Genomic DNA, 114,114 nt, shown 5'->3' with positions numbered 1-114,114 from the left:
GGTCCCCGTACGTGAGGGACTCCAGGGACTTGTACGGGCCGGTGCTGCTCATCCCCACCAGGCCTGGGCCGTCTTCATCGCCGGCCTGGAAGACTGACCCCACAACGAACACGGTGGGGTGGGGTAGGCATGAACGCGGTTGAGGCTCCTGAGGCGAGCGCCAAGAGGGGCCGGGCGGGGGGCGCTTCGGGCCTGATGAAGGCCGGCGCCGTGATGGCGGCGGGGACGATCGTCTCCCGTGTCACCGGATTTGTCCGCACTCTGGTCATGGCGGCGGCCATCGGTGTCGACACGCTCAACGACTCCTACCAGGTCGCCAATGTCCTGCCTACGATGATCTACGTCCTGGTCGGCGGCGGTGCGCTGAACGCGGTCTTCGTTCCGCAGCTCGTACGGGCCATGAAGAAGGATGACGACCGGGGCGAGGCGTATGCCAACCGTCTGCTGACGCTGGTCGTGGTGGTGCTGGCGGGCGTCACGGCGCTGTGTGTGCTGGCGGCCCCGCTCCTGGTGCGGATGATGTCGCCGGATATCGCCTCCGATCCGCAGCGGATGGCCGTCACTGTGGCGTTCGCGCGGTACTGCGTGCCCACCATGTTCTTCATGGGCGCGCATCTGGTGCTCGGGCAGATCCTCAACGCCCGCGGCCGCTTCGGCGCGATGATGTGGACGCCGGTGCTCAACAACGTCGTGATCATCGCCGCGTTCGGCGGTTTCATCTGGGCGTTCGGGGGCTTCGCCGACTCCGGTGTCGATGCCTCGACCATCACCCCGGAGGGCGTACGGCTCCTCGGTCTGGGCACGCTGCTCGGTCTCGCCGTGCAGGCGCTGGCCATGTTGCCGTATCTGCGTGATGCCGGTTTCCGGCTGCGGCTGCGGTTCGACTTCCGGGGGCATGGACTCGGGAAGGCCGTGGGCCTGGCCAAGTGGACGGTACTGTTTGTTCTCACCAACCAGATCGGGTTGATCGTCGTCACTCAGCTCGCTACCAAGGCGGGTTCCCTCGCCGCGCGGGCCGGGTACACCGGCGCCGGCTTCACCGCCTATCAATACGCCCTGCTGCTGTGGCAGATGCCGCAGGCCATCATCACGGTGTCGGTGATGACGGCCGTGCTGCCGCGGATCGCCCGCGCGGCTCAGGACGGTGATGCGGCGGCGGTCCGCGATGACCTCTCGTACGGCCTGCGGACCTCGGCCGTCGCCATCGTGCCCTGCGCCTTCGCGTTCCTGGCGCTGGGCGTCCCGATGGCCACGCTGCTCTATGCCGGCTCGGGCGCCGAGGGGGCCCGCGGTATCGGCTATGTCCTGATGGCCTTCGGCCTGGGGCTGATTCCCTTCTCGGTGCAGTACGTCGTCCTGCGCGGCTTCTACGCCTACGAGGACACCCGCACACCCTTCTACAACACGGTCATCGTCGCCGTGGTGAACGCCGCCGCGTCCGGACTGTGCTTCGCGGTGCTTCCCGCGCGCTGGGCGGTCGCCGGTATGGCCGCCTCCTATGGTCTGGGCTACGCGGTCGGCGTGGGCGTCGCCTGGCGGCGGCTGCGCGGGCGGCTGGGCGGCGATCTGGACGGCTCGCGCGTGCTGCGTACCTACGCTCGTCTGGTCGCCGCGGCGGCCCCCGCGGCGCTGACCGGCGGGGGCGTGGCGTATGCGGTGACCCAGGCCCTCGGTAGCGGCGCGTCGGGCTCGCTGGTGGCACTGCTGGCCGGCGGGGGCGTCTTGCTGGGTGTCTTTGTGGTCCTCGCCCGTCTGATGCGGCTGCCGGAAGTCGATGCGATGGTCGGCATGGTCCGGGGGCGGCTCGGGCGCTGACCTGGGTCAGGCATCGGCGGGGAACCGGGAACCCGGCGACCTGTCTCCCGCGTCTTCATGATCGATAGACCGTTCGAGGACGTGGCGCGGGACCTGCGCCACGCCCCTTCGTTTCATGACCACATTCATGGGGGAACGCGAACCATGCGCACAATGAGGCGCCCGCTGGCCATGGCGGCCACCACCATCGCCGTCGCCGGTATCACCTTCGCCGGCATCGCCCCGGCCACCGCCGCCCCGGCCAAGTCCGCGGCCGCCAGTGGCCGCAACTGCGACAAGTACATGAAGGAGGCGGGCGAGCACGAGGCCTTGGGCAACAAGTACGTGGCCCTCCTCGACTTGGAAGAGCGGAAGGCCCACCCGGACCAGCGCAAGATCACCCAGTACCGACTCATGGCGCAGGAGGAGCTCCGGGGGGCCGAGGTCTTCAAGGGGGAGTACTACAAGTGCGTGCGAGGGTGAGCCTGCAACGCCGCCGCTGAGCGGTGCGCTCATGGGGCCCGGCTCTTCGGAGTCGGGTCCTCGTCCGTACGTGTGCCGATCGGTGAGCCGGTGCCCGTATCCGGGAACAGAATCGCGGCTCCGGGTACTGAAAGAGATATGAGCGAGAACAGCGACTTCGGCACCGGCTCCGGCCACGCCCCCGGCAACCCCGGCCACCCTGACGACTTCCGCATCGAGCACGACTCCATGGGCGAGGTGCGGGTGCCCGCGCATGCGAAGTGGCGGGCGCAGACGCAGCGGGCGGTGGAGAATTTCCCGGTTTCGGGGCAGCGGCTGGAGCGGGCGCACATCGAGGCGCTGGCGCGGATCAAGGCCGCGGCGGCAAAGGTCAACGCGGAGTTGGGGGTGCTCGACGGCGATATCGCGGCGGCTGTGCAGGAGGCGGCCCGGGAGGTGGCCGAGGGGCGATGGGACGAGCACTTCCCCGTGGATGTGTTCCAGACGGGGTCGGGGACCTCGTCCAATATGAACGCCAACGAGGTCATCGCGACGCTGGCAAGTGAGCGGCTGGGGCGGGCGGTCCACCCCAACGATCATGTCAATGCCAGTCAGTCGTCGAATGATGTGTTTCCGTCGTCGATTCATATCGCGGCGACGGCGGCGGTCCTGCGTGATCTGGTGCCGGCGCTGGAGCATCTGGTGGACTCGCTGGAGCGTAAGGCGGTGGAATTCGCGGATGTGGTGAAGTCGGGGCGGACGCATTTGATGGATGCGACGCCGGTGACGCTGGGGCAGGAATTCGGGGGGTATGCGGCCCAGGCCCGGTATGGGGTGGAGCGGCTGCGGGCGTCGTTGCCGCGACTGGCGGAGCTGCCGCTCGGGGGGACGGCGGTGGGGACGGGCATCAATACGCCGCCCGGGTTCTCGGCGGCGGTGATTGCGGAGGTGGCGCTGGCCACGGGGCTGCCGCTGACGGAGGCCCGTAATCACTTCGAGGCGCAGGGGGCGCGGGACGGAATTGTGGAGATCAGTGGTCAGCTGCGCACCATCGGTGTGGGGTTGACGAAGATTTCCAATGATCTTCGGTGGATGGCTTCCGGGCCGCGGACGGGGCTGGCGGAGATTGTGCTGCCGGATCTGCAGCCGGGTTCGTCGATCATGCCGGGGAAGGTCAACCCGGTGATTCCGGAGGCCGTTTTGATGGTGGCGGCGCAGGTCACCGGCAATGACGCGGCGGTGGCGGCGGCGGGCGCGGCCGGCAATTTTGAGCTGAATGTGATGCTTCCGGTGATTGCTCGGAATGTGCTGGAGTCGGTGCGGTTGCTGGCGAATGTGGCGCGGCTGCTCGCGGACCGTACGGTCGACGGGATCACGGCGAATGTGGAGCGGGCGCGGGAGTATGCCGAATCGTCGCCGTCCGTGGTCACGCCGCTGAACAAGTACCTGGGGTACGAGGAAGCGGCGAAGGTGGCGAAGCGGTCGCTGGCGGAGCGGAAGACGATTCGTCAGGTGGTCGTTGAGGGGGGTTATGTCGAGCGGGGGCTGCTGAGCGAGGAGCAGCTGGATGCGGCGTTGGATGTGCTGCGGATGACCCGTCCGTGACGTCGTGCGCGTCAGGGCCTTTCCGGCCCTGATCCACCGGACAGGCCCTACGGGTGTCCTCACCCGCCCTTAACGTGCGGTGCGGCTCAGGTCACGGCGCGCGTAACGCCTTGGTCCTAAGCTCTGGTCATGACAGCGGACATGGTGGGGACGACGGAAGGCGGAACGGCCCGTGCCCCCGAGCGGGCCCGTACGGTGGGGCGGGCGCGGGAGGCTCGGTGGGTGCGGGGGGAGCAGATCCTGTGGCGTTATCGGGATAATGCCGACTCCCGTCGGATCCATATCGCCCGTCCGGTGACCGTTGTCCAGGACACCGAGGAGCTGCTCGCGGTGTGGCTGGCGCCCGGTACGCGCTGTGTCAGGCCGGTGCTCGCGGACGGGACGCCGGTGCACCGCGAGCCGCTGGCCACCCGTTACACCAGGGCGCGCCGTACCGCGTTCGGCCCGTGGTTCGGGACGGGGGTGCTGAAGCTGGCGCGGCCGGGGGATCCCTGGTCGGTGTGGCTGTTCTGGGAGCAGGACTGGCAGTTCAAGAACTGGTACGTCAATTTGGAGGAGCCGCGCCGCCGTTGGGTGGGCGGCATTGACTCGCAGGACCATTTTCTTGACATCTGTGTCTACCCGGACCGGCACTGGGAGTGGCGGGACGAGGACGAGTTCGCGCAGGCGCGGCGGGATGGGCTGATGACGTCCGCTCAGGCGGCCGAGGTCAGGTCTGCCGGGCGGGCCGCAGTTGCACAGATCGGGGCGTGGGGCAGGCCGTTCGCCGACGGCTGGGAGAATTGGCGGCCCGATCCCGGCTGGGAGGTTCCCCGGCTTCCGGAGAAGTGGGACCGTGCACCGGATCGTTTGCGGTCGTGAGTGCGTAAAGGGAAGTGGGGCGAGTGAACCGGGCGAACCGGGAAAGACGCGCCTATGGGCACTGCCTTTTCTTGTGTGGCAAGAAGGGGGACCGAGCCCCCTTGCTGTGCCGGGGGTCGGCAACCGTAGGATCGTCCTCCGCAAGACTGCACAGGCGCAACTCCAGAACGGGAAAACGAACTTGACCGCGGTCGCAGGAGGGGCGAGGTCGTGAGCGCGAGAAGCTACGACGAATATGAGGGCCTGAACCGGTTAGCACTTGACCGGGCCGGCCAGGCCGAGGCGTTCGACGCGATCGGCGACCGGTACAACGATGCCTTCCCGCACAAGGAAGGCCAGCTCGCGTCGGGTGCCTGGCTGGCCGACGCACTGCCGGCCGGTTCGCGCATCCTGGATGTCGGGTGCGGTACGGGTCTGCCGACCGCCCGTCAGTTGGCGGATGCGGGACACCGTGTGGTGGGGGTGGACCTCTCGCCCTCGATGATCAAACTGGCCCGGGACAACGCCCCGGCCTCGGAATTCCACCGGCTGGACATCGCCGATCTGCGTGGCGGCCGGCTCGGCGGTCCCGGTTCCTTCGACGGAATTGCCGCCTTTTTCTCGCTTCTGATGCTGCCGCGTGCGGAAATCCCTTACGCGCTGGGCCTGCTGCATGATCTCCTACGACCTGACGGGGTGTTGGCCCTGTCGATGGTCGAAGCGGATGTGGACGACTTCACGATTCCGTTCCTGGGCACCTCGGTCCGGGTATCGGGATACCTGCGGGATGACCTGCGCCGGGTCGTGCGCGACGCGGGTTTCGAGGTCATCGGGGAGGATGCGTATGCGTATGCCCCGGCGAGTACGGACGTACCACCCGAGATCCAGCTCTTTCTGCACCTGCGACGCGCCTGACGCGCCCGACAGACGGCGTGTCAGGTATCAGGTATGCAGGCCCGGACGGATGGAATCCCACGCGTGACGGAGCACCCCACCTCCCACGAATCGCGGCGGTCGGCCTCGACCGCCGCGCCCTCGGCGTCCCCTTTTCGGGGGGCGGGCGGGACGGCGCCGCTCGGCGCGGTTCCCGATCCGCGCAGCGCCTTGCCGCAGGCCACCGCGACCGGGTTCGTGCCCGTTCCCGGTACCGGCTTCGCGGTGCGCGGCGGTGATGACATCGGCATGAACATCGGTATGGGCGCCGGCCTGGAGGCCGGCATGGGCGGTGGTGGCATGCGCGGAGGCGCCGAGGACGAGCCGGTCGCGGATCACGGTGCGGCGGAGCGGGATGCGGCGGGGGAGGCGGAGCGCGATGCCGCGGAGCACACGGCGGGGCGGGTGACGCGTCATCATGTGAGTGACCATGCGGCCTCTCGCGCCGCGGCGCGGGGCGCGACCGGCTCGTACGAGGACTCGTACGGCGACGCGTACCCGGACTCGTACAGGGAGGTGGCGATGCCCGTGGCCGGGCGGCCGGCCGGCGTGCCGGAGGAACGAACCGCGGTCCGTGCCGTGCAGGCGGCGGGACAGGGTGCGGTGGGCCGTGCCGAGGTGCCCGAGCCGGGTGAGGAGCCGCGCACGGGCCAGGAGCAGCGGCCCGGTGAGGGCATCGGCCGGCAGCGTGAGGCCGGGCTGTCCGGTGAGGCGGCGCGCCCGGTGGCCGGGGAGGCCGCCGGGGTGCAGGTGCCGCCGCCGGCGGGCCCGCCGCCCGCTCCCCCGGCCCGTTCGGCGCACCCGGGCGAGAGCAGCGACGTGGTGGCGGCCCGGCAGGCGGGCGGTGACCGGCTGCGGTTCATCGGTGCGGCGACGCGGCGGATCGCGCGCGGCATAGACCTGGACGAGATCGTGCTCGGTCTGTGCCGGGCGACGGTGCCGACCTTCGCCGACGCCATCCTCGTCTATCTGCGCGATCCGCTGCCGGTGGGTGATGAGCGGCCGACCGGGCCGGTGGTGCTGCGGCTGCGGCGTACGGACCGGATCCCGGAGGAGCCGGACACCAACGGCCACCGGCTGCCGGTGCTGCCCGCGCAGCCCGATCTGGGGCCCGCGATGGGCGGCAGCGCGGCGGAGCTGGCCGAGGTGCGGCCGGGCGGTCCGCTGGCGGAGGTGCTGCGGGGTGTGCGGCCGTTGTTCGGTGAGGCGCAGGCGGCGCGTACGGCGCTGCCCGAGCTGCTGGGGCCGGACACCCTGCTGCCCGGTGGCCACCGGGTGGTGCTGGCGCCGCTGCGGGGGCGCCGGCGGGTGATCGGTGCGGCGGTGTTCCTGCGGCGTCCGGACCGGCCGGCGTTCGAGCCGGACGATCTGCTGGTGGCGGCGCAGCTGGCGACGCACACCGCGCTGGGTGTGGACAAGGCGGTGCTGTACGGGCGCGAGGCGTATATCGCCGACGCGCTGCAGCGCACGATGCTGCCGGACTCGCTGCCGCAGCCGACGGGTGTACGGCTGGCCAGCCGCTATCTGCCGGCGGCCGAGACGGCCCGGGTGGGCGGTGACTGGTACGACGCGATTCCGCTGCCGGGCAGCCGGGTGGCGCTGGTGGTCGGTGATGTCATGGGGCATTCGATGACGTCGGCCGCGATCATGGGGCAGCTGCGGACGACGGCGCAGACGCTCGCCGGGCTGGATCTGCCGCCGCAGGAGGTGCTGCACCATCTCGACGAGCAGGCGCAGCGGCTGGGCTCGGACCGCATGGCGACCTGTCTGTACGCGGTGTACGACCCGGTCGCGCACCGGATCATCATCGCGAACGCGGGGCATCCGCCGCCGGTGATGCTGCACCGCGGCGGGCGCGCGGAGGTGCTGCGGGTGCCGCCGGGCGCGCCGATCGGCGTCGGCGGGGTGGACTTCGAGGCGGTGGAGCTGGATGCCCCGGCGGGTGCCACGCTCGTGCTGTACACCGATGGTCTGGTCGAGTCGCGGATCCGGGATGTGTGGACCGGTATCGAGCAGCTGCGGGAGCGGCTGACCGAGACGGCGCGGCTGACGGGGCCCAATCCGCCGCCGTTGGAGCCGTTGTGCGACGAGGTGCTGGACATGCTGGGGCCCGGCGACCGCGATGACGACATCGCGCTGCTGGCTGCCCGGTTCGACGGCATAGCGCCGAGCGATGTCGCGTACTGGTATCTGGACCCGAAGGCGCAGACGGCGGGGCAGGCGCGCCGACTGGCGCGGCGGGCGCTGGCGCGCTGGGGGCTGGATGAGCTGACCGACCAGGTGGAGCTGCTGGTCAGCGAGGTGGTCACGAATGCGGTGCGGTATGCGGAGCGGCCGATCACGCTGCGGCTGCTGCGGACCGATGTGCTGCGCTGTGAGGTGGGCGACGATGTGCCGCAGCTGCCGCGGCTGCGGCAGGCCCGGCCGTCGGATGAGGGCGGGCGGGGGCTGTATCTGGTCAACCGGATGGCGCGCCGGTGGGGTGCGACGCGGCTGAGTATGGGCAAGGTGGTGTGGTTCGAGCTGTCGATGCCGTCGGGGGCGCAGCGCGGCTGAGCGCCCGGGGCCGGTACGGCCATTTGTCCCACATATTGGACCCCGTCTGAGACCGGACGGGGTCCAACTCTTGCCGACAGGCCGTCGGTGGGCGTTGACTGCTGGGGTGGACAAATAGGGACTGACTGACCCCCACCACCCCCCGCCCCAGTCATCGAACGGGAGGCATTCCTCCATGACCAGCCCCGCGCAGAATGTCCCGCGCACCACGAATAACGCCGGTATTCCGGTCGAGAGCGACGAGCACTCGCTGACCGTGAGTCCGGACGGTCCGATCCTGCTCCAGGATCACTACCTCATCGAGAAGATGGCCCAGTTCAACCGCGAACGGGTCCCCGAGCGGGTGGTGCACGCCAAGGGCAGCGGCGCATACGGAATCTTCGAGGTCACCAACGACGTCAGCCAGTTCACCAAGGCGGACCTCTTCCAGCCCGGCAAGACGACCGAGATGCTGGCCCGCTTCTCGACCGTCGCGGGCGAGCAGGGCTCCCCCGACACCTGGCGCGACCCGCGTGGCTTCGCTCTCAAGTTCTATACCGAGCACGGCAACTACGACCTGGTGGGCAACAACACCCCGGTCTTCTTCGTCCGTGACACGATCAAGTTCCAGGACTTCATCCGCTCGCAGAAGCGCCGCCCGGAGAGCGGGCTGCGTGACAACGACATGCAGTGGGACTTCTGGACGCTGTCTCCGGAGTCGGCCCACCAGGTCACCTGGCTGATGGGCGACCGCGGCATCCCCAAGAGCTACCGCCACATGAACGGCTACGGCTCGCACACGTACATGTGGATCAACGCCGGCGGCGAGAAGTTCTGGATCAAGTACCACTTCAAGACGGACCAGGGCATCGACTTCCTCACCCAGGAGGACGCGGACCGCATCGCCGGTGAGGACGCGGATCTGCACCGCCGTGATCTGTACCAGGCCATCGAGTCCGGCAATGCGCCCTCGTGGACGCTGTATGTCCAGGTCATGCCGTTCGCGGACGCCCCGGACTACCGCTTCAACCCGTTCGACCTGACCAAGGTGTGGCCGCACGGCGACTACCCGCTGATCGAGGTCGGGCGGATGACGCTCAACAAGAATCCGGAAGATTACTTCATCCACATCGAGCAGGCGGCGTTCGAGCCGTCCAATATGGTGCCGGGCATCGGCCCGTCGCCGGACAAGATGCTGCTGGGCCGGCTGTTCTCCTACCCGGACACCCACCGCTACCGCATCGGCCCGAACTACCTGCAGCTGCCGCCCAACCGGCCGCACGTCCCCGTCCACTCGTACGCGAAGGACGGTCCGATGCGCTACGAGCCGGCCCGGGTGGCCAGGCCGTATGCCCCGAACTCGTACGGGGGCCCGGCGGCCGACACCGCGACCTACGGTGAGCCGGCGGGCTGGGAGACCAGCGGCGAGATGGTGCGTACGGCCTACACGCTGCGCAGCGACGACGATGACTGGGGCCAGCCGGGCACGATGGTCCGCCAGGTCCTCGACGACGCGGCCCGCGACCGGCTGGTCGGCAATGTCTCCGGCCATCTGCTGAACGGCGTCAGCCGGCCGGTGCTGGACCGGGCGCTGCAGTACTGGCGCAACATCGACAAGAACGTGGGCGACCGGATCGCCAAGAACGTCAACGGAGGCTGAGCACCTCAGGCCCGAGTACCGCATACGGCACCGCGGCCCCTGCCTTGAGGCGGGGGCCGCGGTGCCGTGTGTGCTGCGTGCGTGTGTCCTGCGGGTCAGTCGAAGCCGGGCAGGCTGTTGCTGTCGTTCGTGGTGGTGCCGCCCGGTCCGTTGCCGCCGTTCCCGTTGCCGCCGGTGCCGCCGCCGGGGCCGTCGGTGGTGCCGCCGTCCGGGAAGCCGGAGCCGCTCGGTGTCGGGTCGGTGGGACGTCCCGTCGGGCGGCCGGTGCCGGAGTCCGACGGGGTGCCGGACGGCGTCGGGGTGTGCGAGGGGGTCTCGCTCGGCGAGGGGCTCGACGAGGGACTCGACGAGGGGGTGTTGCTCGGCGTGGGGGTGGGGGTCGGGGCCACCCCGGCGCCGAGATCGGTTTCCAGCTCGAACTGGGCGCCGGTGTTACCGCCCATCGCGGCCTGGGTGTAGTCCGCCCACACCTGCGCCGGATAGCCACCGCCGTTGACCCGGCCGCCGCCGCCGGTGCCCTTGAGGCTGACCTGGGCGCCGCCGTTGGGGGACTCTCCGAACATGCCGACCGCGGTGACCAGCTTGGGCGTGTAGCCCACGAACCAGGCCGACTTGTTGTCGTCGGAGGTGCCGGTCTTGCCGGCCGCCTGGTAGGCGGTGTTCTTCACGGCCTGGGTGGCGGTGCCGTCGTTGACCACACCCGTCAGGACGGAGGTGATGGTGTCGGCCGTCTGCCGGCTGAGGACCGGGGCGCCGATCGGGTCGGGCAGCTTGAGCTTCTGCTCGCCGTGCACCGCTTTGGTGACCAGGGTCGGGGTGACCTTCTTGCCGTGGTTGTCGAGGGTGGCGTACACGCCGGCCATCTGGAGCGGGCTGGCGCCCATGGTGCCCAGGGTCATGGCGGGCTGGACGTCCATCTTCTTGCCGTCCATGCCCAGGCTGACCGCGGTCTGCTTGACCTGCTCCAGGCGGACGTCCGCGCCCATCTGCGCGAAGACCGCGTTGACGGAGTTGTTGGTCGCCGTCTGGACGGTGATCTTCCCGTAGTCGTGCTCGTCCTCGTTGGGCGGCGCGAAGGGGGTGCCGCCGCCGACGACCGGACGGCGGTTGTGGCCGTCGTAGATCGTGTTCGGGTTGATCGGCACGCCGTCCTGGGTGGTCTTGTGGTTCTCCATCGCGGAGGCCAGGATCAGCGGCTTGAAGGTGGAGGCCGGCTGGTAGTCGGAGCGCGTGGCGTTGTTGCGGTAGTGCTTGGGGTAGCCCGCGCCGCCGTACATGGCGACGATATGGCCCGTCCTGGGGTCCACGGAGGCGGCGCCGAGCTGGGCGTCCGCGTCGACCTTGCGCTTGTCGGGCTTGAGATGGTCGGTGAGCTTGCGCTTGACGGACTTCTCCAGCGCCTTTTGCTTGTTGCGGTCGATGCCGATGGTGACGGTCCAGCCGCCGAGCGCGAACTTCTTCTCGTCGACGCCCTGGGCGAAGAGCTCCTGCTTGGCCTCTTCGATGATGTAGCTCTTCTGGCCGGTCACGCCGGGCAGCGGCTTGGGGTCCTGTGGCTTCTGGAGCTTCTGCTTGGCGCGTTCCGCCCGGCTGAGCTTGCCCATCTCGACCATGTTGTTGAGCGTGTAGGCCCAGCGGCGCGTGACGAGCTTCTTGCCGGTTTCGGTCGCACTCGACAAGTCGTACTGGCTCGGTGCCTGCAGCAGCGAGGCGAGATAGGCGCCCTGCGAGACGTTCAGCTTGTCGACGTCCACGTTGTAGTAGGCCTGGGCGGCGGCCTGGATGCCGTAGGCGCCGCGGCCGTAGTAGCTGGTGTTGATGTAGCCGGCGAGGATCTCGTCCTTGGTGAACTTGTTGTCCACCTTCAGCGAGATCACGATCTCCTGGAGCTTACGGCTGACCGTCTGCTCCTGGCTCAGGTAGTAGTTCTTGACGTACTGCTGGGTGATCGTCGAGCCGCCCTGCTTGCCGTGGCCCATCAGGGTGTTGAGGATGCCGCGGAAGGTGCCCACCAGGTCGACGCCGGAGTCGTGCTCGAAGTTCTTGTTCTCGGCGGCGACGAAGGTCTGCTGGACTTGCCTGGGGATCCTGCTGAGCGGGACGGTCTCGCGGTTGACCTTGCCGTCCCGCGCCAGCACGTTCCCGTCGGCGTACTTGAAGACATTGCTCTGCAGCTTGGCGTCCTTGTTGCCATCCGTGGGGACGTCCACGTACAGGTACAGGCCGATGAAGGCGAGCATGCCCAGGAGGATCATTCCGAGGAAGGCTCCGAGGATCTTCTTCCAGCCGAAGATCCGGCGTATGAGGCTCTTCTGCTGCTTCGGCTTTCTCTGTTTCGGCTTGGCCCGGCGGGCGTTCCCCTGCCGCGCCCGCCGCTCGTCAGCTCGGCCCATCGCTCCCGCAACTCCAGTCGTTCCGCCCCCAGGTCATTCAGCTGTTGAAGCTAACACCGCATCTGTCAACAGATACTCATCGATCACGGCTTTTCCTGGCGTGACAAAGAGCACGGGGAGCGCGGGAACCGATAGGGGGGTTTCGGTCATCCCGTTGGATCCTGGCAGGCCAGAGCGCTAAAGTGCTATCACTTTGCTAGACCAGCGAAATCACCTGGTGCGGCGGACATCACGCGCCGCGCCCCAGACACGGGGAAACTCCTATGACGGCTCAGCCCGCTCAGCCCGCCCGGACCGACCAGATGGCCGCCGACCCGGTCATAGACGTCCCACAGCTGCCCGAGCCACAGGTTCGCGAGACCACGGCGCACAGCATCCCGGGCGGCCTCGCCCTGCTGCTGACCGTGCTGGGGGTCGCCCTCGGCATCGCCGCGATCAGCGTCGGCGGCGTCCTCAGCTCCGGCGACAACCGGTCGCTGACCGCACCGTTCGCGATCGTCGGCGCGCTGCTGGTGATCGGCTCCTTCTTCTGCATGACCGGCGTGAAGATGGTCGCGCCCGGTGAGGCCCGGGTCATCCAGCTCTTCGGCCGGTACGTGGGCACCATCCGCACCGACGGCCTGCGCTGGGTCAACCCGCTGACCTCCGCCCGGAAGATGTCCACCCGGGTGCGCAACCACGAGACCGCCGTACTGAAGGTCAACGACGCCTACGGCAACCCGATCGAGCTCGCCGCCATCGCCGTATGGAGGGTGGAGGACACCGCCCGTGCGCTCTTCGAGGTCGATGACTTCCTGGAGTTCGTCGGCACCCAGGCCGAGGCGGCCGTCCGGCACATCGCGATCGAGTACCCCTACGACGCGCACGACGAGGGCGGCCTGTCGCTGCGCGGCAACGCCGAGGAGATCACCGAGAAGCTCGCCCTGGAACTGACCGCCCGGGTGCAGGCGGCCGGCGTGCAGATCATCGAGACCCGCTTCAGCCACCTCGCCTACGCCCCCGAGATCGCCTCCGCGATGCTCCAGCGCCAGCAGGCCGGCGCGGTCGTCGCGGCCCGCCAGCAGATCGTCGAGGGTGCGGTGGGCATGGTCGAGTCGGCGTTGGAGCGGATCAGCGAACAGGGCATCGTCGAGCTGGACGACGAGCGCAAGGCGGCGATGGTGAGCAATCTGATGGTGGTGCTGTGCGGCGACCGGGCCGCCCAGCCCGTCCTGAACACGGGCTCGCTCTACCAGTGAGCGCCGACACCGAGGGGTCCGGCGCCGAAGGCGGTCGGACCCCCGCGCGGCGGCCGCAGCAGCGCAAGCAGGTACTGCTGCGGCTCGACCCGTTGATCCATGACGCCCTCGCCCGCTGGGCGGGCGACGAGCTGCGCAGCGCCAACGCACAGATCGAGTTCCTGCTGCGCAAGGCACTGGCGGACACGGGACGGCTGCCCCGGGGGGCGGGTGCGATTCCCCGGCGGGGGCGGCCGCCCAAAGGGGCGGCGGAGGCTCCGGATGCTCCGGAGGCCTCGGAGGGTGACCACCGGCCGGGCGGCAACTGAGCGGAGGGCGGCAAAGTGGCCGGCGGCCGGCCAGGACTCCGATCTATACATCGTAGGTATACACCTCGTGTAGAGTGCGCGGCATGCCCATCGGACACCCCCTGCCCGCACGCCCGGAGGCCCGCGCATGACCCCGGCCGGTGCCCTGCTCGAGGCGACCGCGCTGCGCACGGCGTACGGGTCCACGCCCGCGCTCGACGGCGCCGAGTTCTCCGTCCACCCGGGCGAGGTGGTCGCCGTCATGGGCCCCTCCGGCTCCGGCAAGTCGACGCTGCCGCACTGCCTCGCCGGCGTCATCGGCCCGGACTCCAAGACCGTCCGCCACGGCGGCCGCGATCTCACCGCCATGAGCTTTACGCGGCGCAGCGCCCCGCGCCGCTCCGACTTCGGCTTCGTCTTTCCCGGTGAGGTCTCCGGCGGGCAGGGGCTGGGGGCACCTCCCAGCGATAGCCGGGGGAGGGTCGCGGTGGCCCGCGCGCCGGCGTCCCGGCCGCAGGTGGTCTTCGCCGATGAGCCGACCGGCGCCCTGGACTCCCTCAACGGGGAGCGGGTGATGGCGCTGCTGACGGATGCGGCGCGGGACACCAACGCCGCCGTCGTGCTGGTCACGCACGAGACCCGGGTCGCCGCGTACTCCGACCGCGAGGTCGTCGTGCGGGACGGCGTGGCACGGGACGTGGCGGCCGCGGCATGAGCGCGGACAAGAAGGAGCGCCGCGGCGCCTGGGCCCGGGACCTGGCGATGGGGATGCGGTTCGCGGCCGGCGGCGGGCGCGAGGGCTGGATCCGTACGGCCCTGACGGCCGTCGGCGTCGGGCTGGGTGTGGTGCTGCTGCTCGGCGCCGCGTCCGTCCCGCACATCCTCGAGCACCGGCAGCAGCGCGGGGACGCCCGTATCCCGACGCGCCCGGAGACACCGGCCGAGCCGTCCGCCCGGACCCTGGTCGTCACCCACACCGAGACCACGTTCCGCGGGGACCGCATCACGGGCATGCTGCTGCGTCCCGACGGCCCCGCCGCACCCCGGCCGCCCGGCGTCACGGCGCTGCCGCGGCCGGGCGAGATGGTCATCTCCCCGGCACTGAAGGAGCTGCTGGCCTCGGCGGACGGGAAGCTGCTGCGGGAGCGGCTGCCGCTGCGGATCGCCGGCACCATCGGCGACCCCGGTCTGGTCGGGCCCGGTGACCTGACGTACTACGCGGGACGTGCCTCCCTCACCGTCGGCGACGACGCCTTCCGCATCACCGCCTTCGGCCGGAAGACCGAGGACGTGGCCATGCCCCCGACGCTCACCCTGCTGATCATCGTGGCGTGTGTGGTGCTGCTGACGCCGGTGGCCCTCTTCATCGCCACCGCCGTGCGGTTCGGCGGCGAGCGGCGCGACCGGCGGCTGGCCGCGCTGCGCCTGGTCGGCGCCGATATCGGGATGACCCGCCGGATGGCCGCCGGGGAGGCCCTGTTCGGCGCGCTGTGCGGGCTGCTGCTGGGCGGTGCGCTGTTCCTGGGCGCGCGGCAGCTGATCAGCTCGGTCACCATCTGGGACGTCAATACCTTTCCGGCCGATGTGGCCCCCGTCCCCGCACTGGCGGCGCTGGTGCTGCCGGCCGTACCGCTGCTGTCGGTGGCGGTCACGCTGTTCGCGCTGCGCGGGGTCGCCATCGAGCCGCTGGGCGTCGTACGGAATTCCTTGGGGCGGCGGCGCCGGCTGTGGTGGCGGCTGCCGCTGCCGGTCGCGGGGGCGGCCCTGATGCTGGTCAGCGGACGGCCTCGGGCCGACGGCGGGGTGGTCCGTGCGAACGGGATCGCGGGCGGCGCGGTGCTGTTCCTCGTCGGGATCAGCGTGCTGCTGCCGTGGCTGGTCGAGGCGGTCGTGGCGCGCTTTCGGGGTGGTCCGGTGCCGTGGCAACTGGCCGCCCGGCGCCTCCAGTTGAGCAGCGGCGCGGCCGCCCGCGCGGTCAGCGGCATCACCGTCGCGGTCACCGGGGCCATCGCCCTCCAGCTGTTCTTCGCCGCCGTCCAGGGCGACTTCATGAAGGTGACGGGGCAGGACTCCGGCCGGGCGCAGCTGGACATCGGGCTGCCCGCCCGGGACATCGCCACGACCCGGAAGATGATCGCGGAGTTCCGGGCGACCAAGGGCGTCCGCGGCGTGATCGCATCCATTCACAGCTCGGCCTCCCGGCCGGGACCGCAGCGCAAGGGCGAGGATTTCATCCCGAGCACCGAGGTCACCGTCGGTGACTGCACCACCCTGCGGGAGCTGGCCCGCACCGGCGCCTGCAAGGACGGCGATGTCTTCGTGGTCAAGGACGGCAGCGGCGTGGTGGACGACACGTACCTCGCCCGGACCGCGCGGCCCGGCGCCACGGTGCTCCTCAACCGCGACCTGATGACCGACAAGCCGGCCGGCAGGCCGCGGCTGTGGACCATCCCGGAGTCGGCCCGCGTGGTCTACTCCCGCAAGGACCCGATGGGCCGGCTGAACTTCGGCATCTTCGCCACCCCCGGCGCCCTGGACACCGCCGCCCTGGCCGCCCCCAGGGCCCGCGCCATGGTCCAGGTCGACCCGCGCGTCCCCGACGCCGAGGAGTACGCCCGTAACACCGCGGCCCGCATCGATCCGGTGACGGACGTCCGCACCCTGCAGAACCTCACCCGCGACAAACAGTTCGCGAGCGTGCGCACCGGCCTGCTGGTCGCCTCCACCGCGACCCTGGCGCTGATCGCCGCCGGCATGCTGGTCTCCATGCTGGAGCAGCTGCGCGAGCGGCGGCGGCTGCTCTCGGTCCTGGTGGCGTTCGGCGCCCGGCGCGGCACGCTCGGCTGGTCGGTGCTGTGGCAGACGGCCGTCCCGGTGGCGCTGGGGCTCGCCCTGTCCGTCGCGGGCGGTGTCGGGCTGGGTCTCGTGCTGCTGCGGATGGCGGGCAAGAGCGATATCGCATGGTCGGCGGTCTGGCCGCCGGCCGCGACCGGGGCCGCGCTCGTGGCTCTGGTCACCCTCCTGAGCCTGCCGCCGCTGTGGCGGATGATGCGGCCGGACGGGCTGCGGACGGAGTGAGCGACGGCGGCCCCGGGGCCCGGCCACCGCCGGTCCCCGGGGCCGCTTTCCCGCTATACCTCCCGCGTATACACGACGGATACACCCGCAACGTAAGGTGGTCGGCATGTCAATCGGTCATACGCTGCTGGGCCTGCTGGAGTCCGGCCCCCGCCACGGCTACGACCTCAAGCGAGCCTTCGACGAACACTTCGGGCAGGACCGGCCGCTGCACTACGGCCAGGTCTACTCCACGATGTCCCGGCTGCTGAAGAACGGCCTGGTCGAGGTGGACGCCGTGGAGGCGGGCGCGGGCCCGGAGCGCAAGCGGTACGCCATCACGGACGCCGGCGTCACGGACGTCGCCCAGTGGCTGTCGCGCCCCGAGAAGCCCGAGCCCTACCTGCAGTCCACGCTCTACACCAAGGTCGTCCTGGCGCTGCTGACCGACCGCAACGCCGCCGAGCTGCTGGACACCCAGCGCACCGAGCATCTGCGGCTGATGCGCGGACTGACCGAGCGCAAGCGCGGCGGCGACCTCGCCGACCAGCTGATCTGTGACCATGCGCTGTTCCATCTGGAGGCCGATCTGCGCTGGCTGGAGCTGACCGCCGCCCGGCTGGACCGACTGGCAGAGACGGTCCGGGCATGACGCCGGAGGGATCCCTGCTCAGTGCCGAGGCACTGCACAAGGCGTACGGCGCGACCCCCGCACTGGACGGCGCGGAGTTCTCCATCCACCCGGGCGAGGTGGTCGCCGTCATGGGCCCCTCCGGCTCCGGAAAATCGACGCTGCTGCACTGCCTCGCCGGGATCATCACCCCGGACTCCGGCACGGTGCGCTACGGCCCGCACGACCTGACCCGCCTCGGCGACGCCCGGCGCAGCGCCCTGCGCCGCTCCGACTTCGGCTTTGTCTTCCAATTCGGTCAGCTGGTACCGGAGTTGACGGCGCTGGAGAATGTCGCGCTGCCGCTGCGGCTGAACGGCACCAAGCGCAAGGAGGCCGAGCGGCAGGCGCAGGGGTGGCTGGAGCGGCTGGAGGTCGAGGCCGTACGCGGTCAGCGGCCCGGTGAGATCTCCGGCGGGCAGGGCCAGCGGATCGCGGTCGCCCGCGCGCTCGCCACCCGCCCGCGGGTGATCTTCGCCGATGAGCCGACCGGCGCCCTGGACTCCCTCAACGGCGAGCGGGTGATGGCCCTGCTGACCGATGCCGCCCGCGACACCAACGCCGCGGTCGTGCTGGTCACCCACGAATCCCGGGTCGCCGCCTACTCCGACCGCGAGATCGTCGTCCGCGACGGCAAGGTGAAGGACATGCTGGCGGGCCTGGTATGAGCCGTCCGTACGTGGATTGTTCGTACGTGGGCTGTCCGTACGTGGGCTGTCCGTACGTGGGTTGTCCGTACGTGGGCTGTCCGTGCGGATGAGCAGGACCCGCTCCGGCCCCGCGGTCCGGGGTCGGGGCCCGGCCATCGGCACCTGGGCCCGGGACCTGGCGATGGGGATGCGCTTCGCGGCCGGCGGCGGGCGCGAGGGCTGGATCCGTACGGCCCTGACGGCGCTCGGCGTCGCCCTGGGTGTGGCCGTCCTGCTGCTCGGGGCGTCCGTACCGTCCCTGACCAGCGCCTGGCACGGCCGGGAGAAGGCACGCGAGAACCTCGGCCAGAAGCACGAGCCGAAGGCCGCCGACAACACCGTGCTCTACGCGTCGGCGGACACCACCTTCCACGGCACCCGGATCCGCGGGCGCCTGGTACGGCCCGACGGCTCGCATCCGCCCGTGCCGCCCGGCATCCGCCGCCTCCCCGGGCCCGGACGGATGCTGGTCTCGCCCGCCCTCAAGGAGCTGCTGGACTCCCCCGGCGGCGCCCTGCTGCGCGAGCGGCTGCACTACCGCGTGGCCGGGGTCATCGGGGACGCGGGCCTGCTCGGCCCGCAGGAGCTCACCTATGTCGCCCGGCCCACCGCCCTCCGCGAGGCCGCCGGCTACCGCATCGACCACTTCGGCAAGGACTGGGAATCGCCGCCGATGCGGGGGCCCGTCGTACTGCTCGTGATCATGACGTGTGTGGCGCTGATGATGCCGGTCATGGTCTTCATCGGCACCTCCGTACGGTTCGGCAACGAGCGCCGCGAGCGGCGGCTGGCCGCGCTCCGCCTGGTCGGCGCCGATGTCCGCACCACCCGCCGGATCGCCTCCGGCGAGGCCCTGTTCGGCGCGCTGCTGGGGCTGGCCGGGGGCGCCGTACTGTTTCTGGGCGGCCGGCAGTTCGCGTCGCCGATCACCCTGTGGGACGTCAACGTCTTCCCCTCGGACGTGACGCCCGGCCCGCTCGCCGCCGCGGCGATCGCCGTCCTCGTCCCGACGGCCGCGGTCCTGGTGACGCTGATCGCGCAGCGCGGCATCACCGTCGATCCGCTCGGCATCGTCCGCAACCGCCCGCCGCTGCGCCGCCGGCTGCCGTGGCGGCTGGCGCTGCCCGCCCTGGGCGCCCTGCTGCTGTTCCCGGCCGGGGTGCCATGGACCGAGACCGGGCTCAACACCGTCCGTCTGACGGCCGGTTCGATCCTGCTGCTGTTCGGGGTCACCGCGCTGCTGCCCTGGCTGGTCGACGCGGCCGTCGGGCGGCTGCGCGGCGGCCCGGTCCCCTGGCAGCTCGCCGTCCGCCGCCTCCAGTTGAGCAGCGGCTCGGCCACCCGCGCGGTCGGCGGCATCACCGTCGCGGTGGCCGGTGCCATCGCGGTCCATATGCTCATGACCGGGATGCAGGCCGGTTACGCCCAGGCGTACGCGATGTCCGGCAAGCTGCCGCGGGTCGGCTACTGGGTCGAGGCGGACGACTGGCCGCACACCCAGCGGGCGCTCACCGCGCTGCGGGCCACACCCGGGGTGACCGCGGCGCGCGGCGCCATCGACGCATCCGTGGGCCGGATGCCGGGCCCCGGGGGCGACGCGTCCGGCAGGCAGACCGCGTCCCTCGGCGTCGGCAGCTGCGGCGAACTGCGGCGGCTGGCCCGGCTGCCCTCCTGCCGGGACGGCGATGTCTTCCTCACCGGCGCCCGGGACCGGGGCTCCGCCACCGTCCCCGGGCCGGTCGTGGCCCCCGGGGCGACCCTCGACCTCAACCCGAGGTTCGGTGACGACGACACCCGGCAGGCCCCCCGCCCCTGGCAGATCCCCCGCACCGCCCGCCCCGCCCAGCTCCGCGCACCCGGAATCGGCCCGGACGCCTACTCGTACGACCTGCTGGCCACGCCCGGCGCGATCGACACCACCCGGCTCGAGTACCCCACCATGGAGCTCAAGGTCGACTTCGACCGCGGCACCCCGGACGCCCTCGAGCGCATCCGCACCGCCGCGGCGGGCATCGACCCGACCCTGCGCGAGTACTCCAACCTCGACAACCCCCATGACCGGCAGCTCTCCAGTGTCCGCGCCGGCGTCTTCATCGGCTCCGTCCTCACGCTGCTGCTGATCGGCTCGGGCCTGATCATCTCCACCGTCGAGCAGCTCTACGAGCGCCGCCGGCTGCTGTCCGCCCTCGACGCCCACGGCACCCGCCGCACCACCCTGGGCTGGTCGATCCTGTGGCAGACCGCCCTCCCGGTCGTCCTCGGGCTCGGCCTCGCGCTCGGCTGCGGGCTCGCGCTGGGGACGCTGCTGCTTACCATGATCGGCAGCGCGGTGGTCGTGGACTGGCCGGTGGTGGCCGGGATGGCCGCTATCGGCGCCGGGGTGATCCTGTTCGTCACGGCGCTCAGCCTGCCGCCGCTGTGGCGGATGATGCGGCCGGACGGGCTGCGGACGGAGTGACGTGCCGATGCCGTACGACCCGCACGACCGGATGCGGTCCGGCCCCCGGGGGCCGGAGGCCGTCCGCTGGTGCCGTGATCTGGCCATGGGCGCCCGGTTCGCCGTCACCGGCGGCCGCAAGGGCTGGATCCGTACGGCCCTGACGGCGCTCGGCGTCGGGTTGGGCGTGGCCGTACTGCTGCTCGCCGCCGCCATCCCGAACGCCTTCAACGCCGCCCTGGCACGCGACCGGTCCCGCACCGTGGCGCCCGCCGCACAAGGATCCGGCCCCACGGACCGCACCCTCCTGACCACGTCGGCGAGTACCACGTACCGCGGCGCGGCGGTCCACGGCCTGGCCGTACAGGCGGAGGGGCCGCACGCCCCCGTCCCGCCCGGCCTGTCCCGGCTCCCCGGCCCCGGTGAGCTGGCCGTCTCCCCCGCCCTCGCCGACCTCCTGGCCTCCCCCGACGGCGCGCTGCTCAAGGACCGCTTCCCGCATCTGCGGATCACCGCCCGCATCGGCGACGCGGGCCTGACCCACCCCGGCGAACTCCGCTTCTACGAAGGCACCGACGCGCTGCGCGGCCCCGGCGACACCGTCGAGCGGATCGCCGGCTTCGGGGCACCCGCCGCGCGGTTCGAGTCGAGCCCGCTGGTCGTCGTGGGCATCTCGGTCGGCTGCGTCGCGCTCCTCGCGCCCATCGCCGTCTTCCTCGCGACCGCCGTACGCGTCGGCGGGGAGCGCCGCGACCGGCGGCTCGCCGCGCTCCGGCTGGTCGGCGCCGACCGGGCCACCACCCGCCGGATCGCCGCGGGCGAGGCGCTCGTCGGCGCCCTGCTGGGCCTGCTCACCGGCACCGTGCTCTTCCTCGCCACCCGTGTCCCGCTCTCCTTCCTCACCGTCGCCGGCTTCGGCGTCTTCCCTTCCGACGTCGTCCCGGACGCGGTCCTCACCGCCTTCATCGCCCTGGCCGTCCCCGGCTGCGCGGTGGGCGTCACGCTGTTCACCATGCGGCGGGTCACCGTCGAACCGCTGGGGGTGACCCGTACGGTGCCGCCGCTGCGCCGCAGGCTGTGGTGGCGGCTGCTGCTGCCCGCCGCCGGGGTGGCGCTGCTGCTGCCCCAGGCCATCGGCGGATTCCGCTCCGGGGACGCGGCCACCACCCAGCTGATCCTGGGGACCTCGCTCCTCCTCCTGGGCGTCGCGGTGTTGCTGCCCTGGCTGCTGGACGCCGCGGTGGCCCGGCTGGGCCGCTCCGGGCGCGGCGGCCCGTCCTGGCAACTGGCCGTACGGAGGTTCCAGTTGACCGGCGCCACGGCCGTCCGCTCGGTCAGCGGGATCACCGTGGCGGTGGCCGGCGCCATCGCCGTACAGCTGCTGCTGACCGGCACCGGGGGCGCATTCCCGTCGGAGGCCGCGCCCGCCACCCGGTGGACGGCGGCCGAGGCCCGGGACGGCACGCTGCCCGCCGCCCACGCCCCCGAGATGTACGCTCGGCTGGCCGCCGCCGACGGCGTCCGCACCAGCCACGGCCTGATCACCGCGTACGCGGGCCCCGCCACGCCCCCGCGCGACACCGGGCGCGGCCCCGCCCAGGAGTACGACGACCCCGAGCCCTACCCCCTGGTCCTCGCCGACTGCCCCGCCCTCCGCCTGCTGGCCCGCATCGGCGCCTGCGCCGACGGCGACGTCTTCGTCACCGACGCCCCCGGCAGCGCCGGCCCGCCCCCGCGCCCCGGCCAGCGCCTGGCCCTCGAACCGTCCGCCGCCCGCACCGACCACCGCCGCCCCGCCACCTGGACGGTCCCGGCCACGGTCCGCCACGCCGTCACCCACGGCACCCTCCCGCCCTGGTTCGCCACCCCTCGCGTCCTCATCACCCCCCAGGCCCTGGACGCCGGCCTCCTGCGCCATCACACCGTCACGGCGCTGCTCCGCCTCGATCCGGACCGCCCCGACGCCCTCGAACACCTCCGCAACGCCGCCGCCCACATCGACCCCCGTGTCGCCGTTTTCTCCCCGACCCCCGACCCCTACGCCCCCGACAGCGACACCGACGACGCCCTGAGCCTCACCCGCCGCGGCCTGACCGCAGGCGCGATCGCCGTCCTCCTCCTGATCGGCTGCGGCCTCCTCCTCACCACCCTGGAACAACTCCACGACCGCGCCCGCCTGTTGTCCGCCCTCGACGCCCTGGGCACCCCCCGCGCCGTCCTGGGCCGCTCGGTCCTGTGGCAGACCGCCCTCCCCGTCGCTCTGGGCCTCACCCTCGCCGTCACCTGCGGCCTCTCCCTCGGCTCCCTCCTCCTCCACATGGTCAGCCGCCCCCTGAAACCGGACTGGCCGGCCATCCTCACCCTCACCGGCACGGCCGCCACCGTCATCCTGGGCGTCACGGCCCTTTCCCTGCCGCTCCTTTGGCGCCTGATGCGGCCGGAGGGCCTCCGTACGGAGTGAGCCCCCTTAAGATCACCTCGCCAACCCTCGTCGTCCGCGATGGTGTTGGCGCCATGTCACGCACCATCAGGGGGACCCTCCATGCGCAAACTCGTCTACTGCATCGCCACCACCCTCGACGGCTTCATCGCCGGCCCGGACGGCGCGGACCCCACCGGCCCCGACGGCTTCTGGCCGATCCCCGGCGACTACCTCGAACACCTCACCACCGAACTCCCCGAAATCCTCCCCGTCCAGGCCCGCTCGGCCCTCGGCATCACCGCCGAAGGCACCCGTTTCGACACCGTCCTCGAAGGCCGCAAAACCTACGGGATAGGTCTCAAGGCGGGCTTCACCGACTGCTACCCCCACCTGCGCCACCTGGTCTTCTCCCGCACCCTGACCGAGAGCCCGGACCCGGCCGTGGAACTGGTCGCCACCGACCCGGCCGAGAAGGTACGGGAGCTGAAGCAGCAGCCCGGCAAGGACATCTGGCTGCTCGGCGGCAGCGAGCTGGCCGGCGCCCTCTACCCGGAGATCGACCAACTCCTCCTCAAGGTGGGCCCGTTGACCATCGGCTCCGGCATCCCTCTCTTCTCCCCCACCACCGCCTTCGACCCCCGCACCTGGGAACTGACCGCCCACAGTGTCCTCAAGAGCGGCGCGGCGTTCCTGACGTACGACCGCCCGGCCGCCCCGTAACGAACAGGACCCGTATGCGCCCGCGCACCCCGACCCTGCTGGACGAAGTCGACTGGCTGATGGAGCGGGTGCCGGGCGCCCGGTTCGAGGTGATCGGGGGTGAGATCTGTGTGACGCCGTTGGCGGATGTGGCGCATGCCCGCGTGCTGTCCCGCCTCCAGGACCTGTTCGTCCGCGCGGGGCTGGATGACAAAGCCACGGAAGCCCTCCAGCGAGTCGGCGTCTGGCTTCCGGGCGGCCCGTACGACTTCGCCATCCCCGATCTCTCCGTCGTCGACGACTTCGAGGGCCACGAGGTCGAGTACAACTGCTGCGACCCGGTGATCTTCCGCCTGGTCCTGGAAGTGACCTCGAACAACTACGGCAATGAGCTGCGGTCGAAGGTCGCCGCGTACGCCGATGCCCGGATCCCCGTATACGTGATCATCAACCGGCGGGACGAGCGCATCCACGTCCTCACCAGTCCCTCCGACGGCGAATACCGCGAACACCGGGTACACGCTCCGGGCGAGCGCGTCACGCTCCCCGCCTCCATCGGCGCGGAGGTCGAGTTCGATGTGACGGCACTCCTCGAAGTCGCCCGTCGCTGACTCCTCGAACGGGTGAACGTGGTCGTACGAGACGTATGGAGGTGCCTCTGCCTACGATGATGGTCTCGGCACCCGCCCTCAGGAGGCACCTGATGTCCGCAGCACCTGTCGAGTACCCCCAGCCCTCTTACAGGGCCAGGCCAATGACGCTGCTCGAAGCGGCCAACGAGATCATGGAGCGCCTCCCCGGCTACCGAGCCGAGATCATCGGAGGCACCCTTACAGTGACCCCAGCGCCGGACGGCCCTCACGCACGGGCCCTGACGAAGCTCATGCGACCCTTTATCGCGGCCGGATTGGACGACGGCGAGACGGCGGTGCTTCAGAACCTCGGCCTCTGGCTCCCGGACGGTCCCGAGGACTATGCCATCCCTGACCTCTCGGTCGTCGACGCCGATTTCGACGAGCACCTCATCGAAGAGACCAATTACGACCCCGTGGTCTTCCGCCTCGTCCTCGAAGTGACGTCGAGCAACTACAACAATGACCTCAAGTCAAAGGTCATCGCCTACGCGAACGCCAAGATTCCCATCTACGTGATCATCGATCGCAAGCACAATCGCGTCCACGTCCTCACCGACCCCAACGAGAATGGGTACGACAGCCACCGTGTCCACGCCCCTGGAGAGCAGGCCATCCTTCCCGCCTCTCTCGGCGCCGAGGTCAAGCTCGACGTAGAGGCGATGCTCAAGTATGGGCGGAAAGGAAACTGACGGCTCACCCCTCCACCACCCGCACCGGCAACAACCGCATCGCCTCCCGCAGCGCCCCCGCGAACTCCTCGAATTCCGCCTGGCGCGCGGTGCCCGTCCGCATGGCGAGGGCGATTCTCCGCGACGGCTGCGGGTCCGCGAAATAGCCGGTCGTCAGCAGGTCATTGCGGGCCGTTTCCACCCGTAGCGCCGTACGCGGCAGCAGCGTCACCCCGAGTCCGCCGGCCACCAGCTGGACCAGCGTCGACAGCCCGGCCGCGCTCGTCGTCACCGGGGCGCCTTCCTCCCGGCCCGCCTCGCGGCAGATGTCCAGGGCCTGGTCGCGCAGGCAGTGGCCCTCGTCCAGCAGCAGCAGATCGAGCTCCTTGAGCGCCTGCCGGGGGATGTCGGCGCGGCCGCCCAGCCAGTGCTCCTTGGGGGCGACCAGGACGAAGTCCTCGTCGAACAGCGGGAGTTCGGCGATCTGGGGGACGCCGAGGGGGACGGCGAGGAGGAGGAGATCGAGGCGACCCTGGGTCAGGCCGTCGAGCAGCGAGGCGGTCTGCTCCTCGTGGACCTGGAGGTCGAGGTCCGGGTAGGAGCCGTGGGTGAGTCTGAGGACCGTCGGCAGGAGGTAGGGCGCGACGGTGGGGATGACGCCGAGGCGCAGGACGCCGGTGAACGGGGCGCGAGCCGCCTCCGCCTCCTCCATCAGGTCACCGACCGCCTCCAGGACCGCACGGGCGCGCGCCGCCACCCGCTCCCCCGCGGGCGAGAGCAGCACCTTGCGCGTCGTACGCTCCAGAAGCTGTACGCCGAGTGCCTCCTCCAGTGCGGAGACCGCGCCGGACAGCGCGGGCTGGCTCATGCCGATCTCGGCGGCCGCCTCGCGGAAATGCAGATGCTCGGCCACGGCCGCGAAGGCCCGCAGCTGGGCCAGGCTGGGCTGGCGGGGCCGGCCTCCGGGGCTCACCGGGGACACCACTGATAACCACCTCCGATCAACATCAACCAGTCTAGCTATTTCCCTGATCAATGGCTGCTGTGGCACTGTGTGAATCGTCCAAGCCCCAAGGAAAGCCGCCGATCCCCCAAAAAGGGCCTTAAAAGGAACGTCGTGCCGGCTTTTCCCCCCGCTGCAAGGAGAGCGCGTGCTCACTGTCGGTGACAAGTTCCCCGAGTTCGACCTGACCGCCTGCGTCTCGCTCGAGTCCGGCAACGAATTCGAGCAGATCAACCACAAGACCTACGAGGGCAAGTGGAAGGTCGTCTTCGCGTGGCCCAAGGACTTCACCTTCGTGTGCCCGACCGAAATCGCCGCCTTCGGCAAGCTGAACGAGGAGTTCGCCGACCGTGACGCGCAGGTACTCGGCTTCTCCGGTGACTCCGAGTTCGTGCACCACGCCTGGCGCAAGGACCACCCGGACCTGACCGACCTGCCCTTCCCGATGCTCGCCGACTCCAAGCACGAGCTCATGCGTGACCTGGGCATCGAGGGCGAGGACGGCTTCGCGCAGCGTGCCGTCTTCATCGTCGACCAGAACAACGAGATCCAGTTCACGATGGTGACCGCCGGTTCCGTGGGCCGTAACCCCAAGGAGGTCCTGCGGGTCCTGGACGCCCTGCAGACCGACGAGCTGTGCCCCTGCAACTGGTCCAAGGGTGAGGACACCCTCGACCCGGTTGCGCTCCTCTCCGGCGAGTGAACTGACCACGGAACGGAAGGCCGATCTGACATGGCTCTCGACGAACTGAAGTCCGCCGTACCGGACTACGCCAAGGACCTGAAGCTGAACCTCGGCTCGGTCATCGGCAACAGCGACCTGCCCCAGCAGCAGCTGTGGGGCACCGTCCTGGCCTGCGCGATCGCCTCGCGCTCGCCGAAGGTGCTGCGCGAGCTGGAGCCGGAGGCCAAGGCCAACCTCTCCGCCGAGGCGTACAAGGCCGCCAAGTCGGCCGCCGCCATCATGGCGATGAACAACGTCTTCTACCGCACCCGGCACCTGCTGTCGGACCCCGAGTACGGCAACCTCCGTGCCGGTCTGCGGATGAACGTCATCGGCAACCCGGGCGTGGAGAAGGTCGACTTCGAGCTGTGGTCGCTGGCCGTCTCGGCCATCAACGGCTGCGGTCTGTGCCTGGACTCGCACGAGCAGGTGCTCCGCAAGGCGGGCGTGGACCGCGAGACGATCCTCGAGGCCATCAAGATCGCCTCGGTCCTGCAGGCCGTGGGCGCCACGCTGGACGCCGAGGAGACGCTGGCGGAGTAATCCCCGGCGCCACCTTTCACCACATACGGAAACCCCGCAGATTCTTCTGCGGGGTTTCCGTATGTGTGGGGCCGTATGTGTGGGGCCGTATGTGTGGGGCCGTATGTGTGGGGCCGTATGTGTGGGGCCGTGCGTGTAGCGCCGTGCGTGCGGTGCCGGAGGGCCGCTACTCGCCGGCCTCCCCCGCGCCCGTACGGGCCTCCGTGGGCGTCGGCCCGAGCGCCGTGGCCCCGTGGTGCGGCGCCGGCATCATCCGCAGCGCCTGCTCCTTGGAGTACGAGCGGAGGTAGCCGACGACGGTGTTGGTGACGGCCACCAGGGGGACGGCGACAACCGCGCCGCCGACGCCCGCGATCAGGCTGCCGGAGGCGACCGAGAGGATCACCGCGAGGGGGTGGACCCGTACCGCGCGGCCCAGAATGAACGGCTGCAGGACATGGCCCTCGATCTGATTGACGGCCAGGACGATCGCCAGCACCATCAGGGCCGCGAAGACGCCCTGGGTGACGAGCGCGACGACGCAGGCCAGCGCGCCGGAGACCACCGCGCCCACCAGCGGGATGAAGGCGAACAGGAAGATGAAGACGGCGAGCGGGACGGCCAGCGGGACGTCGAGGACCCACAGGCCGATGCCGATGAATATCGCGTCGATGAGGGCGACTATCACCGTGCCGCGGACGTAGGCGGTCAGCGTGCGCCAGGCCCGCGGTCCGGCGCCCGCCACGCCCTCGCGGGCCGCGCCGGGGAAGATTTTGAGGAGCCAGGTCCAGATGCGGCGGCCGTCGTAGAGCAGGAAGAGCGTGGTGAACATCGCCAGCAGGATGCCGGTGAGCACCTCGATGACGACGGTGACGCCCTCCAGCCCGGCCGAGGTGATCGCCTCGGTGTTGTGGCCGACCGCTTCCTGCAGATTCTTGGCGATCTGGTTGATCTGACCCTCGGTCACATGGAACGGGCTCTTCAGCAGCCAGCCCTTGAGCTCGGTGATGCCCTCCTGGATGCGGCTGGACACCGAGTCGATGTTGTCCTGGACCTGCCACACCACGAACCAGCCGACCAGGCCCATGACAACGAACCCGCCGATGAAGGTCAGCGCGGTGGCCAGGCCCCGCGCCAGCCCGCGGTGGCGCAGCCACGCCACGGTGGGCTGGAGCAGCGCGGTGATCAGCAGCGCCGCAATGAAGGAGAGCACGACCAGTTGGATGGTGGTGATGACCTTCGCCAGCACCCAGAGCGTCCCGGCCAGTACCAGCAGCCGCCAGCCGACCTCGGCGGCGACCCGTACGCCCCACGGCACCGCCGCGACGGGGTCCGGGCGGGCCGCGACGGCCGGTGCGTAGGAGGGCGGGGCGGGGACGGAGTCGGGCGGGAGGGGCGGGGCGGCCGGCGGTGCGTCCTGGATGGCGGCCCGCGGCACGCCGTCCACGACGTCCGGTACGGCCGTGCGGGTGGCGGTGAGCACTGCGGCCGGGCCGTCGGCGGCCGGCGCGTAGGACGGCCGCGCGGGAACGCCTTCGGGCGGGTACGTGCCGCGCCTCAGCTCGTCCGGGTCGCCGGCCTCCGCCCGGCGGCGCTGGTCCTCCAGCCGCTGCGAGAGCCGCGTCAGACCGGCGCCGAGGCCACCGACCCACTGAGGCAATCTGGACATGTCGCTTCCTCTTCCCCTCCCCTACGCCACACCTGACGGCACGACGTTACCTGTGCCGGATACGCGAAACCCCCGACGCTGACGCGGTCGGGGGTTTCGGAAGTGCCGTGCTGCCGGCGATACGGCCCTGGTACGGCCTAGTACCAGCTGTTGGCCTGCCAGAACGACCAGGCGCCGCAGGGGCTGCCGTAGCGGTCGTTCATGTAGTTCAGGCCCCACTTGATCTGGGTTGCCGGGTTTGTCTGCCAGTCGGAACCCGCCGAGGACATCTTCGAGCCCGGCAGGGCCTGGACGAGTCCGTAGGCGCCCGAGGAGGCGTTGGTGGCGTGGTAGTTCCAGCCGGACTCATGGTCCACGATGTTGCTGAAGCACTGGAACTGGTCGCTCGCCATCATCTGCCGGGCGATGCCCTGCGTCTCGGCGACGGTGTATGAGCTCTTGCCGAGGAGGTCGCTCACGTCGCGCGAAGCGGAGCGGGACGCGGCCAGCTCCTTCTTCTTGCGTGCGTCGGCGTCCTTCTTCGCCTTGGCCTCGTCCGCGGCGTCCTTCTTGGACTGCGCGGTGTCCGCGGCTGCCTTACGGGCGGCTTCCTGCGCGGACTTGAGGGCCGCCGCGTCCGCCTGGCTGGACTGGTCGTCCGCCTGCTGCGTCAGGGAAGCCGTCTGCACCTGGGCCTGTGCGCCCGCGGGAATGTCGGCGATCGTCGCGTCGGCAGCGGCAGCCTCGGTGTTGCCCATCGAGGCGGGCTCGTTGCCTGCAGCGACGCCGACAACGGCGCCGACGGTGGTGACCGCGGTGGCGGAGGCCACGGCGAATCCCCGGACCGAGATCCGGCTCACACGATTTCCTTCCAGCATCGCCCGCATAGGTGACCTCGCGGACGCAATCGTGCCCCTGGCGCTGGTCTCCCCTTGTTCCGGACCCAGTTGAACGGGCGGGACCGGCTGGTCACGGGAGGCACTGGCCCGGTACGTCCCCCTCGGGGGTCCGCGTGGTGCTCGGGCGGCATACGGCGACTCGCTATGAAGTTCGGTTGTTCCGCACCTCTGGGGATGCTGGTGGTGCCGTATGCGGGGCCTGACAGGACCCAGACTCTGCCCGAACGGCACGCCGTGAATCAATTCCCGGCCGGGTGTGAAAGCTCACACCTCGTTTACGCACCAGTATTTTCGGATATCCCCGCGCATACGCGCGCCGCCCGGCTAAGCTCCTTCGCTTCTCCGGGCGGCGCGGTGGTTCACAACGGGTCAGATCCTGCCGTCCTCCAGCATTTCGGTCACCAGTGCGGCGATCGGGGATCGCTCGGAGCGGTTGAGGGTGACGTGAGCGAAGAGCGGATGGCCCTTCAGCTTCTCGACGACCGCGACCACGCCGTCGTACCGCCCGACCCGCAGATTGTCCCGCTGTGCGACGTCATGTGTCAGTACGACCCGGGAGTTGGCCCCGATACGGGACAGAACCGTCAAAAGGACGTTCCGCTCCAGGGACTGGGCCTCGTCCACGATGACGAACGCATCGTGCAGCGACCGCCCGCGGATGTGTGTGAGCGGCAGCACCTCCAACATGCCGCGCCCCACGACCTCTTCGATGACGTCCTTGGTGGTCACCGCGGAGAGCGTGTCGAAGACCGCCTGCGCCCAGGGGCTCATCTTCTCGGCCTCGCTGCCCGGCAGATAGCCCAGCTCCTGCCCGCCGACGGCGTACAGCGGCCTGAAGACCATCACCTTGTGGTGCTGCTGGCGCTCCAGTACGGCCTCCAGCCCCGCGCACAGCGCCAGCGCCGACTTGCCCGTACCGGCCCGGCCGCCCATCGAGACGATCCCGACCTCCGGGTCCAGCAGCAGATCCAGTGCGATCCGCTGCTCGGCACTGCGGCCGTGGATCCCGAACGCCTCCCGGTCGCCCCGCACCAGCCGGACCCCGCCGTCCGCGGTGACCCGGCCGAGCGCCTTCCCGCGCTCGGACTGCAGCACCAGTCCCGTATGTACCGGGAGGTCCTCGGCGCCCGGAACGTCCGCGGTCTCGGCGGCGAACAGATCGTCCACCTGCTCCGCGGAGATGGCCAGTTCAGCCATGCCCGTCCAGCCGGAGTCGGTGATCGCCAGCTCGGCGCGGTACTCCTCGGCCAGCAGACCGACCGAGGACGCCTTGATGCGCAGCGGCAGATCCTTGGAGACGACGGTGACGTCGTACCCCTCGGCCTGCAGATTGCGCGCCACCGCGAGGATCCGGGAGTCGTTGTCGCCGAGGCGGAAGCCGGCGGGCAGGATGCCCGGGTCGGAGTGGTTCAGCTCGACCCGGAGCGTGCCGCCGAGCTCGCCGATGGGGATGGGGGCATCCAGCCTCCCGTACTGGACCCGGTATTCGTCCAGCAGCCGGAGCGCCTGCCGTGCGAAGTAGCCGAGTTCGGGATGGTGCCTCTTGGCCTCCAACTCCGTGACCACGACGACCGGCAGGACGACTTCGTGTTCGTCGAAGCGGGCCATGGCGCCTGGATCCGCAAGCAGGACGCTGGTGTCGAGGACGTAAGTGCGCCGGCCGTTCTCACGGCGCTTGTTGCTGTTCACCACGGGTGGACGAACCCCCTCGGATGAGGTTGGGGTGCGACGGCGTCGCGGGGGACAGGACCGGGTTCAGGCCACGATGCGCGGGCCGAACACCGGCCCTCCGCGTCGTCCGTGCACTGCGCACGATCGTCCGTGATGTGCAAAGGGCCTCCCGGGCGGACGGCCCCATGCCGTCCGCTGAGATACGGCACCCGATGTCTTGTTCCGGACGCCGACCTGCAAGGGATATGCCCTCGATGACCCGCCCCCATGCCACGGCATATGACACACGGTCGATGAACCTTTGGTTACGGCCGTCGATCACGGGTGGCGGCTGAGCGGCGAAGACGCCGGTGGGGCAGGCCGTTCGGGGCGGGCGTACTAGGGGGTGTCGTCGAATTCCCGTCGTTCGCCCGTAGGGCGGGGCGCGCGGCGTCTGGTGCGGTGCATCGCAAGGCGGAGGTGCGCCCGCATAGTGGTTCTATGCGGGTGTGCCGACAACGCCGCGAGGTGCCGTGGCAGACGCCGCGCGCCAGGCGGGAATTCGACGACACCCCCTAGAAGCCGTAACGGCGGTGGCGGGCGGCGTAGTCGCGCAGTGCGCGCAGGAAGTCGACCTTCCGGAACGCCGGCCAGAAGACCTCGCAGAAGTAGTACTCCGAGTGGGCGCTCTGCCAGAGCATGAAGCCCGACAGCCGCTGTTCGCCGCTGGTACGGATCACCAGGTCCGGGTCGGGCTGGCCGCGGGTGTAGAGGTGTTCGGAAATCAGATCGATGTCGACGATCTCGGCGAGCTGCTCGAAGGTGGAGCCGCGCTCGGCGTGGTCCAGCAGCAGCGAACGCACCGCGTCGGCGATCTCCTGGCGGCCGCCGTAGCCGATCGCGACGTTCACCAGAATGCCCTTGTTCTCGAGCGTGGCCTGCTCGGACTCCTTGAGCACCCGCTGGGTGGCTTCCGGCAGCAGATCGCGGTTGCCGACGTGGTGCACCCGCCAGCGGCCGTCGGCGGCCAGGTCGCGCACGGTGTTCTCGATGATGCCCAGCAGCGGCTTCAGCTCGCCCTCGGGCCGGTCGAGGTTGTCCGTCGACAGCAGCCAGAGCGTGACGACCTCGACATCGGTCTCCGCGCACCACCCCAGCAGCTCGCCGATCTTGACCGCGCCCGCCTGATGGCCCTGCTCGGGGGTCCGCCCGTCGGCCCGCGCCCAGCGGCGGTTGCCGTCCAGGATGACGCCGATGTGCTTGGGCACCTGGGTGTGGTCCAGGCGGCCCTCCACCCGGCGCGCGTACAGCCGGTAGACCAGATTGCGCAGTGCGGGCGGATAAGGGATGCGCACCCCGGAAGATCGCGTCATATGTGGTCCAGCCCCTCCGTGCCGAAATGGCCATCGCCCCGTCGCCTCAAGTGGGCAACTTTACGTCTCGGGTGTGTCGACGGCCCAATCAGGTGTGTCACAGGTACGTGATAGGGAGATGAGCATGACTGGCACATCTGACTACCGCGCCGTGGATTCGCGCTACGACTCCATGGACTACCGGCGTACCGGCCGCAGTGGCCTGAAACTCCCCGCTATCTCTCTCGGACTGTGGCACAACTTCGGGGACGACCGCACCCTGACCTCCCAGCGGGCGATCCTGCGCCGGGCCTTCGACCTGGGCATCACCCACTTCGACCTGGCCAACAACTACGGCCCGCCGCCTGGGTCCGCCGAGCTGAACTTCGGCAAGATCTTCGCACAGGACTTCCGGCCCTACCGCGACGAGATCATTCTCTCGACGAAGGCCGGATATCTGATGCACCCCGGTCCCTACGGTGAATGGGGATCGCGGAAATATCTCCTCTCGTCGTTGGATGCCTCACTGAAGCGGATGGGTGTCGATTACGTCGATATCTTCTACTCGCACCGCTTCGACCCGCACACCCCGCTCGAAGAGACGATGGGCGCGCTGGCGTCCGCGGTCCACCAGGGCAAGGCGCTCTACGCCGGTGTGTCGTCCTACAACGCCGAGCAGACCCGCGAGGCGGCCGGCATTCTGCGCCAAATGGGTGTTCCGGCGCTGATCCACCAGCCCTCGTACTCGATGATCAACCGCTGGACCGAGGACGACGGCCTGCTCGACACCCTCGAGGCCGAGGGCATGGGCTGCATCTCCTTCGCGCCGCTGGCGCAGGGCATGCTCACCGACAAGTACCTGCACGGCATCCCCGAGGGGTCGCGGGCCTCCCAGGGCAAGTCCCTGGACCCGAATCTGCTGTCCGGGGACGTCGTACGGCGTCTGCGCGGCCTCAACGACATCGCCACCCGCCGCGGCCAGTCGCTGGCGCAGCTGGCCCTGTGCTGGGTGCTGCGCGACGAGCGGATGACCTCCGCGCTGATCGGCGCCAGCAGCGTGGCGCAGCTGGAGGCCAATGTCGCGGCCCTGGAGGGGCCCGAGGTCACGGATGCGGAGCTGGCCGAGATCGACGAGTTCGCGACGTCGACGGAGGGCGTGAACATCTGGGCCAAGCGGGGCTAGCCCCGTACGACCGGCGGACCGGGGCAGGAGCCGTTGTGGGTTGCGGTCGGTGGTGGGCCGGGAAGCCGGGGTGCCCGCTGCGGCTCCTGCCGGGCGGCACAAAAAAACGGGCCGGTCCGTGGGGGGGGGTTACGGACCGGCCCGAGGGGGGGTTTCCACCATAACCCCGACGGAGGGGTGGTGCGTGCACCGCCACGATTGCGGCGTGGCTCGGCGCGGCGGCGGGCGGCAGGGGCGGGCGCCCTCAGGCCGTCGCGGCGGCCCCCAGGAGCAGCCCGCCGAACGCTCCAATGATCATGAATGGCCCGAGTGGCATGGCCTTCGGCCCGCCGCGCCGGGCCAGCATCAGCCCCGCTCCGTACAGGGCACCGATCAGCACCCCCGCCGCGCCCCCGGTGACGACGGTGCGCCATCCGTACCACCCAAGGGCGATGCCCAGCCCGATCGCCAGCTTGACGTCACCCAGGCCGAGGCCCGCCGGGTTGACGACGAACAGCAGGAGATAGAACACACCCAGCGCCAGTCCGCCCAGCAGCGCCCGCTCCCATGCCCCGGACTCCCCCGTCAGCCGGCCGACGAGTCCCAGCGCCGCGGCCGCCACGGCCGCCAGCGGCAGCGTCAGCTCGTCCGGGAGGCGGTGCACCCGCAGGTCGACCGCGGCCAGCAGGACGGCGACCGGCGCCATCGCCAGCCAGACGGCGAGCTCGGGCCGCCCCCCGGTGGCCGCCGCGAGCCCCGCACAGGACAGCGCGGTAACGGCCGCCGTCGGCAGCGCCCCCGGCCCGTACGCCCCGCACCCCGCCTCCGGGCAGCGTCCCCGTCCCAGCCAGCCCCGTGCCGCCCCGCCGATCGCATGCCCGCCGGGGCAAGCCGCCCGCCATGTCTCCTCCGGCTCGACGGCCATCCGGTGGACGGGCCGAGGTATGAGCAGCCCGGCCGCGGCCCCGTAGGCGGCGGCGAGAACCATCAGCATCACCGACATGCCCCGACCCTAGACGGGGCCGCCGGGGGCTGCGGAGGGCTGTGGACTTACCCGTCCCACGCGGCAGCTGATAGAACGACGGGCATGGCGCGCTGGAAGAACGGCCCGGGGATCCTGCACGGCACGGACACCGGCGCGGGCGCGGACACCGGCGCGGGCAGCGGCATCCCGGTGGAGATCGCGGCGTCCTACCGGGCCCGCACCCGTGGCCTGTTGGGCCGCGACGGTATCGAGGGGGCGCTGCTGCTGACCCCGGCGAGCGGGGTGCACACCTTCCGGATGCGGTTCGCGATCGATGTCGCCTATCTGAGCCGGGACTTGACCGTGCTGGCCGTACGCACCATGCGCCCCGGCCGGCTGGGCCGACCCCGGCTGCGCGCCCGGCACGTCCTGGAGGCGGAGGCCGGCGCGATGGCCCGCTGGGGCCTGCGCCCCGGCTGCCGCCTGAGCGTCACGCGGCCGCCCCTCACCCCGTACGCGGGAAGCTGACCTCGACCCGGCGGTTCTTCTTGCGGCCGGCTTCGGTGGCGTTGTCGGCGATCGGGTACTGCTCGCCGTAGCCGCGGATATCGAACGACACCGAAGAGCCGAGGTCGTTGGCCAGTTCCCGCTGCACGGCGTTGGCGCGCTGCTTGGACAGCGTCAGACCGTGCGCGGCCGAGCCGAGATTGTCGGTGAACCCGAACACCCGCAGGCTGGTGGCGCTCTGCCGCTTGACCTCGGAGGCGATGGTGTCGATACGCGACAGCGCGTCCGGCGAGAGCTTGGCACTGTCCTTGCCGAAGAGAACCTCGGCCTGGAGCGAGAAGGTCACATTGTCGTTGGTGTCCTGGCGGCGCTCGGAGCCGTCGTCGCTCTCGACGATGGACTTGATGTTGAGGACCTTGGAGGGGGCGAGCCTGGCACCCTGGACCATGCGGAGGTCGGGGTCGTTGGGGTCGATGCGGACCGGTGGGGCGGAGTCCTCGTGGGTTCCGGGCGGGTCGTCCGCCTTGGCCGTCGGTGTCAGCAGCCCGGCGACAAGTATGGCGGTGACGGCTGCCGTCAGGGCCCTGGGGAGCGTGCGGCCTGTGGACATGGGGGCACTCACCCGGTGATCTCGATGTCGGCGGAGGGGAAGGTCGGCAGCTGGAATTCCACATCGGTCGTGCTGGCCGGCGGCGACGGGAACTGCATGAAGACCGGCAGGGTCTCTCCGGCCTTGATGATCCGGATGCCGGTCGTCGCCAACGGGCGCCCCTCGGTGTCCCGCAGGACGTAGTAGCGCTTGCGCTCCTTGGCGTCGATCAGCGTCGCCCCGCCCAGGTGGTTTCCGTGCTGCTGCATCTCCGTCTCGTCGCCCCGCCAGGCGGACGATTCGCTGAACGGCTCGGCGCTGGTGTTCTTCAGGACGCCCTGCACCGTGACGAAGCCACCGGCGTCCCGCACCGCGGAGTTGAGGGTGAGAACCATGCCCTTCTTGCCCTTGAGCACCGCGATGACCTTGGTGGAGTCCGCGGCGGGCGCGCTCGCCGGGGAACTGTGCGAGCCGGTCCGCGACTTGGGCTTCTTCGCAACGTCCGTCGCTGGGCTGTCGCTGCCGCAGCCGACCGCGCCGAAGGCCAAGCCGGCGGCAATCACGATCGCGGCCGCCGCCTTACGGCGCTTCGCGGTGCGTCGCATGCTCATGGGCGAGATTCCTTTGCTGGTCATCGGTGCTCATTCAGCGAGGGGTAATTCAGCGAGGGACGGGCGGCGGAGGGTCATCGGGCGAGTCGGACGGCGAAGAAGTCGGCGGGCTCGGGGAAGGGGTCGAGGTGCTTCGGGTCGAGGGTCCAGTGCTTTCCGTCGCAGGTCAGCTCGATCTTCCCCGTGCCGGCCCGCTTCTTCTCCTCCCCTTTCTTACCGGCCTTGCCGCCGTCGCCGCCACCGTCTCCGGGCTGCCCCGCCTTCGCGGGCAGTACGGTGCAGCGCGGGACGACGACCGCCTTGGCGCGGGCCGACGCATGGGTCCGTTCCGTACCGGGGACGATCGAATCGCCCACCGTGCCACGGGTGGTGACCTCCACGGCGAAGGATGTCGGCCAGGAGTCGGGGGTGCAGCCGGTGACATCGGCGTCGTTCTTCCCGGCGAACCACCCGGCGCTGTCGCAGGCGGTGCCGGTGGGGGCACCCATAGCCTTCAGCAGGTCCTTCCAGGCGTCGTCGTCGCCGTCGAGCGCCTTGCGCAGCGCGCGGTAGACGTCGTCGCGGTAGCTCTGGGCTGCGCCCAGGGCCGCGGCGTCGGCGGCGGTCTGTGCGCCGTTGCGGGTGGCGGCCGCCTGGCCTACGGCGAAGAAGGCGAAGGCAAGGAAGAGCAGGCCCGCCACGGCCACGATATAGAGGGGGAAGGCCTGCCCTGCGTCTCGCCGTACGCCGCGCCGCACGGGGTCAATCAGCCGGTGAGCTGAGAAATCTTCGCGGTGATGGCGTCGTAGATGGACTGGCCGATGTCCGTACCGGCAATCGCGATGACGATCGCCACGACCACCGCGATGATGCCCAGGTACTCGATCGAGGTCTGTCCCCGGTCGTTCCCCAAAAACCGCTTCGCCATCGTCTTCCCCTCCATGGGCGGCCGGCCCGCTCTGGTCCGGCTGGTCTGCCCCCGTGGTGTCGGCGCGGTTGTCCGCGCGCGTGACACTTGAAAAGTACGCCGGATGAGCGTTCCCGGAACAGGGATTCCGAACCCCTTCCTCCGTGAGGAAGAGGAACGGGCGGCGCAACGGCACATTCTGGCCACTCAGTCGCACCTCGACCACCCCCGCTCCCCCTCCGGGATCATCCGGCACTTCGACACCACTGGAACCGGCCGGCCCACTCGTACCGGGGTGCGAGGGGGGCCGCCAGGACGTCCACTGTGGCACAACTCGTTGCTCCTGCGAAGTCGTTGGCGAGAAGCGGGGTCCGTAGCGTCCTCATCCGGCCGCGTACCGTGCCGCGTCGGCGAGGGGGTGGGACAGGCCCGAGCAGTCGTTGCCGCCGGAGGGGTCGGGGGCGTACAGCGACCACACCGAGACCGCCTCGAAGAGCAGTGGCAGCAAGCCCAGGAGCAGGAGCGCAAGGGCGACGGCGGAGGCCGTCGACGAGCCCGTGCGCCACCCCCGGCGGGCCGCCCGCACGAGCAGTGCGACGTACAGCGCGGGGGCCGCGAGACCGCAGGCGAGACCGGCCCAAGCGGCGATGTGCATCCGCAAGGATGGGCCGAAATAGTGGCAGTCGTGGAAGGTGTCGTGGGCGAAGGCGGTGGCGAAGAGGGTGAAGAAGCCGGCGCCGAGGAGGACGAGGGCGGGGACGCCGAGGGCGGTGCAGCGGCGCCAGGTGAGGGAGGGTGCGGTGGGGTCCACGGGTGCGGTCCGCCGGCCGGGATCGGTCTGCTGCATCTCTCATTTGCCCATCAGGGAACCGAAGTTGGTGCCGGAGCCCAGGAAGAAGCCGGCGACCAGCAGGATCATCGTGGCCGGGACCATGAAGGTGGTGATCACCATGGTGGCCTTGGGGACCGCGCGGGTGGCGCGGCGGCGGGCGTTCTGGGCGTCGGTGCGGCGCATGTCGTTGGCGATCTGGATGAGGGTCTCGACGATGGGTGAACCCAGCTCCTCACCCTGCTGGAGAGCCGTCACGAACTGGGCGACCTGTTCGGAGTCGTTGCGTTTGCGCAGTTCCGCGAAGGCCTGGCGGCGGCTGACGCCCATGTCCATCTGGCGCAGGGTGATGCGGAGTTCATCGGCCCAGGGGCCCTCGTACTTCTCGGCGACCCGGTCCAGAGCCTGGCGGAATCCGAGCCCCGCGCTGACGACGACGGCGAGGACGTCCAGGAAGTCGGGGAGGGTGCGTTCGATGGTGTCCTTGCGCTGGCGGATGGCGGCCCAGATGCCGACCTCGGTCCAGAAGAGGGCGAAGAGGAGCATGAGGACGCCGAGGAGGGGCTGATCGCGGAGGAACATCACCAGGGCGGCGAAGAGGCCGAGGGCCCCGTAGAAGGCGCGGCGGGCGGCGTACCGGTCGACGGTGAGGCCGCCGGGGTTGCCGGCCCGGTCGATACGGCGGCGGACGCCTGCGACGCGCTTGGGGCCCATCAGGCGCAGCACGAGCGGCGCGTAGCGCATGCCCATACGGTCCACGGCCGAGCCGACGACCGTCGTACGCGTCGAGCCGACCTCCAGGGACAGCGCGAGGTCGGGCGGGAGTCTGGCCTCGCGGCGGTAGAGCGCGATGCCGCAGCAGATGCCGACGACCGAGAGGGCGAAGGCGAGGGCCAGGAGGATTCCTATTCCCATTCCCATACCTGTTCCTGTACCTGCCTTTTCCTGACGGCCGACGGTTCCCGACGGCCGTTCCTAGACGTCGATTTTGGCGAAGCGGCGGATGAAGTAGAAGCCGAGGGCGTAGAGGACGAAGGCTACGACGACCGCCATCTGACCCAGGAAGCTGGAAGTCATACGGTCGATGGCGCCCGGTGCGATGCGGTTCATCAGGAGCAGGGTGCCGATGCCGAGCAGCGGGACGACATAGGCCGTCACCACGACCTGGGAGAGCTGGGTGCGGACCTCGCGGCGGGTTTCCTTGCGTTCCTCGAGGGTTTTGGTGAGGTTGCGCAGCGAGCCGACGACGGTGCCGCCCGCGCGGTTGGCGAGGACCAGGGTGGTGACCAGGACGACGAGTTCGCGCGAGGGCAGGCGTTCGGCGAGTTCGCCGAGGGCGTCGTCGATGGAGTGGCCGACGGCGAGTTTGTCGGAGACCTTGGCCAGTTCCTCGCCCGCGGGGGCCTCCAGTTCCTCGGCGGCCATGCCCAGTGCCGTCCTCAGGGCGAGGCCGGCCTGGGTGGCGTTGGCGAGGATCCGGGAGAGTTCGGGGAGCTGGTTGATGAATTTCTCGATGCGCTTTTGGCGTTGCCAGTTGAGGAAGGCGAAGGCGGACCAGACGGCGATCAGCGCGGCGATCGGGCCGAAGAACGCGGCGAGGGTGGCCTGCGCGATCAGCCAGAGCACGAGGACGGCGGCGAGAAGGTAGATGAAGAATTCGCCGGGGGTGAGGTCCAGCCCGGTGGCGGCCAGCCGCAGTTCGAGGCGGCGGCCGAAGCGGGTGGCGCGCAGGGTGCGGTCGACGGACGGGAAGCGGCGGCGGCGCCCGGCCGGCGGCAGCCCGCTCTCGTCGGCGAGGCGGTCGACGATGGCCTGCCGCTGGGCGCGCCCGGCCGCGTAGATCCGTACGCCGACGACCGCCAGCACTCCGCACAGCGCGGTGGCCCCGAGGGCGAGCAGGGGCAGGGCGTTCCCGCCGGTCATGAGGTGGCCTTCCGGGTGGCGAGCTGGTCGTCGGTGGCCGCCACGCCGAAGGCGGGCGGGGTGGGCTCGCCGGCCATGAAGAGGCGTTCGGCGATCCGGCGGGGCAGCGGGAAGTAGCGGAAGGCGCCGTGCACGACGCGGTCGGCGCCCATCGGTTCGGCGTCGAAGCGGCACACGGTCGCGATCCGGTAGTCCTCGTGGCCGCGTGAGGCGAGGATGGCGATCTCGCTGATCCGGCGGGAGCCGTCGGCGTGCCGGGTGAGCTGGACGATGCAGTCGACGGCGCTGTTGATCTGGTCCCGCAGCGCCTCGAAGGGGATTTTCACGTCCGACATGGAGGCGAGGGTCTGCAGCCGCATCAGGGCGTCCTCGGCGCTGTTGGCGTGGACGGTGGCGAGGGAGCCGTCGTGGCCGGTGGACATCGCCTGGAGCATGTCGAGGGTCTCGCCGCCGCGGACCTCGCCGACGATGATGCGGTCGGGGCGCATGCGCAGGGAGTTGCGTACGAGGTCGCGGATGGTGATGCGGCCCTTGCCCTCGACGTTCGGGGGGCGGGACTCCAGGCGGATGACGTGGGACTGCTGGAGCTGGAGTTCGGCCGCGTCCTCGACCGTGATGATGCGTTCGCCGTCGGGGATGAGGCCGGAGAGGGCGTTGAGGAGCGTCGTCTTGCCCGCGCCCGTGGCGCCGGAGACGACCACGTTGAACTTGGCGCGCACCAGCCCCGCCAGCAGCATCAGCATCTGCTCGTCGAGGGTGCCCATGCCGATGAGTTCGGCCAGGGTGTAGGCGCGCGGGAAGCGGCGGATGGTGAGGATGGCGCCGTTCAGGGCGAGCGGCGGGATGATGACGTTGACGCGTTCACCGGACGGGAGGCGGGCGTCGACCATCGGATTGGACTCGTCGACGCGGCGGTTGACGGTGGAGACGATCCGCTCGATGGTCTGCATCAGCTGCTCGTGCGAGGCGAAGCGGACGGGGAGGAGCTCGACCCGGCCCGAGCGCTCGACGTACACCTGGTCGGGGCCGTTGACCATGATCTCGGTGATGGAGGCGTCCTCGAGCAGCGGCTCCAGGACGCCCAGCCCCAGTGCCTCGTCCACCACCCGGCGGATGAGCTGGGAGCGCTCGGCCGTGGAGAGCACCGGGCCCTCGCGGCTGATGATGTGGCCCAGCACGCGTTCCAGGCGCGAGCGGCGCTCGGCGGCGCTCAGCGAGGACATCTCGGCGAGGTCGATCTCTTCGAGCAGCTTGGCGCGGTAGACGGCGACGAGATGGCTGTCGTGGCGCGCCTCGGCGGGCACCTCGGGGGCGACGATCCGTGCTTTCAGGCTCATCGCCGGGTGGCTCCTTCGTACGGACCCGTCCGCGGAGCGCCCAGGGCGCTCGGTGTACGGGGGCGGGGCATGGTGGCGCTGCGGCTGGCGGAGCCGAAGTCGACGCCGGGGACGATGGACGGGATGTGGACGGTCGCCGTGGCGCGCACCGCGTCCGCGCCGCCGCCCATCGAGATGGTGGCGCCCTTGCCGATCCAGCCGCTCATCGCGGCCCGGCCCGCGGCCTGCGGGTCGGCCTCGCGGTCGGCCTGGTCGAGGGAGGCGGTACGGGCCGCGGCGCGGGCGCCGGTACCGGCCTGCTGGACGGCGTACGCGCCCAGGCCCAGCTGGATCACGCCCAGCGCGACGGCGAGCAGGACCGGCAGAAAGCCGAGGAATTCGATGGACACCTGGCCGCGGTCGCGGGTGTGGCCGCGCAGCCGGGCGGGAAGCCGGGTCGTCGTTCGCGCCGTCATCCTCGGGCCTCCTTCACGGCACCGGCCGAACCGGTCACCGTCCAGGGGAAGGTGCCCGCGCCGGGGAACAGCACCGGGACCTTGATGCGGACCGTCGCCTTCCACAGACCGGCCTCGGTGTGGCAGTCGGTGGTGGCTCCGCTGCGCCAGGAGGTGGGCAGATCGCGCAGGGCGGCGGTGTGGCAGGCGCCCGCGCCGCCGGTCTCGACGGCGGTGGCGGCCCGCGCGCCGCGGTCGGCGGAGTTGGCGGCCAGCGAGTAGGTGTAGCCAGTCAGCACGAACTGCCAGAGCAGGATGAGGACCAGCCCGATCAGCGGGAGCAGGCCGAGGAATTCGACGGAGACCTGGCCCCGGTCGCTGCCGCCCAGCGGGCGCCGCACCACTCAGCCCTCCTCGTACGGGCCGGCCGCGTCGAACGGCCCCGCACCGCCGGCCGCCGCGGAACCCCGGCGTGCCCCGAACCGCGCCGCTCCCCGCCCGGTGCCTGCCGCCGGCGCCGGGACCTGCCCCGGGCCTGCGCCGGATCCAGGAGGCGCACCGGCCGTTATCGCCTTGCGTTTGCGGCCCGTCAGCGCCGTACGCCCCCGGTGGCTGCCCCGGCCCTGCCGCGCGGCCGGCGAGTCGACCAGGCCCAGCTCCGCGGCCAGCGCCCACAGCGCCTGCTTGACCGTCGACCGGGCGTCGAGGTCCTGCATCCGGCCCGCGTCGACGCAGGGCTGAAGTTCCTTGAAGGCGGCGGGGACGGGGGTCCTGGCCATCTGGGTGCCGGTGGCCTTGGCGATCAGCGGCGGCTGGATCTCGGTGCTGCGGGTGAGCCGGTTGACCAGTGTCGTGGTGTCGGCGGCCTTGCGGATCTGCAGCCGGTCCCACAGCCGTACCTGGCGTTTGGCGGCCCGTACGGCCACCACGTCGGGGGTGGTCACCAGCAGTGCCACATCGGCGAGTTCGACGGCCGCGGCGTTCGCGGACTGCATCTGCGAGCCGCAGTCGACGATCACCACCTCGTAGCGGGAGCGCAGTGCGGTGACGATGTGCCGGGCGGCGCGGTCGTCGACCTCCTCGCCGCGCTCGCCCTCCTCCGGCGCCAGCAGCAGCCCCAGCCCCGTGTGGTGGTCGTGCACCGCGTCCTGGAGGACCCGTACGGACATGTCCTCGATGCCCGCCAGGTCCACGATGGAGCGACGGAACTGGACGTCCAGGTAGGAGGCGACGTCGCCGGACTGCAGGTCCATGTCCACCAGGGCGACGCTGCGGCCCGCGGCGCGTGCGGCCAGCGCCAGCTGGACGGCGGTGACGGTCGTGCCGACACCGCCCTTGGCGCCGGTCACCGTGACCAGGGTCCCGGCCGGCCCGGGGACCGCGTCCGGGCTGCCCCCCAGGTGCACGCGGACGCCCGCCGACCACTGGGCCGCGGCCTGCACCCGGGCGGCCAGTTCCTCGTAGCCCAGCGGCAGTCCGACGATGCCGCGGGCACCGGCGTCCATCGCGGCGGAGAACAGCGCGGGCCCCGCATCCGTCGTGATCAGGACGACCCCGACGGCCGGGAAGCGCAGCGCCACCTCCCGGATCAGCTCCAGCGCCGGCAACGGGCCGATCCGCTCATGGACGAGGACGACCTCGGGCAGCCCCTCGACGGCGGGGGCCGGACCGCGGCCGCCGGTGGGGCCCGCGGGCTGCGCACCGCCCGGGGCCGCGGCCAGGGCGTTCAGCAGCGTGGTGGAGTCGGCGACCACCGGCGCGGGCTCGGCGTCCGGCAGCTGGCTGAGCAGCGAGGACACGATGCGGGCGGCGTCCGGGTCGCCGACTGCGGGGAGGATGCGGATGGTCACCTGTGCCTCCGGGTCACTTGTCGCCGTCGAGGGTGTAGGTGCGCTCGCCGGGCGGGATGGTGGCATCGCTGCCCGGGGCGAGCAGGGCGAGCCGTACGTGGGAGGCGAAGGACTCGGCGTACGCCACCCGCTGGGCGTCCTGGGTGTTCAGTGCGAAGGTGATCGGGACGGCCTCGCCGGCCTGGCGGGTGGCACTGGCGGCATCGCCAGGGTCCCGGGCCTCCAGGGGCGTCAGCTTGCCGACGTCGATGACCTGGGCACCGGCGACGATGACCTTGGAGACCGGCTTGTCCTCCGGGCGCTTGCCCTCGAAGGTGGCGTAGATGTTCACCCGGGAGCCGGGGTTGATCTTGCCGGCCACACCGGTGGCGGCGTCGATCATGATGGCGATCTCCTGCTGGCCGGCCTTCAGCGCCGGCCGGTCGACGACCATGTCGTCCTGGAGCAGGGATCCCTTCTTCAGCGGGGTCACCGCTATCTTGCCGCTGACCTGGTCGAGATCGGTCACCGCGGTGGGCGGCAGCCACCGCTCGGGCATCTTCACCTTTTCGAACTGCCCCGGATCCAGCGCTTTATAGGCCGCCACATCCGCCTTCAGCCGGTACGCCGTCTTCTCCGGGCCGACCTTGGACTCGACGTTCTGTATCACCGACAGCACGCCGATGAACGCGCCGACCGCACAGAGGGCCGACACGAGAAGCAGGATCACTCCGCGGCGCTGGCGTGAGTTCATGGACGTTGGACCTCGATCGGGGGACGGGGGCTGGCACGGTCGGTCGGCGGGGGCGGGCGGCGGGCCCGGTCGGGTCAGCGCACGCGGGCCACCGTCCGTGCGGTACCGGGGAAGTCGGGGTGGCCGGGGAGGTCCCAGCAGCCGGCGCCCGTTCCGGGGGCGGCCGGGTCGTTGGTGACGCCCGGTCCCCGTACGTCCAACTGGCCGGGGGCGCCGCCCTGTACGCCCGGGACGCCCGAGGGGGCGACCGGGGAGAGGCCGCGCCGGTCCAGGGGGGAGGGGGGCGGGGCGGGTACGGGAGGAGCGGGGGCGGGGGGCGGCGCGACAGCGCCGGGGGCCGGAGCGGGAGGCTGAACGGGCGGCTGAACGGGCGGCTGAACGGGCGGCTGAGCGGGAGGCTGAGCGGGAGCGGAAACGGGCGCCGGCGGCGCGGGCGCGGCCCCCGTCGCCGTACCGGAGCCGGCCGCAGGACCGCAACTGCCGGTCCGCGGCCCGGCTATCGCCGCCGGTGACCGCCCCGCGCCGCCCGCGGAACCCTCCCGCGCCACCGGCGTCGCGCAGAACGCGCACCGGTCGCCGAGAAGTTCCAGCCCGCACCAGCGGCACTCCTCGCGCCGTACGGACGACACCAGCTGGTAGAGCACGGACGGATCCGGAATGGCCGCCGCGAACTCGATCAGCTTCTGGGTGCCCCACCACCGGGCCGACTCGGCCGGCAGCCGCGCCTCGTACGCGCCCTGCACCCGCCAGGCCGGGGCCAGCACCCCGCCCACCCACTCCGCGGTGAGCTGCCCGTGGGCGACCGCGAGCTGGGTGGCGTAGCCGGGGCCCGGCAGCCCGGCCCCGGTGCCGTGCCGGTCCAGATGCTGCAGCCGCGGCTCCGGGTTGGCGAGCACCGCGAAATGCGCGCCCGGCAGCCAGGACTTCATATGCGCGCGCAGATCCACCTCGACCCGGTCCAGGCCGCTGACGCTGCCCAGCAGGGCGCCCGCATGGACGTAATGCGCCAGCAGCCGCGCCGCGCAGGCCAGCACCCCCGGGCTGAAGTCGCACAGCGACAACTGCCGCAGCTGGTGGGCGAGTACCGCCACCCCGAGCGGCGGCAGGGACAGCGGCAGGATGGCGATCCGGTCGCTCTCGAGGACGGCGCGCAGGGTGTGCAGCCGGCGGATGTGTTCCGGCGGACAGGCGGAGGAGTAGAGCACGACGAGATGGCCGTGGTGTTCCAGTACGGCGGCGGTCTCCGTCAAGGCGTCGTCCAGCGGCTGGAGATGTGGGGCCTGGAGGACGACCGCGGCGGGGGTCTGCCGGTCGGCGGGCAGTGCGAGGTCAGGGCTGGTGACTGCAATCGCGGTCGGCACGTCGCTCCCCCACTCCTGGCGGCCGCCGGGGGTCCGGGACCGCGGATCGGCACAGCTCTGCGCCATCGGCGCCATACGCTCAGCACTTTATCCACGAGATACGCCCCAGAGAACACGTTCTGGGCTACTCGTCATGTCCGTCACCCGTCAAGGAAATGGCACATACCCCCCGGGGAAATGGCATATTCCGTCCAGCGGAACGGGAGATACCGCCCAGGCCGCCCCACGAGGAACTTCCGCTTCCGCCAAAACTCTTGACAGGTTTATTGGTCTGGACCACGTTGTACGGCAAGCACAGGGGCCCCTGAGCGCGTTCGGCACCACTCCCCTCAACTTCCCCCCACGGAGGCAGTCGTGGTTCGCGCACCATCAGGAACGGCAAAGCGAAGGCTCACGGCAAGACTGCTGGCCGGGCTGGCCGCCGCGGCGCTGACCTCGGCCGGCATCGTCGCGGCGGGCACCGCCAGCGCGGCACCGGAACACCCGGCCGCCCACCGCACCGCCGCGGTCGCCCAGCACGCGGTCACCGGCTACTGGCAGAACTTCAACAACGGCGCCACCGTCCAGAAACTCAAGGACGTCGACGACGCCTACGACATCATCGCGGTCTCCTTCGCCGACGCCACCGGGCAGCCGGGCGCCGTCACCTTCAACCTCGACCCGGCCGTCGGTTACGGCTCCGCCGACGACTTCAAGGCGGACATCAAGGCCAAGCAGGCGGCCAGCAAGTCGGTGGTCATCTCCGTCGGCGGCGAAAAGGGCTCGGTCTCCGTCAACGACGACGCCTCGGCCAAGAACTTCGCCGACTCCATCAACAAGCTGATGGACGACTACGGCTTCAACGGCGTCGACATCGACCTCGAAAATGGCCTCAACTCGACGTACATGACGCAGGCGCTCAAGGCCGTGCACGCCGCGCACGGCGACGTGGTGGTGACCATGGCTCCGCAGACCGTCGATATGCAGTCACCACAGAACGAGTACTTCAAGACCGCCCTCGGCATCAAGGACTTCCTGACCGTCGTCAACATGCAGTACTACAACAGCGGTTCGATGAACGGCTGCGACGGCAAGGTCTACTCCCAGGGCTCGGTGGACTTCCTGACCTCGCTGGCCTGTATCCAGCTGGAGGGCGGCCTGGACCCGTCCCAGGTCGGCATCGGCGTACCGGCTTCCTCCAGCGCGGCCGGCAGCGGGTATGTCTCGCCGTCCGTGGTCAACGCCGCCCTGGACTGCCTCACCCAGGGCACCAACTGCGGCTCCTTCAAGCCGTCCAAGACCTACCCGGGCCTGCGCGGCGCGATGACCTGGTCCACCAACTGGGACGCCGCGAACGGCAACGCCTTCGCGAGCCAGGTGGGTGCGCACGTCCACGGCCTTCCGTAACCCGCCCCGTTGCGCCACCCCCCACAGCCAGGTCCCGTGCACCGCATGCACGGGACCTGGCGTTCTTCTTGTGCTGCCTGTTGTGCTTGTGCTGCTTGCGCCGGTCCGGGCGTGCGCTACGTCACGCCGTACGGGTCAGCCCGAAGGGGTCAGCGCCGCGCGCTCGACGGCTTGGGCAGCTCGCAGCCCGCCGCGCTCAGGTCCAGCTTGTTGCCGACCCCGAAGCACTTGGGGATGCCGTAGGTCTCCTGCGCGTAGTTGGTGCCCTTGTGCACCGTGACATTGCCGTTCTCGTCGACCTCGCACGGGTTGTTGACGGTGCACTTCTCGCCGTCCTCGTTGCCCGTGTTGTTGATCGCCGCGACCTTGCCCGTCGTGGTGTCGACCACCGGCGAACCGGACGTCCCGCCTATGGTCTGGCACTGCGGGGTGTAGCGGACCGAGTCCTTCCAGGTCCAGTCACCCTCCTTGAGGGTGGGCACGAACCCGTCGATGTTGCACGAGTAGATCTTCTTCCAGTAGCCGGAGACGACACTGATTCCCGCACCCTTGGCCGGGTGCTCGGTCGCCAGCTCCAGCGGCTTGATTCCGTACTTCTGCTCGATCTGGGCGTAGGTCGAGCCCGTCTCGTACAGGGACACATCGGTGTTCGTCATCGTCGCGTACGCGACCTTGGTGGCCTTGATCGTGCCCAGTTCACCGGCCGACTTGTCCAGCAGCGTGAAGCTGCGGCTGGAGGGCTGGTCGACGATGACCTCGCCCGCGCCCGGCATGCCGCTCTCCAGGCAGTGCCCGTTGGACATCACCAGGGCCGGGTCGTTCTCCTGCGAGGTGGGCATCTTGACGACCGAGCCGGAGCAGTTGCTCAGCGCGACCGTGCCGGCGAAGTCGACGGCCTTGGTCTTGTGCCCGCGCTGGTGCTTGGACTGCTGCTTGGGCTGGTGCTTCTGGTGGACCTGCGGGGCCGCACCGGCGCTGCCGGCACTGCCCACCAGGGCTGCGGCTCCCAGAATGGCCGTGGCCAGGGCGCCGACGAGAGGTCGATTCATGTGGGGGTCCTCTCAGCATCTGTCACCGAAGGTCCTTCGCGTCCCTTCGGTTTTGTCGTGCGCATTGTTGGCCCCACAGCGCCCTACGGCAATGAATTCCCGTGAATCGATGGCAAGTTGCCGGATTCGACCCCTTCGCGCCGTCCCCATATCTGGCCGCCGCACGTCTTGACCCGCCCATGCCAACACTCGACACTGGCGCCGTCGCTTCGCCTCACACCCCACAGGAGACCGCATGCGACCCCGACGCATCCGCGGCGGACGGACCACCGTCCTCGCCGCAGTCCTCTCCCTCGCGCTCGCCGCACCGATCGCCGCGCAGGCCCAGGACTCCCCACCCACCACCACCCCCACCACCCGCGCCGCAGGGGACACCGAACGCCCCCACCAGTACGAGGTGACCGGCCCCGCCACCCGCTCGGAGCGCACCGCCCTCACCGCGACCGGCGTCTCCATCGACGAGGTCCACGCCCGCTCCGTCGTCATCACCGCATCCCGCGCCCAGGCCGCCCTCGTACGCCAACTCGGCTACACCCTGCGGACGTTGCCCGACCCGCCGGCCACCCGGCCCTCGGCCCAGGGAGGCCGCATCAAGGACTTCCCGGCCGGCTACACGAACTACCACACCTACGACGAGGCCACGAAGGAGATCGACGCCCTCGTCGCCAAGTACCCGGCCCTCCTCAGCAAGCAGGTCATCGGCACCTCCCACGAGGGCCGCAGCATTCTCGCCCTCAAGCTCAGCAAGAACGTCGCCCAGGACGAGAACGAACCCGAGGTGCTCTTCACCGCCCACCAGCACGCCCGGGAACACCTCACCGTGGAGATGGCCCTCTATCTCCTCAACGAATTCACCTCGAAGTACGGCTCGGACGACCGCATCACCAAGATGCTCGACTCCCGCGAGATCTGGATCATCCCCGATCTGAACCCGGACGGCGGCGAGTACGACATCGCCAGTGGCCAGTTCCGCAGCTGGCGCAAGAACCGCCAGCCCAACGCCGGGTCCAGCGAGGTCGGCACCGACCTCAACCGCAACTGGGACTTCAAGTGGGGCTGCTGCAACGGCTCCTCCGACGACCCCGCCGACGAGACCTACCGCGGCCCCTCCGCCGCCTCCGCCCCCGAGGTCCAGGTCGTCTCGAAATTCGTCCACAGCCGCATCGTCGGCGGCAAGCAGCAGATCAAGGCCGCCATCGACTTCCACACCTACAGCGAACTCGTCCTGTGGCCCTTCGGCTTCACCAACGACCCGACCGGGCCCGGTATGACCCAGGACGACCACGACACCTTCGCCGCCATCGGCAAGAAAATGGCGGCCAGCAACGGGTACACCCCCGAGCAGTCCAGCGAGCTCTACATCACCGACGGGGCGATCGACGACTGGCTGTGGGGGGACCAGAAGGTGTTCGCGTACACCTTCGAGATGTACCCGTCATCCGGTGGCGGCGGCTTCTACCCGAAGGACTCGGTGATCCCCAAGGAGACGGCGCGGAACAAGGACGCGGTGCTGCAGCTGCTGGAGACAGCTGACTGCCCGTATCGCGCGATCGGCAAGGAGCAGCAGTACTGCAAGAGCACGGGCTGACGCTTCCGGCACACCCGAGGGCGCCCCGCACCGGCGGGGCGCCCTGTGCCGTCACACGGATGGCCGGGTGCCGTGGACTGCGGGAGCGCGGTCGGTTACGACGACGGCTTCCCTGCCGGCCTGCCGGCCGTTCTCAAGGGCTAGGGCCTGTCGTTTGGATCAGGTCGGATCAGGGAGCGGGGTCTGGTGCGTGCAGCTGCAAGGCGGAGGATTGAGGCAACGCGGAGCATTGCTGATTGACGACAACGCCGCAGATGCGCGTGCCAGACCCCGCGAGCCCGACCTGATCCAAACGACAGGCCCTAGACCAGCAAGCTCACCAGCGCCGCGACCGCGAAACCCGCGACCGAGAGCACCGATTCCAGCACCGTCCAGGACTTGAGGGTGTCCCGCTCCGAAATCCCGAAGTATTTCGACACCATCCAGAAACCGCCGTCGTTCACATGCGAGGCGAAGATCGATCCCGCCGAGATCGCCATGATGATCAGCGCCAGCGACGCCTGGGACATCCCCTGCCCCTCCACCAGCGGCACCACGATGCCCGCGGTCGTCACGATGGCGACCGTCGCCGAGCCCTGGGCCACCCGCAGCACGAGGGAAAGCAGATAGGCCAGCACGATGACGGGCAGGCCGACGTTGTGGAAGGTGTCGGAGAGGGCGGTGGCCACGCCGCTGCCCTTGAGGACCGCGCCGAAGATCCCGCCCGCGCCCACCACCAGCAGGATGTTGCCCACCGGCTTCAACGACGCCGTGGAGACGGCTTCCAGGGACTTGCGCGACCAGCCGCGGCGGATGCCCAGGAGGTAGTAGGAGAGCAGCAGGGCGATCGTCAGGGCGACGAAGGGGTGGCCGAAGAACTCGATGACCGAGCGGCCGGTGGAGGGGGCCAGGGCGATGGAGGAGAAGGTCGCCAGGAGGATGAGGACCAGGGGGGTGCCGATGATGGCGAGGACGGTGCCCAGCGGCGCCGGCTTCTCGTGGGGGGTGGCCCCCGCGGCCTTCTGCTCGGCGGTGACGGCGGCCTTGGCCTCCTCGGCGGCCTCGACCATGTCCTGCGGTACGGGAACGAAGAGGCGCTTGCCGATCCACGCGGCGTAGCCCCAGGCGGCCAGTACGGCGGGGACGCCGCAGATGATGCCCATGAGGATGACCCAGCCGAGGTCGACCTTGAAGAGGCCGGCGGCGGCCACCGGCCCCGGGTGCGGCGGCAGGAAGGCGTGGGTCATGGACAGGCCCGCCAGGAGCGGCATGCAGTACAGGAGGATCGACTTGCCGCTCCGCTTCGCCGCCGCGTAGACGATCGGCGCGAGCACGAAGATGCCGACGTCGAAGAAGACCGGGATGCCGAAGATGAGGCCGGTCAGGCCCATGGCCAGCGGGGCGCGCTTTTCGCCGAAGAGGCGCAGCAGGCGGGAGCTCAGTACCTCGGCGCCGCCGGAGACTTCGAGGATCGCGCCGAGCATGGTGCCCAGGCCGATGATGATGGCGACATGGCCGAGGATGCCGCCCATACCGGACTCGATCATCGAGACGGCGTCGGACTTCTGGACCGTACCGAAGAGTTCGGTGACGGAGAGGCCCGCGGCGAGGCCGACGGCGATGGACACGCCGAGCAGCGCCACGAAGGGCTGCAGCCGGACCTTGATGATCAGGACGAGGAGCAGGGCGATGCCGAGGGCGGCGACCGTCAGGAGACCTGCGGTGCCCGGTATGACGGCGAGGATGCCGCCGGTGTGGGGTGGTGGTGGCGGGGTGGCCGGGGCGGCGGCCGGGGCGGCGAGGAACATCGGGGAACTCCGTTGGCAGGCAGAAGACTTCCAGGCAGGGGGGACCGCGGCAGGGCGCCCCCGGGGTGCGGGGCGCCGTGCCGTGCGGCGGATGGTGCGGACGTACTAAAGGCACAGGCGGTGGCTCAGCTCAGGACCGCGAGGGCGTCGATCTCGATGAGCAGGCCCTTGGGGAGACCGACGTAGACGGTCGTGCGGGCGGCGGGGGCCTGCTTGAGGCCCTGCTCCTCGAAGTAGGCGTTGTAGATCGCGTTCATCTCGGCGAAGTGGTCCACGTCCGTGAGGTAGACGCGGATCATCATCGCGTCGTCCCAGGTCGCGCCGCCCTCTTCGAGGATCGCCTGGACGTTGGCGAGGGTCTGGAGGGTCTGCTCGCGCAGGGTGGGGCCGGCCGGGGTGGGGGCCTGGCCCTCGACGGCGGGCAGGAAGCCGACCTGGCCGGCGACCTGAAGGATGTTGCCCTTCTTGACGCCGTGGGAGAACTTCGCGGGCGGGGTGGTGTGGGTGGCCGGGGTGAGTGCGGTCTTCTCGGTCATGTTCCTTCAGGCTTCCTTTGACGGGCCGGCTGGTGACGGGGGAATTGCGGTGCCGGAGTACTCCCGGCTGATGGCGTCGGCGGTGCGGCGTACCAGCGGGAGCAGTTTGAGGAGTTCCTCGGCGCTGACGACGACGTTCGGCGCGGAGACCGACATCGCGGCGACCAGGTGCCCGTCCGCGCCGCGGATGGGGGCGCCGACGCAGTTGATGGACTCCTCGTGGCCACCGAGGTCGGTGGCCCAGCCCTGTTCGCGGACCTTGGCCAGTTCGGCGAGGAAGGCCGTGGCGTTGGGGGTCGAACGGGACGTGTAGGGGGGGTAGTCGAGCTTTTCCGCGAGGGCGCGGCGCTCGGCTTCGGGCAGGTCGGCGAGGAGCAGTTTGGCGACCGCGGCGACGGTGATCGCGACGGGCTTGCCGATCCGGGAGTACATCCGGACGGGATAGCGGCTCTCGACCTTGTCGATGTAGAGGACCTCGTTCTCCTCGTAGACCGCGAGGTGGACGGTGTGTCCGCACTTCTCGTTGAGGTCGACGAGGTGGGGGTGGGCGATCTCGCGTACGTCGAGATTCTCGACGGCCTGCTGGGCGAGCGCGAAGAGGCGGGCGCCGAGGCGGTAGCGCTGGTCGGGCTGGCGGAAGACGAGGCCGTGTTCGTGGAGGGTGCGCAGCAGCCGCAGGGCGGTGGATTTGTGGACGCCGAGCCGGTCGGCGACCTGTCCCAGGTCGGCGGGCCCCTCGGCGAGCAGCGGCAGGATGCTCAGTGCCCGGTCGACGGTCTGACTCATGCAGGTGCCTCGCTTCGCTCGGCCCTGCCTTCGCCAGGGACGCACCTCTCCATGGTTCTCTCGCTGCGCTCGTTCACTGCGTACGTACCTCCTGGTCCGCGGCCGCCGTGGCTTTCGTCCAGCCGGGGCCGAGCTGCAGTGTGCCCCAGGCGGCGGCGTCGAGGGCGGCGAGCCGGTCGGCGAGGGCGCGGCCCGGAGGGGTCGCGAGGTCGCCGGTGACGGTGAGCGCGGCGGCGGCCCAGAGGTGGCCGTGACGGAGACGGGTGCGGACGGGCAGGCCGCGGAGGGTGGCGGAGAGGAAGCCGGCGGCGAAGGCGTCGCCCGCGCCCACGGCGGCGACGACGTCGACGAGCGGGGCGGGCTCGGTGTGCCGGGCGCCGTGGCGGTCGTAGGCGACCGCGCCCGCGGCCCCGCGCTTGACGACCAGCGTGCCGGGTTCGGGCAGCGCCGCGCGGACGGCGTCCGGGCCGCCGGTGATGCCCCAGGCGTCCGCCGCCTCGTCCTCGCCGACGAAGACGAGGTCGGCGCCGCGGGCGAGGTCGAGCAGTACGTCAGGGCCGACGTCGCCGGCGTCGCGCAACAGGCCGGGCCGGTGGTTGACGTCGAAGGAGACCAGGGGGCGGGGGCTGCCGGGCTCGGTGAGCTCGCGCATCAGGCCGAGGCAGTCGTCGGAGAGCGCCGCGGTGATGCCCGACAGATGCAGCACCCGGCCCGAGCGGATCGCCGCCAGGTCCATCGTGGCGACGGCCATCGCGGAGGCGGCGGACCCGGCCCGGTAGTAGGCGACCTCGTGGGCGTCGGTGGCGCGGTCGCCGGCCGTGCGGAAGTAGATGCCGGTGGGGCGGGCGGGGTCGCGTCGTACGGCCGTGGTGTCGACCCCGTAGGCGCTGATGGCGTCCACGAGGTGGTCGCCGAACCCGTCGGCGCCCACCCGGCCGACCCACTTCGTGCGGTGCCCGGCGGCGGCGAGCACGCACGCCACATTGGACTCCGCGCCGCCGATGGCGCGTTCGAAGGCGGGAACGTCGGCGAGCCGTCCCGGTGTGGTGGGCAGGAAGGTGACCATGGACTCGCCGAGGCAGACGACATCGGCCGTCGGGCCATTGCCGTCGCTGACGTTCGAGGACCTGATCACGATCGGTGGTGCTCCTTCGCTGCGGTGCGGTGGGGGGCGGTGGGGACTGGTTGCTCACCATTGACCGGCTGATGGCCCGGATGTTAGACAGCCGTAAGCGGTATACGCAATGACTGTTGCAAGGGATGCAACACAATCTTGGAGGAGGCCCCATGGCCGTCGAGCGGCTCGCGCAGGGACTCAAGGGACTCGCCGACGAACGCGTCGATCACCGCTTCAAGGCGCTCCCCCCGGACGCCGAGGGCCGCACCGTCGGCGAGCTGGCCGCCGAGCGCCGCAACCTCTTCACCGACGGCTTCACCACCCCCGTCCTGGCCCTCTCCGCCGAATCGCTCGAGCACAACCTCGCCCTGATGGAGACCTACGCCACCCGGCACGGCCTGGCCTTCGCCCCGCACGGCAAGACCTCCATGGCCCCGCAGCTCTTCGCCCGCCAGATCGAGCACGGCGCCTGGGGCATCACCGCCGCCGTCCCCCACCAGGCCCGGGTCTACCGCTCCTACGGCATCCAGCGGATCTTCCTGGCCAACGAGGTGGTGGACGCGGCCGCGCTGCGCTGGCTCGCCGCCGAGCTGGCAGCCGATGACGGCTTCCGCTTCATCTGTTACGTCGACTCGCTGCGCGGCATCGAGCTGATGGACACGGCGCTGCGCGAGGCCGGGGCCACCCGCCCGGTGGACGTCGTCATCGAACTCGGCGCCGGTGAGGGGGCCCGTACCGGCGTCCGCAGCGAGGCCGAATGCCTGGAACTCGCCGATGCCATCGCGGGCGTGGACACCCTGCGGCTGATCGGCGTCGCCGGCTACGAGGGTGAGGTGCCCGACGCCGACGCCGGGCGGGTCGCGGCCTGGCTGCGCCGGCTGGTCGCGCTGGCCGTGGACTTCGACAAGGCGGGCCGCTTCGCCGACCTCGACCAGATCGTCGTCAGCGCGGGCGGCAGCGCCTGGTTCGACACGGTCGCCGAGGCCTTCGCCACGATTCCCGAAATGTCCGCGCCGGTGCTGAAGCTGCTGCGCTCGGGCGCGTATGTCTCGCACGACGACGGCCACTACCGCCGCCTCACCCCCTTCAACCGCGTCCCGCAGGAGGGCGCCCTGCAGCCCGCCTTCCGTCTCTGGGCGCAGGTCGTCTCCCGCCCCACGCCCCACCAGGCGTTCCTCAACGCGGGCAAGCGGGACGCGGCGTACGACCTGGACCTGCCGCAGGCCCAGGTCGTACGGTCCGGCCGGGACGGCAGCGAACGGCGCGCGGACGGCGTGACCGTGACCGGCCTTTCCGACCAGCACGCCTGGGTGACGACCGAGCACGCCGGCGACCTGGAGGTCGGCGACTGGGTCGGCCTGGGCCTGTCCCACCCGTGTACGTCCTTCGACAAGTGGCAGCTGATCCCGCTGGTCGAGGCCGACGGCACGGTCACGGACTACCTGCGCACCTTCTTCTAGCCCGTACGCCCCACCAGCCCCGACGGTGCGCGCCGGTCCCCCGCGGCGCGCGCCGTCGGTCCCGGCAAGCCGTAAGAGAGGCAGCCCAGCCATGGACACCGTGTTCCGCGACGTCCGCGTCATCGACGGGACCGGCGGTCCGTCCTACCGCGCCGATGTCGCCCTGGCCGACGGCCGGATCGCCGCGATCCACCGCGAGGGCGCCGGCGGCCCGCGCCCGGCCGCCGCCCGCGTCGTGGCGGCCGACGGGCTCGCCCTCTCCCCCGGTTTCATCGACATGCACGCGCACAGCGACCTCGCGCTGCTGCGCGACCCGGCGCACGAGGCCAAGGCCGCACAGGGCGTCACCCTCGAAGTCCTCGGCCAGGACGGCCTGTCGTACGCGCCGGTCGACGACCGCACCCTCGCCGAGGTCCGCGCCCAGATCACCGGCTGGAACGGCGGAGGGCCCGGGGATGCCTCCCTCGACTTCAGCTGGCGCACGGTCGGCGAGTACCTCGACCGCCTCGACCACGGCTTCGACGGCCAGGGCATCGCCGTCAACGCCGCTTATCTCATCCCCCAGGGCACCGTCCGGATGCTCGTGCTCGGCTGGGACGACCGCGACGCCGCCCCCGACGAGATCGCGCGGATGAAGCGGCTGGTCGCCGAGGGGATGGAACAGGGGGCGGTGGGTCTGTCCTCCGGCCTCACCTACACCCCCGGCATGTACGCCTCGGACGCCGAACTGGCCGAACTGTGCCGGGTGGTGGCCCGCTACGACGGCTACTACTGCCCGCACCACCGCTCCTACGGGGCGGGCGCGCTCCAGGCGTACGAGGAGATGGTCGCCCTCACCCGCGAGGCCGGCTGCGCGCTGCACCTCGCGCACGCCACCATGAACTTCGGCGTCAACGAGGGCCGCGCCCCCGAGCTGCTGGCCCTCTTGGACAAGGCCCTCGACGCCGGCGCCGACATCTCCCTCGACACCTATCCGTACACGCCCGGCTGCACCACTCTCGTGGCGATGCTGCCCAGCTGGGCGAGCGAAGGCGGTCCGGAGGCGATCCTCGCCCGCCTCCGGGACGACGCGACGGCCGAGCGCATCCGGCACGTCATGGAGGTCGAGGGCGCCGACGGCTGCCACGGCGTGCCGATCGAGTGGGACACCATCGAGATCTCCGGCGTCTCGGACCCGGGCCTGGCGGGCTGCGTCGGCAAGACCCTCGCCCGCAGCGCCGCCGAACGCGGCGAGGAGCCCTGGGTCACCGCCCGCCGCCTCCTGATCGACGACCGCCTCGGCTCGACGATCCTCCAGCACGTCGGCCACGAGGAGAACGTCCGGCAGATCATGCGCCACCGTGTGCACACCGGCGGCAGCGACGGCATTCTCCAGGGCGACAAGCCGCATCCGCGGGCGTACGGCACCTTCCCCCAGTACCTCGGCACGTACGTCCGTGAACTGGGCGTCCTGTCCCTGGAGGAGTGCGTCGCGCATCTGACGGGCCGGCCGGCCGGCCGCCTGCGCCTGCCCGACCGGGGGCTGATCCGCGAGGGCTACCGCGCCGACCTGGTCCTCTTCGACCCGGACACGGTCGCGGCCGGCTCCACGTACGAGGCCCCGCGCACCCTCCCGACCGGCATTCCGCAGGTGCTGATCGACGGCCGGTTCGTGATCGAGGACGGCCGGCGGACGGATGTGCTGGCGGGGCGTTCCGTGCGGGGGCGTGGTTTCTCCCCACGTGGTTAGCCGCGGCGCCGTGGCCTCCGGAGGGCCGTTCCCGGAGCCGTACGGGACGCGCGCCACGGACGGGGACCGACGAAATCGGTACCCGGCGTCGGCGGCCACCGACCCCCACCCATCACCCCACGTGAGCAACTCCACACCATGCGCTCATCAAGGTGGGGAAAAACACCCGGCGGGTGCCGATACACGGCCGTAAAGTGGCGGACATGCAGGTGATCCAGTCAACCAAGCTCGCAGGCGTCTGCTACGAAATCCGTGGCCCGGTGCTCGAGGAGGCCATGCGGCTGGAGGCGGCGGGTCACCGCATCCTCAAGCTCAACACCGGAAACCCGGCGGCGTTCGGCTTCGAGTGCCCGCCCGAGATCCTGGAGGACATTCTCCGCTCGGTCGGCACGGCGCACGGCTACGGCGACGCCAAGGGCCTGCTCTCCGCCCGCCGCGCGGTGATGCAGCACTACCAGACCAAGGGCATCGAGCTGTCGGTCGATGACATCTATCTGGGCAACGGCGTCTCCGAGCTGATCCAGATGTCGATGCAGGCCCTGCTGGACGACGGCGACGAGGTGCTGGTCCCGGCCCCGGACTATCCGCTGTGGACGGCGTCGGTCTCGCTCTCCGGCGGCACCGCCGTGCACTACCGCTGCGACGAGCAGGCGGACTGGATGCCGGACCTGGCCGATATCGAGCGCAAGATCAGCGACCGCACCAAGGCCATCGTCGTCATCAACCCCAACAACCCCACGGGTGCCGTATACGACGATGAACTGCTGCGCGGCATAGCCGACATCGCCCGGCGCCACGGCCTCGTCGTCTGCGCCGACGAGATCTACGACAAGATCCTCTACGACGACGCCACCCACACCCCGTTCGCCTCGCTCGCCCCGGACCTGCTGACGCTGACCTTCAACGGCCTGTCCAAGTCGTACCGGGTCGCGGGCTACCGCAGCGGCTGGATGGCGGTCTGCGGCCCCAAGGAGCACGCCTCCTCGTACATCGAGGGGCTGACGATCCTGGCCAATATGCGACTGTGCGCCAACATGCCGGCCCAGCACGCGGTCGCCACCGCCCTCGGCGGCCGGCAGTCGATCAACGATCTGGTGCTGCCGGGCGGCCGGCTGCGCGAGCAGCGCGATGCGGCGTACGACCTGCTCACCCAGATCCCGGGCGTCAGCTGCGTCAAGCCGAAGGGGGCGCTGTACGCCTTCCCGCGGCTCGACCCCAAGGTCTACAAGATCAAGGACGACCGGCAGATGGTGCTGGACCTGCTGCGCGCCGAGAAGATCATGATCGTGCACGGCACGGGCTTCAACTGGCCGGAGCCGGACCACTTCCGCCTGGTCACGCTGCCCAGCGCCGACGATCTGACGGACGCCGTCACCCGTATCGGCACCTTCCTCGACGGTTACGGGCAGTACTGACCCGGAGCGACTTCTATACGGATCACAACTTTAGACAGAGTCTAAGCTAGGATGGCCTCCTAGACGTATTCGGCTGCCCGTGTACGGCCGCTCGTTCCAGGTGCTTGCAGGAGGCCCCCATGTACGAACCGATCCGCACCAAGTCGGTCCACACCATGGCCGCCGACCCGGACGTCCCGCACCGCTCCCGCGAGGAGGAGCTGGACATCCGGCTCGCCGGACAGCTGACCGCGCTGCTCACCGTCACCGATGAGCTGCACGCGCTGGCGGTGCGGGCCGGCGAGGCCATGGCGGGGGCCGCGCTGGCGGCCGCCGCCGACCGCATCGCCGAGCAGGTGGCGCGGCTGAGCGGCCACTACCCACTGCGCGCCGAGCCCAGCGACGGCGGCGATCCCTCCCGTATCCCGGTCCTGCACCGGCGCGCCCACACCCTCGCCGGGAATGCCCTGGCGGTGGCCACCTCCCGCGACGACGCCACGGCGATGGCGCTGGCGGGGGAGCGGATGGCGGCGCACGACGCGGCCGCGGAGGTACGGGACCTCGCCACGGCCTGACGTCGAACGTCCGGGGCCCGCACCAAGTGCGGGGCCCCGGACGGGCGTTCAGGTGCGCCGACCGCTAGCCCAGCCGCTGGACCAGCCCGCGGTACTCGTCCCACAGCTCCTTCGGCGTGTGATCACCGAAGGTGTTGAGGTGCTCGGGGATCAGCGCCGCCTCCTCGCGCCAGACGTCCTTGTCGACGGTGAGCAGGAAGTCGAGGTCGGCGTCGGCGAGCTCGAGGCCCTCGGTGTCCAGGGCGTTCTTGGCGGGCAGCACACCGATGGGGGTCTCGACGCCCTCGGCCTTGCCCTCCAGCCGCTCGACGATCCACTTGAGCACCCGGCTGTTCTCGCCGAAGCCCGGCCACACGAAGCGGCCCTTCTCGTCCTTGCGGAACCAGTTGACGTAGTAGATCTTCGGCAGCTTGGACTGGTCCCTGCCCTTGCCGACGTTGACCCAGTGACCCATGTAGTCGCCCATGTTGTAGCCGCAGAACGGCAGCATGGCGAACGGGTCGCGGCGCAGCTCGCCGACCCTACCCTCGGCCGCGGCGGTCTTCTCGGACGCCACGTTGGCGCCGAGGAAGACGCCGTGGTTCCAGTCGCGGGACTCGGTGACCAGCGGTACGGCGCTGGCGCGGCGGCCGCCGAAGAGGATCGCCGAGATCGGCACGCCCTTGGGGTCCTCCCACTCGGGCGCGATGGTCGGGCACTGGGCGGCCGGGACGGTGAAGCGGGCGTTGGGGTGCGCGGCCGGGACGCCGGACTCCGGGGTCCAGTCGTTGCCCTTCCAGTCCGTCAGGTGCGCCGGGGTGTCCTCGGTCATGCCCTCCCACCACACGTCGCCGTCGTCGGTGAGGGCGACGTTGGTGAAGACGGAGTTGCCCCACAGGGTCTTCATGGCGTTGGCGTTGGTGTGCTCGCCGGTGCCGGGCGCGACACCGAAGAAGCCGGCCTCCGGGTTGATCGCGTAGAGCCGGCCGTCCTCGCCGAAGCGCATCCAGGCGATGTCGTCGCCGATGGTCTCCACGGTCCAGCCCGGGATGGTCGGCTCGAGCATGGCCAGGTTGGTCTTGCCGCAGGCGCTCGGGAAGGCGGCGGCGACGTACTTGGCCTCGCCCTGCGGCGGGGTCAGTTTGAGGACGAGCATGTGCTCGGCGAGCCAGCCCTCGTCACGGGCCATGACGGAGGCGATGCGCAGCGCGTAGCACTTCTTGCCGAGCAGGGCGTTGCCGCCGTAGCCGGAGCCGAACGACCAGATCTCGCGGGCCTCGGGGAAGTGCGAGATGTACTTGGTGGAGTTGCACGGCCACGGCACGTCCGCCTCGCCCTCGGCCAGGGGGGCGCCGAGGGTGTGCACGGCCTTGACGAAGAAGCCGTCCTCGCCGAGCTCGTCGAGCACCGGCTGCCCCATGCGCGTCATGGTGCGCATCGAGACCGCGACGTAGGCGGAGTCGGTGATCTCCACGCCGATCGCGGAGAGGGGGGAGCCGAGCGGTCCCATGCAGAACGGGACGACGTACATCGTCCGGCCCTTCATCGCGCCACGGAATATCCCCTGCTCACCGGCGAAGATCTCGCGCATCTCGCCGGGGGCCTTCCAGTGGTTGGTCGGCCCGGCGTCCTCCTCCTTCTCGGAGCAGATGAAGGTGCGGTCCTCGACCCGCGCCACGTCCGAGGGGTCGGAGGCCGCGTAGTACGAGTTGGGGCGCTTGATCGGGTCGAGCTTCTTGAACGTGCCCTTGTCGACGAGCTCCTCACACAGCCGCTCGTACTCCGCCTCCGAGCCGTCACACCAGACGACCCGGTCGGGCTGGGTGATCGCTGCGATCTCATCGACCCAGGAGATCAGGTCCTGGTGCCGGGTGAGGACGGGGGTGGGAGCCGCGTTGTCGCGCGCCACGATCGCTCCTAGATGAGGGTGTGGACGAATTTCCTACCGGTTTGCCGGGAAAATCCGCTTCTCTGTTCATTGTCTGCCCCTTGGGGGCCGCGACCCGGATGCTTCGTGACCGCTCATCCGGTGCCGACCGCACTCATTTGATCATCCGACCCCGATAGAGTTCTGTCCAGAGGGCACCTTCGTGACCGTCACCACTTCTCGACAGAGGGGTAACCTACGGTCGCGTAGGTAGCATGTCGGCCATGACTTCCGCGCCCGACGCAGCCGAGAGCCCCACCACCCCCGCACCTCCCGCGGCCGGCGCCGTCACCGCAGTCGCCGCCGCGACCGCGCCGCTCAAGCCAAAACTCCGCGGCTGGCTGCATGCCGGAATGTTCCCCGCCGTACTGCTGTCCGGCGTCATACTCACCGCACTCGCCGACAGCCCCCGCGGCCGCCTGGCCTGCGCCATCTACACGCTCTCCGCCTGCCTGCTGTTCGGTATCAGCGCGCTCTACCACCGCGGCAACTGGAGCCCCCGGACCGACGGCATCCTGCGCCGGCTCGATCACGCCAACATCTTCCTGATCATCGCGGGCACTTATACGCCGCTGACGATGCTGCTCGTCCCGGGCACCCGCGGGCAGGTACTCCTGTGGGCCGTCTGGGCGGCCGCCCTGGCCGGCATCGCCTTCCGCGTCTTCTGGGTCGGCGCACCGCGCTGGCTCTACACCCCCTGCTACATCGCCATGGGCTGGGCCGCCGTCTTCTTCCTGCCCGACTTCCTGCGCACGGGCGGCATCGCCGTACTGGTCCTCGTCATCGTCGGCGGGCTCCTCTACAGCGCGGGCGGCGTGATCTATGGGATCAAGCGCCCCAACCCCTCGCCTCGGTGGTTCGGCTTCCACGAGGTCTTCCACTCGCTCACGCTGGCGGCGTTCATCGTGCACTACGTCGGCATCTCCCTGGTGGCCTATTCACACCCGTGAGGCGGACTTCCGGCGGTGGCCGCGGCCTTCGGGTCGCGGCCACCGCCATGCCCGGACCGCCTCGCGACACGCCTTCGCGGCACACACCACAATCAAATAGTTGACAGTTGGAATCTTTTGCGAGTTACAGTCGCTTGAGTCAGACTCTCGCTTTGGCGGGTCCGGCTCGCGGCTTGTCCTGACCGGCTCTCGAAGGTGGGGTGTGCCATGACGGGGCGCGGTCGGCGTAACGGACACCGCCCGGGTACCCCGCGTACGGCGGGCCGCCCCGGTGCCGACACGGCCGTGGCCACTGGGACGACCGATGCCCGACAATGATGTCCATGGTCACCGCACGTACCTCCGCCTCCGCCACCACACCGCCCGGGGCCCCGAAGCCGGGACTGCGCGAGCGGAAGAAGATGCAGACCCGGCAGGCGATCCGCCGGGCCGCCTACCGGCTCTTCGAGGAGCGGGGCTACGACGCGACCCCCATCGACCAGATCGCCGAGGCCGCGGAGGTCTCGCCCAGCACGGTCTTCCGCTACTTCCCCACCAAGGAAGACATCGTGCTGACCGACGAGAACGACACCGTGCTGGAGGCGGGAATCCGCGCCCGTCCGGCGGATGAGCCGATGACCGAGTCCATGCGGCACGTCACCATCGAGGCGCTGCGCCAGGTCACCGCGGAGGACCGTGCCGAACTCCTCCAGCGCACCCGGCTGGTCCGCGAAGTGCCCGCTGTCCGAGGCCGTACGGCGGAGAACACCGCACGGGACGCCGCGATGATCTCCGCCGTGCTCGCCGAGCGCTCCGGCCGTACGGTCGACGACCTGGAGGTACGGGTCATCAGCGCGGCGATCCTGGCAGCCCTTCAGGAGGCGCTGCTGCGCTGGGCCGAGGCCGGCCCGGACGCGGATCTGGAGGCCCTGGTCCACCGGACGATGGATGTCCTGGCGCGCGGCCTCACGCTCTGAGGGCCGGGCCGTCCGGGGGCGGCGCAGCGTCCAGCCAGAAGATCGGCCCTCCCCCGTGCCTGAAGGGCATGGGAGGTGCCCCCATCCGCCCCGGCCCGCGCATCGCCGACCGTCAGCCCCGCCTCCCGCAGCTCGCGCACGGCCCTCAGCCGGCGGATGTCCTGCGCGTCGTACTCCCGGTGGCCCGACGGGGTCCTACCTGCCGTCACCAAGCCCCTGCTGCTCGTAGTAGCGCACCGCCCGCGGCGTCGGTCCCGCCGCGGCCGCGGCGTCACCTCTGCGCACGGGTGTCCCGCTTGGCCAGCGCGCTCTCCATCCCCGCGGCCGCTCCCAGCAGTTCCTCGTCCGCGTCCCGTGCGCCGATGACCTGGAGCCCGAGCGGCAGACCGTTGGCGGCGCGGCCGGCCGGCAGGCTGAGGGAGGGCAGACCGGCGTTGCTCCAGGGGAGGCACATGATCGACGTGCCGGTGGTGGTGAGGTCCGCGGGGGCGGGGCCGGTGGCCGAGGGAGCGATCCAGAGGTCGATCCCGGCCGCTTCCGCGTCCTCGGCGAGCCGGTCGCGGAAGGCGGCCCGCCGCAGCCGGGCCGCCTCGTAGTCGGCGTCCCCTATCGTGTGACCCTGCCGGATGGCCCCCACGGTCTCCGCCCGGTAGCGGTCCCCGAACCGGTCGAACCACTCCGCGTGGGCGCGGGCCACCTCGTAGCGATTCATCGTGAAGAGCTGCTCGACGATCCGCTCGAAGTCGCCCATCACCGGCACCTCACGGACCTCGTAACCAGCCGCCCGCAACAGTTCGCCGTGCTCCTCGAAGGCCCGCCGGGCCTCACCGTCGGCACGCTCCAGATAGGGACCGGCCGGTATGCCGAGCACCGGCCGGCGCGCTCCGGCCGCCTCGCGCCGCCAGCCGTCGCAGAGCACCGACGCGGCGAGCGCAACCCCCGCCACATCGGTGGCATAGCACCCGAGGGTGTCGAAACTGACGGCGTTGGGGATCACCCCGTCGGCCGGGATCCGGCCGTAGCCCGGCTTGAAGCCCACCACCCCGCAGTACGCGGCGGGGCGGATCATCGAGCCGACGGTCTGCGTCCCGATGGCCAGCGGCACCATCCCGGCCGCGACCGCGGCCGCCGAACCACTGCTCGAACCCCCGGGCGTATGCGCCAGGTTGTGGGGATTACGCGTCGGGCCGGGCGCCGTGACGGCGAACTCGGCGGTCACGGTCTTGCCCGCTATCAGGGCGCCGGCGGCGAGCAGCCGGTCCACGACGGTGGCCTGCGGGCCGGCCAGCGCCTCGGGCGGCAGGGCGGAGCCCGCGCGGGTGGGCAGGCCGTCGACATGCACGATGTCCTTGACGCCGACCGGGATGCCGTACAGAGGCGGCCGGCCCCCTGGATCCGGCGGACCGGCCGCCGCCAGACGCCGCGCGGCCTCCCGGAGCCGCGTACGCCGCTCGGGCTCGGGCACGAACGCCTGCACCCGTGCGTCGATGGCGTCGATACGTTCGCAGCAGCGCGCCGCCGCGGCGACGGGGTCGTCCGTGCCGGACCGCAGCGCCGCGGCCTCCCGTACGAGGGACCGGTACCTCAGCAAGGTGTCCACGCCCGCAGGCTACAGCCGGCCACCGACAGTCCGCGGGGGACGGCGGGCACCGGCCCGCCGCCGCCTCGCTCCGTGCCGCGGAGTCACAACTCCACGAGCACGGCGCCCAGATGGCGTCCCTCGGTCAGCTCGCGCAATGCCCTCGGCGCCTGCTCGATGCCGTGCAGGCGGGCGTGCGGGAAGGTGAGGGAGCCGTCGCGCAGGCCCTCGGCGAACCGCCGGTTCCACTCCGGGATCAGGTCGAGGTGGTCGTACAGGGCGATGCCGCGCATCGTGATGCTCCGGGCGAGCATCGACAGGGTGTCGACCGGTGTCGGGGCCGGGCCCTCCTCGGAGAGTTGGCTGGCCAGGGCTCCGACAATCGCGAGCCGGGCGCCCCTGTTGGCGACCGCGAGCGCGGCCTGCAGCTGCTCGCCGCCCACGTTGTCGAAGAGCGCGTCGATGCCCTCCGGGGCGACCTTGCGCAGCTGCTCCTCGATGGGGCCCGCGCCGCGGATCACCACCGCGTCGTAGCCGAGCTCCTTGATCAGCCGGTCGGCCTTCCGCTGCGAGCCGGTGCTGCCGATGACGCGGGTGGCTCCGTACTGCCGGGCGATCTGGCCCGCCAGGGAGCCCACCCCGCCCGCCGCCCCGGTGATGAACACGGTGTCCCCCGGGCGCACTTCGGCGCCGCGCGCGATGCCCATCAGGGCGGTGGGGCCCTGCGAGAGGTAGGCGGCGGGGTCGGGCATCAGGCCGGGGTCGAGGCGGTGCGCCTCGCCCTCGTCGAGCAGCGTGTACTCGCGCCAGCCAAGCCGGTGTTCCACCAGGTCACCGGGTGTCAGGCCGGTCCCCGGGGCGGCCACCACCTCGCCGACCGCGGGCCCGTGCAGCGGCGCGCCGATCTCGAACGCGGGCATCGGCACATCGCTGGTCTCGTTCATCAGGGTGCGCATCACTGCGGCGACACCCATGTGGGTGTTACGTACCAGTACCTGGCCGGGCCCCGGGTCGGGCACCGGCACCTGAACGATCTCGAAGAGGTCATCGGTGACCGGACCCTGGGGGCGGGCGGCCAGGTGGACTTCACGGCTCGTGCGGTTCGTCATGCCATGAGGCTAGGACTTGACGCGCGCTTCAGGGTCAATCCGGCCTCTTGTCCCAGGACTTGGGGCGCAGGCGCAGGCGCGGGCCGGGGCGGCGGGCGGCGGGCTGAGGCCTCACCCCCGCAGCCGCTCCTCCAGCTCCTGCGGATCCGTCGTCGGCCGCTCGCAGGTGAAGTTGCGGCACACATACGCCGCCGGACGGCCGTCGACCAGCGGCCGGTCCATGAGCAGCGGAATCTCCCCGGCATCGTCCGACCCGGGGGCTCCCAGCGCGACGACCGTGCCCGGGGCCGTGCCGAGCAGCGCGGCGCGGTGCAGCGCGGTGGTGGCCGGATCGTCCGGCGAGCCGACGACGGCGACTTCGCGGGGGCCGTCCAGAGCGGCCTCGGCGACGGCGAGGCCCCAGCCGATGAAGCGCGGGGCCCGGCCGCCGAGTGCCGTCACGATGCCCAGGGCGCGCTCGGCGGCATCCCGGTGGAGGGCACTGCCGGTCAGGGCCGCGTACGTCTGGAGGGCGCCGGCGGCGGCGGTCCAGCCGGAGGGGGTGGCGTTGTCGGTGGGGTCCTGGGGACGGCGGATGAGCGTCTCGGCGTCGGCGGCGGTGTCGTAAAGGGCACCGTCCGGGGTGGTGAACTGGACAAGGATGGTGTCCAGGAAGAAGCCCGCGAATTCCACCCAGACGCCCTCCCCGGTGACGGAGGCCAGCGTCAGGAAGCCCTCGGCGACGTTGGCGTAGTCCTCCAGGACGCCGGAGTTGGCGCCCGGGGTGCCGTCGCGGGAGGTGCGGTGCAGCCGGGCCTGCCAGTCCATGTGGACGCGGACCAGGAGGTCGGCGGCGTCGGTGGCGGCCTGGATCAGGTCGGGGCGGTCGAAGTAGGCGCCGGTCTCGGCGAGCGCGGCGATGGCCAGGCCGTTCCAGGAGGCGACGATCTTGTCGTCCCGGCCGGGGCGCGGCCGCTCGGCGCGCGCGGCCAGCAGCCGTTCCTGGACAGAGACCACCCGCTCGGCATCTACCAGGCCGTCGGTGTCGGGGAGTTGGAGTACGGAGGCGCCCTCCTCGAAGGTGCCCTCGTTGGTGACGCCGAAGTAGGTGGCGGCGAATTCCGCGTCCTTCTCACCCAGGACGTCGCGGAGCTGGTCCGGCGTCCAGACGTAGTACGCGCCCTCGACGTGCCTGCCGGCGCCGTCATCACTGTCGGCGTCCAGGGCGGAGGCGAAACCGCCCTGGACGGTGCGGAGTTCGCGGACCATGAAGTCGGCGGTCCCGACGGCGATCCGGCGGGCCAGGTCGGAGCCGGTGGCGCGCCAGAGGTGGGCGTAAATCCGGCAGAGCAGGGCGTTGTCGTACAGCATCTTCTCGAAGTGCGGCACGGTCCATGTCGCGTCCACCGCGTAGCGCGCGAAACCGCCGCCGAGCTGGTCGTAGATGCCGCCGCGGGCCATCGCCGCGCAGGTCGCCTGCACCATTTCCAGGGCGGCGGCGGAGCCCGTACGGGCGTGGTGGCGGAGCAGGAATTCCAGTGCCATGGCCGGCGGGAATTTGGGCGCGCCGCCGAATCCGCCGTGCGTCGCGTCGAATTCGCGGGTCAGGCCCATCAGGGCGGCGTGCAGTTCCTCGGGGCGCGGCGGCCGGCGGTCCGCGGGCAGCGACTCGGTCAAGGACCGTCCGGCCAGGTCGGCGACGATCCGTCCCGCGACCTCGCCGACCTCGTCGCGGCGGTCGGCCCAGGCGCTGCGTACGCCTTCGAGGACCTGCCCGAAGGACGGCATGCCGTGGCGGGGCTCCGGCGGGAAGTAGGTGCCGAAGTAGAAGGGCTCGGCGTCGGGGGTGAGGAAGACGGTCATCGGCCAGCCGCCCTGGCCGGTAGCGGCCTGTACGGCCTCCATGTAGACCGCGTCGACGTCCGGCCGCTCCTCGCGGTCGACCTTCACGGACACGAAGTGGTCGTTGAGCAGAGCGGCCGTGGCCGGGTCCTCGAAGCTCTCGTGGGCCATCACATGGCACCAGTGGCAGGAGCTGTAGCCGACGCTGAGCAGCACCGGAACGCCGCGTCGTCGCGCTTCCTCGAACGCGTCGGGGGACCACGGCCACCAGTCGACCGGGTTGTCGGCGTGCTGGAGCAGATACGGGGAAGTCTCATGAGCCAGGCGGTTCGGCATGGGTCCATCCTCTCCCAATGCGACGCGGCGATTCGGGAGCGGAGGGAGATATCCACAGGCCTGCCGGAATTCGCGCGGACGCGGAACACTGTGCGTACGGCGACGATCACCGCCGGAGACACCACCGTTCACGACGAATGGGTCTACTGGAACCACTGCACCGACGAGAACTGCTGCACCTACGAGAACTACTGCAATTGCTGCAACTGCTGGAGGGGGATTCGCATGCCGGGCTCAGTGGCTGTGCTGCGTGAGGGGCACCGTGCGGAGGCGGAAGAGCTGTTGGCACGGACCGTGCAGGAAGAGGTACGGCGTTCGGGCGGCCGGCTCGACGGGGGCGCGCTGCTGGGCAGAGCGCGCGCGGCGCTGGACGATATCGCGGGCAGCGCGTCCGAGGAGTACGCCGCCTACGTCCGGGCGCTGGACGAGGACGGGGCCGGACAGCGCCCGCTGGCCGCGCGGCTGTCGCGCAATGAGCTGGGCACCGGGGCGGTGGCAACGGCCGTGGGGGCGGTGGCGGCCTTCGGTACGGACCTCGCCTGCGGCACGGGACCGGGCACGGCGCTGGGCGTCGGGGCCGCCGTGGTGGTGGCGGGCGCCGTGGCCACGGTCGTGAAACTGACGGCGGGCCATGTACCGGCGGCACACGAGCAGGCGGGGAAGCGGGGCCGTCCCGGCGGCCCGGAGCAGCTGCGGCTCCAGTGGCTGACGGCGCTGGAGGTGCGCGGCATCCGGCCGTTCCTGGATCAGCAGCGGATGCTGACGGCGGCGGCCCGTGGCAGCGGGGCGGCTTCCAAGACGGCCGCCGCGAAGGCCTCCCGGGGCCCGCAGCTGCGCGGCGGGGACCGCAGCGCGGCGGCCCGGCAGCGGTCCGTACTGGAGCATTCGTTCTCCCAACTGCCCAGTTCCGACGGGCCGTTCGCCGGCCGCCGGGCGGAGCTGACGCAGATCGCGCAATGGGTGCACGCCGCACGTGCCAGTACGGCGACCAAGCCGACGGTGGTGGTGCTGCACGGCGAGCCCGGCTCGGGGCGTACGACGCTGGCGGTGCGGGCGACCCACCAGCTGCGCGATCAGTTCCGTGGCGCGTGTGTGGTGGATCTGCGCGGCGACACCACCGGCGAGATGCCGCTGCCGACCCGCAACGCCCTGCTGCATCTGCTCAACCGGCTCGGCGCGCCCCGCGAGCAGCTGCTCTTCCGCGAGCGGACCTCCCCGGAGCAGCACGTCAAGCGGCTGACCGAGCTCTATCACCAGCATGTGGCGGGCCTCCCGGTGACCGTGCTGCTGGACGACGCCTCGGATCCGGAGCAGGTGCGCACACTGGTGCCGGACCGCTCCGACAGCCTGGTGCTGGTCACCTCCCGCGAGCCGCTGGAGCTGCCCGATGACCTCCAGGCCTGGGTGCATCAGCTGCCGGTGGGGCCGCTGGACGCGGCGGCCACCGAGGAGCTGCTGCGCGCGGCGGACGAGGCGGCGGACGAGGCCGGCCCGTACGACGCTCAGGCGATCGAGCGGATCCGGGAGCAGTGCGCGGGCCTGCCGATGGCGCTGCGGGTGGCGGGCTCCTCGCTGGGCTCGCGCACCCCTGCAGCGCTGGCCGCCGGTCTGGCCTCGTACGCCTCGGTGACGCCGGTGGAGCGGGCACTGTCGCTGCGCTACGCCGACCAGTCGGAGGCGGCGCGGCGGCTGCTGCGCCGGCTGGCGCTGGTGGGCCGGGCGTCCCTGGGCGCGGCGGCCGCGGCGGCGCTGCTGGGGGTGGAAAACCCGGAGGCGGAGCGGCAGTTGACGACGCTGGCCGAGGCCGGGCTGATAGAGCATGTGCGGGGCAAGCGCTACCGCCTGCACGCTCTGGTGCACCGCTTCGCGTACGGCCGGCTGACGGCGGAGGAGCCCGCGCAGGAGCGCGTCGCGGCCCAGGAGCGGCTGATCGGCGGCTATGCGGAGCTGGCCGACTCGGTCATCCGCCTGGTCGACGGCCGTACGTCGACGCGCGCCGACCGCTTCGGATCGCACGGCTTCACCTCACTGGACGCGGCCCTGCAGTGGCTGGACGACGAGTCCAGCTTCATCACGGCCGCGCTGGCGCACGCCGACCAGGAGGTGGACCAGGCGACGGTCTCGCACCTGCTGGGCGCGCTGGCCGACTACTGTCTGCTGCGCGGCGATCTCTACCGCCTCGGTGAGCTCAATGACCTGACCCGGGCGGTCGGCCAGGGTCTGCTGATGCGCTCGGTGCAGTGGCGGACGGGTGTGGCGGCCCGGCAGCTGGGTGAGCTGGACAAGGCGCGCACGACCCTGTCGTCGGTGGTGGACCTGTATTTCGAGGCGCAGCATCCGGCGGGCGCCGCCCGTGCGCTGCGCGATCTGGGCATCACTCTCCAGCAGCAGGGCAATCTGACCGAGGCCGCGGCCAAGCTGCGGGAGGCGCTGCAGATGCAGTCCGGCCCCGATATGCACGGCGACCGGGCCTGGACGCTGCATGCGCTGGCGGCCGTGGCGCGGGACCGGGCGGAGATCTCCGAGGCGCTCGCCATGCTCCGCGAGTCGCTGGTCCTGCACGAGGAGAGCGAGAGCCTGCACGGCCAGGCGTGGGCGCACTTCCAGCTCGGCCAGGTGCATCTGCGGATGGGTGAGGTGCCGCGGGCGGAGGAGGCGCTGCAGGCCGCGATGGAGCTCTACGGCCGTACGCATGACGAGCGCGGCGAGGCCTGGGCGATGACGCAGCTGGCACGCGCCCGGCTGGTGGCCGGCGATCCGGAGCCGGCCGCGGACCAGCTGCGCCAGGCGCTGTCGCTGCACCAGCGGCACGAGGACGCCCGTGGTGAGGCCTGGACGATGTACTACCTGGGCCAGGCGCTGGAGGAGCGCGGTGAGCAGGACGCGGCGCTGCGGCAGCTGGAGCGGTCGCGGACGATGTTCAGCCGGATGCAGGACGGCTACGGCCTGGCCTGTGCCCGGCATCATTCGGGGCGCGTCACCCGCGATCTGCGGGCCGAGCAGACCGGCTCGCTGCGCAACAGCGGCTTCGCCCGGCAGCTGCTGCAGGACGCCCGCAGGGACTTCCAGCGGATCGCGGTGCCGCACGGCGAGGCCTGGTCATGCCTGGAGCTGGTGATCATCGACGCGGGTAACGGCAAGGTGGCGCAGGCGCTGGAGCTGGCCGATGAGGCGGCGGGGATATTCGCCGGTTACGGCGACCGGCGCGGCGAGGACTGGGCCCGTTTCCTGCGCTGCACGCTGCTGCCGTTCGCCTCGCCGGGCGGCTCGGTGGTGGGCACGGCCGTGGCGCAGGAGGAGCTGGCGCAGCTCGTACGGGAGGGGCACGCGGCCCGCGATGCGAAGCTGGCGGAGTGTGCGGAGACGTTCGCGCTGATGCTGGAGCGCGGGATGGAGCCGGAAACGGGGTGGCAGGCGTGGCGGCTCGGCATGGTGCCGAACCGCCATGCGCGCGAGGTCATGGGCATGACCGTCGCGCCGGCCGCCGCGGACTGACTCCGGGTGCCCGGGTCCGGCTCGCTGACCGCTTGGATCAGCGAGCCGCCGGGCCGGTCAGCCGGCCGTAACCCATCGGCCGGCCGTCGACCGCCACCCGGTCCTGGGGCGTGCGGTAAGGGTCCTCAGCTGGTCTTCGGCTTCGGCACCGTCGGAGCGGCGGAGGCGGCCGCCTCGCCCTCCTCCGGGGCCTCTTCGAAGTCCACCTTCTTCATCTGCTTGTTCATGGACTTCATCAGCAGCCACACGGCGCCGCCGATGACCGCGAAGACGATGAAGCCGAGGACGCCGGGGGTCACCTTGTCCTTGTCGAAACTGTCGGCAAGGGTGACGAAGTGCGTCAGGGCGAGGGTGCTGGTCGCGCTCATCATGGGGTCAATTGTTGCGGACGCCCGCGAAGAGGTCGTCCTCGGGGAGGGAAGTGTCCACGAGCGACTTCGCGAGCTCGTACTCCTCCGTCGGCCAGACCTCGCGCTGGATGTCCATCGGGACCCGGAACCAACCGCCGTCGGGGTCGATCTGGGTGGCGTGCGCGATCAGCGCCTTGTCCCGGATCTCGAAGAAGTCGGCGCACGGGACGTAGGTGGTCAGGGTGCGCTCGCGCTGCTCGAACTGCTTCCAGCGCTCCAGCCACTCGCCGTAGGGCGACTCCATGCCGCGCGCCAGCAGCGCCTCGTGCAGCGCGATGGTGCGCGGCTTGTTGAAGCCCTGGTTGTAGTAGAGCTTCTGGGGCTGCCAGGGCTCGCCGGCCTCCGGGTACTTCTCCGGGTCGCCGGCCGCCTCGAAGGCCACCATCGTGATCTTGTGGGTCATGATGTGGTCCGGGTGCGGGTAGCCGCCGTTCTCGTCGTAGGTCGTGATGACCTGCGGCTTGAACTCGCGGATCAGCTTCACCAAAGGCGCCGCGGCCTCTTCGACGGGCTGCAGCGCGAAGCAGCCCTCGGGCAGCGGCGGCAGCGGGTCGCCCTCGGGCAGCCCGGAGTCGACAAAGCCCAGCCACTCCTGCTTGACGCCCAGGATCTCCCGGGCCTCGTCCATTTCCTTCTTCCGTACCTCGTGAATGTGCTCCTCGATGTACGGGTCGCCCTGGAGCTTGGGGTTGAGGATGGAGCCTCGCTCGCCTCCTGTGCAGGTGGCGACCAGCACGTCCACCCCCTCGGACACGTACTTGGCCATGGTGGCCGCACCCTTGCTCGACTCGTCGTCGGGGTGGGCGTGGACCGCCATCAATCGCAGCTGCTCAGTCAAGACTCGATCCTCAGTGAAAGGCTGGGTGACAGGCTCAAGAAGATGCCTCCTATAGTGACCGAAGCGAGGGGGCGCTGTATTCCCTGGACCAGCCCCTGGGCCGGAGACCCGTCTAGGCTCCGGGCCCCCAGGTCCCCGTACAGGTCCCCGTACCAGGAGGAATGATCATGACGGCGGTGCGCGACGGGCTCCCGGACGGACGCTACGGCCGCTCCGCGGACCGGAACGCGGACCGCAAGCTCAAGATCATCGGCGCGGTGCTCGGCGTCGCGCTGCTCGGGGTGATCGGCTGGGCCGGCGCCTCGTACATCGCCGGGCAGGACCTCAGCGGCCGCATCATCACCTGGGACGCGGTGTCCGACAGCGCCGTCAAGGTGCACCTCGAGGTCATCAAGGACAAGGACGGCAAGGGCGTGTGCACGCTCCGCTCACAGGCCGCCGACGGCTCCGAGGTGGGCCGCAGGGACGTCACCATCGACCAGCGCTCCGAACAGGTCGACACCGAGATCACGCTGCGCACCACCAAGCGGGCGACCAACGCCATCCTGGTCGGCTGCCAGGCGGCCGGGGGCAACTGACAGGAGCACGGCAAATCCCCACGGGCGCGCTCGCGGCATGCCCGGCGGACGCGGCCGGGCGCCGCGCGGGGTGAGGGCCTCTGAGCAGCGACGATGCGCTGCTGTGCGGCTGCTGTGGAATTCCCCCTCCCCGTTTTGTGCCGGAATTGTTAGGCTCGTGGTTTCGCCCACCCGTGAAGGCGCAAACCTTCCTGGTAGGGCGTTTGATTTATCCCCAGTACCGACGAGGAGCACCTGTGACCCAGACCACGGAGAACGTCACCTGGCTTACCCAGGAGGCGTATGACCAGCTCAAGGCCGAGCTGGAGCACCTGTCTGGTCCCGCCCGCGCCGAGATCACCGAAAAGATCGCGGCGGCCCGCGAGGAGGGTGACCTGAAGGAGAACGCCGGGTATCACGCCGCCAAGGAAGAGCAGGGCAAGCAGGAGCTTCGTGTCCGCCAGCTGACCCAGCTGCTGCAGGCGGCGAAGGTCGGCGAGGCCCCCGCCGCCACGGGTGTCGTCGCTCCCGGCACGGTCGTCGTCATCGCGTTCGACGGAGACCCGGACGACACGCTGCGGTTCCTGCTGGCCTCTCGGGAGTACGCGAGCTCGGACATCGAGACCTACTCTCCGCAGTCGCCGCTGGGCATGGGTGTGAACGGCAAGAAGGTCGGCGACAGCGCGGAGTACGAGCTCCCGAACGGCAAGAAGGCGGCCGTGAAGATCCTCGACGCCAAGCCGTACACCGGCTGAGGCTCAGCCTCGCCGCGCGGCCACAGACAGCGAAGCGGCCCGGAGCCTGAGGAGCGCTCCGGGCCGCTTCGCTGTCTCCACGGGCGTCCGCGGGCCTGAAACGCGGGCCCTGATGGGCCCTCGCCCGCAGACGCCCGTACGCCCCTCAGGCCGTCGCCGAGCGGTACTTGCGGACCGCCAGCGTCCGGAAGACCGCGATGATCAGCAGCGACCAGAGCACCGAGGCCGCTACCGGGTGCTCCATCGGCCAGGCGCCGGTCACCGACTGCGAGACGCCCGGGATGGTGTTGCCGAACAGGTCCCGGGCCGCGGCCACGGTCGCGCTGAACGGGTTCCACTCCGCGATGTGCTGCAGGAAGGACGGCATGCCGTCGATCGGCACAAAGGCGTTGGAGAGGAAGGTCAGCGGGAAGAGCCAGATCAGCCCGCCGGAGGTGGCCGCCTCGGGGGTACGGACCGAGAGGCCGATCAGCGCGCCGATCCAGGAGAAGGCGTAGCCGAGCAGCAGCAGCAGGCCGAAGCCCGCCAGGACCTCGAGGATGTTCTCGTGGGTACGCCAGCCGATCAGCAGCGCGACGACGGCCAGCACCACCAGGGTCAGCGTGGTCTGCACCAGATCGGCGAGAGTGCGGCCGGTGAGCACCGCGCCACGGGACATCGGCAGCGACCGGAACCGGTCGATCAGGCCCTTGTGCATGTCATCGGCGATGCCCGCGCCGGCACCGGCCGTGGCGAAGGTGACGGTCTGCGCGAAGATGCCGGCCATCAGGAATTCGCGGTACGCCTGCGCGTCGCCCGACGGGGCACCGGGGATGTTGATGGAGCCGCCGAAGACGTAGGTGAACAGCACCACGAACATGATCGGCTGGATCAGTCCGAAGATCACCACTTCGGGGATGCGCATCATGCGGATGAGATTGCGCTTGGCCACGACCAGGGAATCGCGCACGGACCGGCTGATGCCGCCGCGTGGCTGCGGGGTGCGGCCCGGGGCCGCTTCGGTCGCCGTCGTCACTTCACGCCCTCCTTGTCGGCCGTCTCACGGGCCGCTTCCCCTGCGGCGGCCGGTTCGCCCGCCCCGGCGCCCTTGCGGCCCTTCCTCTGACGCCCTCCGGCGCCGTCGCCGCCCCCTGCGCCACCCTCCGCGGCCTCGGCGACATGCCCGGTCAGCGAGATGAAGACATCGTCGAGGGTCGGCCGGCGCAGCCCGATGTCGTCGATCTCCACACCGCGGGTGTCCAGTTCGCGGATGATCTCGGCGAGCAGCTTGGCGCCGCCGGTCACCGGAACCGTGAGCTTGCGGGTGTGCGGTTCGACGGTGCCCTCGCCCTTGCCGAAGCCGCGCAGGACGCCCTGGGCGAGGGAGATGTGCTCGGGGGCGTGCACCACAACCTCGACGCGCTCGCCGCCGGTGCGCGCCTTGAGCTGGTCGGAGGTGCCGCGGGCGATGACCTTGCCGTGGTCGACGACGCAGATGTCGTGGGCGAGGCGGTCGGCCTCCTCGAGGTACTGCGTGGTGAGCAGCAGGGTCGTGCCGCCCGCGACGAGCTCCTGGATGACGTCCCAGAGCTGCTGGCGGTTGCGCGGGTCCAGGCCGGTGGTCGGCTCGTCCATGAACATCACGGGCGGGCTGACGACCAGCGCGGCGGCGAGGTCGAGGCGGCGGCGCATGCCGCCGGAGTAGGTCTTGGCGGTGCGGTCGGCGGCGTCGGAGAGGTTGAAGCGCTCCAGCAGCTCACCGGCCCGCCGTTTCGCGTCCCGGCCGCTCATCTGGTAGAGCTGCCCGACCATCACGAGGTTCTCGCGGCCGGTCAAGTACTCGTCCACGGCGGCGAATTGGCCGGACAGTCCGATCGAGCGGCGCACCCGGTCCGGATGTGCGAGGACGTCGATTCCGGCGACCTCGGCCTTGCCGCGGTCGGGCTGGAGCAGGGTGGTCAGGACTCGTACGGCGGTGGTCTTGCCGGCGCCGTTCGGGCCGAGCATCCCCAGGACGGTTCCTTCGGGAACGTCGAGATCGACGCCGTCCAGAGCCCGTACGTCCCCGAACGTTTTCACCAGACCTTCGGCGTAAATGGCGCCTGGCATGTGGGTACTCCCATGGCTTGGGTCGTTTCCAGGTCGAATATTACGGTTGCCGGACTTTGTACGTCCTGTTGGGATTTACACGCCCTGCGGGCAGGTGTCCGCAGCGGGCACCACGACGCAGCGGCGGCCGACGCGAGGATGCTACTCCGAACGCGATACATCGCGATACAAGTTTTCGGTTTTTCGCAAGGACGGCTCTTCCGTAGCCGTACGTACCCGCCGGGCGTTCCCCCGGACCGCCGGCCGTGCGGGAACAGGCGTGCGGCGCCGCGGTACCCCCGCGACGCCGCACACCGGCACGGCCCAGCCATTACGCGATCACGAAATACCCCGCCTCGCGCAGCGCCGCGCCCACCTCCGCGCAGTGCTCCGGGCCCTTGGTCTCCACCTGGATCTCCACCTCCACCTCGGTCAGGCCGAGCCGGGGATCGAGCCGTACATGGCCCACGTCCAGGACGTTGGCGTCGGCCGCCGAGAGCACGCCCAGCAGCGTCGCCAGCGCACCGGGCCGGTCCGTGAGCCGCAGCCGCAGCGAGAGGTAGCGCCCGGCGGCGGCCATGCCGTGCCGCAGGACGCGCTGCATCAGGAGCGGGTCGACATTGCCGCCGGACAGCACCGCGACCACCGGCCCCTCGAAGGTCTCCGGGTGGGACAGCAGCGCCGCCACCGGACTCGCCCCGGCCGGCTCCACCACCTGCTTGGCCCGCTCCAGGCACAGCAGCAGCGCACTGGAGAGCTCGTCCTCGGAGACCGTACGGACCTCGTCCACCAGCTCATGGACGATCCGGAACGGCACATCACCGGGCCGGCCGACCTTGATGCCGTCCGCCATCGTGGTGAGCGTCTCGATCGCGACCGGGTGCCCGGCCTCCAGCGACGGCGGATAGCAGGCCGCGCCCGCCGCCTGCACCCCGATGACCTTCACATCCGGCCGCAGCGCCTTGACCGCCAGCGCGACCCCGGCGGCCAGCCCGCCGCCGCCGATCCCGACGACGATGGTGCGCACCTCCGGGCACTGTTCGAGGATCTCCAGGCCGAGCGTGCCCTGACCGGCGATGATGTCCCGGTGGTCGAAGGGGTGGATGAAGACCGCGCCGGTCTCCTTCGCGTACTCCTGGGCGGCGGCCAGCGTCTCGTCCACCACCTGGCCGTGCATCCGTACCTCGGCGCCGTACTCGCGGGTCGCGGCGACCTTCGGCAGCGGCGCGCCGGCCGGCATGAACACCGTCGAGCGCACGCCCAGCAGGGACGCCGCCAGCGCCACGCCCTGCGCGTGATTGCCCGCGCTCGCGGCCACCACACCGGCCGCCCGCTCCTGCGACGAAAGCCCGGCGATCCGCACATAGGCGCCGCGGATCTTGAAGGAGCCGGTGCGCTGGAGGTTCTCGCACTTGAGGTGAACGGGTGAGCCGACCAGCCCGGACAGGTAGCGGCTGCCCTCCAAAGGAGTGGCGCGCGAGACGCCGGAGAGCAGCTTGTGCGCCTCGCGCACGTCATCGACCGTGATCGCGGCAATCGGGTCCTCGGCGTGCGGGCCCCCGCCGGTGACCGCGGCGTCGTCGGGCAGCGCGGCTACGGGGGACTCATGTGGCGTACGAGGCGTGTGATCGGCCATGGCGTCAGTCTCGCAGTTCGACCCGTCTCGGGCCTTTTCGACCGGATAGCGAGACCACCCCCACAGTGCGGAACGGTCTCGGCCGCCTCACGGGGCGCTATCGGGTACGACAGGGCCGGTACGGTCCCCGCCCGGTCCGCGTACGCTGTCCTCCCATCCATTCGCACACCCCGATGAAGCGAGCTCCCGGCCATGCCCACCTCTTCGGACATGACGACCCATCCCGACACCGCTCTTCTCGACGCGCTGCAGCACCAAGTGGCCGTCTTCGCCCGCCGCGCCGAACAGAGCCGGCTCGGCGGTGTCGGGCAGGCGCGCAACTCCATGGACCGCGCCGCCTATCTGCTGCTCAACCGCCTCGACCAGGAGGGCCCGATGGGCGTCAAGGCCCTGGCCGCCGGGATGGGCATCGACTCCTCGACGGTGACCCGCCAGGTGGCCCCCCTGGTGGACGCCGGGCTGGTCAGCCGCGCCACCCACCCCGAGGACGGCCGGGCCGTGGTGCTCCAGCTCTCCGAGCGCGGCCAGGCCCGCCTGGAGGAGGTCCGTGCCTCGCGCCGCGCGCTGATGGCCCTGGTGACGGAGGACTGGTCGCCGGACGACCGCGACGCGTTCTGCGCGCTCCTCACCCGCTTCAACACTTCCCTCGCCACCCTCACCGCGTCCCTGACGCCGGCGGGCCCCGCGTCCTGACGCGCACCCGGCACGGCCCGCACCGCCGTGTCCGGGAGTCGCAGGCCGCGCGGCGGCCTCCTGGCCCCGGCTCTCGCCGCGGGAGCGGCTGGTGGTGCTACCGCGGCGCTGCAAGAACCCGGCCGAGGAACCGACCGCGGCCCAACTGGCCCTGCCCGCCGACCTGATGCAGCCCGGCGCACCGCCCCGGGCTGCCGTCGGCGCTCACCACCCCTCCCATGGGGAAGGGTGGTGAGCGGGGAGAGCCCCGAAACGTCAGCCCAGCGCCTGCGTGAGATCCGCCAGCAGGTCATCGACGGACTCGATGCCGACCGACAGGCGTACGAGGTCGCCCGGGACCTCCAGCGCGGAACCGGCCGTCGAGGCGTGCGTCATCCGCCCCGGGTGCTCGATCAGCGACTCGACGCCGCCCAGCGACTCCCCCAGGGTGAACAGCTTCGCCCGGTTGCAGACCTCCACGGCCGCCGGCTCACCGCCCGCCACCTGGAAGGACACCATCCCGCCGAAGGACCGCATCTGCTTGACGGCGACGTCGTGACCGGGGTGCTCGGACAGGCCCGGGTAGTAGACGCGGGTGACCTTCTTGTGCGAGGCCAGCAGGTCGGCGACGCGGGCCGCGTTGGCGCTGTGCCGGTCCATGCGTACGGCCAGGGTCTTGATGCCGCGCATCACCAGCCAGGCGTCGAAGGGCCCGGCGATCGCGCCCATCGCGTTCTGGTGGTAGGCGAGTTCCTCACCCAGCGCATCGTCGTTGACGACCAGCGCGCCGCCGACGACGTCCGAGTGCCCGCCCATGTACTTGGTCGTGGAGTACACCACCACGTCCGCGCCCAGGGCGAGCGGCTGCTGCAGGTAGGGGCTGGCGAAGGTGTTGTCGACGACGAGCCTGGCGCCCGCGTCCCGGGCGATGCCGGCCAGCACCGCGATGTCGCTGATGCCGAGCAGCGGGTTGCTGGGCGTCTCCACCCAGATCGCCTTCGTACGGGGTCGCAGCGCGTCGCGTACGGCCTGCGGGTCGGAGGTGTCGGCCACCGACCACTCCACGCCCCACCGCTCGACGACCTTCGCGAACAGGCGGAAGGTGCCGCCGTAGGCGTCGTTGGGGATGACGACGTGGTCACCGGGGGTCAGCAGGGTGCGCAGCAGGCAGTCCTCGGCGGCGAGGCCGGAGGCGAAGGCGAGGCCCCGGCGGCCGCCGTCCAGCGCGGCGAGATTGTCCTCCAGGGCGGTACGGGTCGGGTTGGCGCTACGGCTGTACTCGTAACCGCCGCGCAGCCCGCCCACGCCGTCCTGCTTGTAAGTAGAGACCTGGTAGATGGGCGGTACCACCGCGCCGGTGGCCTGGTCAGGCTCCTGACCTGCGTGGATGGCAAGAGTTTCGAAATGCTGGTGGCGTTGTTCGCGCTGATCGCTCATGTCTGCCGAGCGTAGTCGTCCGAGCAACCGAACTTTCCGGAACTTTCTGCTTCGCTGGATAGTGAATACATAAGACAGCTCTTGCTCGCCACTCGCCCCTCACTACAGGCCACGAACCAGCTCCACTCCTCCCCCGTACCACCTCCACCCGACTCCACCCCGCTCCACTCCACCCCGCTCCTCCCCACTCCTCCCCTCCGACCGGGACACACCACATGGACGCTCTGCTCGTACTCCTCGCCGCGACCGCCCTCGGCGGCTGCGTCTTCCTGCCCTGGATGCGGCGACGGCGGGCCGTACAGCAGGCCCGGCAGGGCCTGGTGGTGGCCTCCGACCCGATGGCCGGCTACGGCTTCGTGCCACTCGACGAACTCGACGTCCGCCTGCCGGGCCCCGACCAGGAGCTGGACGACGCCCTCGCCCAGATACGCCGTACCCACGACTGGCGCCCGGCGGCCGAGCTGCTGAAGGCCACCGGGGACCACTGGGAGCTGCGCTGGCAGCGGGTCCAGACGCTGGCCGGAGCCGCCGCCTTCGAGCTGGCCCAGGAGGCGGCGCAGGCCGGCGGGCACGACGGCGGGCAGCGGTCCGGCGGCATCTGGCTGCGCACCTGGCGCCTGGAGTCCCCCAAGGACCCCGGGGGCGCCCAGACGCACGCCCAGTTCCTGGTCCTCCAGGCCCTGCGCGACCCCGGCTCCCAGGACTTCCGCATGATCCTGGAGGAGGCCCGTACGGTCTGCCAGGAGGCGGCGCTGCTGGCCCCCGGCAGCCCCATCCCGTACCTCACGGAGCTGGCCGTGGCCCGCGGCCTGCACGACCGCCCCGCCGACTACGAAGAGCTCTGGTCCAAGGTCGCCCAGCGCGCCCCGCACCACATGGGCGCGCATCTCGCCGCGCTCCCGTACTGGTCGGAGAAGTGGCACGGCTCCCGCAAGCAGGCCGAGGCGTTCGCCGAGCGCGCGGCGGCCGGTGCGCCGAAGGACAGTCTCCTCCCCGCCCTCCCCCTCTTCGCGGTCTACGACCACCTTCCCGAGGCCAACATGGTCCGCAGCCTCTACCAGAGCGCGGTGGTGGAGCGCGCGATCGAGGGCGCCCACTTCGCCCTGAGCCAGGCCCCCGCCGACCACCCGATGGCCCCGCACGTCCGCCATCTCCTGGTCTGGTTCCTGGTCCGCGCCGAGCGCTACCCCGAGGCCATGGAACAGCTCCGCCGCGTCGACGGCCACGTAGGCGCCGTCCCCTGGTCCTTCGGCCGCAGCCCCGCCGCCGAGTACGCCGCCTACCGCGCCCTGGCCATCGCCGGCTGGGAACAACTGGGCGGCACATCGGCGGGCTTCCCGCAGGAGGGGCACTGACGCCGACGACCACGGGCCGACGAGGGCGTTCGCGGGCCGGCTGCAACGTTTCGCGGGCCGGCGGAATGCACCCCCGCCCCCAGACGTTGCCGCTTAAGCCGCATCCCACCGCCCCTTCTGCCTCCCCCTCCTCCCCTCTCCCCTCCGGAGCCTGATCCTGATGCTGTTCTCCCGCTTCAAGACCCACCTCCCCGCCCCCGAGGAAGCGATGAAGGGCCGCCCCGAGCCGGACTTCACCGTCCCCGACCGGCACACCGTCCTCGGCAACCCGCTGCTCGGCCCGTACCCCGAGGGCCTGGAGACGGCCGACTTCGGCCTGGGCTGTTTCTGGGGCGCCGAGCGCAAGTTCTGGCAGGCCGACGGCGTCTGGACCACCCTCGTCGGCTACCAGGGCGGCCACACCCCGAACCCCACCTACGAAGAGGTCTGCAGCGGCCACACCGGCCACACCGAGGCCGTCCGCATCGTCTACGACCCCGCGGTCATCCCGTACACGGCCCTCCTGAAGCTCTTCTGGGAGTCCCACGACCCCACGCAGGGCTTCCGCCAGGGCAACGACGTCGGCACCCAGTACCGCTCCGCCATCTACACCCACTCCCCCACCCAGCAGAAGTCCGCCGAAGCCTCCCGGGACGCCTACCGCACCGTCCTGAAGAACTCCGGCTACGCCGACATCACCACCGAAATCCTCCCCGCCGACGGCCGCCCCTTCTATCCGGCCGAGGGATACCACCAGCAGTACCTCGACAAGAACCCGACGGGGTACTGCGGGATCGGGGGGACGGGCGTGTCCTGCCCGGTAGGCGTGGCACCCGCCGGCGAATGATCCGCGGCCTCGACCGCGAACGTCTCTCCACGCTGTGGCAGCGGCAGTGGCCCATGGGACCGCCCCTCGCCCATGAGCTACGCGCCGCCTACAGCGACCGCTGGGTGCGCTTCCACAACCTCCCCGGCTCGAAGCGCTACCCGGAGACCGAGGACGAATACACCGCGGTCCTGGACCGCAACAACACGGTCCTGGAAGAGCTTTTCGCCGGCACCGACGTCTATGTGGTGACCACGGCCTGGTCCAGTGAACCTCATGGCCCGGAGCGCCCCACGCGACGGCGCGAGGTGCACCCTGACGGCTCCCTCTGGATGACCATCGCCAACGAAGCGGATCCCGATCCCGAGTTCCACACGTACACACACCTCTACGCCGACCAGCGCCCCTGGCAACGAGGCAGCGTCGACGGAATTCTCCGGGAAGTCGCAGACGACGTACTCAGTGGCGTGATCGTCACCGACGCCGGGCTCCAACGTATCCACCACCCCTACGACGGCGGTGCGGACGTCATCCTGACGACTCCCGACGAGCGCGACGGAATCCGGAACCGTCATACCGACTGGCTCTCGCGGCATCCGACCGGCCTGTGAGCCCCGGTTCCGGAGACACCCAGTACCTCGACAAGACTCCCGCCGATGGTCCGCAGATGATGCCGCTCGTGACCTCGCGCCCCGCCAGTGGCTGACGCTCCACGAAGCAGTGACCTGAAAAGAAGTTGAACGAGACGTTTCGTCTCGCTTAGCCTGAGGGTGTGACGAACCACAAGCAAGACAAACGTGCCCATATCGCCATGTTCTCCATCGCCGCCTATGGGCATGTGAACCCGAGCCTCGAAGTGATCCGGGAGCTCGTCGCCCGAGGGCACCGCGTCACGTACGCGATTCCTCCCCGCCTGGAGGAGGAGATCGCCGAGACCGGTGCCGAGCCGGTCCCGTACCGCACGACGCTGCCGTCGCCCGACAGCGACCCGTCGGCATGGGGGACCACGCTCCTCGACAACGTCGAGCCGTTCCTGGACGACGCAATCCAGGCACTGCCGCAGCTCATCGAGGCGTATCAAGGGGACGAGCCGGACCTCGTACTGCACGACATCACCTCGTACCCGGCACGCGTTCTCGCTCACCGCTGGGGTGTGCCCGCGATCTCCCTCTCGCCGAACCTCGTCGCGTGGGAGGGGTACGAGGAGGAGGTCGCCGAGCCGATGTGGGCAGAGCCCAAGGCGACCGAGCGCGGCAGGGCGTACTACGAGAAGTTCACCAACTGGCTTACGGAGAACGGGATCACGCAGCACCCCGACCCGTTCGTCGGTCGCCCCGGCCGGTCGATCGTGCTCATCCCCAAGGCGCTGCAGCCGCATGCCGACCGGGTCGACGAGAACGTCCACTCCTTTGTCGGCGCCTGCCAGGGCGATCAGGCCGCGCAGGGCGACTGGGAGCGCCCGGCCGATGCCGAGCGCGTGCTGCTCGTCTCGCTCGGCTCGTCGTTCACCAAGCAGCCCGGGTTCTACCGCGAGTGCGTCAAGGCGTTCGGTGACCTGCCGGGCTGGCATGTCGTGCTCCAGGTGGGTAAGCACGTCACCGCCGACGAGCTCGGCGAGGTCCCCGGGAACGTCGAAGTGCACCACTGGGTACCGCAGTTGGCGATCCTGCGGAAGGCGGACGCCTTCATCACACACGCCGGGGCCGGTGGCAGCCAGGAGGGGCTGGCCACCGCCACGCCCATGGTGGCCGTCCCGCAGGCCGTCGACCAGTTCGGCAACGCGGACATGCTCCAGGGACTCGGCGTGGCCCGCCACCTCCCGATGGACCAGGCGGACGCCGCCACCCTCCGCGCGGCGGTGCTCGCGCTCGTCGCCGACCCGGAAGTGGGACGCCGCCTCACGGCCATCCAGCGCGAGATGGCCACCGAGGGCGGCACCCGGCGGGCGGCCGACCTCATCGAGGCCGAACTGCCCGCTGAGTAAAGGCACCGGCAGTACCTCGTACGAGCTCCGAGGCCCCTCTCGATCGGTAGGGGTCTCAAGGCTGCTTTGCGGCGCGGACGACAGCGGAGTGCATACCGTCGGCCACGGGGTGTGCAGGGGTGATCTCGACGTCCACGAAGCCTGCCGCCTCAAGGCCTGCGCGGCACTCGGCGAAAGACAGGGCGCCTGCGATGCAGCCGACGTAGTCGCCGCGCTCCGCGCGCTGCGGGGGTGTCAGGGTGTCGTCGGCGACCACGTCCGCGACGCCGATGCGGCCGCCGGGTGTCAGGACGCGGTAGGTCTCGGCGAACACCGCCGCCCTGTCGGTCGACAGGTTGATCACACAGTTGGAGATCACCACGTCGATGGTGTTCGCGGGGAGCGGGATGGCCTCGATGGTGCCCTTGAGGAACTCGACGTTCGTCGCGCCCGCCTTCTTCGCGTTGGCCAGGGCGAGTTCGAGCATCTCGTCGGTCATGTCGAGGCCGTACACCTTGCCCGTGGGTCCGACGCGGCGGGCGGAGAGCAGGACGTCGATGCCGCCACCGGAGCCGAGATCGAGGACGCGTTCGCCTTCATGTCGCTCATGACTCACTCCTGGATGACGGGGCATGGCAGGCCCCGGAACGTCTTGCATTGACATTCATGAATGCAAGGTTGCGTCTTGGATCGAAAAACATCAACATAGAAGTATGTCGAAACAAGAGCTTGAGGTGATCGGCCATGAGGCGGACGGCGCCTGCTGCCAGGGACTGGCCTCCGCCCCACTGGCCGAGGACCAGGCCGTCGAACTGGCGAAGGGGTTCAAGGCGCTGGGGGACCCGGTGCGGCTTCGGCTGCTCTCGATGATCGCTTCGCGGGAGGGCGGCGAGGTGTGCGTGTGTGAGCTGACGCCCGCGTTCGAGCTGTCTCAACCGACGATCTCCCACCATCTCAAGCTGCTCCGGCAGGCCGGACTCATCGACTGCGAGCGGCGTGGGACCTGGGTCTACTACTGGGTGTTGCCCGGCGTCCTGGAGCGGCTGGGCGCGTTCCTGACCACTCCTGAGCCCGTTGGGGTGACCGCGTGAGCGCTTCGCTGGGACGGCGTGCCGTAGCCGAGCTGGTGGGGACGGGCGCGCTGGTCGCGGTGGTGGTCGGCTCGGGTATCCAGGCGACGGAGCTGTCACGGGACATCGGCGTGCAGTTGCTCGCGAATTCGCTCGCCACCGTCTTCGGCCTCGCCGTGCTGATCACGCTGTTCGGGCCGGTCTCCGGGGCCCACTTCAACCCGGCCGTCACCCTGGCAGCCTGGTTCACGGGGCGGAAAAGCGGCGACGGAATGACCGCACGCGAAGTAGCCGCGTACGTCCCTGCCCAGATCGTGGGCGCGATCGGCGGCGCGGTGCTGGCTGATGCGATGTTCGCGGAACCGTTGGTGAAGTGGTCCACCCACGACCGCTCCGCCGGCCACCTGTGGCTGGCCGAGATCGTGGCAACCGCCGGTCTCATCCTGCTGATCTTCGGCCTGACCCGGACCGACCGCGCCCACCTCGCATCAGCTGCGGTGGCGTCCTACATCGGGGCCGCGTACTGGTTCACGTCCTCCACGTCGTTCGCGAACCCGGCGGTGACCATCGGCCGGGCCTTCAGCAACACGTTTGCGGGCATCGCTCCCGCCTCCGTCGCCCCGTTCGTCGCCGCGCAACTTGTCGGTGCCGCTGTCGGCCTAGGCCTGCTGGCGGCGGTGTTCGGTCGACCGGCGCCCGCCGAGACAGACATCGTCGTCCCGCACGGCGAGACCGAACTCGCCCCGTCCGCCCCCTGAGCCCACCTCCTCTCCGGAAAGGACACCTGTCATGAGTACTGCCGCCCCGCGCCCGTCCGTGCTGTTCGTCTGCGTCCACAACGCCGGGCGGTCCCAAATGGCCGCCGCGTTCCTCACCCACCTCGCAGGCGATCGGGTCGAAGTCCGCTCGGCGGGCTCCGCTCCCGCCGACACGGTCAACCCGGCGGTCGTCGATGCGATGAAGGAAGTCGGCATCGACATCTCCGCCGAGACCCCGAAGGTGCTGACCGCGGAAGCGGTGCAGACATCCGACGTGGTGATCACCATGGGATGTGGTGACACCTGCCCGGTCTTCCCCGGCAAGCGGTACCTGGACTGGCAGCTCGACGATCCCGCTGGACAGGGGGTTGGCGCGGTTCGGCCGATCCGCGATGAGATCGAACGGCGGATCAGCGGCCTGGTGGCCGACCTGACCTACCTGGCCAGCTGACAGCTGCCACCAGCAGTACCTCGACAAGAACCCGGCGGGGTACTGCGGGATGGGGGGATCGGGGGGATCGGGGGACGAGCGTCAAGCCAAGTGCCCCGTCCGAGACGGGTCTGACCGGCCGGCTGGTCGACAGTGGTGCACCACGAACGCGCGGCCCGGCCAACATCCGGCGAAGAAGGGCGTGTCCGCAGCCCGGGGCTTTCGTTGGCCACCGCGCCGGTGGTGGCGGGTGTGGGGTATCTCAGGAGCGTGGAGCGGTGACCCGTTGGATCGTGATCAACCTCCCTTCCTGGTTGCTGCTGGCAGGGCTCGTCGTCGGTATCGCCGGCGGGACAGCGGTCGTCCAGGCGTTTGTCCGGCACCATTTCCCTCGCCTCAAGCGGGGCGAGCACAACGAGGTCGCACAGTACGTCTTCCCCGTTATCGCTGTTGTCTACGGGTTCCTGATCGGCTTCATCGTCCTCGCGCTCTGGGGTCAGGTGAACGCGGCGGACCAGACGACGCGGGCCGAGGGCGCCGCGGCGGTGCAGATGGCGAGGGGCCGCGCAGTGTTCGGCAAGGCCGAGAGCGCACGGATCCGGCAGGGCCTGATGGAGTACGGACACGCGGCGGCGGCCGAGTGGTCCCACGCCGCGCTCGGCCACCCCACGCCCGAGACCGAGAAGGCGCTGAACCACCTGCACAGCGCGTACGAGAACATCAAGCCCCGCAGTGATACCCAACGAGCCTTCCTCACCGGCTCGCTCACGTCCCTGAGGGATTTGACCCTCGCACGAACGGAACGGCTGCTGGAGGCCCGAAGCAACGTCGGCCCACCGCTGTCCTTGTGGATGGTGATCTTTCTGACCAGCGGGCTGGTCCTCGGATTCTCCGTCGTCTTCGGCTCCGAGCAGGCCCGGATGCACTACGGGATGGTCGGGGCGGTGAGCGTCCTCGTTGCCGCCAACCTGTTCCTCGTCACCGAACTGTCCTATCCCTTCCTCGGCGAGTTCGCCACGTCACCGGAGCCGCTGAAAGCGGTGGTCAACGTCCTGTCGTCGGCTCGGTAGAACCGGAGGGCGGGGCTCATTGGGCCGGGCCGAATACCTCGTCGGCGCTGCGGGGCTCTGTGCGCGGCTGCTGGTTGAGTTCGTGGCGGGCGATGGAGGAGTGCCGGTAGACCTCTTTGCGGGCTCGCATGATGTTGCCCAGGGGTGCGTGCTCGGCGGTGACCCGCCAGGGAGTGAAGGACAGTGCGTCCATCTTCTCCAGGTTTTCCGGGCCGGAGATGTCCTGCTGTGGCAGCCGCAGCTTGGCCACCGTGACGGACGGCGAGAGCTGCTCGGGCCACTCCACGGTGGTGTCCTCCACCGGCATCCGCTCCAGGTCGGTGCAGAGCTGAACCTGGATGTCGAAGGTGTAGGGGCGCTCCTGCAACTCGGCCTGCAGGGCCGGTCGGAAGACCTCCGGCGCGGAGGTCGGGTCGATGGCGCGCTGGACCACCGCGGCGGCGGAGCGCGGGTCGGGGGTGATGCGCACCTTGGCGACGTAGTCCCCGTGCCGGACCGCGCCCATCGTCCAGTAGCTCGACAGCAGTACGTTGACCGGGGAGATCTTGGACAGGCGGAGAAAGGCCAGGAATTCGTCCCATGCCCAGTCGCCCTGGTCCAGCGTTCCCTTTCCGGTCACGAACTCGGTGAAGAAACGATGTGCGCCGGATCGGCCCTGGGAGAAGTAGGCCGGCGCGTTCAGGAACAATTCCTGGATGAACAGATAGTGCTCGACCGTATTGCAGAAGAAGATCGGTGCGTTGATGTTGGCGTAGTCGAAGGTGCCGGCGTCCGGTTCGTCTTCCAGCAGGGTGGGGCCGTTGATGTCGAAGATCTTCAGTGCCAGTCCGGTGGCGGCGCCCAGTCGTGCGTCGGCTCCGGCGTGGGGTGAACCGTTGGAGAAGCGGATGAGCGCATCGTGGGTTCCCGGCGTCGCGTAGATGCCTTGGGCGTACTCGGGGGGAAGCCCGGTAAGGATCTCCACCTGCCCTCGGACCAGCCCGTATCCCTTGGCGTGGGCGTCGCGGAGGGCCCGTCCGGTGCCACCGGCCTCGACCGACTCGGTGATGTAGCTCTCGGTCTTTTCGATCACCGTCTGCAGGTTCTGGTCGAAGTGCGGGTCATCGTCTTCGACGTCCGGGGTGTAACGGACGAACTGTGCTGCCATGACGTCGACCTCTTCTCGAAGACCGTGGTGCGGCCTCAGCGGCAGGAATTCCGGAATTGCCGTCAGTCCTCCAGTTCGGCGAGCCAGCGCAGGGCACGCAGGCCCGGCACGAAGCAGTACTCGCCGCCTCGGGTGGCGACGAAGCTGGGCATGTTCTGGAGGCGGCGCCGGACCGGTTTCTCCGGGATGGTGGCGCTGCCGGTTCCGTCGTGATGCCCGGCTACCGGGTCCTTCTCGCCGGGGTGGCCGATGAAGTTACCGTCGTTGATCCATTCAGCCTTGATGAATTCGAATTGCCGTTCCAGGTGGGCTCCGATGAAGACGCCGACGAGGCCCCGGTCGGCGCCGTCGTCCTCCAGCACGCCCTCGGGCAGCGGCGGGCCGTAGGTGGTGCCGCGGCGGATGAGGCGGTGCATCCGTGCGTCGCCGATGATGGTGGAATCGCGGGGGTTGATGCGCCGGATGTGCGCACCGGCAGGGCACCGGAAACCCCGGTCGTCGTTCTCCCGGTACAGGAAGTTGTTGACGCGGTGCGGATCGGCCGCCAGCTCCGGGTCATCATGCTCCGGCGTCAGGGCCAGCGGCGCCCCACTGGGCCAGCGCCCGACCATCTTCGCCGCCAGGAGTGCCTCCTCCTCGGCGCTGGAGGTGTTCGCGCGCAGGTAGCGGCGCCAGGCCGCCACGTTGGTGTGGACCTTGCGCACGGCCGCGTAGGTCCCGTTGCGCCCGAGCACTTCGGGGCTGGGCATGGGCGGCAGATTGCCGGTTTCGTCGGGGTAGCCGAGGATGAACTCGCCTGCCTTGATGGGGACTTCCTGCGGGTTGGAGCCGGGCAGGCCGACGCCCTCGATGTTCGGCTGGCTGATGCCGTCGCGGAAGCCGAAGGTGGTGCGCCCGGTGGGGAGCTGGTGGACCTCCTGCTGCCAGATCACCTGGACACCGGGCGTGTCCTCGTAGGCGACACGGGTCCGCTCCAGCTCCCGGTCCAGCTGCGCCGCGTCGGAGGAGAGGGCGCTCAACGCGATATGGACATCGCCCGTGCCGAACGGGGTCTCCCAGTGGGCCGGGGCGCTCTCGCCCACGTCGCCGATCAGCTCCGCGCGAGCGGCCATGCCCTCACGAAACGCCTGCGGAAAGCTGTCCAGTGACTCCTGGGGCACCCCCAGGGCCCTCAGCCCCTGGTAGGTGAACGCCACCGCCACCCAGGCATCCTGACTCCGGTCCGCGCCGGGCAGGCCACCCGAGGTCACCGGAAGCAGCCGCCGCAGCAGGGCACGCCCGGCGTGGCGGTCATCGACGCGCAGGAAAACGAACTTTCCCTCGTAGGGCACGGGCCGTGGACGCAGTGCCCCGCTCTGGACGTCGTCGATCTCGACGCGCAGGCCGGCTGCGCTGCTGCTGTCCGCCGTGTTCATGTTCGCTTTTGCCTCCGCATCGGTCTCTGGCTGGGCAGCCCCGCAGCGACTGGTGTGCGCCCGCCGACGTGGTCCCCCGATGGTGGGTCGGCGGGTCGGCTCTGAGGGTCAGCTGTGCCCGGGGCCTAGGCCGAGGCTTCCTCCAGCAGCTTCTGGAAGGCCGGCGTGGCCACCAACTCCGCGTTGGCCGGGTTGTCCAGCGCCGCCCGGAACTCGGGGGTGTCCAGCACCTCCTGGAACGCGTCGTCCACGCGCTGGTCCTTGTAGATCTGCTGAACGGTCAGATCGGGATAGGCACTGACGAAGACCCCCGCGGGCTCCTGCTGGGAGACGAACCAGTCCTTCACGCCCGGATCCTTGATGCCGGGGAACCCTTCGCTGTGCGAGAAGACCTTGTCGAAGCGGTCCCCGACCACCGTCTTGGCGAAGTCGTCGATGTAGGTGTCCCAGGAGCCGTCGAAGACGCTGGCGAACATGAACCGGGTGTCGTTGTCGAAGATCACGTGCCGTGCGTCATGCAGAGTGCCGATCTGGCGCACCGCCGCATGGACACTCTCGTTAGCCGTCGCATCGGCGAGCCAGGTGAGATCCTCACGCAGCGCATCGGCCTCGCCCGGCTTGATCTTGGTAAATACGGTGAACTCGCTGCTGACCCCATCCGACCTGCCTGGCCGCTCGGGGTGAGCTGATGGGGCTGCACCTGTCGTCGCAGTCATCGTGAGATTCTCCTGCCACGGATTGGTGCGAGGGTCGCCCAGCGCCCGAATACGGGGCGCCATCGCCCCCACCACTTCATCCTGACTGCACGTGCACTGCCTCGCATCTTCGGCCCTGCGGAGCTCCCGAGGACAGATCCGCAAAGGCGCAGGAAGATGGAACGGGGTGTCCCGAGTCGGTCGTCGTCCTCCCGGGCACCCTCTGCCGCCAAGCCCTGCTCGACCCGATCGCCGCCCTGCCCCTTGGAGGTAACCATGGGCAAAGTTCTCGGTGACGTGCTGGGTCTTGCGGCCGGCGTCGCGATCAGCCCGCTCCCGATCATCGCCATCATTCTCATCCTCGCCACGCCTCGGGGACGTCTCAACGGACAGTTGTTCGCCGTCGGCTGGATCCTGGGACTCTCGGCGCTGGGTGCGGTGATGCTGGCGATCGCTTCCCCTGCAGGTGCCTCCGCCCACCATCACCCGGCCACCTGGGTGGGAGCTCTCAAGCTCGCTCTGGGCTTGTTCCTCGTCCTCTTCGGCACCCGGCAGTGGCACCGGCGACCGAAGGATCCCTCGCAGGCCCGGCTGCCGAAGTGGATGGGCGCAATCGACCGCCTCACACCGGTCAAGGTCTTCGGCCTCGGACTGGCCCTGGCCGCGCTCAACGCCAAGAACGCCCCGCTGACCATCGCCGCGGGCGCCTCGATCGGCTCAGCCGGACTGCCGGTCGGGCAGCAGATCGCGTCGCTGGCAATCTTCGTCCTGATCGCCACCCTCGGCCTGCTGGCGCCACTGGGAGTCTTCCTCCTGGGAGGAGAGCGAGCGAAAACCACGCTCGGCAACTGGAAAGACTGGGCAGCCCAGCACAATGTCGCCGTGATGGCGGTCCTGTTCTTCGTTCTCGGGTTGAAACTGCTCGGAGACGGCATCTCCGTCCTCGTCTCCTGACAGGGATTCCCACGCGTGGCGGTGCGGTCCGTCCGAGCCCGCCCCGGCCACGACGTACCCCATCTCTGGCATCAGGCGGCTGATTTCGGCAGTTGGCCGGAGCGTGCGGTCGCTCGTGCTGCCGCCGGTCTCTCCTTCATCTGCCGGGCACGACCGGGTCAGCGGCGGCCGTTTCACCGCTGTCGACGTAGACCACCAGAGTCTGGTCCGGCTGTTCGGCCAGGTGGAATGCGGTGTACGTGTACTCGACCGGTCCACGTGCCTGGTGCCGTAGCCGTTTGCGTCCGCTGTGCCGAGCCTGCACGTCGTACTGGCGCCACCAAGCCCGCGCTTGCGGGCTGCCCTCGTTCAACTCCTCGATCAGCCGGGTGTATCGCGGGTCGGCGGGATGGCGTCCGGCCTGCGTCCGGAGTCGGGCGAGCAGGCCGCGTGCCTCGGGTTCCCAGTCGACCAGGACGTCCCGGGCCACCGGTTCGAGAAACACCCAGCGGACGAAGTTGGCCGGCCGCTCCGCCGTGTTGTCGATGAGCCTCGGGAACAGTTCGTCGGCCGCCCGGTTGTGACTGAGCACGTCGTAGTTGCCGCCGATGATGTACGCCGGGTTCGGCTGGAGCAACAACGGCACGGCTGCCGCCCCGGCCGTGAGGGGCTCGTGTTCCCCGGGTTCGGCCGCGGTCGCGTGACCGGCGAGCTGGAGAAGGTGGGCGCGCTCGTGGCGGTCGAGCCGCAGCACCTCGGCCAGAGCGGTCAGCACCTGTTCGGAGGCGCGGATCTCCCGCCCTTGTTCCAGGTACGTGTACCAGGTGGCGCTGATCCCGGCCAGCAATGCCAGTTCCTCCCGGCGAAGCCCTGGAGTCCGACGGCGCATGGTCCGAGGCAGGCCGACCTCGTCCGGGGTGAGGCGCTCCCGCCGGCTGCGCAGGAACGCACCCAGCTGACGGCATTGGTCCGACTGCAGTGTCATAGAACCCTCAGTTCCAGAATAAGTACGTTCTGGATACCAGGCTAAATCTCCCGGAGACTCGTACAGGAGCACCGGCCGTGACCGTGCCGGCGGCCTAGCATGGCCACATCGGCACCCGGCCGTCCGGTGAGCAGCGGCTCCGACGCTCGACCACGGGCCGCTGCTCCCGGACCTCGGACCATCGGTACCGAAAAGGGAAAGGATGTCCTCATGTCCGGAATCGAGGGCAAAGTGGTGGCGATCACGGGAGCCAGCAGCGGCATCGGCGAGGCGACCGCGCTGCTGCTCGCCGAACGGGGCGCGCGGCTCGTGCTGGGCGCACGCCGGACCGAGCGCCTCGCGGAGTTGGTGACGCGGATCGAGAACGCGGGCGGCGCGGCCGTACAGATCCGCACCGACGTGACCCGGCAGGACGACCTGCACGCCCTGGTCGCGCTGGCCGGTGAGCGCTTCGGCCGGCTGGACGTCCTGGTCTGCAACGCCGGGGTCGGCACGATCTCGCCTCTCGATGATCTGCGCGTCGAGGAGTGGGACCACATGGTCGACGTCAACGTGAAAGGTGTGCTGCACGGCATCGGCGCCGCGCTGCCGGTCTTCCGCGCACAGGGCACCGGGCACTTCGTCACCACCGCCTCCACGGCCGCCTTTCGCGTCGCCCCTGCCATGGCCGTCTACGCCGGCACCAAGTTGGCGGTCCGGGCCATCTGCGAAGGGCTGCGTCAGGAGGCCGGCAACTCCCTGCGGGTGACCACCGTCTCGCCCGGTGCGATTGCCACCGATTTCGCCGAGGCGTCCACCAACAGCCAGGTCAGAGCGGAGATCACGAGGATGCGGGACCATATCGCGATACCGCCCGACGCGATCGCCCGCGCCATCGCGTTCGCCATCGAACAGCCCGCCACGGTCGACGTGAACGAGATCGTCGTCCGTCCCACCGCCCAGAGCTGACCCCTGTCCGCCTCCGCCCCCGGCGCTGCTCGTCCTCTGCCAGGCCGGCGAACCACGCACACCCCTTCCGACACGGGGTGAATACCTTGGGCAAGCCGGCTATGGACGCCTCGTTCTGCGTCGATGGCCGGGTACCGGCAGCGGGAGCGTGCCTTACCGGTCGCGGGCGGCGATCACCAGGGGATCGCCGTTTGCCGGGCGTCGCGCTGCTGGCCGGAACGGATCGAACTGGGTGTGGAGTCCGTACGTTCTCGTGCACACCTTTTCCTTGCGTACGGGCCGGCATGAAAGGCCCGTGATCGCGCCCGGGGAGAGCAGAAACGAATTTGCTTGGCGGGCGGCCGCGGCCGTATATCGAGAGCCGCCACGTAGGGGATATCCGCCGCCCCGAGTGCTTCACCTGTGCAAGGAAGAGTATTCGGCCAGGTCGGAATTTTAGCCATTCATTCGACATGACTTTTTCGCGGTGAGGTCTTGACGGGCGCGTAGCCGCACATCGAGGCTGTCATATGCGACCGGGGCCCACTGAATTCCGGTGGCCGGGGAGATGAGGGCGGGTCGGCTCTCCTCTTCCCGGCCACGGCTTATTTCGGCGTCAGGGAAGCCGGTCAGGGAAATCCGGGAAGCCGGAGAATCGAGAGACGCCAGCAAGAGAAGCCAGAGAGAGGGATGTGTCATGCCGGTTGATCTGCTCAGTATGGAATCGCAGGACGTTTTCGACCTGGACGTGAAGGAGGTCGCCGATGGGGCCACCTCGTTCGGTGCGCCGCGGGACGGCGCGGCCGTCGCCATGAATACGGAGCTCACCTGCACGTTCACCAGCACCATCTGCTGCTGCCCCTGAGGCCGCAGGACATCGGGCGGGCGCCCGTGCCACGTACGGGCAGGGGTGCCCGCCCCCGGCAGGAAGGGGGAGACGAAAAGGCGGAAGGGCGGAAAGAGGCGGAGCAGGAAGAGGGTTGGCCGGCCGGCGGGAACCGGTGGGCGGCGGCCGAAATGAAGCCGTCAGGGGTAAAGGGCAGAGGAAGTGATTGTGAAGGGGGCGGCATTGTTCTCCTGCGCGGGATTCGCTTTATTACGGGCAGCTATTCATCCGGCGTCGCGTGCGGCGGATACCCGCGGCTTGGATATTCCGGAAGGCGCCGCGGACGAGACGGACCGGCTGACCGAATATCTGAGCGACATGGCGGCCGACCCCGTGCTGCGGGAGGCGATTGCGGTTTCCAGTCCGTCATTGGCGCGCCGCTGGGACGAGGCACTGGGCGGGCAGCGGACGGCGCGTATTGCGGATCTGCGGCGGGCGGTGCGCGCATTGACCGCGTATCGGCTGCGCATGGCGACCCGCGCCACTCCCTTCGGGCTGATGGCCGGGGTGGCGATGGCGGAGATCGCCGACGGGTCGCAGGAGGCGAAGGTGCGCTTCGGCACCGGGCACCGGCGCAGCGCCCGCCCGGAACGGGGCTGGCTCACGGCGCTGGTCACCGACTGGGAGCGCCGGCCAGAGGTGCTGCGCCACCTTCGCGTGGTCGCCAACAATCTGTGCTTCGCGCGCGGCGGGCGGCTGGTGCTGCCGTATGTGCCGGACAGCGGTACGGGGGCGGGGGCCGGTGCGGGGTCCGGTCCCGGAGCGGCCCGGGGCACGGTCCGGGAGGTGAGTGTCCGGCACACCGCGGCAGTTCGCGCGGCGGTGGAGCTGGCCCGTGCCCCGGTGCCGTACGGCGAACTGGCGCATCATCTGGGGCAGCGTTTCCCGCAGGCGGCGGAGGGTGTGGTCACCCGGCTGCTGGAGCAGTTGGTGGAGAAGGAGATGCTGCTCACCGAGTTGCGACCGCCGGGGGACACGGCCGATCCGACGGGTCATGTGGTGCGGGTGCTGTCGTCGGCACAGGCGCAGGCGCAGTTGGCGGCGCAGGCGGCGGCGCTGTCATCCCGGCCGGCGTCTCCCGGCGGCTCCGACCTTCCCGATCTTCCTGAACTTCCCGAGCTCACCGACCTTCCCGAGCTCGCCGACCTTCCCGAGCTCGCCGACCTTCCCGAGCTCGCCGACCTTCCCGAGCTCGCCGAAATGCGTGCCATCGGGCGGCAGTTGGCCGCATACGCTCAGCTTCCCGTGGGGCAGGGGAACGCCGCCTGGGAGGCCGTCACCGGCCGGATGCGGCGTCTGCACGACGTCTCGCGGCTGGTCCAGGTGGACCTGGCTCTGGACCTGGACGTACGGCTGCCGGCCACCGTCGCAGCGGAGGCGGAGCGGGCCGCGGAGCTGCTGTGGCGGATCGCGCCGGAGACGGCGGAGGCGTCGCCCATCGCGCAGTACCACCGGGAATTCGTGGAGCGCTACGGCCTCGAACGGGCCGTTCCGGTCAAGGAGTTGCTGGACCCCGAGGCGGGGCTCGGCGCGCCCGCCGGCTATCAGCAGCCGCCGGGCCACCGGCCGCCCCTGCCGCCGCCCCGCCCGGACACCGAACGCGACCGGCTGCTGCTGCGGCTGGCCCAGGAGGCCACGCCGGCCGACGGGCCCGGGGCGGCGCCGGACGCGTCGCCCGAAGCGATGCCTGAGGTGATGCTGAGCGATGACCACCCCTTCGTCCGGCGTCTGGCCCGCGACGACGGCGTCCCGCCCCCGGCGCTGGAGCTGATGACCCGTCTCGCGGCCGATTCGCCCGGCGCGCTGCAGGCCGGGGACTTCCGGCTGGTGATCGACTCGGCGTCCGATATGGCCGGGGCGACCTTCGGCCGGTTCGCGCATCTGCTCTCCGAGGAGGACCGGTCGGCGCTGGCGGAGCTGGCCGCGCTGCCCAGGACCGAGGCGATGGCCCCGGACGCGCTGCGTGCCCAGCTCATGTTCCAGGCCTGCCACGGCCGCGGCGCCAACGTCACGCAGACGCCCCGGCTGCTCGCCCACCAGCTGCCCGTAGGGGTGTATGCCGACCGGCCGGCAGACGGCCTGACCCCGGATCTGACATCGAACCCGGACACGGGCCCGAACCCGGACCCGGACACGGACACGGACCTGCACCCGAACCTTGACCTGGACGACCTCGCGGTCCGGGCCGACCGGCACCGGCTGTTCGTCGTGCGGCGCGGCGACGGCCGGGAGATCGTCCCCGCCGTCTTCCATCTGCTCAACACCCATGCCTTCGCGCCCAATGTGGCCCGCTTCCTCAGCGAGGTCCCACGCAGCGGGGTGCGCGGCTGGCGGCCGTGGGACTGGGGAGCGGCCGAGGGGCTGCCGTACACGCCCCGGGTGCGTTACGGGCGGTCGGTGCTGACGCCGGCGCGCTGGCGGCCGTCGGATGCGGTACGGGACCAGGAGGCGCCGTTCGCGCGGTGGCGGGCGGCGGTAGCGGACTGGCAGGCGCGTTGGCGGGTTCCCGAGCGGGTCACCCTCGCCTATTTCGACCTGCGGATCGAGCTGCGGCTGAGCGAGCCGTCGCATCTGCGGCTGCTGCGCCATGAGGTGGGGCGGCGCCCGGAGGCGGTGCTGTTCGAGGTGGCCGACGCCGGGCCGGAGGGGACGGGGTGGCTGGTCGGGCCCGGCGGTGCGCACCGTAATGAGCTGGTGTTCCCGCTGGTGACGCGGTCATCGGCGACGACCCGGTGGCCCGCCCCCCTCGCCGCCGCTCCCCAACGGCACCCCGTTCCTCGCCAACCGGCCTTCGTACGCCGCGAGTTGACCGAACACCTCCCCGGCGGTGCATGGCTCTACGCCGTCGTGCACAGCGCCCCCGAGCGCCACGACGAACTCCTCGCGGCCCATCTGCCCCGGCTGGCGAACGCCCTGCCCGCGGCCGTGGACCGCTGGTTCTTCCTCCGGTATCGCGAACGCGCCCACCAGCTGCGGCTGCGGTTCCACGGCGCGCCGGAGGTACTCGCCTCCGAGGTGCTGCCCGGCCTGCACCGGTGGGCGGCGGATCTGCGCGGGCACGGGCTGATCCAGCGGCTGTCGCTCGACACGTACGAGCCGGAGCTGGAGCGGTACGGCGGCCCCGGGGCGATGGCGGCCGCCGAACGCGCCTTTCACGCCGACAGCCGGGCCGTCATCGAGACGCTGGCCCTGGTCGAGAGCGGCCGGCTGGAGCTGGATCCGGTGATCCTGGCGGCGGCGGGTTACGTCCGGACAGCGGCGCGGTGGCCCGGTCTCCGCACCCCGGACAGCGGCGAACCCCCCTGGGTCGACTGGCTGTTGCGGACCTTCCCCAAGGGGGAGCGGCACCCCGAATTCCAGCGGCGCCGCCGTACGGCCGTCGCGCTCATCGACCCGTTCGGCGACTGGGCCGCGCTGCGCGCACACCCCGGCGGTGCGGCGCTGCTGCGGGTATGGGAGCGCCACGCGCCGCAGGTGACGGCCTACGGCGACACCCTGCGGCGGCTCGGCGACCGGGCGTGGGCGACGCCCGCGCAGGTGCTGCCGTCCCTCTTCCATATGCACCACAACAGGCTCATCGGCATCGACCGGGAAGCCGAGGCGGCCTCGCTCGCCGTCGCCCGGGGCGCCGTACAGGCCCATCAGGACCGACGCAGGAGGATGCGATGACGGTGGCCGCAGCGGCCCGGGACACGATGCGGGAGCGGGCCGGGCGGATCGTGGCCGAGCTGGCCGAGCGGCTCGCCGACCCCGGGCGGGTCGTGGCGGCCGCCACCGCGCCGGGCAATGTGGACTTCCATCCGGGCCGGGCGACGCCGGAGCCTCCCTGGTACGGGCTCGGCCTGGCCGAGGGGCACCCCGGCGTGGCGCTACTGTTCGCCGAGCTGTCCCAAGCCGCACCGGAACACCGGACGGCGGCGCACGCCCATCTGGCCGCCGCAGCCCGCCAGTTGCCCTCGTCCAGCGGCGGGTGCCTGTTCGGGGGCGTGCCCGCGCTGGCCTTCGCGGCGCATGCGGCCCGCCGCGAGCCGGAGGACTACGCCAAGCTCCTGGGGCAGCTGGACGCCCTGGTGGCCGCACAGCTGCGGGCCCTGCTCGCCGAGGAGAGCGCCCGGCTGGACGCGGGGCGGGCCGGGGCGCGCATCGGCGCGTACGACACCATCGCGGGCGCCGCCGGGCTCGCGCGCCATCTGCTCCTGCGCGGCGCCGCACCCCAACTGGTCGCCGACACCCTCGCCTACTTCGTCCGGCTCGCCCGGCCGGTCACCGTCCACGGCCATACCGTGCCGGGCTGGTGGGTGGCCACCCAGCCCGCCGTGGAACCGCACCCCCGGTTCACCCGCGGACATCTCAACCTCGGCCTCGCGCACGGCATTTGCGGCCCGCTGGCGCTGCTCGCCCTCGGCTGGGAGGGCGGCGTGCGGGTGCCCGGCCAGGAGGAGGCCATCGCGCGGATCGCCGGCCATCTGCTGACATTCAGGCTGAGCGGCGGGCTGTGGCCGGGCGCGGTGGGCTTCGACGACTTCGTCTCGGGCGCCCGGACCCCGGCCGTCGACGACACCATGGTGGCGTGGTGCTACGGCACGCCGGGCGTGTCCCGCGCGCTGTATCTCGCCGGCCGCGCGCTCGGCCGGCCCGACTGGCAGCGCGCGGCCGTCCGGGCGCTGGACGATGCGCTCACCCGGCAGCCGCCGCCGGCCACCGACTGCTCGCTGTGCCACGGCTGGGCCGGGCTGCTGCACATCACCTGGCGGATGGCCCACGACAGCGGCGACCGCCGCCTGAACGAGCTGCTTCCCGCGCTGGCCGCGCCCGTCCTGGACGCCTACGATCCGGCGCTCCCCTTCGGCTTCCACTACGAGCGCCCCGGATACCGGGCCGGCCTCCGCCAGGACGCCGCCGCGGGCCGCTGTCTCGCACCCCACCGGGCCGGCTTCCTCGAAGGCGCGGCCGGGGTCGCCCTCGCGCTGCACACCTACGCCACCGACCGGACACCGCACACGAGTTGGGACGCGGCCCTGCTGCTCAGCTGACGACGGCGGGCTCCCGCCGGGGGGCCGCAGGGGCCTGCGGGGGCAGCTCCCTCAGCCGCCCCTCAGCCGCCCCTCAGCCGCCGTCCCTCAGCCGCGCCCGGTCCGCCGCGGCCCTCCCCTCGTACCAGCCGTCCGCGTCCCGTACGCCGCGCAGCCGGACCGGGGCGGTGTCCGGGAAGAGGGCGCCGGTGGTCTCCTCGACGGCCAGTTCGCGGGCGGCGAGGACCGGGAGGAGGCCGGGGGCCGCGTCGGGGGACTCGGCGGTGGCGGCGGCCGTGGCGGCGGCGGTGGCCTCGGTCAGGCGGCCCCGGATGCGGTCCGCGTAGGCGACGAGGAAGGTCTGGCGGAAGTCGCGGGTGCGGCGGGAGCGGCCGCGGGCATGGTGGGCGTCGCCGGCGCGGTGCATCGCGCCGGTGGCCTGGAGGAGGAGCGAGGTGTAGAGCAACTCCGCGGCCTCCAGGTCGCCTTCGAAGCCGACGAGGGTGGAGAAGCCGATGTCGGCGGCCCAGACGGCCTGGCAGCGGTTGGCGGCCGCGACGGCGTCCAGGAGGAGCGCCTTGGCCTGTTCGTACGGCCCCTCGATGCCGATGCGGACCGCCGACGGACCGCCCGCCGGCCCGCCCCGGGAGCCGGCCGCGCTGTCCAGGAGCGCCTCGTCGATGCTGTGCCGGGCCATCAGCTCCTGCGCCTTGGCGGACAGCGCCTCCGCCTCCTCGGCGAAGTTCGTCGCCTCGGCCTTGGCGAGCAGGCCGCGGATACGCCCGAGCGCTCGGGAGGCGGCCGCGCCCCCGGCCGGTGCGGCGGGCGCCGGGGGCGGGGTCGGCAGCGGGGTGATCCGCGGCACCCGGGCGAGGGCGCGCAGGGCCGACAGGACGTCGTACGCGGTCTCGAAGCGGGAGGTACGACGGCGCCCGGCCAGCGCGTCGAGGTAGCCGCGGTCGGACTCCCACCAGACTTCGGCGCCGAGCCGCCGCAGCTGCTCGGCCCAGCGGGTGCCGCGCCGGGACCCGGCGGCCGGGGAGCGCGCCGCCTCGGCCGCCATCGCGTCCACGACCAGCACCGCCGGCGTCGCACCGGTCGCCTCGCGGCGCAGGAAACGTTCCAGGTCGGCGGGGTGCCAGCCGCCCGCCCAGCACTGCGCCACCCCGGCCGCGGCGGCCGCGACCACCGCCGCGCTCACCGCCTCCCAGCCGGCCGGTGCCGCGGCCAGCATCGAGGCGCCCGCCTCTATGGCGTCCTCGGCCGCCGGCCCGTCCGCCGCGTAACGGACACTGCCGAGCACGCTCCCGACCAGCTCATCGGCCTCCGAGGCCGCCCGCCCGCTCCGGCCCTGTCGTCCGCCGCTTGTGCTTCTGCCGTGCTCCGTCACCCGGTCAGGGTACGGACGGCGGTCCCGCCGGCGCTCCTCGGCCGTTGGCCGGGCGGTCGCGGCCGGCCTCGGGGGGCGATCCCCGCCTCGGGGACCGCGCTGTCGGTGTCCCGGCGGCGCACCGTACACAGCGACAACGCCCGGTGATGCCGCAATTACGGCATCACCGGGCGCCGGTCACTTCGGGTGGACCGGTTACTGCACCGCGCTACCGGCGACCCACTGGGACCAGTCCATGTTCCAGCCGTTGAGGCCGTTGTCCGGCTGGATGGTCTTGTCCCCGGAGTGGGTCACCTCGACGACGTCACCGATCTGCGAGTTCTGGAAGAACCACGCGGCGTCGGTGCCCGGGTCACCGGCGCCCCGGACGTCCTCGAGACCGATGCAGCCGTGGCTGGTGTTGGCGTGGCCGAAGATGCCCTTGCCCCAGTAGTTGCCGTGGATGAAGGTGCCGGACGTGGACAGGCGCATGGCGTGCGGCACGTCGGGGATGTCGTACTCGCCCTTGCCGTTCTTCTTGGCGAAGCCGACCGTGTTGCCGTTCATCCGGGTCTGCTGGAACTTCTCGGAGATGACCATCTTGCCGTTGTAGGTCGGGTGGTCCTTGGAGCCCGCCGAGATCGGAACGGTCCCGAGCTGCTTGCCGTCGCGGACCACGGTCATCTGATGTGTCTTGGCATCGACGGTGCTGACCTGCGAGTGGCCGACGGTGAAGCTGACGGTCTTGTTCTGGATGCCCTTGACGCCCGGCGAGGCCTCGACGTCGTTCAGGCCGAGCTGCATGGTGACCTGGGAGTTCGGCTTCCAGTATTCCTTGGGGCGGAAGTCCAGCCGCTTGTCGCCGAACCAGTGGCCGACGACCTGCTGATTGCTGCTGGACGCGACCTTGATCGCGGACTCCACGCGCTGCTTGTTCTCCACCGGCTTGTCGAAGTTGACCGACACCGGCATGCCCACGCCGACGGTCGAGCCGTCCTCGGGCGTGAAGCTGCCTATGAAGCTGTTCGTCGGGGAGACGGTGGTGAAGGTGGAGTTCTCGACCGCCTTGCGTCCCTTGGAGTCCACGGCATGGGCGGTGATCTTGTACGTCGTGGAGCGGGCCAGCGCCGTGTCGGGCTTCCAGGAGGAGCCGTCGGGGGACGTCGTGCCCGCGACGGTGGTCCCGGCGTTCACGGAGGTCATCGTGACGTCGGTGAGCTTGCCGCCGTCGGCCGTCACCTTGGCGTCGCTGTTGATGCCGGCGTCGGTCGCGCCATCCTTGGGCGCGATCTCGATCCTGGCCTGCGAGGCCTCCTTGGCGGCCGCGGCATCGACCTGCTGGGAGTTCTCGTGCTCGGGCTTCTTCGCGGCGTGGCTGCCGCCGCTGTCACCGTTGGCGCCGCCGCATGCCGCGAGGGTGAGGACACCCCCGAGCAGTGCGGCGCCGGCTATGACGCCCTTGCGACGATTACTGTCCGTTGTCACGCGTATCTCCATTACTACCGAACCCCAGAACTCCCGAGTCGATGAGTCGATCAGTGAAGCGATCAGTGAGCCGATCAGTTGAGCTGTCGATGTGTGGACGCAGGCATTCCGGCCGACGCCTTATGAACGTCTGTTCCTTTTGACCGTGTTCCACACCTGCGAAGAATGTGGCGGAGGCCACACAAACTGGATGCAACTCAGACGTTCTCACCCATGTAGGAGGCCCCCGTATGAAAGGTGACATACGGGGGCCGAGATGGATATGAGGTCGGTTACACAAGCGCGAACCGGGGCGGGATACGAGTGGGCGCGGGGGCGGGGGCGGGACCCGGTTCAGGCCTCCCCGGCCGCGTCGTCCGCGAGATCCCACTCCGCCGCGTCCCACTCGGCGTCCGGGTCGTAGTCGGTCATTTCCTCACTGCTCCACGAGGCGTGCGCGAGCTCGGTGCCCGGCACGGCCGTGACGAGATCGAACGGGTCGACCAGATGCGCCAGCGCCTCGGCCGGGTCCTCGCGGACCGTGTCCAGCGCCTGCTGGCGCTGATCGTCGGGGAGGGAGGGATCGCCGCCGACGTGGTCGAGGGCGGCGCCGGTCAGCCGGCCGGCGTCGGTGATCTCCATGACCAGTTCGACATGAAGCCGCACAAAACGTGATGTCTCACCATTGCTCATGAGACGGAGGGTAAGCACGTACGCGTCCCGACTTCCCCGCGACCCGCGGCGGTCACTAACATCTGCGGTCAACGGCCAATTCGCCGCACCCGCAAGGAGGATCGCCGGTGACCGCACGACGACCACTGCTGACCGCCGCTGCCGCGGGTTCGGTACTGCTCGCCCTGTGGTTCGTACCGTCCGCCCACGCCGGTGTGGAGGACGGCGGAGCGACCGGTTCCGGCCCCCGGGCGGCCGCGGCGGCCCGCCCCGGACAGGCGGCCGGCGCACGGGCGGCGGCCACCGTCACCCGGGACACCGCCGCCCCGCAACGCCTCCTCGCCGACACCGGCTCCCCCGACACCACGCCGTATGTGGTCGGCGGCGCCGCCTGCCTCACGCTCGGTGCGGGGCTGGTCGGCTATTCCACCCGACGCTCCGTCAGGCCAGCTTCCCGGTAACCGACTCCACGGCCTCGACCAGCTTTCCGGCCCGTACAAAGGCATACGCGCCTTCCAGGTCGGGCGCCAGGAACCGGTCCTCGCCCGGCCCCTCGACGCCCGCGGCCCGTACGGCGTCCAGCACCGCGAGGGTGGCGGGGGCCGCCGTCAGCCCGTCGCGCATCTCGATGGCGCGGGTCGCGGCGTAGAGCTCGACGGCGATGATCCGGGTCAGGTTGTCGACCGCGGTGCGCAGCTTGCGCGCCGCCGACCAGCCCATCGAGACATGGTCCTCCTGCATCGCGGAGGACGGGATGGAGTCCACCGAGGCGGGCGCGGCCAGCCGCTTCAGCTCGCTGACCAGGGCGGCCTGGGTGTACTGGGCGATCATCAGGCCCGAGTCGACGCCCGGGTCACCGGCCAGGAAGGCGGGCAGCCCGTGCGAGCGGTTCTTGTCCAGGAGGCGGTCGGTACGGCGCTCGGCGATGGAGCCGAGGTCGGCGGCGGCGATGGCGAGGAAGTCCAGGACGTAGGCGACCGGCGCGCCGTGGAAGTTGCCGTTGGACTCGACGCGGCCGTCCGGGAGGACGACGGGGTTGTCGACCGCCGACGCCAGCTCGCGGTCGGCGACCAGGCGGGCGTGGTCGAGGGTGTCCCGGCCGGCGCCGGCGACCTGCGGGGCGCAGCGGATGGAGTAGGCGTCCTGGACGCGCGGGGCGTCGTCCTGGTGGTGGCCGGTGAAGCCCGAACCGGCCAGCACCTTCAGCATGTTGGCGGCCGAGGCGGCCTGGCCGGGGTGCGGGCGGATGGCGTGCAGCTCGGGGGCGAGGACCCGGTCCGAGCCGAGCAGCGCCTCCAGGGAGAGGGCCGCGGTGATGTCGGCGGAGGTGAACAGCCGGGTGAGGTCGGCGCAGGCCATGACGAGCATGCCGAGCATGCCGTCGGTGCCGTTGAGCAGGGCCAGGCCCTCCTTCTCGCGCAGCTCGACGGGTGCGATGCCGTGGGCGGCCAGCAGCTCGCCGGCGGGCCGTACGACGCCGTCGGGGCCCTCGGCGTCGCCCTCGCCGAGCAGCGTCAGCGCGCAGTGCGAGAGCGGCGCGAGGTCGCCGGAACAGCCCAGCGAGCCGTACTCGTGGACGACGGGCGTGATGCCGGCGTTGAGTATCGCGGCCATCGTCTCGACGACCACCGGGCGCACGCCGGTACGGCCCGAGGCCAGCGTCTTCAGGCGCAGGAACATCAGCGCGCGGACGACCTCGCGCTCGACCCGCGGGCCCATTCCGGCCGCGTGCGAGCGCACGATGTTGCGCTGGAGCTGGGCGCGCAGCTCGGGGCTGATGTGGCGTACGGCCAGGGCGCCGAAGCCCGTCGATACGCCGTAGACGGGCTCGGGCTTGGCGGCGAGGTCGTCGATGAAGGCGCGGGAGGCCGCGACGGCCGCCAGGGTCTCCTGGGGCAGCTCGATCCGGGCCTCACCGCGGGCCACCGCGATGACGTCCTGTGCGGTTGTGCCGGACGTCCCCAGCACCACAGTGTGCATATCCATATTCAGGCACCCTAGAGACTGAATCGCCGGATGTCACGACCGGATGTGTCACCACCAGATTACGGACTCACCCCTTACCCGGAGCGACCGCAGGGCCACCGCCTCACCGCCGGAACCGCCGCCGCTCCGGCCCCCGCCGCGGCTCCGGGGTGTCCGCGAGCCGTACGACCGGATCGTCGGGGCCGCCGTGCCGCCCGGCGATCACCGGCTCGCCCGCCCGCGCCGCCTTGGCGCGGTACTGCGCCGCATCCGCGAGCCGGAAGAGGCGCCGGGCGCTGTGCACAGGACCGATCGGGTCACCGGTCGAGGCGACCCCGACCGCGACCCCGTCACCGAGGTCCAACTCCCCTACTCGCACGCACAGTTCACCCGCCACTTTGACCACCTCGTCGGACGACGGACCGACCGAGAGCAGACAGAACTCGTCGCCGCCGAGCCGGGCCGCGAGAGTGCCGGGCAGTATCGCGCCGCAGAGGGAGAGCACCGAGCCGAACCGTTCCAGCAGCCGGTCGCCGACCGCGTGGCCCTGCGAGTCGTTCACCGCCTTCAGCCCGTTGAGATCGCACACCACCAGGCTGACCACCGCGCCGTGCCGGCGGTGCAGCTCCAGCGCCTCGTCCAGCCGCAGGTCCACGGCGCGGCGGTTGGCGAGACCGGTCAGCGCGTCGGTGAAGGCGAGCCGGCGGGCCTCCGCCAGGCGCTCGGTCTGGGCGACCCCGGCGGCCGTCACGGCCGCGAGCACGGTGGCGAAATCGGCGTCCGGACGGCCGAAGACCGGCTCCCCGGTGCGCCGCGCGACATACAGCTCGCCCCACGCCCGTCCGTGCAGCACCAGCGGCGCGACCACACAGCAGCCGCGCCCGCGCCGGCGCAGCGCGGCCACCCGCTGAGGGTTGCCGTGGCCCTCGCCGTACGACCCCTCAGCGGTCTCCACCCAGGCGCCGACCTCGCCGCCGCCGGCCCCCTGTGCGGACAGAAAGCCGACGATCTCCGGGAACTCGTGCACCGGGTACGTCTCGTCGTCCGGGAACTCCCGCTCCCCCGCGGCGAGTTCGCCGACATTGACCAGTACGCGCAGCGTGCCCAGCTCGCGCTCCCAGGTGGAGATCGCCGCGAACGAGCCGCCCAGGGCCTGGCACGCACCCAGGGCGGCGGCGCGGGCCGATTCGCGTGGCGTGTGCGCGGCCGCCATCGCCTGCGCCAGCTCCACCACTGCCCGCAGCCTCACATCGCCGTCGGCCTCGCCCGTCACCGGATCCTCACATTCCGTCACCGTGAGCACACCCTGTACTACAGCGTAGGAATGTTTAACCCTCTTCGCCCCTTTCAGGTCGTGTTGCATCGAGCGGCGCACCCCGCGGCGGCGTGGGCCGGGGCAGGAGCCGTTGCTGGTTGCGCTCAATGGCCCAGGGGCGGCGCCGGGTCACTCCCCCGGCCAGTTGGGGTCCCGCTTCTCGTTGAACGCCGCCACGCCCTCCGCCCGGTCCCCGGAGAACGCCACGCTGCGCCAGGCGCCGTCCTCCAGCTCCAGGCCCGCCCGCAGGTCCAGGCCGTGCCCCAGCCGCATGGCCTTCTTGGCCGCTCGCAGCCCGACCGGCGAGTTACGGGCGATCCGGGCCGCCAGCGCCAGCGCCTGAGCCCGGCCCTCCCCCTCGGCGACCAGCTGATCCACCAGCCCCAGCTCCGCGGCCTCGGCGGCCGGCACCCGGCGCGCGGTGAACACCAGCTCCGCCGCCCTGGCGGCACCCACCCGGCGCGGCAGCAGCTGGGTGCCCCCGCCGCCGGGGATGACCCCCACCGACACCTCCGGCAGCCCGACCACCGCGCTGCCGTCCGCGACGATCAGATCGCAGGCCAGCGCCAGCTCGAAGCCGCCGCCCAGCGCGAAGCCGTGCACGGCGGCGATGGTGGGCATCGGCAGCTCCAGGACCCCGGTGTAGGCGGCCCGGGTGCGCGGGCGCTGGCGCATCAGGTCGGCGTCCGAGAAGGAGTTGCGTTCCTTGAGGTCCGCGCCCACGCAGAACGCCCGCTCATGGGTGGAGCTGAGGACCACGGCCCGTACGGACCTGTCGGCGGCCAGCTCGGCGCACGCCTGCGCCAGCGCGTCGGCCATCGCCGTGGAGACCGCGTTCATGGCCTTGGGCCGGTCCATGACCAGCTCCGCCACGAAGCCGTGCCGCTCGACTGCGACCCAGCCCTCTTCGCCGAACCGCCGCATCTCGCCGTCCACGCAGCCCTCCATACAGCCCTCCCGGTTAACGACCGTTGACCTGACCTGACCGGCAGGATCATTTCAGGTACGGGGCCGTACGAACAGGAGGGGCGACCGTACGAAGAGGTGGGGCCGTACGAGCAGGAAGGGGCCGTAGGGGACGGCGAACAGCCCCGTCCGCCCACCGGCCGGCCTCAGCCCCGGCGGCTCAGCAGCCAGGGCTCGATGACGCCCAGCCCGCGCACCGGCCGCTGCCACATCGGCTGCAGGGCGAAGCGGTAGGACGGCGGGGTCTCGCCGGTGCCTTCCTCGGCGGCCTTTTCCGCGGCCGCGGCGTCCGCCTCGGAGACCGGCGCCTCGCCCGTACGGCCCAGCTCCTCCGCGAACGCCTCGTCCACCAGCACGGTGTCCTTGGGCGCTATCGACGTGAGCCGGCTGGCCAGGTTGACGGTCGTACCGAAGACATCGCCCATCCGGGTGGTGACCGTGCCGAAGGCGATGCCGACCCGCAGCTCCGGCATCGTCTCGTCGTGGGTCATGGTCTCGATCAGCCGCAGCCCGATCTCCGCCGCGGTGCCCGCGTCATCGGCCGCGAAGAGGACCTCGTCGCCGAGCGTCTTGATCAGTCGGCCGCCGTGCGCGGCCACCAGGTCGGCACAGGTGGTCTCGAACGCCTCCACCAGCTCGCCCAGTTCCTCCTCCTCCAGGCGGCGGGTCAGTCGGGTGAAGCCCACCAGGTCCGCGAAGCCGACGGCCAGCCGGCGGTCGACCATCTCGGCGTCGTCCTGGGCCTGGACGACCCGGCCGGTGGCCGCGGCCAGCTGCCGCCGCCAGACGTAGACCAAGAACTCCTCCAGCTCGGGGAGCAGCAGCTCGACCAGCGGATAGGTGATCTCGGTGCGGGTCAGACCGGTGTCCTGGGGCTCGGTCAGGCCCTCCAGGAAGGAGTCGATCTGCCAGTCGGCGAGGCGGGCGGTGGTCTGGCCGGTGGAGCGGGCGACCTGTACGGCCATCGCCTCGCTCAGCAGTCCCGCCTCGACCAGACCGGCCAGGCGCCGCAGCGCCAGCACATCGGCTTCGGTCAGCGCCTTGACCTGGCCGATGTCGGCGAAGCCCATGGCGCGCCAGAAGCGGGCCGCGAGGTCCATCGAGACGCCGGCGCTACGGGCCGCCTGGAACGGCGTGTAGCGGCGGTCGGCGCCGAGGATGAGTTGTTCGAGGCGGATGGCGAGGGGCCCGTCGGGCGAAGCGGCTGCCTCGTCGTCCGGGCCGGTGACCTCGTCGTCCGGGCCGGTGGCCTCGTCGCTCGTCGGGGCGGCGCCCGAGTCGTCGGCGGTCACCGCATGCTCCCTGTCCGGTCCCTGCGCACTGCCCTTCCGATCACTTCTCGCCCAAGGCCCGCTCCACGGCGGACCGCCCCAACGATACGGCAGGTGTGCTCTGGCTCACTCTCACATGATGCCGCTGACCACGGAAGAGGCGGTTTCACCCCGGCGCGCCGGGGTGCGCCGAGGGCCGCCGTGACCTGGCGGGGAGCGCCGCGCCGCGCCTCACCCGGCGGCCCGGAGCCGCCGCCCTCTCAGGTCGCCCGCAGATGCACGATGTCGCCCGCCGCCACCGGCTGCTGCACTCCGTCCGCGGTCGCCAGGATCAGCCGGCCGTCGCCGTCGATGGCCACCGCCTCGCCGAGGAGCTCGGCGTCGCCGGGCAGTTCGGCCCGTACGGAGCGGCCCAGGGTCGCGCAGCCGGCCGCGTAGGCCTCCTGGAGGCGGCTGGCCGCGGGGTCGCCGACGGCGTCCTGCCACTTGGCGTACCAGTGCTCCAGCGAGCGCAGTACGGCGCGCAGCAGCGGGTCCCGGTCGGTGCTGCGCGCGCCCGCCAGCGCGAGCGAGCCCGCGGTGGGCACCGGCAGTTCGCCGGCGCGGAGGGAGACGTTCAGCCCGATACCGATGACGACGCCGTCCCCGGCGCGTTCGGCGAGGATGCCGCCGGTCTTGCGCTCGGCGCCGTCCACCGTGACGAGGAGGTCGTTGGGCCACTTCAGCGTCGTATCGACGCCTGCGGAGCGGGCGAGGGCGGCGGCGGTGGCCACGCCGGTGAGCAGCGGCAGCCAGCCCCAGCGCGCCATCGGGACGCGGGGCGTGAGGTAGACGGAGAAGAAGAGCCCGGAGCGCGGCGGCGCCGACCAGCGGCGGTCCAGCCGTCCGCGGCCGGCCGACTGCTCCTCGGCGATCAGGACGGCGCCCTCGGCCACCTCCCCCTTGGCCGCGCGCCGGGCGAGGTCGGTGTTGGTGGAGCCGGTGGCGGCGACCACGTCCAGGGAGGTCCACAGCGATCCGGGGCGCAGCAGGGCCCGGCGCAGGGCGGGCTCGCTCAGCGGCGGGCGTTCCAGATCGGACCAGCGGCCTGCGTCTTTGTCCTGGTTTCCCGGTGGTTGAGGCGTCATGGGGCCAGCCTAGGTGTGGTCAACGACGCAGTGCCGCAGAGCAGTCCCGCCGATACGCTACGAGTCGGTAGCCACACCCGTACCGCCCTCAGTACGAGCACCAGTCCAGGACGAGCAGGAGCCGCATCCCGATGTCCGAACCGGAAGCAACCGCTTTGAACATTTCAGGCAGCCATACCACCGCGGGCAAACTGGCGGATCTGCAGCGGCGGGTCGAAGAGGCCACGCATGCCGGATCCGCCCGCGCGGTGGAAAAGCAGCATGCGAAGGGGAAGCTGACGGCGCGTGAGCGCATCGGTCTGCTTCTGGACGAGGGCTCGTTCGTCGAGCTGGACGAGTTCGCGCGGCACCGGTCGACGAATTTCGGGATCGAGAAGAACCGTCCGTACGGCGACGGTGTCGTCACCGGTTACGGCACCGTCGACGGCCGTCCCGTCTGCGTCTACTCGCAGGACTTCACGATCTTCGGCGGGTCGCTGGGCGAGGTCTACGGCGAGAAGATCGTCAAGGTGATGGACTTCGCGCTGAAGAACGGCTGTCCGGTCGTCGGTATCAACGACGGCGGCGGGGCCCGTATCCAGGAGGGCGTGGTCGCGCTCGGCCTGTTCGCCGAGATCTTCCGCCGCAATGTGCATGCGTCGGGTGTCGTCCCGCAGATCTCGCTGATCGTCGGCCCGTGTGCGGGTGGCGCGGTGTACTCCCCGGCCATCACCGACTTCACCGTGATGGTCGACCAGACCTCCCACATGTTCATCACCGGCCCCGACGTCATCAAGACCGTCACCGGTGAGGATGTCGGCTTCGAGGAGCTGGGCGGCGCCCGTACGCACAACACCACCTCCGGTGTGGCGCACCACATGGCGGGCGACGAGAAGGACGCCATCGAGTACGTCAAGGGCCTGCTGTCCTACCTGCCGTCCAACAACCTCTCCGAGCCGCCCGCCTTCCCGGAGGAGGCGGATCTGGAGGTCTCGGACGCGGACCGTGAGCTGGACACGTTGATCCCGGACTCGGCCAACCAGCCGTATGACATGCACACTGCGATCGAGCATGTCCTGGACGACAACGAATTCCTCGAGACCCAGGCCATGTTCGCGCCGAACATCCTCACCGGCTTCGGCCGCGTCGAGGGGCATTCGGTCGGCATCGTCGCCAACCAGCCGATGCAGTTCGCCGGCTGCCTGGACATCAACGCCAGCGAGAAGGCCGCGCGGTTCGTGCGCACCTGCGACGCCTACAACATCCCGGTGCTGACATTCGTGGACGTTCCGGGCTTCCTGCCGGGAACGGACCAGGAGTACGACGGGATCATCCGCCGCGGCGCCAAGCTGATCTACGCCTACGCCGAGGCGACCGTCCCGCTGATCACCGTCATCACCCGCAAGGCGTTCGGTGGCGCCTACGACGTCATGGGCTCCAAGCACCTGGGCGCGGACCTCAACCTCGCCTGGCCGACCGCCCAGATCGCCGTCATGGGCGCGCAGGGCGCGGTCAACATCCTGCACCGCCGGACGCTGGCCGCGATCGAGGACCCGGCCGCGCAGGACGCCCGCCGCCAGGAGCTGATCCAGGAGTACGAGGACGCCCTGCTCAACCCGTACGTCGCGGCCGAGCGCGGCTACGTCGACGCGGTGATCATGCCGTCCGAGACCCGCCGCCACATCGTCCGCGGGCTGCGCACCCTGCGCAACAAGCGCGAGGCGCTGCCGCCGAAGAAGCACGGCAACATCCCGCTCTAGGAGGTCGGTCCACGATGATCAAGGTCGTACGGGGCAACCCCACGCCCGAGGAGCTGGCCGCCGCACTGGCGGTGGTCCGGGCACGGGCGGTGGCCGCCGCTGCCGCCGCCCCCACGGGAGAGGCTCCCGGGAACGAGTGGTCGGACCCCGCGTCCACGATCCCGGCCCGCTCCCGGGTGCCGCACCCGGGGCCGCGCGCCTGGCGCACCAGCTATTGGCCGCACTGATTCCGTACGTCGGGGTGAGCCGGGGCAGGAGCCGTTGTCGGTTGCTGTTGACGCTGTGGTCGCGGTGGCCGTTCGACGTGTCGATGGGTTACCGCGGATCCCGCGGCGCGGCCGGTGTGAGGTGCGTCGCACCGCCCCGCAGCCTCCCCCGCAGGATCGGTGCATTGTGCACTGACTAGTCCCTCGCGCCGCGGCGCCTGAGTACGCGTACTCAGGCGCCGCCGCCACGACGGGCGCAGGATCGGTTGCATGCTGTGGTCAGACCCGCCCGACGAGCCGCCCGAGGAGCTGCGTGAGGCGCAGAAAAAGCTCCGCCGGATGGGCATCGTGCTCGCCATAGCCGCCGTGAGTCTGATGTTCCTGATCGCCTGGAGATAGCGCTCCGCCGGCCCGGGGACCGTCCGGTAGGGAACCTCGGCCGCCTCTCGCGCATCTTTCTCCCCCGAAGAGTGCAATTCGGGCACGTACCGGCGCGTTCGGACGCGGGAGACCGGCGGGCCCCCGGGGAGTGGGGAAGCGTTGAACAGACCGTTGCGGCACATAGCCGTCTTCTGCGGGGTGCTGGTCCTCGCCCTGCTGGGCCGGGTGACCTGGGTCCAGTTCGTCAAGGGCAACGAGCTCGCCGACGACCCGTACAACCGCCGCGTCAAGATCGAGGCGTTCTCCTACCCGCGGGGCAACATCATCGTCGGCGGCAAACCGGTCACCGGCTCCGTGGCGACCGACGGCGACTTCAAGTACAAGCGGACCTTCAAGTACGGCCCGATGTACGCGCCGATCACCGGCTACGCCTCGCAGGCGCAGGGCGAGAGCATGCTCGAGGGCGTCTACAAGAAGGTGCTCAGCGGCAAGGACGACCGGCTCCTGCTCCACCGCGCGAAAAGCATCCTGACCGGCGAGAAGCCGCGCGGCGGCGACGTCATCACCACCATCGACGAGAAGGCGCAGAAGGCCGCCTACAAGGGGCTCACCGACCTGCACGCCCGCGGCGCCGTGGTCGCCCTCGACCCGCGCACCGGCCGGATCCTCGCGCTGGCCAGCACCCCGTCGTACGACCCGTCCTCCTTCGCCGGCCTGTCCCTCGCGGAGGGCAAGAAGTACCTGGCGCTGGACGCCGACAAGAGCAAGCCGATGAACAACCGGGCGCTGCGCGAGATCTATCCGCCCGGCTCCACCTTCAAGATCCTCACCGCGGCCGCGGCCCTGGAACACGGCGCCGTCACCGACATCAACGCCTCCTCCGGCGCCCCCGCCCCGTACACCCTTCCCCAGACCCACACCCAGGTCGGCAACGACGTCGTCGGCGCCCCCTGCGACAAGGCCTCGATGAAGACCGGCATGCAGTGGTCCTGCAACAACGTCTTCCTGGACGCGGCCCACAGGCTGGGTACGGACAAGATGCGCGAGACGGCCGAGAAGTTCGGCTTCAACAAAGAGCAGTTCACCCCCGTCCGGTCCGTCGCCAGCGGCTACCCCGCCAAGCTCGACCAGCCGCAGACCGCGCTGACCGGCATGGGCCAGGGCAGCCTGACCAGCACCCCGCTCCAGATGGCCATGGTCGTCGCCGGGATCGCCAACAACGGCAAGGTGATGAAGCCGTACATGGTCGACGAGCTGCAGGGGCCCGGCATGTCCACCCTCGAGAAGTTCGAGCCGACGCCGCTGAACCCGGAGGACCCGCAGGCCGTCTCCGAGGACACCGCCAAGAAGGTGCAGGAGATGATGGAGTACACCGTCTCGGACGGCACCGCCGAAAAGGCGAAGATCGACGGGGTGACGGTCGGCGGCAAGACCGGCACGGCCCAGCACGGCGCGAACGTCAACGACGAACGCCCCTACGCCTGGTTCGTCTCCTACGCCAAGCAGAGCGACGGCAGCTCGCCGGTCGCGGTGGCCGTCTTCGTCGACCCCAAGGACATGGACATCCCCCGCGAGCAGATCGCGGGCGGCAAACTGGGCGGCCCGATCGCGAAGGCGGTCATGGAGGCGGTGCTGAAGAAGTCCTGAGGACTCCTGGAGAAGTCCGGGAGCCGGAGCGGCGCGCAGGCCCCGCCCCGTCCTCCGTACGATGGCGGACATGACCTCTGCGCCCCACCTCCACCACCACCCCGAGCCCGACCCGCGCGCCCGCCGCCTCGTCCTCGCCTCCCAGTCCCCCGCCCGCCTGGGCCTGCTCCAGCAGGCGGGGCTGGCGCCCGAGGTCATCGTCAGCGGCGTCGACGAGGACGCGCTGACCGCCGCCACGCCCGGCGAGCTGGCCCGCGTCCTGGCCGAGGCGAAGGCCGCCGCGGTCGCCGCCCGCCCGGAGACGGCGGGCGCGCTGGTCATCGGCTGCGACTCGGTCCTGGAACTGGACGGCCGCGCCCTGGGCAAGCCCGCCGACGCGGAGGACGCCACCGCCCGCTGGAAGTCCATGCGCGGCCGCTCCGGCATCCTGCAGACCGGCCACTGCGTCATCGATACGGCGACGGGCCGCGAGGTCTCCGCCACCGCCGCCACCACCGTCCGCTTCGGCGACCCCAGCGACACCGAGATCGCCGCCTACGTCGAAAGCGGCGAACCGCTCTTCGTCGCGGGCGCCTTCACCCTCGACGGCCGCTCGGCCCCTT

The 114,114-nt window shown here is 70.9% G+C and carries 101 protein-coding genes and 1 pseudogene; 53 read left to right on the top strand and 49 right to left on the bottom strand.

Translation table 11 applies throughout. The annotated features are described in order from the left end of the window. The first annotated feature begins 129 nt into the window (after window positions 1-129). From murJ to ACZ4S3_RS08295, 7 genes are all read left to right on the top strand, one after another. Entirely contained in the window at window positions 130-1,815 is a 1,686-nt protein-coding gene (gene murJ, locus ACZ4S3_RS08325) for a murein biosynthesis integral membrane protein MurJ (RefSeq protein ID WP_467928263.1), read from the top strand. 144 nt (window positions 1,816-1,959) lie between these two features. Then, on the top strand, window positions 1,960-2,277 hold the full coding sequence (locus tag ACZ4S3_RS08320; protein WP_467928258.1) for a hypothetical protein: 318 nt from the start codon (window positions 1,960-1,962) through the stop codon (window positions 2,275-2,277). Between the two features lie 138 nt (window positions 2,278-2,415). Further along, window positions 2,416-3,861 carry a class II fumarate hydratase gene (locus tag ACZ4S3_RS08315; RefSeq protein WP_467928253.1) on the top strand — a complete coding sequence of 482 codons (1,446 nt, stop codon included), beginning with the start codon at window positions 2,416-2,418 and terminating at the stop codon, window positions 3,859-3,861. 129 nt (window positions 3,862-3,990) lie between these two features. After that, entirely contained in the window at window positions 3,991-4,722 is a 732-nt protein-coding gene (gene fomD, locus ACZ4S3_RS08310) for a cytidylyl-2-hydroxypropylphosphonate hydrolase (RefSeq protein ID WP_467928248.1), read from the top strand. Window positions 4,723-4,932: 210 nt separating this feature from the next. Beyond that, entirely contained in the window at window positions 4,933-5,616 is a 684-nt protein-coding gene (locus tag ACZ4S3_RS08305; protein ID WP_467928244.1) for a class I SAM-dependent DNA methyltransferase, read from the top strand. Window positions 5,617-5,679: 63 nt separating this feature from the next. Beyond that, window positions 5,680-8,190: a SpoIIE family protein phosphatase gene (locus tag ACZ4S3_RS08300; RefSeq protein ID WP_467928240.1), complete on the top strand. Its 2,511-nt coding sequence runs from the start codon at window positions 5,680-5,682 to the stop codon at window positions 8,188-8,190. Window positions 8,191-8,365: 175 nt separating this feature from the next. After that, a complete protein-coding gene (locus tag ACZ4S3_RS08295) occupies window positions 8,366-9,829 on the top strand; it encodes a catalase (protein WP_467928235.1) in 1,464 nt (487 codons plus the stop codon). Window positions 9,830-9,924: 95 nt separating this feature from the next. Here the strand turns inward: ACZ4S3_RS08295 and ACZ4S3_RS08290 are convergent, their stop codons facing one another. After that, window positions 9,925-12,222: a transglycosylase domain-containing protein gene (locus ACZ4S3_RS08290; protein ID WP_467928231.1), complete on the bottom strand. Its 2,298-nt coding sequence runs from the start codon at window positions 12,220-12,222 to the stop codon at window positions 9,925-9,927. Window positions 12,223-12,524: 302 nt separating this feature from the next. On the opposite strand from ACZ4S3_RS08290, the gene ACZ4S3_RS08285 reads away from it, so the two are divergent. From ACZ4S3_RS08285 to ACZ4S3_RS08235, 11 genes are all read left to right on the top strand, one after another. Next, on the top strand, window positions 12,525-13,460 hold the full coding sequence (locus ACZ4S3_RS08285; RefSeq protein WP_467929641.1) for an SPFH domain-containing protein: 936 nt from the start codon (window positions 12,525-12,527) through the stop codon (window positions 13,458-13,460). Next, the gene (locus ACZ4S3_RS08280) at window positions 13,457-13,768 is read left to right on the top strand and encodes a type II toxin-antitoxin system antitoxin (RefSeq protein ID WP_467928228.1); all 312 of its coding nucleotides are present in this window, start codon (window positions 13,457-13,459) and stop codon (window positions 13,766-13,768) included. Before ACZ4S3_RS08285 ends, ACZ4S3_RS08280 begins: the two co-directional genes overlap by 4 nt. Before the next feature lie 127 nt (window positions 13,769-13,895). Continuing rightward, window positions 13,896-14,462 (top strand): ABC transporter ATP-binding protein, encoded by a 567-nt coding sequence (locus ACZ4S3_RS08275; protein ID WP_467928225.1) that lies wholly within the window; start codon window positions 13,896-13,898, stop codon window positions 14,460-14,462. Then, window positions 14,459-16,825 (top strand): FtsX-like permease family protein, encoded by a 2,367-nt coding sequence (locus tag ACZ4S3_RS08270; protein WP_467928220.1) that lies wholly within the window; start codon window positions 14,459-14,461, stop codon window positions 16,823-16,825. Before ACZ4S3_RS08275 ends, ACZ4S3_RS08270 begins: the two co-directional genes overlap by 4 nt. A gap of 106 nt (window positions 16,826-16,931) precedes the next feature. Next, complete coding sequence (locus ACZ4S3_RS08265) at window positions 16,932-17,456, top strand: PadR family transcriptional regulator (RefSeq protein ID WP_467928215.1); 525 nt, start codon at window positions 16,932-16,934, stop codon at window positions 17,454-17,456. Beyond that, complete coding sequence (locus ACZ4S3_RS08260) at window positions 17,453-18,142, top strand: ABC transporter ATP-binding protein (RefSeq protein WP_467928210.1); 690 nt, start codon at window positions 17,453-17,455, stop codon at window positions 18,140-18,142. The genes ACZ4S3_RS08265 and ACZ4S3_RS08260 overlap by 4 nt, the downstream gene beginning before the upstream one ends. An 88-nt stretch (window positions 18,143-18,230) precedes the next feature. Next, window positions 18,231-20,621, top strand: a complete 2,391-nt coding sequence (locus ACZ4S3_RS08255; protein ID WP_467928207.1) for an FtsX-like permease family protein — start codon at window positions 18,231-18,233, stop codon at window positions 20,619-20,621. Between the two features lie 7 nt (window positions 20,622-20,628). Further along, window positions 20,629-23,061, top strand: a complete 2,433-nt coding sequence (locus ACZ4S3_RS08250; RefSeq protein WP_467928202.1) for an FtsX-like permease family protein — start codon at window positions 20,629-20,631, stop codon at window positions 23,059-23,061. A gap of 81 nt (window positions 23,062-23,142) precedes the next feature. Next, window positions 23,143-23,742, top strand: coding sequence for a dihydrofolate reductase family protein (locus ACZ4S3_RS08245; protein WP_467928197.1), 600 nt, complete (start codon window positions 23,143-23,145; stop codon window positions 23,740-23,742). Window positions 23,743-23,756: 14 nt separating this feature from the next. Next, on the top strand, window positions 23,757-24,332 hold the full coding sequence (locus ACZ4S3_RS08240) for a Uma2 family endonuclease (RefSeq protein WP_467928193.1): 576 nt from the start codon (window positions 23,757-23,759) through the stop codon (window positions 24,330-24,332). Window positions 24,333-24,424: 92 nt separating this feature from the next. Next, window positions 24,425-25,045 carry a Uma2 family endonuclease gene (locus ACZ4S3_RS08235; RefSeq protein ID WP_467928189.1) on the top strand — a complete coding sequence of 207 codons (621 nt, stop codon included), beginning with the start codon at window positions 24,425-24,427 and terminating at the stop codon, window positions 25,043-25,045. A 4-nt stretch (window positions 25,046-25,049) separates the two neighbouring features. Here the strand turns inward: ACZ4S3_RS08235 and ACZ4S3_RS08230 are convergent, their stop codons facing one another. Next, window positions 25,050-26,009, bottom strand: a complete 960-nt coding sequence (locus tag ACZ4S3_RS08230) for a hydrogen peroxide-inducible genes activator (protein ID WP_467928185.1) — start codon at window positions 26,007-26,009, stop codon at window positions 25,050-25,052. Between the two features lie 166 nt (window positions 26,010-26,175). On the opposite strand from ACZ4S3_RS08230, the gene ACZ4S3_RS08225 reads away from it, so the two are divergent. Next, on the top strand, window positions 26,176-26,730 hold the full coding sequence (locus tag ACZ4S3_RS08225; RefSeq protein WP_467928181.1) for a peroxiredoxin: 555 nt from the start codon (window positions 26,176-26,178) through the stop codon (window positions 26,728-26,730). Window positions 26,731-26,760: 30 nt separating this feature from the next. Next, window positions 26,761-27,294 (top strand): alkyl hydroperoxide reductase, encoded by a 534-nt coding sequence (locus tag ACZ4S3_RS08220; RefSeq protein WP_467928177.1) that lies wholly within the window; start codon window positions 26,761-26,763, stop codon window positions 27,292-27,294. Window positions 27,295-27,460: 166 nt separating this feature from the next. On the opposite strand, the gene ACZ4S3_RS08215 is transcribed toward ACZ4S3_RS08220, so the two are convergent. From ACZ4S3_RS08215 to ACZ4S3_RS08200, 4 genes are all read right to left on the bottom strand, one after another. Next, window positions 27,461-28,942: an AI-2E family transporter gene (locus tag ACZ4S3_RS08215; RefSeq protein WP_467928173.1), complete on the bottom strand. Its 1,482-nt coding sequence runs from the start codon at window positions 28,940-28,942 to the stop codon at window positions 27,461-27,463. 137 nt (window positions 28,943-29,079) lie between these two features. Continuing rightward, on the bottom strand, window positions 29,080-29,781 hold the full coding sequence (locus tag ACZ4S3_RS08210; protein ID WP_467928171.1) for an aggregation-promoting factor C-terminal-like domain-containing protein: 702 nt from the start codon (window positions 29,779-29,781) through the stop codon (window positions 29,080-29,082). Between the two features lie 408 nt (window positions 29,782-30,189). Continuing rightward, a complete protein-coding gene (locus tag ACZ4S3_RS08205) occupies window positions 30,190-31,512 on the bottom strand; it encodes a PhoH family protein (RefSeq protein ID WP_467928166.1) in 1,323 nt (440 codons plus the stop codon). 533 nt (window positions 31,513-32,045) lie between these two features. Continuing rightward, window positions 32,046-32,843, bottom strand: a complete 798-nt coding sequence (locus ACZ4S3_RS08200; protein ID WP_467928162.1) for an isoprenyl transferase — start codon at window positions 32,841-32,843, stop codon at window positions 32,046-32,048. Window positions 32,844-32,967: 124 nt separating this feature from the next. Between ACZ4S3_RS08200 and mgrA the strand changes: the two genes are divergently transcribed. Beyond that, window positions 32,968-34,005, top strand: a complete 1,038-nt coding sequence (mgrA, locus tag ACZ4S3_RS08195; protein ID WP_467928158.1) for an L-glyceraldehyde 3-phosphate reductase — start codon at window positions 32,968-32,970, stop codon at window positions 34,003-34,005. Between the two features lie 244 nt (window positions 34,006-34,249). On the opposite strand, the gene ACZ4S3_RS08190 is transcribed toward mgrA, so the two are convergent. Continuing rightward, window positions 34,250-34,987, bottom strand: a complete 738-nt coding sequence (locus ACZ4S3_RS08190) for a prepilin peptidase (protein ID WP_467928156.1) — start codon at window positions 34,985-34,987, stop codon at window positions 34,250-34,252. Window positions 34,988-35,071: 84 nt separating this feature from the next. Here ACZ4S3_RS08190 and ACZ4S3_RS08185 point away from each other — a divergent pair, with 84 nt between their 5' ends. Beyond that, window positions 35,072-35,476 carry a DUF192 domain-containing protein gene (locus ACZ4S3_RS08185; RefSeq protein WP_467928152.1) on the top strand — a complete coding sequence of 135 codons (405 nt, stop codon included), beginning with the start codon at window positions 35,072-35,074 and terminating at the stop codon, window positions 35,474-35,476. Here ACZ4S3_RS08185 and ACZ4S3_RS08180 read toward each other — a convergent pair. From ACZ4S3_RS08180 to ACZ4S3_RS08120, 13 genes are all read right to left on the bottom strand, one after another. Then, window positions 35,454-36,065 (bottom strand): OmpA family protein, encoded by a 612-nt coding sequence (locus ACZ4S3_RS08180; protein WP_467928148.1) that lies wholly within the window; start codon window positions 36,063-36,065, stop codon window positions 35,454-35,456. The genes ACZ4S3_RS08185 and ACZ4S3_RS08180 overlap by 23 nt on opposite strands. An 8-nt stretch (window positions 36,066-36,073) precedes the next feature. Beyond that, window positions 36,074-36,655, bottom strand: coding sequence for a hypothetical protein (locus ACZ4S3_RS08175; protein WP_467928143.1), 582 nt, complete (start codon window positions 36,653-36,655; stop codon window positions 36,074-36,076). A 74-nt stretch (window positions 36,656-36,729) separates the two neighbouring features. Then, window positions 36,730-37,392: a pilus assembly protein TadG-related protein gene (locus tag ACZ4S3_RS08170; protein WP_467928138.1), complete on the bottom strand. Its 663-nt coding sequence runs from the start codon at window positions 37,390-37,392 to the stop codon at window positions 36,730-36,732. An 8-nt stretch (window positions 37,393-37,400) separates the two neighbouring features. After that, entirely contained in the window at window positions 37,401-37,562 is a 162-nt protein-coding gene (locus tag ACZ4S3_RS08165; RefSeq protein WP_467929748.1) for a hypothetical protein, read from the bottom strand. A gap of 361 nt (window positions 37,563-37,923) precedes the next feature. Further along, complete coding sequence (locus tag ACZ4S3_RS08160; RefSeq protein WP_467928134.1) at window positions 37,924-38,388, bottom strand: hypothetical protein; 465 nt, start codon at window positions 38,386-38,388, stop codon at window positions 37,924-37,926. A 3-nt stretch (window positions 38,389-38,391) separates the two neighbouring features. After that, window positions 38,392-39,285, bottom strand: coding sequence for a DUF5936 domain-containing protein (locus ACZ4S3_RS08155; RefSeq protein ID WP_467929639.1), 894 nt, complete (start codon window positions 39,283-39,285; stop codon window positions 38,392-38,394). A 60-nt stretch (window positions 39,286-39,345) separates the two neighbouring features. Further along, complete coding sequence (locus tag ACZ4S3_RS08150; protein ID WP_467928130.1) at window positions 39,346-40,293, bottom strand: type II secretion system F family protein; 948 nt, start codon at window positions 40,291-40,293, stop codon at window positions 39,346-39,348. Continuing rightward, a complete protein-coding gene (locus ACZ4S3_RS08145) occupies window positions 40,290-41,630 on the bottom strand; it encodes a CpaF family protein (RefSeq protein ID WP_467928126.1) in 1,341 nt (446 codons plus the stop codon). Before ACZ4S3_RS08145 ends, ACZ4S3_RS08150 begins: the two co-directional genes overlap by 4 nt. Further along, window positions 41,627-42,085: a TadE/TadG family type IV pilus assembly protein gene (locus ACZ4S3_RS08140; RefSeq protein WP_467928121.1), complete on the bottom strand. Its 459-nt coding sequence runs from the start codon at window positions 42,083-42,085 to the stop codon at window positions 41,627-41,629. Before ACZ4S3_RS08140 ends, ACZ4S3_RS08145 begins: the two co-directional genes overlap by 4 nt. Next, on the bottom strand, window positions 42,082-42,468 hold the full coding sequence (locus ACZ4S3_RS08135; protein WP_467928117.1) for a TadE family protein: 387 nt from the start codon (window positions 42,466-42,468) through the stop codon (window positions 42,082-42,084). Before ACZ4S3_RS08135 ends, ACZ4S3_RS08140 begins: the two co-directional genes overlap by 4 nt. Further along, window positions 42,469-43,914 (bottom strand): AAA family ATPase, encoded by a 1,446-nt coding sequence (locus tag ACZ4S3_RS08130; protein WP_467928113.1) that lies wholly within the window; start codon window positions 43,912-43,914, stop codon window positions 42,469-42,471. A gap of 13 nt (window positions 43,915-43,927) precedes the next feature. Next, entirely contained in the window at window positions 43,928-44,647 is a 720-nt protein-coding gene (gene cpaB / locus ACZ4S3_RS08125) for a Flp pilus assembly protein CpaB (RefSeq protein ID WP_467928108.1), read from the bottom strand. A gap of 74 nt (window positions 44,648-44,721) precedes the next feature. Continuing rightward, window positions 44,722-46,008 (bottom strand): hypothetical protein, encoded by a 1,287-nt coding sequence (locus tag ACZ4S3_RS08120; RefSeq protein ID WP_467928107.1) that lies wholly within the window; start codon window positions 46,006-46,008, stop codon window positions 44,722-44,724. A 354-nt stretch (window positions 46,009-46,362) separates the two neighbouring features. Between ACZ4S3_RS08120 and ACZ4S3_RS08115 the strand changes: the two genes are divergently transcribed. Beyond that, entirely contained in the window at window positions 46,363-47,394 is a 1,032-nt protein-coding gene (locus tag ACZ4S3_RS08115; RefSeq protein ID WP_467928103.1) for a chitinase, read from the top strand. A gap of 149 nt (window positions 47,395-47,543) precedes the next feature. Here the strand turns inward: ACZ4S3_RS08115 and ACZ4S3_RS08110 are convergent, their stop codons facing one another. After that, the gene (locus ACZ4S3_RS08110) at window positions 47,544-48,443 is read right to left on the bottom strand and encodes a S1 family peptidase (protein ID WP_467928098.1); all 900 of its coding nucleotides are present in this window, start codon (window positions 48,441-48,443) and stop codon (window positions 47,544-47,546) included. A 235-nt stretch (window positions 48,444-48,678) separates the two neighbouring features. Here ACZ4S3_RS08110 and ACZ4S3_RS08105 point away from each other — a divergent pair, with 235 nt between their 5' ends. Beyond that, window positions 48,679-50,031: a M14 family metallopeptidase gene (locus tag ACZ4S3_RS08105; RefSeq protein WP_467928093.1), complete on the top strand. Its 1,353-nt coding sequence runs from the start codon at window positions 48,679-48,681 to the stop codon at window positions 50,029-50,031. A 302-nt stretch (window positions 50,032-50,333) separates the two neighbouring features. Here the strand turns inward: ACZ4S3_RS08105 and ACZ4S3_RS08100 are convergent, their stop codons facing one another. The 4 genes from ACZ4S3_RS08100 to ACZ4S3_RS08085 form a co-directional block, all read right to left on the bottom strand. Continuing rightward, window positions 50,334-51,818: a GntP family permease gene (locus ACZ4S3_RS08100; RefSeq protein ID WP_467928089.1), complete on the bottom strand. Its 1,485-nt coding sequence runs from the start codon at window positions 51,816-51,818 to the stop codon at window positions 50,334-50,336. A 125-nt stretch (window positions 51,819-51,943) separates the two neighbouring features. Next, complete coding sequence (locus ACZ4S3_RS08095; protein ID WP_467928085.1) at window positions 51,944-52,354, bottom strand: RidA family protein; 411 nt, start codon at window positions 52,352-52,354, stop codon at window positions 51,944-51,946. Window positions 52,355-52,360: 6 nt separating this feature from the next. Continuing rightward, window positions 52,361-53,140, bottom strand: a complete 780-nt coding sequence (locus ACZ4S3_RS08090; RefSeq protein WP_467928081.1) for an IclR family transcriptional regulator — start codon at window positions 53,138-53,140, stop codon at window positions 52,361-52,363. A 73-nt stretch (window positions 53,141-53,213) separates the two neighbouring features. Beyond that, the gene (locus ACZ4S3_RS08085) at window positions 53,214-54,275 is read right to left on the bottom strand and encodes a sugar kinase (protein ID WP_467928076.1); all 1,062 of its coding nucleotides are present in this window, start codon (window positions 54,273-54,275) and stop codon (window positions 53,214-53,216) included. A 152-nt stretch (window positions 54,276-54,427) separates the two neighbouring features. Between ACZ4S3_RS08085 and ACZ4S3_RS08080 the strand changes: the two genes are divergently transcribed. The 4 genes from ACZ4S3_RS08080 (at window position 54,428) to ACZ4S3_RS08065 (ending at window position 59,415) form a co-directional block, all read left to right on the top strand. After that, window positions 54,428-55,717 (top strand): amino acid deaminase, encoded by a 1,290-nt coding sequence (locus ACZ4S3_RS08080; RefSeq protein WP_467928072.1) that lies wholly within the window; start codon window positions 54,428-54,430, stop codon window positions 55,715-55,717. 91 nt (window positions 55,718-55,808) lie between these two features. Continuing rightward, complete coding sequence (locus ACZ4S3_RS08075) at window positions 55,809-57,446, top strand: N-acyl-D-amino-acid deacylase family protein (protein WP_467928068.1); 1,638 nt, start codon at window positions 55,809-55,811, stop codon at window positions 57,444-57,446. A gap of 203 nt (window positions 57,447-57,649) precedes the next feature. After that, entirely contained in the window at window positions 57,650-58,861 is a 1,212-nt protein-coding gene (locus tag ACZ4S3_RS08070; protein ID WP_467928064.1) for a pyridoxal phosphate-dependent aminotransferase, read from the top strand. 119 nt (window positions 58,862-58,980) lie between these two features. After that, window positions 58,981-59,415: an SCO4983 family protein gene (locus tag ACZ4S3_RS08065; RefSeq protein WP_467928059.1), complete on the top strand. Its 435-nt coding sequence runs from the start codon at window positions 58,981-58,983 to the stop codon at window positions 59,413-59,415. A gap of 64 nt (window positions 59,416-59,479) precedes the next feature. Here ACZ4S3_RS08065 and ACZ4S3_RS08060 read toward each other — a convergent pair whose 3' ends face one another. Then, a complete protein-coding gene (locus ACZ4S3_RS08060; RefSeq protein ID WP_467928054.1) occupies window positions 59,480-61,303 on the bottom strand; it encodes a phosphoenolpyruvate carboxykinase (GTP) in 1,824 nt (607 codons plus the stop codon). Between the two features lie 242 nt (window positions 61,304-61,545). Here ACZ4S3_RS08060 and trhA point away from each other — a divergent pair, with 242 nt between their 5' ends. Then, window positions 61,546-62,271, top strand: a complete 726-nt coding sequence (trhA, locus tag ACZ4S3_RS08055) for a PAQR family membrane homeostasis protein TrhA (protein ID WP_467928050.1) — start codon at window positions 61,546-61,548, stop codon at window positions 62,269-62,271. Between the two features lie 323 nt (window positions 62,272-62,594). Continuing rightward, on the top strand, window positions 62,595-63,227 hold the full coding sequence (locus ACZ4S3_RS08050; protein ID WP_467928045.1) for a TetR/AcrR family transcriptional regulator: 633 nt from the start codon (window positions 62,595-62,597) through the stop codon (window positions 63,225-63,227). On the opposite strand, the gene ACZ4S3_RS08045 is transcribed toward ACZ4S3_RS08050, so the two are convergent. The 4 genes from ACZ4S3_RS08045 to ACZ4S3_RS08030 form a co-directional block, all read right to left on the bottom strand. After that, the gene (locus ACZ4S3_RS08045) at window positions 63,125-63,436 is read right to left on the bottom strand and encodes a MerR family transcriptional regulator (protein ID WP_467928040.1); all 312 of its coding nucleotides are present in this window, start codon (window positions 63,434-63,436) and stop codon (window positions 63,125-63,127) included. The genes ACZ4S3_RS08050 and ACZ4S3_RS08045 overlap by 103 nt on opposite strands. Window positions 63,437-63,498: 62 nt before the next feature. After that, window positions 63,499-64,827, bottom strand: coding sequence for an amidase (locus ACZ4S3_RS08040; protein WP_467928036.1), 1,329 nt, complete (start codon window positions 64,825-64,827; stop codon window positions 63,499-63,501). 83 nt (window positions 64,828-64,910) lie between these two features. After that, entirely contained in the window at window positions 64,911-65,915 is a 1,005-nt protein-coding gene (locus ACZ4S3_RS08035; RefSeq protein ID WP_467928031.1) for a zinc-binding dehydrogenase, read from the bottom strand. A 111-nt stretch (window positions 65,916-66,026) separates the two neighbouring features. Beyond that, on the bottom strand, window positions 66,027-68,072 hold the full coding sequence (locus ACZ4S3_RS08030) for a thioredoxin domain-containing protein (protein WP_467928026.1): 2,046 nt from the start codon (window positions 68,070-68,072) through the stop codon (window positions 66,027-66,029). A gap of 225 nt (window positions 68,073-68,297) precedes the next feature. Between ACZ4S3_RS08030 and ACZ4S3_RS08025 the strand changes: the two genes are divergently transcribed. Further along, window positions 68,298-71,567 (top strand): tetratricopeptide repeat protein, encoded by a 3,270-nt coding sequence (locus ACZ4S3_RS08025; protein WP_467929635.1) that lies wholly within the window; start codon window positions 68,298-68,300, stop codon window positions 71,565-71,567. A gap of 125 nt (window positions 71,568-71,692) precedes the next feature. Here the strand turns inward: ACZ4S3_RS08025 and ACZ4S3_RS08020 are convergent, their stop codons facing one another. Further along, the gene (locus tag ACZ4S3_RS08020) at window positions 71,693-71,938 is read right to left on the bottom strand and encodes an RAMP4 family protein (RefSeq protein ID WP_467928021.1); all 246 of its coding nucleotides are present in this window, start codon (window positions 71,936-71,938) and stop codon (window positions 71,693-71,695) included. Between the two features lie 4 nt (window positions 71,939-71,942). Next, window positions 71,943-72,815 (bottom strand): mycothiol conjugate amidase Mca, encoded by an 873-nt coding sequence (mca, locus tag ACZ4S3_RS08015; protein WP_467928017.1) that lies wholly within the window; start codon window positions 72,813-72,815, stop codon window positions 71,943-71,945. Between the two features lie 167 nt (window positions 72,816-72,982). Here mca and ACZ4S3_RS08010 point away from each other — a divergent pair, with 167 nt between their 5' ends. Both ACZ4S3_RS08010 and greA read left to right on the top strand, forming a co-directional pair. After that, a complete protein-coding gene (locus ACZ4S3_RS08010) occupies window positions 72,983-73,393 on the top strand; it encodes a DUF4307 domain-containing protein (protein ID WP_467928015.1) in 411 nt (136 codons plus the stop codon). A 236-nt stretch (window positions 73,394-73,629) separates the two neighbouring features. After that, entirely contained in the window at window positions 73,630-74,127 is a 498-nt protein-coding gene (gene greA, locus ACZ4S3_RS08005) for a transcription elongation factor GreA (RefSeq protein WP_467928014.1), read from the top strand. A gap of 145 nt (window positions 74,128-74,272) precedes the next feature. Here greA and ACZ4S3_RS08000 read toward each other — a convergent pair whose 3' ends face one another. The 3 genes from ACZ4S3_RS08000 to ilvA all read right to left on the bottom strand — a co-directional run bounded on the left by ACZ4S3_RS08000 (window position 74,273) and on the right by ilvA (window position 77,830). Further along, on the bottom strand, window positions 74,273-75,142 hold the full coding sequence (locus ACZ4S3_RS08000) for an ABC transporter permease (protein WP_467928011.1): 870 nt from the start codon (window positions 75,140-75,142) through the stop codon (window positions 74,273-74,275). Further along, on the bottom strand, window positions 75,139-76,215 hold the full coding sequence (locus ACZ4S3_RS07995; RefSeq protein WP_467928007.1) for an ATP-binding cassette domain-containing protein: 1,077 nt from the start codon (window positions 76,213-76,215) through the stop codon (window positions 75,139-75,141). Before ACZ4S3_RS07995 ends, ACZ4S3_RS08000 begins: the two co-directional genes overlap by 4 nt. A gap of 310 nt (window positions 76,216-76,525) precedes the next feature. Beyond that, window positions 76,526-77,830: a threonine ammonia-lyase gene (gene ilvA / locus ACZ4S3_RS07990; RefSeq protein WP_467928003.1), complete on the bottom strand. Its 1,305-nt coding sequence runs from the start codon at window positions 77,828-77,830 to the stop codon at window positions 76,526-76,528. A 192-nt stretch (window positions 77,831-78,022) separates the two neighbouring features. On the opposite strand from ilvA, the gene ACZ4S3_RS07985 reads away from it, so the two are divergent. Then, complete coding sequence (locus ACZ4S3_RS07985; protein ID WP_467927999.1) at window positions 78,023-78,523, top strand: MarR family winged helix-turn-helix transcriptional regulator; 501 nt, start codon at window positions 78,023-78,025, stop codon at window positions 78,521-78,523. 255 nt (window positions 78,524-78,778) lie between these two features. Here the strand turns inward: ACZ4S3_RS07985 and ACZ4S3_RS07980 are convergent, their stop codons facing one another. Next, on the bottom strand, window positions 78,779-79,939 hold the full coding sequence (locus ACZ4S3_RS07980; RefSeq protein ID WP_467927995.1) for a cystathionine gamma-synthase: 1,161 nt from the start codon (window positions 79,937-79,939) through the stop codon (window positions 78,779-78,781). 215 nt (window positions 79,940-80,154) lie between these two features. Here ACZ4S3_RS07980 and ACZ4S3_RS07975 point away from each other — a divergent pair, with 215 nt between their 5' ends. The 4 genes from ACZ4S3_RS07975 (at window position 80,155) to mgt (ending at window position 84,083) form a co-directional block, all read left to right on the top strand. Beyond that, window positions 80,155-81,294, top strand: coding sequence for a hypothetical protein (locus ACZ4S3_RS07975; protein WP_467927991.1), 1,140 nt, complete (start codon window positions 80,155-80,157; stop codon window positions 81,292-81,294). 160 nt (window positions 81,295-81,454) lie between these two features. Continuing rightward, window positions 81,455-82,120: a peptide-methionine (S)-S-oxide reductase MsrA gene (gene msrA, locus ACZ4S3_RS07970; protein WP_467927987.1), complete on the top strand. Its 666-nt coding sequence runs from the start codon at window positions 81,455-81,457 to the stop codon at window positions 82,118-82,120. Then, window positions 82,117-82,710, top strand: coding sequence for a DUF3885 domain-containing protein (locus tag ACZ4S3_RS07965; protein WP_467927984.1), 594 nt, complete (start codon window positions 82,117-82,119; stop codon window positions 82,708-82,710). The genes msrA and ACZ4S3_RS07965 overlap by 4 nt, the downstream gene beginning before the upstream one ends. Window positions 82,711-82,871: 161 nt before the next feature. Then, entirely contained in the window at window positions 82,872-84,083 is a 1,212-nt protein-coding gene (gene mgt / locus ACZ4S3_RS07960; protein ID WP_467927981.1) for a macrolide-inactivating glycosyltransferase, read from the top strand. Window positions 84,084-84,138: 55 nt separating this feature from the next. Here the strand turns inward: mgt and ACZ4S3_RS07955 are convergent. Next, window positions 84,139-84,666: pseudogene (locus ACZ4S3_RS07955) on the bottom strand (methyltransferase domain-containing protein); the annotation flags it as partial. A gap of 109 nt (window positions 84,667-84,775) precedes the next feature. Between ACZ4S3_RS07955 and ACZ4S3_RS07950 the strand changes: the two are divergent. From ACZ4S3_RS07950 to ACZ4S3_RS07935, 4 genes are all read left to right on the top strand, one after another. Beyond that, window positions 84,776-85,153 carry an ArsR/SmtB family transcription factor gene (locus ACZ4S3_RS07950; protein WP_467927976.1) on the top strand — a complete coding sequence of 126 codons (378 nt, stop codon included), beginning with the start codon at window positions 84,776-84,778 and terminating at the stop codon, window positions 85,151-85,153. Then, the gene (locus ACZ4S3_RS07945; RefSeq protein ID WP_467927972.1) at window positions 85,150-85,890 is read left to right on the top strand and encodes an aquaporin; all 741 of its coding nucleotides are present in this window, start codon (window positions 85,150-85,152) and stop codon (window positions 85,888-85,890) included. Before ACZ4S3_RS07950 ends, ACZ4S3_RS07945 begins: the two co-directional genes overlap by 4 nt. A 31-nt stretch (window positions 85,891-85,921) precedes the next feature. After that, window positions 85,922-86,341, top strand: coding sequence for an arsenate reductase ArsC (locus ACZ4S3_RS07940; protein ID WP_467927969.1), 420 nt, complete (start codon window positions 85,922-85,924; stop codon window positions 86,339-86,341). 257 nt (window positions 86,342-86,598) lie between these two features. Then, on the top strand, window positions 86,599-87,390 hold the full coding sequence (locus tag ACZ4S3_RS07935; protein ID WP_467927966.1) for a bestrophin-like domain: 792 nt from the start codon (window positions 86,599-86,601) through the stop codon (window positions 87,388-87,390). Between the two features lie 16 nt (window positions 87,391-87,406). Here ACZ4S3_RS07935 and ACZ4S3_RS07930 read toward each other — a convergent pair whose 3' ends face one another. The 3 genes from ACZ4S3_RS07930 to ACZ4S3_RS07920 all read right to left on the bottom strand — a co-directional run bounded on the left by ACZ4S3_RS07930 (window position 87,407) and on the right by ACZ4S3_RS07920 (window position 90,668). Further along, entirely contained in the window at window positions 87,407-88,537 is a 1,131-nt protein-coding gene (locus ACZ4S3_RS07930; protein WP_467927963.1) for a catalase family protein, read from the bottom strand. A 62-nt stretch (window positions 88,538-88,599) separates the two neighbouring features. Next, the gene (locus ACZ4S3_RS07925) at window positions 88,600-89,952 is read right to left on the bottom strand and encodes a Dyp-type peroxidase (protein WP_467927958.1); all 1,353 of its coding nucleotides are present in this window, start codon (window positions 89,950-89,952) and stop codon (window positions 88,600-88,602) included. A 125-nt stretch (window positions 89,953-90,077) separates the two neighbouring features. Beyond that, window positions 90,078-90,668, bottom strand: a complete 591-nt coding sequence (locus tag ACZ4S3_RS07920; protein ID WP_467927953.1) for a hypothetical protein — start codon at window positions 90,666-90,668, stop codon at window positions 90,078-90,080. Between the two features lie 255 nt (window positions 90,669-90,923). On the opposite strand from ACZ4S3_RS07920, the gene ACZ4S3_RS07915 reads away from it, so the two are divergent. Further along, on the top strand, window positions 90,924-91,601 hold the full coding sequence (locus ACZ4S3_RS07915; protein WP_467927949.1) for a GAP family protein: 678 nt from the start codon (window positions 90,924-90,926) through the stop codon (window positions 91,599-91,601). A 136-nt stretch (window positions 91,602-91,737) separates the two neighbouring features. On the opposite strand, the gene ACZ4S3_RS07910 is transcribed toward ACZ4S3_RS07915, so the two are convergent. Then, entirely contained in the window at window positions 91,738-92,565 is an 828-nt protein-coding gene (locus ACZ4S3_RS07910) for a helix-turn-helix transcriptional regulator (RefSeq protein WP_467927944.1), read from the bottom strand. Window positions 92,566-92,775: 210 nt separating this feature from the next. Here ACZ4S3_RS07910 and ACZ4S3_RS07905 point away from each other — a divergent pair, with 210 nt between their 5' ends. The 4 genes from ACZ4S3_RS07905 to ACZ4S3_RS07890 all read left to right on the top strand — a co-directional run bounded on the left by ACZ4S3_RS07905 (window position 92,776) and on the right by ACZ4S3_RS07890 (window position 99,411). Beyond that, on the top strand, window positions 92,776-93,513 hold the full coding sequence (locus ACZ4S3_RS07905; protein ID WP_467927941.1) for an SDR family oxidoreductase: 738 nt from the start codon (window positions 92,776-92,778) through the stop codon (window positions 93,511-93,513). Between the two features lie 697 nt (window positions 93,514-94,210). Next, window positions 94,211-94,357, top strand: coding sequence for a hypothetical protein (locus tag ACZ4S3_RS07900; protein WP_467927937.1), 147 nt, complete (start codon window positions 94,211-94,213; stop codon window positions 94,355-94,357). A 279-nt stretch (window positions 94,358-94,636) separates the two neighbouring features. Continuing rightward, window positions 94,637-98,047 carry a lantibiotic dehydratase gene (locus ACZ4S3_RS07895; RefSeq protein WP_467927934.1) on the top strand — a complete coding sequence of 1,137 codons (3,411 nt, stop codon included), beginning with the start codon at window positions 94,637-94,639 and terminating at the stop codon, window positions 98,045-98,047. Then, window positions 98,044-99,411, top strand: coding sequence for a lanthionine synthetase C family protein (locus tag ACZ4S3_RS07890; RefSeq protein WP_467927931.1), 1,368 nt, complete (start codon window positions 98,044-98,046; stop codon window positions 99,409-99,411). The genes ACZ4S3_RS07895 and ACZ4S3_RS07890 overlap by 4 nt, the downstream gene beginning before the upstream one ends. A 73-nt stretch (window positions 99,412-99,484) precedes the next feature. Here the strand turns inward: ACZ4S3_RS07890 and ACZ4S3_RS07885 are convergent, their stop codons facing one another. From ACZ4S3_RS07885 to ACZ4S3_RS07875, 3 genes are all read right to left on the bottom strand, one after another. Continuing rightward, window positions 99,485-100,693 (bottom strand): DUF2786 domain-containing protein, encoded by a 1,209-nt coding sequence (locus ACZ4S3_RS07885; RefSeq protein ID WP_467929631.1) that lies wholly within the window; start codon window positions 100,691-100,693, stop codon window positions 99,485-99,487. A 282-nt stretch (window positions 100,694-100,975) separates the two neighbouring features. Continuing rightward, the gene (locus tag ACZ4S3_RS07880; protein ID WP_467927927.1) at window positions 100,976-102,256 is read right to left on the bottom strand and encodes a L,D-transpeptidase; all 1,281 of its coding nucleotides are present in this window, start codon (window positions 102,254-102,256) and stop codon (window positions 100,976-100,978) included. Window positions 102,257-102,577: 321 nt separating this feature from the next. Continuing rightward, entirely contained in the window at window positions 102,578-102,916 is a 339-nt protein-coding gene (locus ACZ4S3_RS07875) for a hypothetical protein (protein WP_467927923.1), read from the bottom strand. Between the two features lie 107 nt (window positions 102,917-103,023). On the opposite strand from ACZ4S3_RS07875, the gene ACZ4S3_RS07870 reads away from it, so the two are divergent. After that, window positions 103,024-103,356, top strand: coding sequence for a hypothetical protein (locus ACZ4S3_RS07870; protein ID WP_467927921.1), 333 nt, complete (start codon window positions 103,024-103,026; stop codon window positions 103,354-103,356). Here the strand turns inward: ACZ4S3_RS07870 and hutH are convergent. From hutH to ACZ4S3_RS07845, 5 genes are all read right to left on the bottom strand, one after another. Then, a complete protein-coding gene (gene hutH / locus ACZ4S3_RS07865; RefSeq protein ID WP_467927918.1) occupies window positions 103,337-104,881 on the bottom strand; it encodes a histidine ammonia-lyase in 1,545 nt (514 codons plus the stop codon). The two genes, ACZ4S3_RS07870 and hutH, sit on opposite strands and share 20 nt — an antisense overlap. Before the next feature lie 103 nt (window positions 104,882-104,984). Further along, entirely contained in the window at window positions 104,985-106,073 is a 1,089-nt protein-coding gene (locus tag ACZ4S3_RS07860; RefSeq protein WP_467929628.1) for a GGDEF domain-containing protein, read from the bottom strand. A gap of 231 nt (window positions 106,074-106,304) precedes the next feature. Continuing rightward, on the bottom strand, window positions 106,305-107,099 hold the full coding sequence (locus ACZ4S3_RS07855) for an enoyl-CoA hydratase/isomerase family protein (RefSeq protein ID WP_467929624.1): 795 nt from the start codon (window positions 107,097-107,099) through the stop codon (window positions 106,305-106,307). 188 nt (window positions 107,100-107,287) lie between these two features. Further along, the gene (locus ACZ4S3_RS07850; protein ID WP_467927913.1) at window positions 107,288-108,433 is read right to left on the bottom strand and encodes an adenylate/guanylate cyclase domain-containing protein; all 1,146 of its coding nucleotides are present in this window, start codon (window positions 108,431-108,433) and stop codon (window positions 107,288-107,290) included. 239 nt (window positions 108,434-108,672) lie between these two features. After that, window positions 108,673-109,539 carry a biotin--[acetyl-CoA-carboxylase] ligase gene (locus ACZ4S3_RS07845; RefSeq protein ID WP_467927908.1) on the bottom strand — a complete coding sequence of 289 codons (867 nt, stop codon included), beginning with the start codon at window positions 109,537-109,539 and terminating at the stop codon, window positions 108,673-108,675. Between the two features lie 131 nt (window positions 109,540-109,670). On the opposite strand from ACZ4S3_RS07845, the gene ACZ4S3_RS07840 reads away from it, so the two are divergent. From ACZ4S3_RS07840 to ACZ4S3_RS07820, 5 genes are all read left to right on the top strand, one after another. After that, on the top strand, window positions 109,671-111,278 hold the full coding sequence (locus tag ACZ4S3_RS07840; protein ID WP_467927903.1) for an acyl-CoA carboxylase subunit beta: 1,608 nt from the start codon (window positions 109,671-109,673) through the stop codon (window positions 111,276-111,278). 14 nt (window positions 111,279-111,292) lie between these two features. After that, a complete protein-coding gene (locus ACZ4S3_RS07835) occupies window positions 111,293-111,505 on the top strand; it encodes an acyl-CoA carboxylase epsilon subunit (RefSeq protein ID WP_467927900.1) in 213 nt (70 codons plus the stop codon). Window positions 111,506-111,754: 249 nt separating this feature from the next. Then, window positions 111,755-111,883 carry a morphogenic membrane protein MmpB gene (gene mmpB / locus ACZ4S3_RS07830; RefSeq protein WP_467927896.1) on the top strand — a complete coding sequence of 43 codons (129 nt, stop codon included), beginning with the start codon at window positions 111,755-111,757 and terminating at the stop codon, window positions 111,881-111,883. Window positions 111,884-112,024: 141 nt separating this feature from the next. After that, the gene (locus ACZ4S3_RS07825) at window positions 112,025-113,512 is read left to right on the top strand and encodes a peptidoglycan D,D-transpeptidase FtsI family protein (RefSeq protein WP_467927891.1); all 1,488 of its coding nucleotides are present in this window, start codon (window positions 112,025-112,027) and stop codon (window positions 113,510-113,512) included. Window positions 113,513-113,582: 70 nt separating this feature from the next. Further along, on the top strand, window positions 113,583-114,114 hold a 532-nt coding region (locus ACZ4S3_RS07820), incomplete at its 3' end, for a nucleoside triphosphate pyrophosphatase (RefSeq protein WP_467927887.1).

Source organism: Streptomyces sp. NPDC028368 (assembly GCF_055565615.1).
Note: the sequence above shows the minus strand (reverse complement) of the source record. Positions and strands in the feature narration are given on the sequence as shown.

Coding starts and splice junctions, on each gene's coding strand:
- murJ (WP_467928263.1), top strand. CDS start 130: ATGAACGCGGTTGAGGCTCCTGAGGCGAGCGCCAAGAGGGGCCGGGCG.
- ACZ4S3_RS08320 (WP_467928258.1), top strand. CDS start 1,960: ATGCGCACAATGAGGCGCCCGCTGGCCATGGCGGCCACCACCATCGCC.
- ACZ4S3_RS08315 (WP_467928253.1), top strand. CDS start 2,416: ATGAGCGAGAACAGCGACTTCGGCACCGGCTCCGGCCACGCCCCCGGC.
- fomD (WP_467928248.1), top strand. CDS start 3,991: ATGACAGCGGACATGGTGGGGACGACGGAAGGCGGAACGGCCCGTGCC.
- ACZ4S3_RS08295 (WP_467928235.1), top strand. CDS start 8,366: ATGACCAGCCCCGCGCAGAATGTCCCGCGCACCACGAATAACGCCGGT.
- ACZ4S3_RS08290 (WP_467928231.1), bottom strand. CDS start 12,222: ATGGGCCGAGCTGACGAGCGGCGGGCGCGGCAGGGGAACGCCCGCCGG.
- ACZ4S3_RS08285 (WP_467929641.1), top strand. CDS start 12,525: ATGGCCGCCGACCCGGTCATAGACGTCCCACAGCTGCCCGAGCCACAG.
- ACZ4S3_RS08275 (WP_467928225.1), top strand. CDS start 13,896: ATGACCCCGGCCGGTGCCCTGCTCGAGGCGACCGCGCTGCGCACGGCG.
- ACZ4S3_RS08270 (WP_467928220.1), top strand. CDS start 14,459: ATGAGCGCGGACAAGAAGGAGCGCCGCGGCGCCTGGGCCCGGGACCTG.
- ACZ4S3_RS08265 (WP_467928215.1), top strand. CDS start 16,932: ATGTCAATCGGTCATACGCTGCTGGGCCTGCTGGAGTCCGGCCCCCGC.
- ACZ4S3_RS08260 (WP_467928210.1), top strand. CDS start 17,453: ATGACGCCGGAGGGATCCCTGCTCAGTGCCGAGGCACTGCACAAGGCG.
- ACZ4S3_RS08255 (WP_467928207.1), top strand. CDS start 18,231: ATGAGCAGGACCCGCTCCGGCCCCGCGGTCCGGGGTCGGGGCCCGGCC.
- ACZ4S3_RS08250 (WP_467928202.1), top strand. CDS start 20,629: ATGCCGTACGACCCGCACGACCGGATGCGGTCCGGCCCCCGGGGGCCG.
- ACZ4S3_RS08245 (WP_467928197.1), top strand. CDS start 23,143: ATGCGCAAACTCGTCTACTGCATCGCCACCACCCTCGACGGCTTCATC.
- ACZ4S3_RS08240 (WP_467928193.1), top strand. CDS start 23,757: ATGCGCCCGCGCACCCCGACCCTGCTGGACGAAGTCGACTGGCTGATG.
- ACZ4S3_RS08235 (WP_467928189.1), top strand. CDS start 24,425: ATGTCCGCAGCACCTGTCGAGTACCCCCAGCCCTCTTACAGGGCCAGG.
- ACZ4S3_RS08220 (WP_467928177.1), top strand. CDS start 26,761: ATGGCTCTCGACGAACTGAAGTCCGCCGTACCGGACTACGCCAAGGAC.
- ACZ4S3_RS08215 (WP_467928173.1), bottom strand. CDS start 28,942: ATGTCCAGATTGCCTCAGTGGGTCGGTGGCCTCGGCGCCGGTCTGACG.
- ACZ4S3_RS08200 (WP_467928162.1), bottom strand. CDS start 32,843: ATGACGCGATCTTCCGGGGTGCGCATCCCTTATCCGCCCGCACTGCGC.
- mgrA (WP_467928158.1), top strand. CDS start 32,968: ATGACTGGCACATCTGACTACCGCGCCGTGGATTCGCGCTACGACTCC.
- ACZ4S3_RS08190 (WP_467928156.1), bottom strand. CDS start 34,987: ATGTCGGTGATGCTGATGGTTCTCGCCGCCGCCTACGGGGCCGCGGCC.
- ACZ4S3_RS08185 (WP_467928152.1), top strand. CDS start 35,072: ATGGCGCGCTGGAAGAACGGCCCGGGGATCCTGCACGGCACGGACACC.
- ACZ4S3_RS08180 (WP_467928148.1), bottom strand. CDS start 36,065: ATGTCCACAGGCCGCACGCTCCCCAGGGCCCTGACGGCAGCCGTCACC.
- ACZ4S3_RS08175 (WP_467928143.1), bottom strand. CDS start 36,655: ATGAGCATGCGACGCACCGCGAAGCGCCGTAAGGCGGCGGCCGCGATC.
- ACZ4S3_RS08165 (WP_467929748.1), bottom strand. CDS start 37,562: ATGGCGAAGCGGTTTTTGGGGAACGACCGGGGACAGACCTCGATCGAG.
- ACZ4S3_RS08160 (WP_467928134.1), bottom strand. CDS start 38,388: ATGCAGCAGACCGATCCCGGCCGGCGGACCGCACCCGTGGACCCCACC.
- ACZ4S3_RS08155 (WP_467929639.1), bottom strand. CDS start 39,285: ATGGGAATAGGAATCCTCCTGGCCCTCGCCTTCGCCCTCTCGGTCGTC.
- ACZ4S3_RS08150 (WP_467928130.1), bottom strand. CDS start 40,293: ATGACCGGCGGGAACGCCCTGCCCCTGCTCGCCCTCGGGGCCACCGCG.
- ACZ4S3_RS08145 (WP_467928126.1), bottom strand. CDS start 41,630: ATGAGCCTGAAAGCACGGATCGTCGCCCCCGAGGTGCCCGCCGAGGCG.
- ACZ4S3_RS08140 (WP_467928121.1), bottom strand. CDS start 42,085: ATGACGGCGCGAACGACGACCCGGCTTCCCGCCCGGCTGCGCGGCCAC.
- cpaB (WP_467928108.1), bottom strand. CDS start 44,647: ATGAACTCACGCCAGCGCCGCGGAGTGATCCTGCTTCTCGTGTCGGCC.
- ACZ4S3_RS08110 (WP_467928098.1), bottom strand. CDS start 48,443: ATGAATCGACCTCTCGTCGGCGCCCTGGCCACGGCCATTCTGGGAGCC.
- ACZ4S3_RS08105 (WP_467928093.1), top strand. CDS start 48,679: ATGCGACCCCGACGCATCCGCGGCGGACGGACCACCGTCCTCGCCGCA.
- ACZ4S3_RS08100 (WP_467928089.1), bottom strand. CDS start 51,818: ATGTTCCTCGCCGCCCCGGCCGCCGCCCCGGCCACCCCGCCACCACCA.
- ACZ4S3_RS08095 (WP_467928085.1), bottom strand. CDS start 52,354: ATGACCGAGAAGACCGCACTCACCCCGGCCACCCACACCACCCCGCCC.
- ACZ4S3_RS08090 (WP_467928081.1), bottom strand. CDS start 53,140: ATGAGTCAGACCGTCGACCGGGCACTGAGCATCCTGCCGCTGCTCGCC.
- ACZ4S3_RS08080 (WP_467928072.1), top strand. CDS start 54,428: ATGGCCGTCGAGCGGCTCGCGCAGGGACTCAAGGGACTCGCCGACGAA.
- ACZ4S3_RS08075 (WP_467928068.1), top strand. CDS start 55,809: ATGGACACCGTGTTCCGCGACGTCCGCGTCATCGACGGGACCGGCGGT.
- ACZ4S3_RS08070 (WP_467928064.1), top strand. CDS start 57,650: ATGCAGGTGATCCAGTCAACCAAGCTCGCAGGCGTCTGCTACGAAATC.
- ACZ4S3_RS08065 (WP_467928059.1), top strand. CDS start 58,981: ATGTACGAACCGATCCGCACCAAGTCGGTCCACACCATGGCCGCCGAC.
- trhA (WP_467928050.1), top strand. CDS start 61,546: ATGACTTCCGCGCCCGACGCAGCCGAGAGCCCCACCACCCCCGCACCT.
- ACZ4S3_RS08050 (WP_467928045.1), top strand. CDS start 62,595: ATGGTCACCGCACGTACCTCCGCCTCCGCCACCACACCGCCCGGGGCC.
- ACZ4S3_RS08035 (WP_467928031.1), bottom strand. CDS start 65,915: ATGACGAACCGCACGAGCCGTGAAGTCCACCTGGCCGCCCGCCCCCAG.
- ACZ4S3_RS08030 (WP_467928026.1), bottom strand. CDS start 68,072: ATGCCGAACCGCCTGGCTCATGAGACTTCCCCGTATCTGCTCCAGCAC.
- ACZ4S3_RS08025 (WP_467929635.1), top strand. CDS start 68,298: ATGCCGGGCTCAGTGGCTGTGCTGCGTGAGGGGCACCGTGCGGAGGCG.
- ACZ4S3_RS08020 (WP_467928021.1), bottom strand. CDS start 71,938: ATGATGAGCGCGACCAGCACCCTCGCCCTGACGCACTTCGTCACCCTT.
- ACZ4S3_RS08010 (WP_467928015.1), top strand. CDS start 72,983: ATGACGGCGGTGCGCGACGGGCTCCCGGACGGACGCTACGGCCGCTCC.
- ACZ4S3_RS07995 (WP_467928007.1), bottom strand. CDS start 76,215: ATGCCAGGCGCCATTTACGCCGAAGGTCTGGTGAAAACGTTCGGGGAC.
- ilvA (WP_467928003.1), bottom strand. CDS start 77,830: ATGGCCGATCACACGCCTCGTACGCCACATGAGTCCCCCGTAGCCGCG.
- ACZ4S3_RS07985 (WP_467927999.1), top strand. CDS start 78,023: ATGCCCACCTCTTCGGACATGACGACCCATCCCGACACCGCTCTTCTC.
- ACZ4S3_RS07980 (WP_467927995.1), bottom strand. CDS start 79,939: ATGAGCGATCAGCGCGAACAACGCCACCAGCATTTCGAAACTCTTGCC.
- ACZ4S3_RS07975 (WP_467927991.1), top strand. CDS start 80,155: ATGGACGCTCTGCTCGTACTCCTCGCCGCGACCGCCCTCGGCGGCTGC.
- msrA (WP_467927987.1), top strand. CDS start 81,455: ATGCTGTTCTCCCGCTTCAAGACCCACCTCCCCGCCCCCGAGGAAGCG.
- ACZ4S3_RS07965 (WP_467927984.1), top strand. CDS start 82,117: ATGATCCGCGGCCTCGACCGCGAACGTCTCTCCACGCTGTGGCAGCGG.
- ACZ4S3_RS07950 (WP_467927976.1), top strand. CDS start 84,776: ATGTCGAAACAAGAGCTTGAGGTGATCGGCCATGAGGCGGACGGCGCC.
- ACZ4S3_RS07940 (WP_467927969.1), top strand. CDS start 85,922: ATGAGTACTGCCGCCCCGCGCCCGTCCGTGCTGTTCGTCTGCGTCCAC.
- ACZ4S3_RS07930 (WP_467927963.1), bottom strand. CDS start 88,537: ATGGCAGCACAGTTCGTCCGTTACACCCCGGACGTCGAAGACGATGAC.
- ACZ4S3_RS07925 (WP_467927958.1), bottom strand. CDS start 89,952: ATGAACACGGCGGACAGCAGCAGCGCAGCCGGCCTGCGCGTCGAGATC.
- ACZ4S3_RS07920 (WP_467927953.1), bottom strand. CDS start 90,668: ATGACTGCGACGACAGGTGCAGCCCCATCAGCTCACCCCGAGCGGCCA.
- ACZ4S3_RS07915 (WP_467927949.1), top strand. CDS start 90,924: ATGGGCAAAGTTCTCGGTGACGTGCTGGGTCTTGCGGCCGGCGTCGCG.
- ACZ4S3_RS07910 (WP_467927944.1), bottom strand. CDS start 92,565: ATGACACTGCAGTCGGACCAATGCCGTCAGCTGGGTGCGTTCCTGCGC.
- ACZ4S3_RS07905 (WP_467927941.1), top strand. CDS start 92,776: ATGTCCGGAATCGAGGGCAAAGTGGTGGCGATCACGGGAGCCAGCAGC.
- ACZ4S3_RS07900 (WP_467927937.1), top strand. CDS start 94,211: ATGGAATCGCAGGACGTTTTCGACCTGGACGTGAAGGAGGTCGCCGAT.
- ACZ4S3_RS07890 (WP_467927931.1), top strand. CDS start 98,044: ATGACGGTGGCCGCAGCGGCCCGGGACACGATGCGGGAGCGGGCCGGG.
- ACZ4S3_RS07880 (WP_467927927.1), bottom strand. CDS start 102,256: ATGGAGATACGCGTGACAACGGACAGTAATCGTCGCAAGGGCGTCATA.
- ACZ4S3_RS07875 (WP_467927923.1), bottom strand. CDS start 102,916: ATGAGCAATGGTGAGACATCACGTTTTGTGCGGCTTCATGTCGAACTG.
- hutH (WP_467927918.1), bottom strand. CDS start 104,881: ATGGATATGCACACTGTGGTGCTGGGGACGTCCGGCACAACCGCACAG.
- ACZ4S3_RS07860 (WP_467929628.1), bottom strand. CDS start 106,073: ATGGCGGCCGCGCACACGCCACGCGAATCGGCCCGCGCCGCCGCCCTG.
- ACZ4S3_RS07855 (WP_467929624.1), bottom strand. CDS start 107,099: ATGCGGCGGTTCGGCGAAGAGGGCTGGGTCGCAGTCGAGCGGCACGGC.
- ACZ4S3_RS07845 (WP_467927908.1), bottom strand. CDS start 109,539: ATGACGCCTCAACCACCGGGAAACCAGGACAAAGACGCAGGCCGCTGG.
- ACZ4S3_RS07840 (WP_467927903.1), top strand. CDS start 109,671: ATGTCCGAACCGGAAGCAACCGCTTTGAACATTTCAGGCAGCCATACC.
- ACZ4S3_RS07835 (WP_467927900.1), top strand. CDS start 111,293: ATGATCAAGGTCGTACGGGGCAACCCCACGCCCGAGGAGCTGGCCGCC.
- mmpB (WP_467927896.1), top strand. CDS start 111,755: ATGCTGTGGTCAGACCCGCCCGACGAGCCGCCCGAGGAGCTGCGTGAG.